The organism is Sinorhizobium chiapasense (assembly GCF_036488675.1).
Taxonomy (GTDB): Bacteria; Pseudomonadota; Alphaproteobacteria; order Rhizobiales; family Rhizobiaceae; genus Sinorhizobium; species Sinorhizobium chiapasense.
The window spans coordinates 2,775,877-2,889,993 of record NZ_CP133148.1; the positions used below are offsets into that span (position 1 = coordinate 2,775,877).

The 114,117-nt window shown below is 62.0% G+C and carries 104 protein-coding genes and 1 pseudogene (2 of these 105 cut by a window edge); 51 read left to right on the plus strand and 54 right to left on the minus strand.

Features of this window, described 5'->3' with window-relative positions; genetic code table 11:
* On the plus strand, positions 1-553 hold the 3' portion of the coding sequence (gene pth / locus RB548_RS13430) for an aminoacyl-tRNA hydrolase (RefSeq protein WP_331371790.1). Its footprint begins 167 nt before the window's first position; the window shows 553 of its 720 coding nt (coding positions 168-720); the start codon falls outside the window, past its left edge; it ends in the stop codon at positions 551-553.
* A 21-nt stretch (positions 554-574) separates the two neighbouring features.
* Here pth and clpS read toward each other — a convergent pair whose 3' ends face one another.
* Positions 575-886 (minus strand): ATP-dependent Clp protease adapter ClpS, encoded by a 312-nt coding sequence (gene clpS / locus RB548_RS13435; RefSeq protein WP_331371791.1) that lies wholly within the window; start codon positions 884-886, stop codon positions 575-577.
* Positions 887-1,169: 283 nt separating this feature from the next.
* Here clpS and ychF point away from each other — a divergent pair, with 283 nt between their 5' ends.
* The 3 genes from ychF to RB548_RS13450 all read left to right on the plus strand — a co-directional run bounded on the left by ychF (position 1,170) and on the right by RB548_RS13450 (position 3,301).
* Entirely contained in the window at positions 1,170-2,273 is a 1,104-nt protein-coding gene (ychF, locus tag RB548_RS13440) for a redox-regulated ATPase YchF (protein ID WP_331371792.1), read from the plus strand.
* Between the two features lie 105 nt (positions 2,274-2,378).
* Positions 2,379-2,834: a MaoC family dehydratase gene (locus RB548_RS13445; RefSeq protein WP_331371793.1), complete on the plus strand. Its 456-nt coding sequence runs from the start codon at positions 2,379-2,381 to the stop codon at positions 2,832-2,834.
* On the plus strand, positions 2,831-3,301 hold the full coding sequence (locus tag RB548_RS13450) for a MaoC family dehydratase (protein ID WP_136506428.1): 471 nt from the start codon (positions 2,831-2,833) through the stop codon (positions 3,299-3,301). Before RB548_RS13445 ends, RB548_RS13450 begins: the two co-directional genes overlap by 4 nt.
* Positions 3,302-3,338: 37 nt before the next feature.
* Here RB548_RS13450 and RB548_RS13455 read toward each other — a convergent pair whose 3' ends face one another.
* On the minus strand, positions 3,339-3,884 hold the full coding sequence (locus RB548_RS13455; protein ID WP_331371794.1) for an adenine phosphoribosyltransferase: 546 nt from the start codon (positions 3,882-3,884) through the stop codon (positions 3,339-3,341).
* Here RB548_RS13455 and RB548_RS13460 point away from each other — a divergent pair.
* Both RB548_RS13460 and RB548_RS13465 read left to right on the plus strand, forming a co-directional pair.
* Entirely contained in the window at positions 3,883-4,170 is a 288-nt protein-coding gene (locus tag RB548_RS13460; RefSeq protein ID WP_331371795.1) for a hypothetical protein, read from the plus strand. The two genes, RB548_RS13455 and RB548_RS13460, sit on opposite strands and share 2 nt — an antisense overlap.
* A gap of 58 nt (positions 4,171-4,228) precedes the next feature.
* Positions 4,229-4,414, plus strand: coding sequence for a DUF1059 domain-containing protein (locus tag RB548_RS13465; RefSeq protein ID WP_173509582.1), 186 nt, complete (start codon positions 4,229-4,231; stop codon positions 4,412-4,414).
* A 68-nt stretch (positions 4,415-4,482) separates the two neighbouring features.
* Here the strand turns inward: RB548_RS13465 and RB548_RS13470 are convergent, their stop codons facing one another.
* Genes RB548_RS13470 through RB548_RS13480 form a run of 3 tightly spaced genes read right to left on the minus strand, consistent with a single transcriptional unit; the run spans position 4,483 to position 6,994 of the window.
* Positions 4,483-5,745, minus strand: a complete 1,263-nt coding sequence (locus tag RB548_RS13470; RefSeq protein ID WP_331371796.1) for a CCA tRNA nucleotidyltransferase — start codon at positions 5,743-5,745, stop codon at positions 4,483-4,485.
* Positions 5,742-6,374 carry a CoA pyrophosphatase gene (locus RB548_RS13475; protein WP_331371797.1) on the minus strand — a complete coding sequence of 211 codons (633 nt, stop codon included), beginning with the start codon at positions 6,372-6,374 and terminating at the stop codon, positions 5,742-5,744. The genes RB548_RS13470 and RB548_RS13475 overlap by 4 nt, the downstream gene beginning before the upstream one ends.
* A complete protein-coding gene (locus RB548_RS13480; RefSeq protein ID WP_331371798.1) occupies positions 6,371-6,994 on the minus strand; it encodes a DUF1285 domain-containing protein in 624 nt (207 codons plus the stop codon). The genes RB548_RS13475 and RB548_RS13480 overlap by 4 nt, the downstream gene beginning before the upstream one ends.
* 264 nt (positions 6,995-7,258) lie before the next feature.
* Between RB548_RS13480 and RB548_RS13485 the strand changes: the two genes are divergently transcribed.
* Genes RB548_RS13485 through RB548_RS13505 form a run of 5 tightly spaced genes read left to right on the plus strand, consistent with a single transcriptional unit; the run spans position 7,259 to position 14,553 of the window.
* The gene (locus RB548_RS13485; protein WP_331371799.1) at positions 7,259-8,272 is read left to right on the plus strand and encodes an AAA family ATPase; all 1,014 of its coding nucleotides are present in this window, start codon (positions 7,259-7,261) and stop codon (positions 8,270-8,272) included.
* A gap of 3 nt (positions 8,273-8,275) precedes the next feature.
* The gene (locus tag RB548_RS13490; RefSeq protein ID WP_331371800.1) at positions 8,276-9,196 is read left to right on the plus strand and encodes a DUF58 domain-containing protein; all 921 of its coding nucleotides are present in this window, start codon (positions 8,276-8,278) and stop codon (positions 9,194-9,196) included.
* Positions 9,193-12,003 (plus strand): DUF4159 domain-containing protein, encoded by a 2,811-nt coding sequence (locus RB548_RS13495; protein WP_331371801.1) that lies wholly within the window; start codon positions 9,193-9,195, stop codon positions 12,001-12,003. The genes RB548_RS13490 and RB548_RS13495 overlap by 4 nt, the downstream gene beginning before the upstream one ends.
* A 10-nt stretch (positions 12,004-12,013) precedes the next feature.
* On the plus strand, positions 12,014-14,083 hold the full coding sequence (locus RB548_RS13500) for a hypothetical protein (RefSeq protein ID WP_331371802.1): 2,070 nt from the start codon (positions 12,014-12,016) through the stop codon (positions 14,081-14,083).
* The gene (locus RB548_RS13505; RefSeq protein ID WP_331371803.1) at positions 14,080-14,553 is read left to right on the plus strand and encodes a GNAT family N-acetyltransferase; all 474 of its coding nucleotides are present in this window, start codon (positions 14,080-14,082) and stop codon (positions 14,551-14,553) included. The genes RB548_RS13500 and RB548_RS13505 overlap by 4 nt, the downstream gene beginning before the upstream one ends.
* Before the next feature lie 25 nt (positions 14,554-14,578).
* On the opposite strand, the gene RB548_RS13510 is transcribed toward RB548_RS13505, so the two are convergent.
* On the minus strand, positions 14,579-15,139 hold the full coding sequence (locus RB548_RS13510) for a GNAT family N-acetyltransferase (protein WP_331371804.1): 561 nt from the start codon (positions 15,137-15,139) through the stop codon (positions 14,579-14,581).
* 260 nt (positions 15,140-15,399) lie between these two features.
* Between RB548_RS13510 and RB548_RS13515 the strand changes: the two genes are divergently transcribed.
* Positions 15,400-16,431, plus strand: a complete 1,032-nt coding sequence (locus RB548_RS13515) for a glutathione S-transferase family protein (RefSeq protein ID WP_331371805.1) — start codon at positions 15,400-15,402, stop codon at positions 16,429-16,431.
* Positions 16,432-16,433: 2 nt separating this feature from the next.
* Here RB548_RS13515 and RB548_RS13520 read toward each other — a convergent pair whose 3' ends face one another.
* Positions 16,434-16,901, minus strand: coding sequence for an NUDIX domain-containing protein (locus RB548_RS13520; protein WP_331374966.1), 468 nt, complete (start codon positions 16,899-16,901; stop codon positions 16,434-16,436).
* A gap of 111 nt (positions 16,902-17,012) precedes the next feature.
* Here RB548_RS13520 and RB548_RS13525 point away from each other — a divergent pair, with 111 nt between their 5' ends.
* The 4 genes from RB548_RS13525 (at position 17,013) to RB548_RS13540 (ending at position 20,386) form a co-directional block, all read left to right on the plus strand.
* The gene (locus tag RB548_RS13525) at positions 17,013-17,915 is read left to right on the plus strand and encodes a metallophosphoesterase family protein (protein WP_331371806.1); all 903 of its coding nucleotides are present in this window, start codon (positions 17,013-17,015) and stop codon (positions 17,913-17,915) included.
* A 283-nt stretch (positions 17,916-18,198) separates the two neighbouring features.
* A complete protein-coding gene (locus RB548_RS13530) occupies positions 18,199-18,744 on the plus strand; it encodes a tetratricopeptide repeat protein (protein WP_331371807.1) in 546 nt (181 codons plus the stop codon).
* A 293-nt stretch (positions 18,745-19,037) separates the two neighbouring features.
* Entirely contained in the window at positions 19,038-19,556 is a 519-nt protein-coding gene (locus tag RB548_RS13535) for an RNA polymerase sigma factor (RefSeq protein WP_331371808.1), read from the plus strand.
* Between the two features lie 2 nt (positions 19,557-19,558).
* A complete protein-coding gene (locus tag RB548_RS13540; protein WP_331371809.1) occupies positions 19,559-20,386 on the plus strand; it encodes an anti-sigma factor family protein in 828 nt (275 codons plus the stop codon).
* A gap of 125 nt (positions 20,387-20,511) precedes the next feature.
* Here RB548_RS13540 and leuA read toward each other — a convergent pair whose 3' ends face one another.
* Positions 20,512-22,221, minus strand: a complete 1,710-nt coding sequence (leuA, locus tag RB548_RS13545) for a 2-isopropylmalate synthase (protein WP_331371810.1) — start codon at positions 22,219-22,221, stop codon at positions 20,512-20,514.
* 436 nt (positions 22,222-22,657) lie between these two features.
* Positions 22,658-23,245, minus strand: coding sequence for an ATP-dependent Clp protease proteolytic subunit (locus RB548_RS13550; protein ID WP_331371811.1), 588 nt, complete (start codon positions 23,243-23,245; stop codon positions 22,658-22,660).
* Between the two features lie 247 nt (positions 23,246-23,492).
* Between RB548_RS13550 and RB548_RS13555 the strand changes: the two are divergent.
* A pseudogene (locus RB548_RS13555) lies at positions 23,493-23,980 on the plus strand (GNAT family N-acetyltransferase).
* An 88-nt stretch (positions 23,981-24,068) separates the two neighbouring features.
* Here the strand turns inward: RB548_RS13555 and queF are convergent.
* The 5 genes from queF to RB548_RS13580 form a co-directional block, all read right to left on the minus strand.
* On the minus strand, positions 24,069-24,533 hold the full coding sequence (gene queF, locus RB548_RS13560) for a preQ(1) synthase (RefSeq protein ID WP_331371812.1): 465 nt from the start codon (positions 24,531-24,533) through the stop codon (positions 24,069-24,071).
* A gap of 116 nt (positions 24,534-24,649) precedes the next feature.
* Positions 24,650-25,561 (minus strand): cation diffusion facilitator family transporter, encoded by a 912-nt coding sequence (locus RB548_RS13565; protein WP_331371813.1) that lies wholly within the window; start codon positions 25,559-25,561, stop codon positions 24,650-24,652.
* A 172-nt stretch (positions 25,562-25,733) separates the two neighbouring features.
* Positions 25,734-27,923 carry an anthranilate synthase gene (locus RB548_RS13570; protein ID WP_331371814.1) on the minus strand — a complete coding sequence of 730 codons (2,190 nt, stop codon included), beginning with the start codon at positions 27,921-27,923 and terminating at the stop codon, positions 25,734-25,736.
* A 114-nt stretch (positions 27,924-28,037) separates the two neighbouring features.
* Positions 28,038-28,082: a trpE operon leader peptide TrpLE gene (trpLE, locus tag RB548_RS13575; protein WP_180941519.1), complete on the minus strand. Its 45-nt coding sequence runs from the start codon at positions 28,080-28,082 to the stop codon at positions 28,038-28,040.
* Between the two features lie 120 nt (positions 28,083-28,202).
* A complete protein-coding gene (locus RB548_RS13580; RefSeq protein ID WP_331371815.1) occupies positions 28,203-30,407 on the minus strand; it encodes a TonB-dependent hemoglobin/transferrin/lactoferrin family receptor in 2,205 nt (734 codons plus the stop codon).
* Positions 30,408-30,681: 274 nt separating this feature from the next.
* Between RB548_RS13580 and RB548_RS13585 the strand changes: the two genes are divergently transcribed.
* Entirely contained in the window at positions 30,682-31,509 is an 828-nt protein-coding gene (locus RB548_RS13585) for an extensin-like domain-containing protein (protein ID WP_331371816.1), read from the plus strand.
* Positions 31,510-31,833: 324 nt separating this feature from the next.
* Entirely contained in the window at positions 31,834-32,343 is a 510-nt protein-coding gene (locus RB548_RS13590; RefSeq protein ID WP_331371817.1) for a DUF1993 domain-containing protein, read from the plus strand.
* 48 nt (positions 32,344-32,391) lie between these two features.
* On the opposite strand, the gene RB548_RS13595 is transcribed toward RB548_RS13590, so the two are convergent.
* From RB548_RS13595 to RB548_RS13630, 8 genes are all read right to left on the minus strand, one after another.
* A complete protein-coding gene (locus RB548_RS13595; RefSeq protein WP_331371818.1) occupies positions 32,392-34,071 on the minus strand; it encodes a formate--tetrahydrofolate ligase in 1,680 nt (559 codons plus the stop codon).
* Positions 34,072-34,163: 92 nt separating this feature from the next.
* Positions 34,164-35,390 (minus strand): DUF2333 family protein, encoded by a 1,227-nt coding sequence (locus RB548_RS13600; protein WP_331371819.1) that lies wholly within the window; start codon positions 35,388-35,390, stop codon positions 34,164-34,166.
* 3 nt (positions 35,391-35,393) lie between these two features.
* Positions 35,394-36,683: a DUF6638 family protein gene (locus tag RB548_RS13605; RefSeq protein ID WP_331371820.1), complete on the minus strand. Its 1,290-nt coding sequence runs from the start codon at positions 36,681-36,683 to the stop codon at positions 35,394-35,396.
* A 210-nt stretch (positions 36,684-36,893) separates the two neighbouring features.
* A complete protein-coding gene (locus RB548_RS13610; protein ID WP_331371821.1) occupies positions 36,894-37,301 on the minus strand; it encodes an endonuclease domain-containing protein in 408 nt (135 codons plus the stop codon).
* Between the two features lie 217 nt (positions 37,302-37,518).
* Positions 37,519-39,435, minus strand: a complete 1,917-nt coding sequence (locus tag RB548_RS13615; RefSeq protein WP_331371822.1) for an AAA family ATPase — start codon at positions 39,433-39,435, stop codon at positions 37,519-37,521.
* Between the two features lie 2 nt (positions 39,436-39,437).
* The gene (locus RB548_RS13620; protein ID WP_331371823.1) at positions 39,438-40,586 is read right to left on the minus strand and encodes a hypothetical protein; all 1,149 of its coding nucleotides are present in this window, start codon (positions 40,584-40,586) and stop codon (positions 39,438-39,440) included.
* 61 nt (positions 40,587-40,647) lie between these two features.
* Positions 40,648-41,736, minus strand: a complete 1,089-nt coding sequence (locus RB548_RS13625; protein ID WP_331371824.1) for a hypothetical protein — start codon at positions 41,734-41,736, stop codon at positions 40,648-40,650.
* A 358-nt stretch (positions 41,737-42,094) separates the two neighbouring features.
* Positions 42,095-42,682: a thymidine kinase gene (locus RB548_RS13630; RefSeq protein ID WP_331371825.1), complete on the minus strand. Its 588-nt coding sequence runs from the start codon at positions 42,680-42,682 to the stop codon at positions 42,095-42,097.
* 360 nt (positions 42,683-43,042) lie between these two features.
* Here RB548_RS13630 and RB548_RS13635 point away from each other — a divergent pair, with 360 nt between their 5' ends.
* The 8 genes from RB548_RS13635 to RB548_RS13670 all read left to right on the plus strand — a co-directional run bounded on the left by RB548_RS13635 (position 43,043) and on the right by RB548_RS13670 (position 51,810).
* A complete protein-coding gene (locus tag RB548_RS13635) occupies positions 43,043-43,999 on the plus strand; it encodes a choline ABC transporter substrate-binding protein (protein ID WP_331371826.1) in 957 nt (318 codons plus the stop codon).
* Positions 44,000-44,180: 181 nt separating this feature from the next.
* The gene (gene choW / locus RB548_RS13640; protein ID WP_331371827.1) at positions 44,181-45,026 is read left to right on the plus strand and encodes a choline ABC transporter permease subunit; all 846 of its coding nucleotides are present in this window, start codon (positions 44,181-44,183) and stop codon (positions 45,024-45,026) included.
* Complete coding sequence (gene choV / locus RB548_RS13645) at positions 45,023-46,072, plus strand: choline ABC transporter ATP-binding protein (protein WP_331371828.1); 1,050 nt, start codon at positions 45,023-45,025, stop codon at positions 46,070-46,072. Before choW ends, choV begins: the two co-directional genes overlap by 4 nt.
* A gap of 91 nt (positions 46,073-46,163) precedes the next feature.
* Positions 46,164-46,907 carry a HugZ family pyridoxamine 5'-phosphate oxidase gene (locus RB548_RS13650; protein ID WP_331371829.1) on the plus strand — a complete coding sequence of 248 codons (744 nt, stop codon included), beginning with the start codon at positions 46,164-46,166 and terminating at the stop codon, positions 46,905-46,907.
* Positions 46,908-47,026: 119 nt separating this feature from the next.
* The gene (locus RB548_RS13655; RefSeq protein WP_331371830.1) at positions 47,027-47,368 is read left to right on the plus strand and encodes an ArsR/SmtB family transcription factor; all 342 of its coding nucleotides are present in this window, start codon (positions 47,027-47,029) and stop codon (positions 47,366-47,368) included.
* Between the two features lie 347 nt (positions 47,369-47,715).
* Complete coding sequence (locus RB548_RS13660) at positions 47,716-49,044, plus strand: aspartate aminotransferase family protein (RefSeq protein WP_331371831.1); 1,329 nt, start codon at positions 47,716-47,718, stop codon at positions 49,042-49,044.
* A gap of 89 nt (positions 49,045-49,133) precedes the next feature.
* A complete protein-coding gene (ade, locus tag RB548_RS13665) occupies positions 49,134-50,831 on the plus strand; it encodes an adenine deaminase (protein WP_331371832.1) in 1,698 nt (565 codons plus the stop codon).
* A gap of 193 nt (positions 50,832-51,024) precedes the next feature.
* On the plus strand, positions 51,025-51,810 hold the full coding sequence (locus RB548_RS13670) for a hypothetical protein (RefSeq protein WP_331371833.1): 786 nt from the start codon (positions 51,025-51,027) through the stop codon (positions 51,808-51,810).
* A 5-nt stretch (positions 51,811-51,815) separates the two neighbouring features.
* Here RB548_RS13670 and bglA read toward each other — a convergent pair whose 3' ends face one another.
* Positions 51,816-53,477: a beta-galactosidase BglA gene (gene bglA / locus RB548_RS13675; RefSeq protein WP_331371834.1), complete on the minus strand. Its 1,662-nt coding sequence runs from the start codon at positions 53,475-53,477 to the stop codon at positions 51,816-51,818.
* Between the two features lie 130 nt (positions 53,478-53,607).
* Between bglA and RB548_RS13680 the strand changes: the two genes are divergently transcribed.
* The gene (locus tag RB548_RS13680; protein ID WP_331371835.1) at positions 53,608-54,537 is read left to right on the plus strand and encodes a sugar kinase; all 930 of its coding nucleotides are present in this window, start codon (positions 53,608-53,610) and stop codon (positions 54,535-54,537) included.
* A gap of 96 nt (positions 54,538-54,633) precedes the next feature.
* On the opposite strand, the gene der is transcribed toward RB548_RS13680, so the two are convergent.
* The 4 genes from der to RB548_RS13700 all read right to left on the minus strand — a co-directional run bounded on the left by der (position 54,634) and on the right by RB548_RS13700 (position 57,856).
* Entirely contained in the window at positions 54,634-56,067 is a 1,434-nt protein-coding gene (der, locus tag RB548_RS13685) for a ribosome biogenesis GTPase Der (RefSeq protein WP_331371836.1), read from the minus strand.
* A 117-nt stretch (positions 56,068-56,184) separates the two neighbouring features.
* Positions 56,185-56,853 carry a tetratricopeptide repeat protein gene (locus tag RB548_RS13690; protein WP_331371837.1) on the minus strand — a complete coding sequence of 223 codons (669 nt, stop codon included), beginning with the start codon at positions 56,851-56,853 and terminating at the stop codon, positions 56,185-56,187.
* A gap of 89 nt (positions 56,854-56,942) precedes the next feature.
* Complete coding sequence (locus tag RB548_RS13695; RefSeq protein WP_331371838.1) at positions 56,943-57,530, minus strand: NnrU family protein; 588 nt, start codon at positions 57,528-57,530, stop codon at positions 56,943-56,945.
* Positions 57,531-57,550: 20 nt separating this feature from the next.
* The gene (locus RB548_RS13700) at positions 57,551-57,856 is read right to left on the minus strand and encodes a hypothetical protein (protein ID WP_331371839.1); all 306 of its coding nucleotides are present in this window, start codon (positions 57,854-57,856) and stop codon (positions 57,551-57,553) included.
* Here RB548_RS13700 and RB548_RS13705 point away from each other — a divergent pair.
* Positions 57,833-58,681 (plus strand): polysaccharide deacetylase family protein, encoded by an 849-nt coding sequence (locus RB548_RS13705; RefSeq protein ID WP_331371840.1) that lies wholly within the window; start codon positions 57,833-57,835, stop codon positions 58,679-58,681. The genes RB548_RS13700 and RB548_RS13705 overlap by 24 nt on opposite strands.
* Before the next feature lie 10 nt (positions 58,682-58,691).
* Here the strand turns inward: RB548_RS13705 and sbmA are convergent, their stop codons facing one another.
* The 8 genes from sbmA to glpK all read right to left on the minus strand — a co-directional run bounded on the left by sbmA (position 58,692) and on the right by glpK (position 66,434).
* Positions 58,692-59,954 (minus strand): peptide antibiotic transporter SbmA, encoded by a 1,263-nt coding sequence (gene sbmA / locus RB548_RS13710; RefSeq protein WP_331371841.1) that lies wholly within the window; start codon positions 59,952-59,954, stop codon positions 58,692-58,694.
* 166 nt (positions 59,955-60,120) lie between these two features.
* Positions 60,121-61,416: an MFS transporter gene (locus RB548_RS13715; protein ID WP_408642373.1), complete on the minus strand. Its 1,296-nt coding sequence runs from the start codon at positions 61,414-61,416 to the stop codon at positions 60,121-60,123.
* A gap of 121 nt (positions 61,417-61,537) precedes the next feature.
* Positions 61,538-62,287, minus strand: coding sequence for a type I methionyl aminopeptidase (gene map / locus RB548_RS13720; protein ID WP_331371842.1), 750 nt, complete (start codon positions 62,285-62,287; stop codon positions 61,538-61,540).
* Between the two features lie 68 nt (positions 62,288-62,355).
* Complete coding sequence (locus RB548_RS13725) at positions 62,356-63,414, minus strand: LLM class flavin-dependent oxidoreductase (protein WP_331371843.1); 1,059 nt, start codon at positions 63,412-63,414, stop codon at positions 62,356-62,358.
* A gap of 140 nt (positions 63,415-63,554) precedes the next feature.
* Complete coding sequence (locus RB548_RS13730; protein WP_331371844.1) at positions 63,555-63,776, minus strand: hypothetical protein; 222 nt, start codon at positions 63,774-63,776, stop codon at positions 63,555-63,557.
* Positions 63,777-63,843: 67 nt separating this feature from the next.
* Positions 63,844-64,275: an SRPBCC family protein gene (locus tag RB548_RS13735; protein WP_331371845.1), complete on the minus strand. Its 432-nt coding sequence runs from the start codon at positions 64,273-64,275 to the stop codon at positions 63,844-63,846.
* Complete coding sequence (locus RB548_RS13740) at positions 64,272-64,595, minus strand: ArsR/SmtB family transcription factor (RefSeq protein ID WP_331371846.1); 324 nt, start codon at positions 64,593-64,595, stop codon at positions 64,272-64,274. Before RB548_RS13740 ends, RB548_RS13735 begins: the two co-directional genes overlap by 4 nt.
* Before the next feature lie 345 nt (positions 64,596-64,940).
* A complete protein-coding gene (gene glpK, locus RB548_RS13745; RefSeq protein WP_331371847.1) occupies positions 64,941-66,434 on the minus strand; it encodes a glycerol kinase GlpK in 1,494 nt (497 codons plus the stop codon).
* A 304-nt stretch (positions 66,435-66,738) separates the two neighbouring features.
* Between glpK and RB548_RS13750 the strand changes: the two genes are divergently transcribed.
* The 7 genes from RB548_RS13750 to RB548_RS13780 all read left to right on the plus strand — a co-directional run bounded on the left by RB548_RS13750 (position 66,739) and on the right by RB548_RS13780 (position 76,856).
* Complete coding sequence (locus tag RB548_RS13750; protein WP_331371848.1) at positions 66,739-67,515, plus strand: 3-hydroxybutyrate dehydrogenase; 777 nt, start codon at positions 66,739-66,741, stop codon at positions 67,513-67,515.
* Between the two features lie 171 nt (positions 67,516-67,686).
* Positions 67,687-69,165: a xanthine dehydrogenase small subunit gene (gene xdhA, locus RB548_RS13755; protein ID WP_331371849.1), complete on the plus strand. Its 1,479-nt coding sequence runs from the start codon at positions 67,687-67,689 to the stop codon at positions 69,163-69,165.
* Positions 69,166-69,333: 168 nt separating this feature from the next.
* Positions 69,334-71,676 carry a xanthine dehydrogenase molybdopterin binding subunit gene (gene xdhB / locus RB548_RS13760; protein WP_331371850.1) on the plus strand — a complete coding sequence of 781 codons (2,343 nt, stop codon included), beginning with the start codon at positions 69,334-69,336 and terminating at the stop codon, positions 71,674-71,676.
* Positions 71,677-71,994: 318 nt separating this feature from the next.
* Positions 71,995-72,891, plus strand: a complete 897-nt coding sequence (locus RB548_RS13765) for a LysR substrate-binding domain-containing protein (protein WP_331371851.1) — start codon at positions 71,995-71,997, stop codon at positions 72,889-72,891.
* A 179-nt stretch (positions 72,892-73,070) separates the two neighbouring features.
* A complete protein-coding gene (locus RB548_RS13770) occupies positions 73,071-74,303 on the plus strand; it encodes a urate hydroxylase PuuD (protein ID WP_331371852.1) in 1,233 nt (410 codons plus the stop codon).
* A complete protein-coding gene (gene guaD / locus RB548_RS13775) occupies positions 74,300-75,616 on the plus strand; it encodes a guanine deaminase (RefSeq protein WP_331371853.1) in 1,317 nt (438 codons plus the stop codon). The genes RB548_RS13770 and guaD overlap by 4 nt, the downstream gene beginning before the upstream one ends.
* Positions 75,617-75,719: 103 nt before the next feature.
* On the plus strand, positions 75,720-76,856 hold the full coding sequence (locus tag RB548_RS13780) for an alpha-hydroxy acid oxidase (RefSeq protein ID WP_331371854.1): 1,137 nt from the start codon (positions 75,720-75,722) through the stop codon (positions 76,854-76,856).
* 64 nt (positions 76,857-76,920) lie between these two features.
* Here the strand turns inward: RB548_RS13780 and uraH are convergent, their stop codons facing one another.
* The 5 genes from uraH to RB548_RS13805 all read right to left on the minus strand — a co-directional run bounded on the left by uraH (position 76,921) and on the right by RB548_RS13805 (position 80,178).
* Positions 76,921-77,283, minus strand: coding sequence for a hydroxyisourate hydrolase (gene uraH, locus RB548_RS13785; RefSeq protein WP_331371855.1), 363 nt, complete (start codon positions 77,281-77,283; stop codon positions 76,921-76,923).
* Between the two features lie 13 nt (positions 77,284-77,296).
* A complete protein-coding gene (locus RB548_RS13790) occupies positions 77,297-77,794 on the minus strand; it encodes an ureidoglycolate lyase (RefSeq protein ID WP_331371856.1) in 498 nt (165 codons plus the stop codon).
* 69 nt (positions 77,795-77,863) lie between these two features.
* On the minus strand, positions 77,864-78,367 hold the full coding sequence (uraD, locus tag RB548_RS13795; protein ID WP_331371857.1) for a 2-oxo-4-hydroxy-4-carboxy-5-ureidoimidazoline decarboxylase: 504 nt from the start codon (positions 78,365-78,367) through the stop codon (positions 77,864-77,866).
* Positions 78,367-79,296, minus strand: a complete 930-nt coding sequence (gene puuE, locus RB548_RS13800; protein WP_331371858.1) for an allantoinase PuuE — start codon at positions 79,294-79,296, stop codon at positions 78,367-78,369. The genes uraD and puuE overlap by 1 nt, the downstream gene beginning before the upstream one ends.
* An 81-nt stretch (positions 79,297-79,377) precedes the next feature.
* Positions 79,378-80,178 (minus strand): DUF1045 domain-containing protein, encoded by an 801-nt coding sequence (locus RB548_RS13805; RefSeq protein WP_331371859.1) that lies wholly within the window; start codon positions 80,176-80,178, stop codon positions 79,378-79,380.
* Positions 80,179-80,605: 427 nt separating this feature from the next.
* On the opposite strand from RB548_RS13805, the gene RB548_RS13810 reads away from it, so the two are divergent.
* The gene (locus RB548_RS13810) at positions 80,606-81,706 is read left to right on the plus strand and encodes a glycosyltransferase family 2 protein (protein ID WP_331374968.1); all 1,101 of its coding nucleotides are present in this window, start codon (positions 80,606-80,608) and stop codon (positions 81,704-81,706) included.
* A gap of 41 nt (positions 81,707-81,747) precedes the next feature.
* Here RB548_RS13810 and RB548_RS13815 read toward each other — a convergent pair whose 3' ends face one another.
* The gene (locus RB548_RS13815) at positions 81,748-82,881 is read right to left on the minus strand and encodes an NAD(P)/FAD-dependent oxidoreductase (RefSeq protein WP_331371860.1); all 1,134 of its coding nucleotides are present in this window, start codon (positions 82,879-82,881) and stop codon (positions 81,748-81,750) included.
* A 121-nt stretch (positions 82,882-83,002) separates the two neighbouring features.
* On the opposite strand from RB548_RS13815, the gene mnmD reads away from it, so the two are divergent.
* Positions 83,003-83,722: a tRNA (5-methylaminomethyl-2-thiouridine)(34)-methyltransferase MnmD gene (gene mnmD / locus RB548_RS13820; RefSeq protein WP_331371861.1), complete on the plus strand. Its 720-nt coding sequence runs from the start codon at positions 83,003-83,005 to the stop codon at positions 83,720-83,722.
* Between the two features lie 183 nt (positions 83,723-83,905).
* Positions 83,906-85,486 (plus strand): trimethylamine methyltransferase family protein, encoded by a 1,581-nt coding sequence (locus tag RB548_RS13825; protein ID WP_331371862.1) that lies wholly within the window; start codon positions 83,906-83,908, stop codon positions 85,484-85,486.
* 140 nt (positions 85,487-85,626) lie between these two features.
* Here RB548_RS13825 and RB548_RS13830 read toward each other — a convergent pair whose 3' ends face one another.
* Positions 85,627-86,076, minus strand: a complete 450-nt coding sequence (locus tag RB548_RS13830) for a host attachment protein (RefSeq protein ID WP_331371863.1) — start codon at positions 86,074-86,076, stop codon at positions 85,627-85,629.
* A 110-nt stretch (positions 86,077-86,186) separates the two neighbouring features.
* Positions 86,187-86,876, minus strand: a complete 690-nt coding sequence (locus RB548_RS13835; RefSeq protein WP_331371864.1) for a helix-turn-helix transcriptional regulator — start codon at positions 86,874-86,876, stop codon at positions 86,187-86,189.
* An 84-nt stretch (positions 86,877-86,960) separates the two neighbouring features.
* Between RB548_RS13835 and RB548_RS13840 the strand changes: the two genes are divergently transcribed.
* The 3 genes from RB548_RS13840 (at position 86,961) to RB548_RS13850 (ending at position 90,186) form a co-directional block, all read left to right on the plus strand.
* On the plus strand, positions 86,961-87,260 hold the full coding sequence (locus RB548_RS13840) for a hypothetical protein (RefSeq protein WP_331371865.1): 300 nt from the start codon (positions 86,961-86,963) through the stop codon (positions 87,258-87,260).
* Positions 87,261-87,269: 9 nt separating this feature from the next.
* A complete protein-coding gene (locus RB548_RS13845) occupies positions 87,270-88,370 on the plus strand; it encodes a DNA alkylation repair protein (protein ID WP_331371866.1) in 1,101 nt (366 codons plus the stop codon).
* 298 nt (positions 88,371-88,668) lie between these two features.
* The gene (locus tag RB548_RS13850; protein WP_331371867.1) at positions 88,669-90,186 is read left to right on the plus strand and encodes a DEAD/DEAH box helicase; all 1,518 of its coding nucleotides are present in this window, start codon (positions 88,669-88,671) and stop codon (positions 90,184-90,186) included.
* 164 nt (positions 90,187-90,350) lie between these two features.
* Here RB548_RS13850 and RB548_RS13855 read toward each other — a convergent pair whose 3' ends face one another.
* Both RB548_RS13855 and RB548_RS13860 read right to left on the minus strand, forming a co-directional pair.
* Positions 90,351-91,274: a DMT family transporter gene (locus RB548_RS13855; RefSeq protein ID WP_331371868.1), complete on the minus strand. Its 924-nt coding sequence runs from the start codon at positions 91,272-91,274 to the stop codon at positions 90,351-90,353.
* Positions 91,275-91,403: 129 nt separating this feature from the next.
* Positions 91,404-91,865 carry a GyrI-like domain-containing protein gene (locus tag RB548_RS13860; protein ID WP_331371869.1) on the minus strand — a complete coding sequence of 154 codons (462 nt, stop codon included), beginning with the start codon at positions 91,863-91,865 and terminating at the stop codon, positions 91,404-91,406.
* A gap of 265 nt (positions 91,866-92,130) precedes the next feature.
* Between RB548_RS13860 and RB548_RS13865 the strand changes: the two genes are divergently transcribed.
* The 3 genes from RB548_RS13865 to RB548_RS13875 are packed head-to-tail and all read left to right on the plus strand — an operon-like array spanning position 92,131 to position 95,336.
* On the plus strand, positions 92,131-93,525 hold the full coding sequence (locus RB548_RS13865; RefSeq protein ID WP_331374969.1) for a circularly permuted type 2 ATP-grasp protein: 1,395 nt from the start codon (positions 92,131-92,133) through the stop codon (positions 93,523-93,525).
* 4 nt (positions 93,526-93,529) lie between these two features.
* Complete coding sequence (locus RB548_RS13870) at positions 93,530-94,471, plus strand: alpha-E domain-containing protein (protein WP_331371870.1); 942 nt, start codon at positions 93,530-93,532, stop codon at positions 94,469-94,471.
* A gap of 16 nt (positions 94,472-94,487) precedes the next feature.
* Complete coding sequence (locus RB548_RS13875) at positions 94,488-95,336, plus strand: transglutaminase family protein (RefSeq protein WP_331371871.1); 849 nt, start codon at positions 94,488-94,490, stop codon at positions 95,334-95,336.
* Positions 95,337-95,504: 168 nt separating this feature from the next.
* Here the strand turns inward: RB548_RS13875 and araD are convergent, their stop codons facing one another.
* The 6 genes from araD to chvE form a co-directional block, all read right to left on the minus strand.
* Positions 95,505-97,250: an L-arabinonate dehydratase gene (araD, locus tag RB548_RS13880; protein WP_331371872.1), complete on the minus strand. Its 1,746-nt coding sequence runs from the start codon at positions 97,248-97,250 to the stop codon at positions 95,505-95,507.
* A gap of 103 nt (positions 97,251-97,353) precedes the next feature.
* Entirely contained in the window at positions 97,354-98,787 is a 1,434-nt protein-coding gene (locus RB548_RS13885) for an aldehyde dehydrogenase family protein (protein WP_331371873.1), read from the minus strand.
* Positions 98,788-98,863: 76 nt separating this feature from the next.
* Positions 98,864-99,859, minus strand: coding sequence for an AraD1 family protein (gene araD1 / locus RB548_RS13890; RefSeq protein WP_331371874.1), 996 nt, complete (start codon positions 99,857-99,859; stop codon positions 98,864-98,866).
* A 154-nt stretch (positions 99,860-100,013) separates the two neighbouring features.
* Positions 100,014-101,228 (minus strand): multiple monosaccharide ABC transporter permease, encoded by a 1,215-nt coding sequence (gene mmsB / locus RB548_RS13895; protein ID WP_331371875.1) that lies wholly within the window; start codon positions 101,226-101,228, stop codon positions 100,014-100,016.
* The gene (gene mmsA / locus RB548_RS13900) at positions 101,228-102,763 is read right to left on the minus strand and encodes a multiple monosaccharide ABC transporter ATP-binding protein (RefSeq protein WP_331371876.1); all 1,536 of its coding nucleotides are present in this window, start codon (positions 102,761-102,763) and stop codon (positions 101,228-101,230) included. The genes mmsB and mmsA overlap by 1 nt, the downstream gene beginning before the upstream one ends.
* A 97-nt stretch (positions 102,764-102,860) precedes the next feature.
* Positions 102,861-103,928 carry a multiple monosaccharide ABC transporter substrate-binding protein gene (chvE, locus tag RB548_RS13905; RefSeq protein ID WP_331371877.1) on the minus strand — a complete coding sequence of 356 codons (1,068 nt, stop codon included), beginning with the start codon at positions 103,926-103,928 and terminating at the stop codon, positions 102,861-102,863.
* A gap of 268 nt (positions 103,929-104,196) precedes the next feature.
* Between chvE and RB548_RS13910 the strand changes: the two genes are divergently transcribed.
* A complete protein-coding gene (locus RB548_RS13910; RefSeq protein ID WP_408642374.1) occupies positions 104,197-105,180 on the plus strand; it encodes a LysR family transcriptional regulator in 984 nt (327 codons plus the stop codon).
* 107 nt (positions 105,181-105,287) lie between these two features.
* The gene (locus RB548_RS13915) at positions 105,288-105,743 is read left to right on the plus strand and encodes a hypothetical protein (RefSeq protein WP_331371878.1); all 456 of its coding nucleotides are present in this window, start codon (positions 105,288-105,290) and stop codon (positions 105,741-105,743) included.
* A gap of 3 nt (positions 105,744-105,746) precedes the next feature.
* Here the strand turns inward: RB548_RS13915 and RB548_RS13920 are convergent, their stop codons facing one another.
* The gene (locus tag RB548_RS13920) at positions 105,747-105,977 is read right to left on the minus strand and encodes a hypothetical protein (RefSeq protein ID WP_331371879.1); all 231 of its coding nucleotides are present in this window, start codon (positions 105,975-105,977) and stop codon (positions 105,747-105,749) included.
* Between the two features lie 349 nt (positions 105,978-106,326).
* Between RB548_RS13920 and iolG the strand changes: the two genes are divergently transcribed.
* Entirely contained in the window at positions 106,327-107,319 is a 993-nt protein-coding gene (gene iolG, locus RB548_RS13925; protein WP_331371880.1) for an inositol 2-dehydrogenase, read from the plus strand.
* A 64-nt stretch (positions 107,320-107,383) separates the two neighbouring features.
* Here iolG and RB548_RS13930 read toward each other — a convergent pair whose 3' ends face one another.
* Complete coding sequence (locus RB548_RS13930) at positions 107,384-109,723, minus strand: bifunctional diguanylate cyclase/phosphodiesterase (RefSeq protein ID WP_331371881.1); 2,340 nt, start codon at positions 109,721-109,723, stop codon at positions 107,384-107,386.
* Between the two features lie 175 nt (positions 109,724-109,898).
* Positions 109,899-111,107, minus strand: coding sequence for an ROK family transcriptional regulator (locus RB548_RS13935; protein ID WP_331371882.1), 1,209 nt, complete (start codon positions 111,105-111,107; stop codon positions 109,899-109,901).
* A 344-nt stretch (positions 111,108-111,451) separates the two neighbouring features.
* Between RB548_RS13935 and xylF the strand changes: the two genes are divergently transcribed.
* The 3 genes from xylF to RB548_RS13950 all read left to right on the plus strand — a co-directional run.
* Positions 111,452-112,492: a D-xylose ABC transporter substrate-binding protein gene (xylF, locus tag RB548_RS13940; protein WP_331371883.1), complete on the plus strand. Its 1,041-nt coding sequence runs from the start codon at positions 111,452-111,454 to the stop codon at positions 112,490-112,492.
* A 156-nt stretch (positions 112,493-112,648) separates the two neighbouring features.
* Positions 112,649-113,962 carry a sugar ABC transporter permease gene (locus tag RB548_RS13945; protein WP_331374971.1) on the plus strand — a complete coding sequence of 438 codons (1,314 nt, stop codon included), beginning with the start codon at positions 112,649-112,651 and terminating at the stop codon, positions 113,960-113,962.
* A 14-nt stretch (positions 113,963-113,976) separates the two neighbouring features.
* Positions 113,977-114,117: the start of an ATP-binding cassette domain-containing protein gene (locus tag RB548_RS13950; RefSeq protein ID WP_153439080.1), read on the plus strand. It continues 645 nt past the right edge of the window; 141 of the gene's 786 nt are visible here — the first part of the coding sequence; the start codon lies at positions 113,977-113,979; its stop codon lies beyond the right edge, outside the window.

A 114,117-nucleotide genomic window follows, 5' to 3' on the forward strand; every position in this document is an offset into this window, starting at 1 on the left:
GCTCCTGATGAAGCCGCAGACCTTCATGAACCTGTCGGGAGAGGCCGTGGGCGAAGCCATGCGCTTCTACAAGCTCGCGCCGAAAGATATCGTCGTGATCTACGATGAGCTCGATCTTCCTGCCGCCAAGGCACGGATCAAGACCGGCGGGGGCCACGGCGGCCACAACGGCATCAAGTCGATCGACGCCCACTGCGGCAAAGAATACCGTCGACTGCGCCTCGGCATCGGCCACCCGGGTGTGAAGGACCTGGTGCACGCCCATGTGCTCGGCGATTTCGCCAAGGCGGATCAGGCCTGGCTATCGCCGCTTCTGGACGCCATCGCCGACAACGCGGACATGCTGGTTAGGGGCGAGGATTCGCAGCTTATGAACAAGATCGCGCTGGCGACCGGCAGCACGCCGACTGACGAAAAGCCGCAGGCGGCGAAGAAGCAGCCGGCGCAATCCCACATTCACCAGGCTCGCAACGCTGCGCAACCGAAAAAACTTCCCACGACTGGTCCGATGGCCGAGATGCTGAAGAAGATGTTCGGCTCGAAGGGGGATTGAGAACGACGAACCCGGTCGACCCTACTCCTCTGGCTCGGTCGTGAACAACAGCGGATAGCCCCCTTCCTTGCCGAGATCGGTCGCCTCCTTCGCCTTGGTCTCGGCGATATCCCTGGCGCAGACGACGACGACCGAGGTGCCGAGCTTGTGTGCCGTCATCATCACCCGATAGCCGGCTTCCTCGCTCATGCGGAACACGGCCTTGAGCACCATGACCACGAATTCACGTGGGGTGTAGTCGTCGTTGACCAGAATGACCTTGTAGAGCTTCGGCCGCTGCAGCTTAGGCTTCGATCTGGTCTTCGGTTTTGCGGCAACATCATTGTCACTCATCGGAAATCCACCCGTTGATGACATGAGGAGGCGATCACCATCGCGCAGCACAATATTGCGCGTCGGGCATCGGCATTCAAGGGAAAGCCGGGTGATACGGCCCGATGCATGTTTCCTTTAACCATTCCGACTTGAGGAAACATGCGGCAGTTCAAGGCGTTACAGCGCCCTTTGCGCGTCTGATAAGGCGCGCGGCGCTTGAGAAGCGCGTGAAGAGCTTGACCGCTCCTCTCCTTTACCCCATAGCCACCGCCAAGCAATCCGAGAAAGACAGGTTTTAGCCATGGGCTTCAAATGCGGTATCGTCGGGCTGCCGAATGTCGGCAAGTCCACACTCTTCAATGCGCTCACCAAGACCGCGGCAGCGCAAGCGGCAAACTATCCCTTCTGCACGATCGAGCCGAACACTGGTGAAGTCGCGGTTCCGGATCCGCGCATGCGCAAGCTCGCCGATGTCGCGAAGTCCAAGGAAATTATCCCGACGCGCATCTCCTTCGTCGACATCGCCGGCCTCGTGCGCGGCGCGTCCAAAGGCGAAGGGCTCGGCAACCAGTTCCTCGCCAATATTCGCGAAGTCGACGCCGTGGTCCATGTTCTGCGCTGCTTCGAGGACGACGACATCACCCACGTGGAAGGCCGCATCCACCCGGTAGCCGACGCCGAGACGATCGAAACCGAGCTGATGCTCGCCGATCTCGAGAGCCTGGAGCGGCGCACGGAGCAGACGCGCAAGCGCGCCGTTGGCAAGGACAAGGAGTCGATGGCGCAGCTTCCCGTGATGGAAGCCTCACTGAAGCTCTTGCAGGAAGGCAAGCCGGTGCGGACCCTGCTTTCGAAGCTCGATGCGGACGAACTGCGCATCCTCCAGGGCCTCAATCTCCTCACTTCCCATCCTGTGCTCTACGTTTGCAACGTCGCCGAAAGCGACGCCGCCACCGGCAATGAGCACACGCGGGCGGTCGCTGAAATGGCAAAAGCCCAGGGTGCGGAAACCGTTGTCATCTCGGCCGCGATCGAATCGGAGGTCGCACAGCTGCCCGAGGACGAAGCCAAGGAATTCCTTGCTGCGCTCGGCCTCGAGGAGGCCGGTCTCGACCGGCTGATCCGCGCCGGATACAAGCTGCTCGACCTCATCACTTATTTCACGGTCGGCCCGAAGGAAACGCGCGCCTGGACGATCCCGCGCGGCACCAGGGCGCCGCAGGCCGCCGGTGTCATCCATACAGATTTCGAGCGCGGCTTTATTCGCGCGAACACGATCGCCTATGATGACTATATTTCGCTCGGCGGCGAAACCGGCGCGAAGGAAGCCGGCAAGGCGCGCGACGAAGGCAAGGAATATGTCGTCCAGGACGGCGATGTCATCCATTTCCGCTTCAACACCTGACGCAGTGGCTATGCGGCACAGAGCCGTCCTTAAATTGTCTTCGATTTAAGGAAACATGGAGCAGAGCCGCATAGCAACACATCTCCGGCAGCGAGGGAGGCCGGCATGCTCTATTTCGAGGACTTCACGCCAGGTCGGCGCTTCGACTATCATCCGGTCGCCGTTGAGGCGCCCGACATCATCGCTTTTGCCAGCGAATTCGACCCGCAACCGATGCATCTGGATGTAGACGCCGGCAAGCGCAGTATTCTGGGCGGCCTTTCCGCCTCCGGCTGGCACACGAGCGCGATCGGTATGCGTATGATGATCGACGCCTTTCTCGGCAATTCCTCCTCTCAAGGCTCACCGGGCATCGACTTCATGGATTGGAAGAAGCCGGTGCTCGCTGGCGATGTGCTGGCCGGCTTCAGCCTGGTGCTCGGAGCCCGGCAGTCGAAGTCGAAACCTGACGTCGGCATCGTCAAGTTCCGCAACGAGATCAACAATCAGACCGGGGAAGCAATCGCGGTTTCGGAATGTTCCGTCCTTTTCCGCCGCCGGGACCGGGAGCAGCGGCAATGATGACGTTGGCGGAAATCTACGCAGCCGGCCGAAAAACCGTGATCGGCAGTCTGACATTCACGGCAGAGGACATCGTCCGCTTCGCGCGCAACTTCGACCCGCAGTCATTCCATCTCGACGCGGAAGAGGCCAAGCACTCGCTTTTCGGTGGGCTATGCGCGTCCGGTTGGCACACGAGCGCCGGCTGGATGCAATGTTTCGTGCGGTTCTGGAAGGATGAGATCCGGCGCCTGGCGGCCGAGGGGCTGCATGCGCCGAAACTAGGCCCCTCACCAGGCTTTCGCGAACTCAAGTGGCTGAAGCCGGTCTATGCCGGCGACACGGTGACCTACGCCGTCACTTTTCTCGAGGCGCGAACCGTCGCGTCGAGACCCGGATGGCGCATCAACACCATTCTCTGCGAAGGCGAGAACCAGCACGGCGAAACCGTCATCCAGTTCGAAAGCAAGGTGATCGAATTCACCTGAAGTTGAGGCGTTGCGCGCGTATCCGCTAGCTACCGCTTCAATGCCCTGCGAATTCGATCAGCGTGCGGACGTTGACGCCGAGGGCTTCGAGTTTCTTGCGCCCGCCGAGCTCTGGCAGATCGATGATGAAGCAGGCAGCCACGATATCCGCTCCCATCTGCTTCAGAAGCTTGACGGCGCCCTCGGCCGTCCCGCCGGTGGCGATGAGGTCATCGACCAGGATCACCCTCTCGCCCGGTTGGATCGCATCCCTGTGCATTTCCATCTCGTCCACGCCGTATTCGAGGCTGTAGGCGATACGGACGGTATCGTGCGGCAGCTTGCCCTTCTTTCGGATCGGCACGAATCCGGCCGAAAGCTGGTGGGCGATCGCGCCGCCCAAAATGAACCCGCGCGCCTCGATGCCCGCGATCTTCTCGATTTTGGTTCCGGCATAGGGGTGGACGAGCTCGTCGATCGCCCGGCGGAAAGCCTTCGGATTGCCGAGCAATGTCGTGATGTCGCGAAACATGACGCCTGGCTTCGGGTAATCCGGAATGCTCCGGATGGCGGAAATCAGTTCCGATTGAACGGTCGCGGTCATGACGGAAAAACAGCCTCTGCGAGTCTCAGGGAAAGGCAAAGCCATAACATCAACGACGCGCATTTCTATAGAAATTTCTTCGCACTGCAGCCAGAAAGCTGAGCTTCCCGCAGCCATCCCGGCAGCCGGTGAAATCTCCCGCAGCAAGGCGGGAACAATTTGGCCCCGTCGGGTGTTGATGTTACGTTTATTTTTTGCGGAGCGCGCCGTTACCGGCGTGACCGCCGTCTTATCAGATGCGCAAAGGGCGCTGAGCACTTTGAATTGCCGCATGTTTTATCCTTAAGTCGGCTGCGATCTAAGGAAACATGCAGGAGAGCCAGCAGCAGAGGAAGGAGCAGTCCATGCGGTTGTTTGAATGCGGTTCGCTCGTCCCGGGTTGTGAATGGCACACCCGCGCCGACAATGATGCGGAAATCGTCCGTCGTGTTGTGGAACACATGCGCGTGACCCACGGCGAAACGACGATACGCGAGAACATGATCGACAACATCAAGGTTCGGATCGTCGACGAAAGCAAGGCGGCTTGACCGGAGTGGAGCAAGGCCGTCTTTGCCGCATTCGGTTCGAGCGCGCGGAGCGGCGTCCGTCCACGATGTCACTTGGTGTCTGATACCATCGATTCGAGCCGGGCTGCGAGCGCTGCCCGGGCGGGAGTGAAATTGCGCTCGATCCAGAAATTTTCGAGCTTGGACAGCACCTCGCCGACCTTGGGACCGGCCGGAACGCCCGCCCTCAGGACATCGGCTCCGGTTAGGGGAAAGACCGGACGCTGCCACTTCTCCGCACGCAACAGAAGCCGCTGAAACACGGCGGTTTCGCCAAGAAGCGACGGATCGTTTTCGGACCGGCGGCGCGAGGATGCCAGGGCAAGCCGCAGGCTCGTCGCGATCCCCTCGGCGCCGTGGCGGTAAAGCTGGCGATCGAGAGCTGCATCCGCGAGCGTCGCGGGTATCGTCGGAGCACTCGCAAACCGCGCGAAATAGACGGCCTCCGCCTTCGATAGACGCAGTCGTGCTGCCATGCCCTCAAGCCGTTCCGCATCCGGAGGCACGATCGCCGCCAACCTGAGCAGCGGATCCGGCTTCCAGGTAAAGGCCCTCTCGGCGGCAATCAGGCCTGGAACTGCATCGATGCCCCATTTTTCCGTCTCCGGCAGGACCTCGGTAAGCACGCCGGCCTGGCGCATCCACAGCAGTGCGCGGCCGGGATCATCGGCGGCGAGCAGTTTCTTCGTTTCGGACCAGACCCGTTCCGCCGAAAGCGTCGAGAGCTTTGCGCGCGCCTGCGCGCAGGCTCTCAGCCCGTCCGCATCAGGCCGGCCGGCGCCGTAATAGGCGAAGAAACGGAAGAAGCGCAGGATGCGCAGATAGTCCTCCCGGACGCGCTCGGCCGCATTGCCGATAAAACGCAGCGTCCGGCTCTCAATGTCGGAAAGACCGCCGACATGGTCGATTACCTGGCCTTTGCTGTCCGCATAGAGGGCGTTGATGGTGAAGTCGCGGCGCTCGGCATCCGCTCGCCAGTCGGTCCCGAAGGCCACTTCGGCGCGGCGCCCGTCGGTCGCCACGTCGCGGCGCAGCGTCGTCACTTCATAGGGCGTTCCGTCGAGGACGAGGGTGACCGTGCCATGGTCGACGCCGGTTGGCACGACCTTGATACCCGCTGCCCTCGCCCGCTCAGCAACGTCCTCCGGCCTCCAAGTGGTCGCCATGTCGACATCGCCGGCAGGCAGGCCCATGAGGCTGTTGCGGATCGCGCCGCCGACAACGCGCACCTCACCGCCATCGGCGTTCAAAAGATCGAAAATGCGCCGGAGCGAGGGAGCCTGAAACCACGCCTCGGCGGCAACGGAAGTCATGCATAGAGCCTTTCATAGAGCATGCGGACGATCCCCGCCGTAATTCCCCAGATATTCCGTTCGCCATAGGGCATGCGATAGAATTGCCGTTCAGCACCCTGCCAATGGCTGCGTCCGCGCCCATGGTTGACAGGGTTCATCAGGAAAGAAAGCGGCACTTCGAACACGCTTTCCACCTCTTCCGGATTGGGCGCGAGTTCGAAGCCTGGCTGCACGACCGCGAGCACCGGCGTGATGCGGAAGCCCGACATGGCCATATAGTGCGGCAGACGGCCGATCGTCTCGACGAAACGGGGGTCGAGACCGATCTCCTCCTGCGCCTCGCGGAGCGCCGCAACTTCGATGGACTTGTCCTCGGGATCGACTACCCCGCCGGGAAAGGCGACCTGACCGGAGTGTTTGCGTAACGTCGAAGTCCGCTGGGTAAAGATCACGCTCGCGTCTTCGCCATCGTCGACGACCGGCACGAGCACGGCCGCGTCCTTCAAATGCAGGGCTTCGAGGTAGGGCACGATGCCAGGATTGAGCAGGAAATCGCCGTGATCGCGCCACGCCGTCTCAATCGGTCCGCCTGTCTGGGCGAGTGCCCTGCGGCGAAACTCGTCGGCGGAAAAGGGATGATTTGTCATTGCGACAGAGCTTCCAGCTCGGCCGCCGGCATGATCGGAAAGATCGCGCCGGACGATTTGACGCAGAACATGTCGACGCCTTCGATCTCGACGGTTTCGCCCAGTTCGACGATGTCATACATGACGGGCCTCGATACGAGCGCCTCAAGCCGCCCGCGGACATGAAGGTAGGGTTTCAGTTCGCGATTTTCGCCATGGATGACGAAGCGGAGGGGATGCTCCGGCCCGGCCTCCACCACATCGCCGACATTGGTGCGAAATGTCAGGACATTTCCGCCATCCCTGACAGTAACGCGCATTTCCACAGCGATAAACGGGGCATCGGCGATGCGGATGCCGACTTTCTCCACTGGCGTGACAAGGTAGGTCTTGCCGTCCTCGTCCTTGCGCAGGACGGTGGAAAACAGCCGGACGAGCGGCTGGCGACCGATCGGCGTTCCCATGTAGAACCACGTTCCATCGCCACGGATTTCCATGTCGATATCGCCGCAAAACGGCGGGTTCCAACGGTCGACCGGCGGTAATCCCCGCGCTTCGCCGCCCCTTTCGCCGGCGGCGCGGGCAATCAGCGCGGCAAGGCCGGCCGCGTCGCCCGTTTGCTGAATCTTGGCTTCTGCCATCGTTCCGTCCCGTTTGGTCCCGATCTTGCATCTGAAGCATAACGCGTTCAGACGAACGTGCGAGGGATGCTCCGGCCCTCCGGTTTTGGGCATTCCGTCCGAATCGACGAGCATGCGGGATGCACGGCGAGCGTCCTGCAAGCTCACGACATAGTGCGTTGGCGGCGGCTTGTCAGCCGTCCGCCAGGGTCTAAATTGAAAAATAAGGACTGAATATTAGGCAATGGCGATTCGGTTCAGCAGCGACGATCTGGGAGAATTGCGATGAGTGTTATGAAAAGCGCGACCGATGCGGCCGACGAGAAGGCAATCGTCGCGGCCGCGGAAGCCGCACTGGGTGAGATCGCGCTCATACGCGCCGAGGTCGGCAAGGTGATCTTCGGCCAGGAGAACGTGGTCGAGCAGACGCTGCTCGCCGTGCTGTCCGGCGGTCACGCGCTGCTCGTCGGCGTACCGGGTCTTGCCAAGACCAAGCTCGTCGCCACGCTCGGTACCGTTCTCGGGCTCGACAACAGCCGTATCCAGTTCACGCCCGACCTGATGCCTTCCGACATTCTGGGCTCAGAAGTGATGGACCAGGATGCCGCGGGCTATCGGTCGTTTCGTTTCGTCCCCGGCCCAATCTTTACGCAGCTGCTGATGGCGGACGAGATCAACCGCGCCTCGCCGCGAACCCAGTCGGCGCTGCTGCAGGCCATGCAGGAATATCACATCACGGTCGCCGGCGCCCGCAAGGACCTGCCGCAGCCGTTTCATGTGCTCGCGACCCAGAACCCACTCGAGCAGGAGGGAACCTACCCCCTGCCAGAGGCACAGCTCGACCGATTCCTGATGCAGGTCGATGTCGGCTACCCCGAGCTTGCCGCCGAACGGCAAATCCTGCTGGAGACGACCGGCGTCATTGAAGCCGAAGCGCGGCCGGTGATCGACGCCCAGCGCCTCCTGCAGATCCAGAGTCTGATCCGGCAGATGCCGGTCGGCGAGAAGGTGGTCGATGCCATCCTGTCGCTCGTCCGCTCCGCCCGCCCCGGCAACGGCAACTCCACGACCGACAAGAATGTCGCCTGGGGGCCGGGTCCGCGAGCGGGCCAGGCTCTGATGCTGTGCGCCCGGGCGCGCGCCCTCTATGACGGCCGGCTGGCGCCCTCCGCCGACGATATCCTTGCCCTTGCCGAACCGGTGCTGCAGCACCGTATGGCGCTCACCTTCGCCGCCCGTGCGGAAGGCATGACCGTCCGCGACGTTATCGCCGGCCTGGTGAAACGAGCCAAGGGTTAATATATGGCCTCCATCGGGCACATAGTCGCGCGTACCCCTTCCGGCGAAGTCCTGTCGCGCGCCCAACAGCGCGCAATGCTCGTTCCGGACTGCCTTGTCGAAGCGCGCAGGATCGCCAACACGGTGATCTCCGGCTGGCATGGCCGGCGCAAGCGCGGTATCGGCGAAAATTTCTGGCAGTTCCGCCCCTATAGCGAAGGCGAAAGCCTGTCTCGGATCGACTGGCGCCGGTCCGCCCGCGACGATCATACCTATGTCCGAGACCGCGAATGGGAGGCAGCCCATACGATCTGGCTTTGGGCCGACCTTTCGCCCTCGATGATGTACAAGTCGACGCTCGGTGCGGTCTCCAAGGAAAGCCGTGCACTCGTGCTGATGCTGGCGCTTGCCGAAATTCTCGCCCGCTCCGGCGAACGGATCGGTTGCCCCGGCGTCATGGAACCGGTCTCGGCGCGCAACGCCGCCGAACGATTGGCAACTGCGATCATGCTGAGCTCGCTCGCGGAGGGCCTGCCCGAGACCGGCATGATCCGCAACGCCAGCGATCTGGTGCTGATCGGCGATTTCCTCGATCCCGCCGACAAGGTAATGGAGCGTCTTGCACCGCTCGCACGCCGCGGTTTCCGTGGACATATGGTCGAGATCGCCGATCCTGCGGAGGAGGTCTTCCCCTATGCCGGGCGAACCGAATTCACCGACCCGGAAACCGGCGAAAAGCTGACCGCCGGACGCGCCGAGATTCTGCAGGAGGATTATCAGCGCGCCTATCTTGCCCGCCGCGACAGCCTGGGCTCGAGCCTCAGACATCTCGGCTGGACCTTCATCCCGCATAGGACCGACCGCCCCGCGTCCGAGGCGCTGGTTGCCGTGCATATGTATCTATCCGGAATGCCTGGGCGGGCAACGCACGGAGGTTTGCTATGATCGGCGGCCTTTCCTTCGTCTTCGCCAATCCTGCCATGCTGGCCGCGCTTGTCGCGCTGCCGGTGATCTGGTGGCTTTTGCGGATGACGCCGCCGCGACCGGCGGCCGAGGTCTTTCCGCCGCTGCGCATCCTCGCCTCGGTTCTGAAGCGCGAGGAGACCCCGTCGAAGAGCCCCTGGTGGCTGACGCTTCTCAGGATGCTGATGGCGGCCGCCGTCATTTTCGCGATCGCCGATCCGGTCTTCAATCCGCGCAGCAACACGCTCGCGTCCTCCGGCCCGCTCGCGCTTCTGATCGACAACAGCTGGGCGACCGCACCCGATTGGGAGAGGCGGGTCGAGGCTGCCTCGGCCCTGATCGACGACGCGGAGACGAGAGACCTTGCCGTCTCAATCGTCTTCACTGGCGACCGACAGCACAATGCAACGCCGGGATCGGCGGCATCGGCGCGCAACCGTCTGGCTGCCGCATCGCCCGAACCGCTTCCGGCCGATCGCCGCTCCGCGATCGCTGCCATGCGGACGGCTTTCAAAGACGCTGCACCCGGCACGCTCGCCTTCGTCACGGACGGCATCGAAGCAGCGGACGGCAAGACGATGGAGGCGCTCGCAGGAATGGGCGCCGCGAACCTCCGGGTGATCGAGGCCGATGGCAGTCAAGCGATAGCGCTCACCAACAGCAGCAACGAAAACGCGGGCATGTCGGTGACGGCGAGCCGATTGAAAACCGATGATCGCCGTTCCGTGTCGATCGTCGCTTACGACACGCGTGGTCGCGCCATCGCCGACGGCGCGATCGACTTCGCGCCCGGTGAAGCGGTTGCGAAGGGAACGATCGCCGCGCCTTTTGAACTGCGCAACGATTTCGCCCGCATCGGCATCGAAGGCGCCGCGACCGCCGGCGCTGTCCATCTGCTCGACGATGGGTTCCGCCGCCGTCGAGTCGCTCTCTTGAGCGGCGAGGCTCGCGATCTTTCCCAGCCGCTGCTGTCGCCGCTCTACTACATCAACCGGGCGCTGGCCCCCTATGCCGATCTCGTCGAACCGCGCGAGACCGATCTTGCCGTTGCCATTCCAGAACTTCTCGAACAACGGCCTTCGGTCCTGATCATGGCCGATATCGGCCGTCTGCCGGAAGAGATGTATCCGCTCATGAAGAAGTGGATCGACAATGGCGGTACGCTGATCCGCTTTGCCGGGCCGCGGCTTGCGGCGGCACCGGCCGACGATCCGCTCGTGCCCGTGACGCTGCGGCAGGGCGAGCGGGCGCTTGGCGGCGCACTTACCTGGTCGGAGCCGCAGCCCCTCGCCGACTATCCCGCCAACGGCCCCTTTGCCGGAATGCCACGTCCTACCGACATTCTCGTCAAGCGGCAGGTCCTGGCCGAACCCACGGCTGACCTGGCCGAGCGGACCTGGGCGAACCTCGCCGATGGTACGCCGCTGGTGACGACGGCTGCTCAGGGGTCGGGACGCATCATCCTCTTCCATGTCAGCGCCGAGGCGACCTGGTCGAATCTGCCGATTTCGGGTCATTTCGTCGAAATGCTCCGCCGTAGCGTGCAGCTCGCGCGGAGCGGCGGCGTCGCGAGCGAAGGCAAGGCGCAGGCACAGACGCTGGCGCCCTACCGGCTGCTGAACGCCGACGGCGTCCTTGTTGCCGAAACCGGCAATGCGCGGCCACTCAACGTCGCTCCTGGCAAGGCGCCGCTTGCAACTCCGGAAAACCCGCCGGGGCTCTATGGATCCGAAGACGGTTTCACGGCGTTGAACCTGCTCCCGCGCGACGCGGAACTCAAGCGGATCGACATGGTGGCAGCAGGCCCGCACACCTCAGAACGGCTGACCGGCGAGGAAAGCTGGTCGCTGAAGCCTGCGCTCTTGACGCTGGCGCTGCTCCTGCTCCTTGCCGATGCCGTAATCGTTCTCTTCATGGGCGGAGCCTTTTCGCGGATTCGCATGGCGAGGACCGCGGCCACAATGCTTTTCATGCTGTGCGGCACCCTTGCCCTCCTGCCGCCGCCGGCACTTGCGGAAGATGCGCGTCCGGATGACCAACGTATCCTCGAACGCCTCGATACGACCCATCTTGCCTATGTCGTCACCGGAGAAGACGACGTCGATCGTCTCTCCGAACGCGGTCTCACCGGTCTCACCGATTTCCTGACCTATCGCACGACGCTCGAGCCGGGCGCGCCCGTCGGGCTGGACATTTCCAAGGACGAACTCAGCCTCTATCCGATCATCTATTGGCCGGTCTCCGCCAATGCGCCAATGCCGAGCCCGCAGGCGGTAAGTCGCATCGACGCCTATATGCGTGCAGGCGGCACGGTGCTCTTCGACACCCGCGACCAGTTCTCCTCATTAGGCGCCTCGTCGAACGGGACGAGCCCGAACACCGAACGGCTGCAGGCGATTCTGGCCAATCTCGACATTCCGCCGCTGGAGCCCGTTCCGGCCGACCATGTGCTGACCAAGGCCTTCTATCTGCTGACGAATTTTCCGGGGCGCTACACCGGCAGTCCTCTCTGGATCGAGGCGCAACTCGACAACCGCGAAGAGCCTAGCGACCGCCCGGCCCGGTCCGGGGACGGCGTCACGCCGATCATGATCACCGGCAACGACTTTGCCGGTGCCTGGGCCGTGGATACGAATGGCGTTGCGCTCTTGCCGACGGTTCCGCCAGACGAGATGCAGCGCGAATACGCCTTCCGCTCCGGCGTCAACATCATGATGTATATGCTGACTGGCAACTACAAGGCCGACCAGGTGCACGTGCCCGCCCTGCTCGAGCGGCTCGGTCAGTGAGGACCGTTCGATGACCGTCGACTTTGCACCATTTCTTCCCTGGCCCTATCTCGCGGCGCTGATCCTTGCGGCGGTCGCGCTCGCCGCGCTCGGCCTGTGGCGTGGCGTTCGCGGTGCCTGGCTGAGAACGGCAGCGCTGGCGGCGTTCTGCCTGGCGATCAGCAACCCATCGGTTTTCCAGGAGGAGCGCGAGCCGCTTTCGACCATCGTTGCCGTCGTCGTCGACCGCAGCCAGAGTCAGAACAATGGCAACCGCCGCGAACAGACGGACCATGCGCTTGCCGGCCTCAAGGATCGCCTCTCCCGCTTTCCACAGATCGAGACCCGCATCGTCGAGGCTGCGGATAGCGCCGAAACCGAGGCGCCTTCGACGAAGCTCTTCGGCGCATTGTCGACAGCGCTCGCCGACGTACCACCGGCGCGGGTCGGCGGCGCCGTCTTCATCACCGATGGACAAATTCACGACGTTCCCGACGTCAATCAGAAGCTCGGCTTCGATGCGCCGATCCATGGCCTGATCACCGGCAAACCGAGCGAATTCGATCGGCGTATCGAAATCGTCAGCGCACCACGCTTCGGCATCGTTGGCGAACAGCAGAAGATGACCTTCCGCGTCGTCGATGACGGCGCAGCCCCCGGCGGTGGTGCCGAAGTGACGATCCGCCTCAACGGCAACGAGATCGCGACCGAGCGTGCCGAGCCGGGCACCGACGTGCCCTTCAGTTTCACCGTGCCGCGCGGCGGCAACAACATCCTCGAATTCGCTGTGAACCCGCTCGCCGGCGAAGTGACGGAGGTCAACAACCGCGCCGTCCACGTGCTCGACGGCATCCGCGAGAACCTGCGCGTGCTTCTCGTTTCCGGCGAGCCGCATGCGGGCGAGCGCGCCTGGCGCAATCTTCTGAAGTCCGACGCGGCGGTCGATCTCGTCCATTTCACCATTCTGCGTCCTCCGGAAAAGCAGGATGGCACCCCGATCAACGAACTTTCGCTGATCGCCTTTCCGACGCGCGAGCTCTTCGTCGACAAGATCAGCGAGTTCGATCTGATCATCTTCGACCGCTACCAGCATCGCGGCGTGCTGCCGATCCTCTACTACGACAACATTGCGCAATATGTGCAGAACGGCGGCGCCTTGTTGATCGCCGCAGGCCCGGAACACGCCGGCGATGACTCGATTGCCGCCACGCCTCTTTCAGCGGTTCTGCCCGCGACCCCCACCGGCGTCATGAATGAAAAGGCGTTCTTCCCCCGCCTCTCGGAGGAGGGAAAGAAGCATCCTGTCACGCGCGGTCTCGAAGGCGCGTCGAGCGAGCCGCCGGGCTGGGGCCGTTGGTTCCGCACCGTCGACGTGGACCGCCCGCTCGGGCAGACGGTGATGGAAGCGGCCGACGGAAAGCCGTTGCTCGTGCTCAACCGCGTCGGCAAGGGGCGTGTCGCGATGCTTTTGTCCGACCAGGGCTGGCTGTGGGCACGCGGCATTGAAGGCGGCGGACCTCATGTTTCGCTTTATCGGCGCACGGCCCACTGGCTAATGCAGGAACCGGCGCTTGAGGAAGAGGCACTGACGGCACGCGCCTCCGGCCGTACGCTGGAAATTACCAGGCAGACGATCGAAGGCGATCCCGGGCAGGCGACGCTCACCTATCCATCGGGCAAGACCGACGAGATCACTCTGACCGAGCGCGAACCGGGCCTCTACAAGGCCGAAGTCAAAACGACGGAAACCGGCCTCTTCGAGGTGGCCAACGACGAGCTCACGACCCTCGTCCATGTCGGCAATGTCGATGCACCGGAATTCAAGGCGGCAATCTCCACGGAGGAAAAGCTCCGTCCTTGGGCGGAAAAAACCAAGGGGCTCGTGCGGCGGCTGGCGGATGCTGACGGCCCGGTCGATCTTCCCTCGATCCTGCCGGTGCGTGGCGCGGTCCGGGTGGCCGACGGCGAGCGCCTTTCGCTGCGCATGACGGACGAGACGGTGCTGAAGGGCATCAACTCTCTGTCCCTGTTCGGCGGTCTCTTCGGGCTCGCCGCCCTGCTCTTCCTGATCTCGTCCATGTGGTATCGCGAGGGCCGGTGACCCGCGACGAGATCACCATTGCGGATCTCCGTACCGTGCCGCACTTTGCGGCGGACGTCGTCGATCGCGTCTGGCGGGCCTGGTGGAAGCCGAGAGGATTCCCGCTGAAGCATATTGCCAACTTGGTCAGAGACAATCTCGGAGCGGGGCCTCTGCCCTCCGCCATCGTTGCTCACCGCGGTCCGACCTTCATGGGCACGGCCTCAGTCATCGCTTCCGACATGGAGGAGCGGCCCCACCTCACGCCCTGGGTCGCAGCCGTTTGGGTGGACCAAGCGTTCCGGCGGCAGGGCATCGGCGGCACCATCGTCGGCCATGCCGCGCGCGCCGCCTTCGCAGCGGGAGCCGACACCGTGTACCTTTGTGCAGTACCAACGAAAAGGCCTTTCTACCAAAGGCTTGGCTGGTCGCTGCATGAGCAGGATGCGGGAGACCACGGGCTCGACGTTTTCACACTCAAAGCGACCTGACTGCGCACCATTGAAGTGCTTCACATCAGGCGGCTGCACCCTCGGCCCGGGCTTCTACGGCCTGTCCGGGCACGGGCGCAACGCTGTCGTCCCGCCAGCAGATCACGCCGCTGAGCCGCGCGTGGACATCCGCAGCCATCGGCACCACCAGGACCCTGGCCGGATCGACAGGCCCCGGAAATTCGAGTGCTCCATAATGCACCTTCTCGAAACCGAGCGGCTGGTAATAGGACGGATCGCCGACGAGGATCACCGCCTCGGAGCCTTTCCGTCGCGCAGCCTCGACGGCAATCCGCACGAGCTCGCGACCAATGCCCCGGTTCTTGTGCGAGGGCCGCACGGCGAGCGGGCCGAGCAGGTGTCCCCTCACCGGCCCGGCCATGACCGGTGTCATCCGCACGGAGGCGATCGCCTCGCCGTCGTCGGTGCAAATGAAGGACAGCGAACGGTCATGGGGACCCTGCTCGCGAATGCGCGCGGCCGCGCGCACGAACCGGCCAGGACCAAATGCTTCTTCGTTGATAATTTCGATTGCTGCGTCGTGTGACGCGTCTTCAGTCAGATAGACGATGTCGTGCTTTTTCATGGATGTCGGGAACCAAGCGTGCGAACGGACAATAGGGGATGGCGCGCCCCGAAAGGGCGTTGGCAGCATCAGCGTCGTCGCAGGCTTCCCGACTGGATCATCGTTACGATCGTTCCGAACACGAAAAAATGCCTGATCGCGATAGCAGAAAATTGCCGCCTGTCAAAGCCCAAAACGCAGTGTTCAGAATTTGACACCTATCACCGCCCCGTTGCTGCGTTATCTATTGAGGGCAAGAGAAAACATGAAGGAGCTAGTGCATGGGCAGGCTGGTCAACGGAGTCTGGCAGGACGTCTGGTACGACACCAAGACGACGAAGGGCCATTTCAAGCGCAGCGAGTCGCAGTTTCGCAACTGGATCACTGCTGACGGATCGCCGGGGCCCTCCGGCGAAGGCGGCTTCGCGGCCGAGCAGGACCGCTACCATCTCTATGTCTCGCTCGCCTGCCCCTGGGCGCATCGGACGCTGACCTTCCGCAAGCTCAAGAAGCTTGAGGACATCATTTCGGTCTCGATCGTCGATCCCCTGATGCTGTCCAACGGTTGGGAGTTCAAGGGCGTAAACGGCGGCACCGTGGACCATCTCTTCGGTTTCGAGGCGCTTTGGCAGATTTATGTGCGCGCCGACCCCGGCTATTCCGGCCGCGTGACGGTGCCCGTGCTTTGGGACAAGAAGAAGAACACCATCGTCTCGAACGAATCGGCCGAAATCATCCGCATGTTCAACTCGGCCTTCGATCATCTTACCGGCTCGACCGAGGATTTCTGCCCCGCGGACCTGCGCGGCGAAATCGACGCCCTTAACGCCCGCGTTTATGACGCTGTGAACAACGGCGTCTACAAAGCCGGGTTCGCCACCGGCCAGCAGGCCTATGACGAGAGCGTCAAGGCCCTGTTCGCCATGTTGGACGAGCTGGAAGGCCGTCTCGCATCGCAGCGTTATCTTATGGGAGATCGGATCACCGAGGCCGACTGGCGCCTGTTCACGACGCTGGTGCGGTTCGACCCTGTGTATGTCGGCCACTTCAAATGCAACATCCGGCGCATTGCCGACTACCCGAACCTTTATGGATACCTGCGCGACCTCTACCAGGTCCCGGGCGTCGCCGAGACCGTGAACATGCGCCATATCAAGGAGCACTATTATCGCAGCCACACGATGATCAATCCGACGGGTGTCGTGCCGGCAGGCCCGGCGGTCGACCTTGCGACGCCGCACGGTCGCGACCGCCTCGATCACGCGGCACATTCAAACGAAGGCGTGAGGCGCGTTGCTGCCGGCACCCGATGACGCTACCAAAACGTGTCCGGCGCCTCCCTTCCAGCAACCTCGGCAATCCGCCGGTGCGTCGCGGCGGTCGTGTCCTCGGGCAGTTCGTCGAGCGCAAAGAAGCCGGCGGCGGCTATCTCCAGGTCGGGAACCTTCGGCTGTTGCTGGCGGACATTGTCGCAACGAAAGAAGATGACGTGATCGCGCTTGCTGGTGCCCCGGTTATAATAGACCTGCACCAGCAGCGGCGGTGACGTCAGTTCCAGATTGCCTTCTTCCCTGAGTTCGCGGGCGAGCCCCTCCACCGCCGTCTCATGGCGATCAAGGCCGCCGCCCGGCAGGTGCCAGCCGGGAAGATAGGAATGCCTGACGAGGAAGATCCGCCCTTCGCCGTCAAAGCAGGCGGCGCGCACCCCAAGCGTCATCCCGCGCGAGAGCGCAAAATAGGCATGCGCGAACCGCGTCAGCAGCCGCATTCTCCAGTTAGGCATTTCCGCCGGTCGCTGCTGCTTCAAACACGTCTCCTCGTGGCGGCGGCTTTCACCCGAAATCGTTACAATCTGGTGATTCCACTCCGATGGAATATGCGCTAGACGGTGGCGATGTTCAAACTCGCGCATATTTCGGACGTTCATCTCGGACCCCTGCCGGATCTGTCCCTGAGGGAACTTGCCTCCAAGCGGATCACCGGTTTCGTCAACTGGCACAGGAACCGAGCCCGCCATCTCTTTCCCGGCACATTGGACTGCCTGATGGCCGATATCCAGAGACGCAATCCGAACCATCTGGCGATCACCGGCGACCTCGTGAATCTCGCCTCGTCGCTGGAGATCGAGGCAGTGACGGCATGGCTTTCCGTGGCGGGCGACGCCAAGGACATCTCCGTCGTACCGGGCAACCACGACGCCTATGTTCCGGGTGCTTACGAGAAGACGACACGCGCCTGGTATCCCTACATGCGCAGCGATGAAGGTCCGCTCGGCTGGATCCGAGACCATCATTGCTTTCCCTATGTGCGTGTGCGCGGCCCCGTGGCAATCATCGGCTGCTCGACCGCCGTGGCCACGCCGCCATTTGCCGCCAGCGGCTACTTCGGTCAGCGACAGGCGCGCGCGACCGTCGACCTGCTGCAGGCAGCGGGCGAGGCTGGCCTCTTCCGAGTCGTGCTGATCCATCATCCGCCGATCCGTGGCGCGACCTCGATGCACAAACGCATGATCGGCATTCGCCGTTTTGCAGCGACCATCTCGTCCGGGGGCGCCGAACTGGTGCTGCATGGCCACACCCATCTCAACACGGTTTATTACCTCAAGGGACAGACCGCGCCGGTCCCGGTCGTCGGCATTGCCTCGGCATCGCAAGGGCCCGGGGGGAGCAAGCCGGCGGCCGCCTACAATCTCTTCTCGATAGCGGGCGAGCCGGGCAATTGGCAACTCAGCCGCGAGCGCTATACGCTCAATGCCGACGCTACCGGCGTCGAACTCGCCGAAACCACCCGTTTCTAGAGCGGGATGAGGAAAAGTGTGTGCGGTTTTCCTGCCGCATCCCGCGTCTCAACTTATTAGAATCGATCACGTTCATGATTTTAGGTCGATCCGACCTAAGATCATTGTGATCTAGGCTGGCCCGCCCATAACGTCGACGGCCTTCCAAGAAAATTCCGCTGGCGACGAATAAATTGCCATACCCATGCGTCATATTGCGGTTCGGGTTGGGCAGCCGGCGCGACGCGCGTGTGTCGGTCAAGTTGCCGGCCGAGCTGCGTGACGTTCCAGGGAGACAGGCACGATGTTCCGGAAGACGACTTTCTTTGTCCTCACTGCATTCATGGCTTCGGTCGCGGGCCAGTCGGCCATGGCCGTCGGCGACACCAGCGAACCGCCGCGTAAGACCAAGACGAGCACCCAATGCAAGAACGGCAAGATCTGGGATACGCGCAAGGGCCAGTGCGTCAACGCGAAGAAAAGCGGCCTCAGCGACGACGTCCTGTTCGAAGCCGCGCGCGAACTTGCCTATGCCGGCCAGTACGACAATGCAATCAAGGTGCTCGAAGCCGTAAGCGATCAACGCAGCGCCCGCGTGCTCAACTATCTCGGTTACGCCAATCGCAAGGCCGGGCGCATGGAACTCGGCATGCAATACTACAAACGCGCGCTTCAGGCCGACGAGAACTACATTCTCGCCCGGTCCTATCTCGGCCAGGCACTGGTCGAGCAAGGCCGCATCGAGGAGGCCAAGGTGCAGCTCGTCGAAATTCGTGATCGTGGCGGCGAAAACACTTGGGCCTACAGGGCCCTGCTACAGTCGCTCGGCGGCATCCGTCACCATTACTGACACGGCGGTCGAAGACGGCCAGCTCTACTGCATGTTTCCTTAAATCGTACTCGATTTAAGGATGAAAACATGCAGCAAGTCAAAGTGCCACAGCGCTGTAGTCGAGCAGCACAACCTTCTCCGCCGCGGCCGGCCGTGGGCGCGAGCAATGGGAAACTCACGCCGGAACGCAAAAACCTGTTTCCGTTCCGGCTCTTCCCTTGCAGACTTCGGATCAAATGTTTCATATCATTGGGTAGTGCTTTTCGCACCGCGAATAGATGCCCGATCCGGTACGTCTCATTGGAAGAGCAATGCGCCCAGCGGCAGAGACGAAAGACTTCAGACGGGATTTGGTCAGCCTGCTGCCCAAATTGCGCCGCTTTGCGCTGACGCTGACACGCAGCGCCAATGATGCCGATGACCTCGTTCAGGAGGCTTGCGAGCGGGCCATCGCGCGCAGCCACCTGTGGAACGGGGAAGGCCAGCTGGAGAGCTGGGTCTACGCCATGACACGCAATCTCTGGGTCGATGAAGTCCGCAAGCGCAAGGTCCGCGCCGGCGGCGGAGCGGTCGACATTTTCGACCAGAGCGAGCTGCGTGTGGAAGCCGTTGCCGAAAAGGCGGTCTATGCCAACCAACTGCAGAAGATGATCCTGTCCATGCCGGAAGGTCTCGCCAGCGTCTTCCTGCTCATCAATGTCGAAGGGCACAGCTACCGCGAGACCGCAGACATCCTCGGCGTTCCGATCGGTACCGTGATGAGCAGGTTGTCCACCGCCCGCCTGCGGCTTGCCGCCATGCTGACCGAGAATACCGAAAGGAGGGCGTGACCTTGCAGCAGACAACAGGTCAAGCGCTTGAAGTTCGGCTGTCCGCCTATATCGACGGCGAGCTCGGCGACGCCGAGAGAGCCGAACTCGATGCTTTGCTGGCCCGTGACGAGGACGCCAAGATCATGCTCGAGAAGCTGAAGGCCGGCAGCGCGTTTGGCAACAAGGCCTTCGAGGACTTTCTCCATGACCCGGTGCCGCTGGCGCTGGTGCGCCAGATCAAGCAGGGACCCGGCATCAGTCCGCGATCCGAGCGCGTCGCGACGGCGAACCTGCCGGCGCGGACGGTCCGCGTCTGGCCGCGGGCCCTCGCCGCTGCCATGGCGTTATTGCTCCTCGGCGGTGCTGCGGGTTTCCTCGCCGGCAGCGCGCACTACGTCGCCGAGCCCGAAAGCGCCGCCTCCGCGCGCCCCTGGATCGATGAGATCGTGGACTATCACCGCATCTATTCCCGGCAGAAGGAACACCTCGTCGAGGCACCGGCGTCGGACGGTCCGAAGATCGAGACCTGGCTCGCCTCCAGTGTCGGCGTCGGTTTCAAGACCCCGGATCTCGCAAGCAGGGGGCTCACCTTCGAGGGTGCAAGACTGTTGGTGGTTGAAGGCAAGCCCGTCGGCCAGCTCGTCTATCGCGATCGCGAGGGCGACATCTACGCGATCTGCTTCCTCAAGGTTGGCGACAAGTCGCAAGCCGATCACTTCCGCGAGGATATCCGCGACAATCTCGGGCTGGTCTCCTGGCAGAAAGGCGACGCATCCCTGGTGCTCATCGGCCCGTCCGCCGACGCCGGGCTCCGCGAGCTCGCAGAAACCGTAGCGGCGAGCATCTGATCGAACCGGAACTGCGCGTCAGGCGCATCGCCGTGTCACGGGACACCCCTGCCCTATAAGGAAAAGCCGCGCGGTCCACAGCACCGGCGCGGCTTTTCTCTACAATGGGCCGATGTCGGCGTTCCTTACACCGCCTTCATCTCCAGCACGCGATTGGCAGCCGAGACAATCGCCTCCAGCGAGGCTGCGACGATATTGGTGTTGATGCCAACGCCGAACAGCGTGCCGCCAGGATACTCGACCTCGACATAGGCAATGGCCGCGGCATTCGAGCCATGCTGCAGCGAATGCTCCGAATAGTCGGCCACCGAAAGCTCGATGCCGAGGTAGATCGACAGCGCATTGATGAAGCCGTCGATCGGGCCGGTGCCCTTGCCCTCGATCCGCTTGGCCTCGCCCTTGTCGGTGATATCCGCGGCAACGACACGCAGGCCCTTGTGCTCGCCGACCGGATAGGTGTGGTGGTCGACGAATTTCAGCCGCGCGTCGGGTTGTTCCACGTAACGCTCAAGGAAACGGGCATGAATGCGCTTCGACGGCAGTTCCTTGCCCTCTACGTCGGTGATGCGCTGGATGTCCTCGCGGAACTCGACCTGCAGGTTGCGCGGCAGGTTGATGCCGTAGTCTTCCTGAAGGATATAGGCGATGCCGCCCTTGCCGGACTGGGAATTGATCCGGATGATCGCCTCGTAGCTGCGGCCGACGTCGCGTGGGTCGATCGGCAAGTAAGGCACCTCCCAGAGCGGCTTGTTGGCCTGCTTGATCGCCTTCATGCCCTTGTTGATCGCGTCCTGGTGCGATCCGGAGAAAGCCGTATAGACGAGTTCGCCGACGTAAGGGTGGCGCTCGGGAATGACCATCTGGTTCGAATATTCGTAGACTTCCTTGATCCGCTCGATATCCGAGCAGTCGAGCGTGGGGTCCACCCCTTGTGTGAACATGTTCAACGCCAGCGTCACCACATCGACGTTGCCAGTGCGCTCGCCATTGCCGAAGAGCGTTCCCTCGACGCGGTCGGCGCCGGCCATGAGGCCCAGCTCGGTTGCGGCGATGCCGGTGCCGCGGTCGTTGTGCGGGTGCAGCGAGATGATCAGGTTCTCGCGGTTGTCGAGATTGCGGCACATCCACTCGATCTGGTCGGCATAGATGTTCGGGGTCGCCATCTCGACGGTCGAGGGCAGATTGATGATCAGCTTGTTGTCCGGCGTCGGCCTGACGATTTCGGTGACGGCGTTGCAGATCTCCAGCGCCACTTCGAGCTCGGTGCCCGTAAAGCTTTCCGGCGAATATTCGAAGCGATAGCCGCCGCCGGCCTTCGCCGCCATGTCGGTGATCATCTTGGCAGCATCGGTCGCGATCTGCTTGATGCCGGCGACGTCCTTGCCGAACACCACGCGACGCTGCAACTCGCTGGTCGAGTTGTAGAAATGAACGATCGGCCGATGCGCGCCGCGGAGTGCCTCGAACGTGCGGGTGATCAGTTCCGGCCGGCATTGCACCAGCACCTGCAAGGACACGTCGGTGGGGACACTGCCCTCCTCCACGCACCAGCGTGCGAAGTCGAAATCGGTCTGCGAGGCAGACGGGAAGCCTATCTCGATTTCCTTGAAGCCCATGTCGACCAGCAGATGGAACATGCGCGCCTTGCGGTCGTGCCCCATCGGATCGACCAGCGCCTGGTTTCCGTCGCGCAGGTCCACCGAGCACCAGATCGGCGCTTGCGTGATGGTCTTAGACGGCCACGTCCGGTCCGTCAGCGCGATCTGCGGGTAAGGCTGATATTTCGCCGCCGCCTCGGGCATGCCGGACTTGATGGAATGCGATTTCAGAATCATTGCAGCTTCTCTTCGTCACTGGAGCGTGGCTTGCCACATGCAATAGCCGATCGTCGAAAACATTGCGATGGCTACGCCGTGCGGGCCGCGCCTTTTGTTTCAGCTCTCTTGGGATTCGAGGAGCATCTGCCGGCTAGGCTTTTCGGCCGCCGGGCGCTCCTCAGCGAACCCGGCAACCGCGAATAAGGCCGAGAAGAAGAAGCGATGCGAAGGCGCGAGACGGCGCACGATTGTCATCGTGTCCGGGGAAGATCGTTGCGATCTTATGTGCGCTCGCGCTGGTCATGCGAAAGCCTATACACGGCCTGCCGAAACAGGGCAAGTGCGATGGCGCCAATATCGCGCCGAAGCGGTTGCACCCGCGGAAGCGAGAGCGATGCAAAGAAAAGGCACCGGCGCGCGGCCGGTGCCTTTCAATGTGATTTGCTGCCGACCGTCAGACGTCGGCGATCGACGTGATGATGCGCGAAACGAGGCCGTAGGACTTCGCCTCCTCGGCAGAAAGCCAGTAGTCGCGGTCGGTATCCTTGGCGATCTTCTCGACCGGCTGGCCGGTTGCTTCGGAGTAGATCTTGTTCAGGCGCTCGTTCATCTTGAGGATTTCACGTGCCTGGATCTCGATATCGGAGGCCATGCCGCGTGTGCCGCCGGACGGTTGGTGCAGCAGGAAGCGCGTGTTCGGCAGGCAAAGGCGCCGTTCCTTCGGCGGACCGACATAGATCAGGGCGCCGGCGGAGGCGACCCAGCCGGTACCGATCGTCCAGACCTTCGGCTTCACGAACTTGATCATGTCGTGAATGCTGTCGCCGGACTCGACGTGGCCACCGGGAGAATTGACGAAAATGCGGATATCGTCGTCGCTGGCGGAAGCGAGCGCCACCAGTTGCGAGCAAACCTTCTGCGCCAATTCCTGCGTGATCGTCCCGTAGATGAAAATCGAACGCGACTTGAAAAGGTTCGCCTCCGTTTCCTTGCCGAGCGGCAATTCGGTCTTCTTTTCTTCCTGTTCGTCGTCGTTCCGCATTCTTCGGACTCCTCATGAAATGTCTACAAAGTGAGATAATGCGACTCGACAGCGAAGACAATGCAAAGAGGCGATCGAAGGCGGTATCGAATTGTAGGCGCTGCCGCCATGGTAAATGTTGGAGCCGGAAACGCGGTTTGGATGGCGCGCGAAAGGCCAATAATATCAGTGCGTCATGAAAGCAGCGCAGGGCACCGGCTCGCCTTCCAGCCAGACCGACCCCGACCATTTTTTGAGGAAATCCGAAATGCCGGTAATCCGCTCCGCTGTGCCGCACGAGCTGGAAGCTCTTGCTCAGATTGGTCTATCCGCGTGGTGCAGGGGAATAAAGCCGCTTGTTCCGGCGCGCGTTGCGGCAAAGATCGAGCGCCGCAACCCGTTCCTTCCGTTCCTCAGGGAGTTGGGGTCGCGTGTGTTGATCGCCGAAATCGGTGGGGAACCGGCCGGTCTCGGCGCTTGCGCGAAGACGATACAATCAGCGATATTTGGGTAGCCCCCGCCTTTGAAGGACGGGGCGCCGGAACGGCCCTCATAACGGCGCTTGAAGCGCAAATCGCTGAGCGGGGACGCACCCAGGCGCAGATCCAGGTGGCTGCAGCAAACGACCGAGCCCTCCGACTCTATCACAACCTTGGATATCGACAGCTTTGGCGGAAGGTTGCTTTCGATCCCGTGCTGGAGACCGATCTGGAGAAGATCGGCCTGTCGAAGCCCCTCTACTGCATGTCTCCTTAAATCGACGTCGATTTAAGGAGACATGCAGAAATTCAAAGTGCTACAGCGACCTTTGCGCGTCTGATAAGACGCGCGGCGCTGTAGTGAATCAACCCCGCCCGCGATAGGTCGGCACACCCTGATCCGGCAGCCAGGTGCCCTCCGGCGGCTTGCCCGTCTGCCAGAAGACATCGATCGGAATGCCGCCGCGCGGATACCAATAGGCGCCGATCCTCAGCCACTTCGGCGAAAGCAGCGACACCAGCCTCTTGGCGATGTCGATGGTGCAATCCTCGTGGAAAGCGCCATGGTTGCGGAAGGAGTGCAGAAAGAGCTTGAGCGACTTCGACTCCACGAGCCAGCCATCCGGCACATAGTCGATGACGATATGGGCGAAATCCGGCTGTCCCGTCATCGGACAAAGCGAAGTAAACTCCGGTGCCGTGAAGCGGACGACGAAATCCGTGCCGGCATAGCTGCTCGGCACCCTTTCCAGCACCGCCTCATCCGGGCTCTGCGGCAGGTCAACCTTGGTGCCTAGTTGTGAAAGTCCCGATACGTCCGTTTTTGTCATTTCCTTACTGCTCCACTAGATCACGACCATTTGGGTCGGTACGACCCAAATCCTGGCCGTGATCGATTCTAAATAGTAACAGCGGGATGCGGGCGGAAAACCGCATACGCTTTTCCTCATCCCGATCTGGTCTTCACGCGCACACCGTGCGCCTTCTCGCCTTCCGGCTCGACATGAATGGCTATTCTCGCGCCCGGATGAACGACGCGGATTGCGTCCTCGATCCGGTCGCAAATGTCATGGGCGTCGCCGACGGGCATCGCTTCGGGCACGACCATGTGGAAATCCACGAAAATCGCCGGACCAGCCTGCCGTGTCTTCAGATCGTGAACGCCGAGAGAGCCGCCGGCATTTGCCGCGATCGCCTGCTTGATCGCCTCCTCCTCCTCCGCCGGCACGGCCCTGTCCATCAGTCCGTCGACCGAACGCGAGATGACCTTCCAGCCCTGGAACAGGATGTTGCCGGCGACGATCACCGCCAGCAACGGATCGAGGATGGCGTATCCGGTGGCAATGGCAAGAAGAAGGCCGACGAGCACGCCGGCCGACGTTACGACGTCGGAGAGAATGTGGTGTCCGTCGGCGCTCAGCGCCGGCGAGCGATAACGGGCACCGGCGCGGATCAGCACATAAGCCCAGATCGCGTTGATGACACTGGCGGCAAAATTGATCGCAAGACCGAGCGCCGGTGCGCTCAGCAACTCTGGCGCCATCATCTCCGGCACCGCCTCCCACATGATGAGAAGAGCCGCCACGACGATCAATACGCCTTCGATGACGGCGGAAAAATACTCCGCCTTGTGGTGCCCGAACGGGTGGGTCGCATCCGCCGGCTTTGCGGCATAGCCAATCATCGCGTAGGCGATCACTGCGGCAATCACGTTCACGATGGATTCCAGCCCGTCGGAAAGCAGCGCAACCGAACCGGTCACCCACCAGGCGAGCATCTTCAGCCCCATGACACCGATGGAAAGCGGCATGCCCCAAAAGGCCAGCCTCAGGATTGTTCTGCTATCGGACGCGGTCATCTTCATTCCTCGTGCAGATGCAAACGAGTTGCAAATGCAAGCCCATTCAAACGCAAAACCGCCCGCGCGAATTTTCGCGCAGGCGGGCTCCAAACACCATATGGGTGATAATGCACGGCTTGTCAAAGGGCCGTGAGGTGCAGACTTGCGCCGGCGCTAAATTCAAGCGTCGTCAGGCGGCCTTGGTTTTCGCCCGCTTGGCGAGATGCGCGACCACGTTCTCGATCATCCTCATGCCGGCGTCGCCGCCGAGCGTCATGATCGATTCCGGATGGAACTGCACCGCCGCCACAGGCTCTTTCATGTGCTCGATGCCCATGATCGTGCCGTCCTCGCTCTCTGCCGTGATCATGAATTCACGCGGCAGGCTGGAAGGATCGGCAAAGATCGAATGATAGCGTCCGACGGTTACCTCCTTGCCGAGGCCGGAGAAAACGATGCCAGGTTCCAGCACGCGGATGCGCGACGGCTTGCCGTGCATGGGGATCGCCAGTTGCCTGAGGTCGCCGCCATAGGCTTCGGCGAGCGCCTGAAGGCCGAGGCAGACGCCGAAGATCGGCAGGTCGCGCGCCCTTGCCTTCTTGATCGTCGCCTTGCAGTCGAAATCCTTCGGGGTGCCCGGTCCAGGCGAGAGCACGACGAGGTCCGGCTTGACGCGGTCGAAAATTTCCTCCGCGACCGGCGTGCGCACCGTGGTGACAGCCGCCCCCGTCTGCCGGAAATAATTCGCCAGCGTGTGGACGAAGCTGTCTTCGTGGTCGACGAGCAGGATGCTGACGCCTGCGCCGACCGGCGCAACGTCGCGCCCGGCCTTGGCGCTGTTGGCGGACTTGGCGTCGCGGATGGCTGCAATCATGGCGGATGCCTTCAATTCGGTTTCGGCCTCTTCTTCTTCCGGATTGGAATCATAGAGCAGCGTCGCGCCCGCCCTCACCTCGGCGATCCCGTCCTTGATGCGGATGGTGCGCAAGGTCAGGCCGGTGTTCATGTCGCCATTGAAGCCGACCATGCCGATTGCGCCACCGTACCACGCGCGCGGGCTCTTCTCATGGCCCTCGATGAAGCGCATGGCCCAGAGCTTCGGCGCGCCGGTGACGGTCACCGCCCACGCGTGGCTGAGGAAGCCATCGAAGGCGTCCATGTCATCGCGCAACCGTCCCTCGATGTGGTCGACCGTGTGGATCAGCCGCGAATACATCTCGATCTGGCGACGGCCGATGACCTTCACCGAGCCGGGAACGCAGACGCGGCTCTTGTCGTTGCGGTCGACGTCCGAGCACATGGTAAGCTCGGATTCGTCCTTCTTCGAATTCAACAGCTTCAGGATCTGCTCGCTGTCGGCGATCGGGTCGTCGCCCCGCTTGATCGTGCCGGAAATCGGGCAGGTCTCGATGCGGCGGCCCGAGACCCGGACGAACATCTCCGGCGAGGCGCCGACGAGATACTCCTGGTTTCCGAGATTGATGAAGAAGGAATAGGGCGAAGGGTTGATCGCTTTCAGCCGGTTGGAAATTTCCGACGGCCGGCTTTCGCAACGCTCGTAGAACTTCTGTCCCGGTACGACCTCGAAGAGATCGCCGCGACGGAAGCTTTCCTTGGCCTTGACCACGAGTTCGGCATATTCGCCAGGGCGGTGATCGCCGTGCGGCGGAATGCTATTGACGGTGCGGAACGGCTCCGGCGCGATTTCCGCCGCCTTGCCCTCGGTCGAAAGGCCGCCCTTGGCAAAGTCATAGCAGTCGACCCAGGCCTTCGCCGCATAGTGGTCGACGACGAGGATCTCGTCCGGCAGGAAAAGGACCATGTCGCGCTGGTCGTCGGGCCGCTGCAATTTGAGGTCGATCGCGTCGAACTGGAAGGCAAGGTCGTAGCCGAAGGCGCCATAGAAGCCGAGATTGGAATCCTCGGCCGAATGGAAAAGGTTCGTCACGGCGCGCAGGACCGTGAAGACCGTTGGCATCTTCGAGCGCTCTTCCTCGGTAAACACCCGGTCCGGCTGGTTGATGGTGAGATCGAGCCGACGCGCCGTCGACGCACCAATGGTGATGTCTGCAACGGATTTCAGATGTTCGCCGATAAGCGCCAGCAACACTTCGCCGCGCCCATTATAGGCTTCGATCCAGAGCGAGCGACCGAAGGAAGAGATGGCGAGCGGCGGGTCGACGACGGCGGTGTCCCAGCGTGTGTAACGGCCGGGATATTCGTAGTTCGAGGAGAAGACCGCGCCGCGCCGCTCGTCGAGCTTGTCGACACAGGACGAGATCGCATCCGTGTAGGACGCATCGCGCCGCCTGCGCGTGACGACGATGCCGCCTTCGGTGGTGTAGCTCTCCGCGCCGTCTTCCAGAATTACCGTTGCCATTCGCCTCGCTCCGTAAAAGCCCGGTCTTTCCACACGGCTTTGAATACGAAAAAGCCGCCTCGAAATCTCCGGGCGGCTTCATGTCTCAATCACGCATGACTGGTCAAGGCCGCCTCAGCGAGCCCACCACCAGATCGAAATGTTGCGTGCGTCTATCATGGGCGAAGTGTTAGCGCGGCTTGCGAATGCACGCAAGCGGGAAAACGGCGATTGACAGCAGAGTTGGAGCGGGCGGCCGCCGCGAGCCGCCCATTCGATCGATCGGGTGCGTTGGGCTGCTCAGAAGCGTTGCGTCAGCGAGATCTTGAAGGTCCGGCCCGGCTCCGAATAGAAGTCTGCCGGCTGCGTGAACGTGTTCTGGGTGTTGATGGCATCCCAATACGTCTTGTCGAAGACGTTGTAGACGCCGGCATTCACTCTCAAACCCGGCAGCTGCTCCGGTTCCCACCAACCGGTGACATCTACGATGCCGTAGCCCGGCGCCTTGAAGCTGTTGGTCGACTTGTCCGAAACGGCCATCGCAGCCGTCAGGATGACGTCGGTTCCCCAGGTTTCGGTGGCATAACCCCAACCGAGGACTCCCTTCAGCGGAGCCACGGAACCGAGTACCTCGTCCGTATCGAGATCCCGGCCATAGGCATAGGCGAGCGCGGTTCGGACGTGAAAGCCGTTGCTGAATACCTTGTGGCCTGACACCTCGATCCCGTGAATGGAGACGTTGGCGCGGTTTATCGCCTCGGTAATGCCGAGCGGATAGGTTCCGGTCGGGTCGAAGCTCCAGCGCTCGTCGATGAAGTTCCGGTACCTGTTGTAGAACGCGCTTACGCGGCCGCCGAAATCCTCGTCGCCGAGATTGGCCCCGACCTCAAAGCCGTGGCTCGTTTCCGGCTTCAGGTCGGGATTGCCGATCTGAAGATAGCTGCCCGGCGCACCATAGTTCAGATAGAGTTCCTCGGCTGTCGGCGGCCGGAATGCCATCGCCCACTGTGCAAAAAGCTCAACCTGTTCGGCGGCCTGATAGGTCGCAAGCAGCTTCGGCGACAGCGCATGGTCGCTCTGGCCGGGCGGCAACCCGTCATAGTTGGGATTGCGCATATAGGCGGCCGTATTCTGAGGCGAATAATCGTACCAATCGAAGCGGAGACCTGGCGTCAGCGCAAAGGGACCATCACCGATCGAGATGCGATCCTGCAAATAGATGCCGAGCTTCTTGCTGTCGACGTCGGGGCTGTCCGACTGATTGGTATGCAGGAAGTTGCAGGAAGGGCTCGGCGTCGTGTCGCAGCTGTCCTCGCCTGAGGAATACTGGTGGAGCTTGCCGACGGCGAAATCGCCGCCGAGCGTGACCCGATGCTGCAGGGGACCGGTGTCGAAGAACTTGTCGACGTAACCGCTGGCGCCGAAGCTCTCGTCCTCCGCTTCGTTGAGCCGCGAATACTCGCCGATCACCGAGGTGCTGCGGAAGGCGTCAACACCGTTTTCGCGGAGCAGGCGCTGCCAGTAAATTGTGGCCGAAGCGCTGTCGAACCAGGCGCTGTCATCGGTGGCCTCGAATTCGTAGTCGAGCGACAGGCGCTCGCGCCGGGTATTGTCGAGCTTGTCGTAGTTGCCCGGCCGATAATTGCCGAGGAGGCTCTGGCCGGACATGAAATCGATGTCCTTGTCGCGGTCGAAGCGTTCCGCCGTCAGCCCGAAAGTGTGGCCGCTGTCGGTATATTGCCGCACCTTGAACAAGAGGTTGTTCTGGTCGTAGTCAGCGGGATCCGCCTCGGTGCGCGTCGTCGAATAGCCGCCGACGTCGCCGTTGCTCTGCCGTTCGTGCCCCCTCTTGTAGCCGCCCTGGAACAGGACGGCCGTATTGTCGTAACGCGCGGCAACGGCGGCCGATCCGCCAAGGCTTTCGTCGTCACCGTCGTAGGCGAACTTGAAGATTCCGCCCCAGGTCCTGCCTTCGCCGATCAGGTCTTCCGGCTCCAGCGTGCGCAGCACGACGGCGCCGCCGAGCGCACCGCCGCCGGCGCGGCTCGAATCGGCGCCGCGCACGATATCGATCGTCGAGAGCGAGGCAAAATCGAAGCTGTCGATACCGCCATCTGCGTCGCGCGCACCGTCGTCAAGGAAGGGGATCGGGATTCCGTCGATCGTCGTCAGCACCCGTGGCCCCTCGAGACCGCGAATATTGACGCTGCCGTTCGTGCGGTTGAAATTCACGCCGGGCTCAAGGCTTCTGCCCAGATCTTCGAAACTCGATATCTGGTTGTTGTCGAGTTCCTCTTCGGTGACCCGCTCGGCAAGCGGTGTGTCGGCCACACCCTCCTTCTCGCCGTTCGTGACGACCAGCTTCTTCAGTGCCGTTACGCGCCCCTGCTTTTCGGCGGCAGTCGCCGCCCCTTCGGTCGATTGCGCGTGGGAAAACGTTGTTCCGGCCAGGGTGACGAATGCCGTGCATGCGAGAAGAGCCAGGCGATGATGCCGGTTGAGCATGGACCAGTCCTTTGAGATGTTGGCCGGGCTTGCTGTTGAGCGGCAAACTCAAGGGGCTGGCTGGGCGAGGGTTTGGATGCGTGCGACGTGTCAGTGCGCCGCCTCATTTACGCCACATAAAAAACATGAGTGAAATTGTCAATATAAATTTAGGGGTGCCGGCGGGTCCCGATTCCAGATCGCAGCCGGCCTCGTCCTCAGTTTCAGCACATTTTGAAACAGGATCTGCTCTCATGCGTTTTGGCTTTTGCCGCAACGGATGGGAAGGACCTGCATGCGCCACTCCGCCGGAATGATCCTGTTGTCCGTCTTGATTCTTTCGGGCGCAAGCCTTCCCAGGAAGGGTCCGGTGCCGGTCCCGAAACCTGCAGTCCCCGGCGAGCAAGCGACGCCAACCCCGGAGCCGAAGCCCGGCGTGCCGCCCAAGGGCGCAAAGATCAATGGCAAGACAGGTGCTCAGCCGGGCACAGAAGAGGGAGCCCCCGGGGACGTGACCAAGGACGACAGCGTTGAGGAAATATTCCCGCCGGTGAAAGAGGAGTCTGCCGAAGAGCACGCAACCTGCGTCGCCGACCTCAAGGCGCTCGGTGGAACATTCACTGACAGCAAGCGCATCGACGACGGCAAAGGCTGCGGTATCGACAAACCGATTCGCGTAACTGCGATCTTGCCGGGCGTCGCCTTGAAGCCGGAGGGGACGATGCGCTGCGCGACGGCACTGGCGCTTGCCCGCTGGACCAAGGAATCGGCGATCCCCGCGGCCGCCACGGCCTTCGGACCGGATACCCGGATCACGGCGCTGAACCAGGCCTCGACCTATGTCTGCCGCCTGCGCAACAACGCAACGACCGGGAAGATATCGGAGCATGCCCACGGCAACGCGGTGGACATCGCCTCGTTCACGCTCGGCGACGGCAGGACAATTGCCATTCAGCCGCGCGACGAGGATGGCACGCTGACCGGAGCGTTTCAGCGCGCCGTTACGGCCTCGGGCTGCCTTTATTTCACAACTGTCCTCGATCCGGGCAGCGACGCCGCCCATGAGACGCACCTGCATTTCGACGTCATCGAACGCAAGAACGGCTATCGCTACTGTCGATAGCTTGTGTTTACGCGCCGCTTTCCCCCTCATCCCGCTGCCGCGACCTTCTCCCCGTTCTGACGGGCGAAAAGGGGCTTGCCGCGCCCTCTCGGTCCCCTCTCCCCGCAAGCGGGGAGAGGGCTAGGGTGAGGGGCAGGGCGAAGTCGCGCAGCGAATCAGGCTGTTACGGCGATACCTGCCGCCCAGGAATGCACGCGGCGCGGTCACGCGACTCCCACCTCATAGCGTGCAAGATAGCGGCGACGTGATTGAAATCGCCGCGGGCGAGCACGATCTATTGCGCATCATTTTTCGCCCGCCACCGACCTGACCGAGGAACAATTCATGCCGCTAACCATGTACAAGCTTTCCGTGCCCGCCTTCACCCGCGGTTTTTCCGCCCTCGGTGGCCTGCTCGACAAGGCCGAGGCCTTCGCCTCGGAGAAGGGCATGCCGCTCGCTGAACTCTTCGAGGCACGGCTGGCGCCGGACATGCTGCCGCTCGCCGGACAGGTGCAGCGGGCGAGCGACACCAGCAAGAACGCCATCGGGCGGCTGACGAAGATCGAGACGCCGCGCTTCCCGGACGACGAACAAAGCTTCGCCGAACTGCGCGAACGGATCGCCAAGACGGTCGCATTTCTGGAAACGGTCCGGCCCACCGACCTCGAAGGCAGCGAAAACCGCGAAGTGACGCTCAACTTCCCCAACCTCAAGGTGACCTTCAGCGGCGAGGACTACCTCTTGAGGTTCGTGTTGCCGAACTTCTACTTCCACGTCACCACCGCCTACGACATCCTTCGCCACAAGGGCGTTCCGATCGGCAAGGCCGACTATATCGGCGGTCTTGGCTGAGATGTTTGGGTATGCGGCGGGCGAAACGTCACGCCCGCTGCGCCACCTTCAGAACAGCCCCTCGATCAGCCCTTCCTCATTGAGCCGTATTCTTTCCGAGGACGGCGCTTTCGGCAGGCCCGGCATCGTCATGATCTCGCCGGTGATGACGACGATGAAGCCGGCGCCGGCCGCAAGCCGCACCTCGCGGATCGGCACGGTGTGGCCAATCGGCGCACCGCGCAGGTTCGGGTCCGTCGAGAAGGAATATTGGGTCTTCGCCATGCAGATCGGCAGGTGACCGTAACCCTGGTCCTCCCAGGTCCGAAGCTGTTCGCGCACCAGCTTGTCGGCAATGACCTCGCTCGCGTGATAGATGTCCTTGGCGATCGTCTCGATCTTCTGGAAGAGCGGCATGTCGTCCGGGTAGAGTGGCGAGAACTGCGAGTGGCCCGCATTGGCGAGGTCCACGACCTTGCGCGCGAGTTCCTCGATCCCTGCCGAACCCTCGGCCCAGTGCTTGCAGAGAACGGCTTCGGAGCCAAGCGTCCTCACATAGTCCTTGATCGCCTGGATCTCGGCCTCGGTATCGGAGGTGAAGTGGTTGATCGCAACGAGCACGGGAACGCCAAATTTCTTGACGTTCTGCACGTGCCGCCCGAGGTTGGCGCAACCTTTCTTGAGCGCCTCGATGTTCTCCCGGCCCAGATCCTCCTTCTTCACGCCGCCATTCATCTTGACCGCCCGCACAGTCGCCACGACGACCGCGGCGTCCGGCTTCAGGCCGGCCTTGCGGCATTTGATGTCGAAGAATTTTTCGGCGCCAAGATCGGCACCGAACCCGGCCTCGGTAACGACATAGTCGGCGAGCTTCAGGGCAGTTGCCGTGGCGACCACCGAATTGCAGCCATGGGCGATATTGGCAAAGGGGCCACCATGGACGAAGGCCGGGTTGTTCTCGAGCGTCTGCACCAGGTTCGGCTGCATCGCGTCCTTGAGCAGAACCGCCATCGCCCCGTCGGCCTTGATGTCGCGGGCGTAGACCGGGCTCTTGTCGCGCCGGTAGCCGATGATGATGTTGCCGAGCCGCTTCTCGAGATCCTTGATGTCCATCGCAAGGCAGAGGATCGCCATGACTTCCGAGGCGACCGTGATGTCGAAGCCGGTCTCGCGCGGGTAGCCGTTGGCGACGCCGCCGAGCGAACCGACGATCTGGCGAAGCGCCCGGTCGTTCATGTCCATCACCCGGCGCCAGGCGATGCGGCGAATGTCGATCGCCTGCTCGTTGCCCCAATAGATATGATTGTCGATCAGCGCCGCGAGCAGGTTGTGCGCCGCCGTGATGGCATGGAAGTCGCCGGTGAAGTGAAGATTGATGTCCTCCATCGGCACGACCTGGGCGTAACCACCGCCGGCCGCACCGCCCTTGCTGCCGAAGCAGGGGCCGAGCGATGCTTCCCGGATACAGACGATCGTCTTCTTGCCGATGCGGTTGAGGCCGTCGCCGAGCCCAACGGTGGTTGTCGTCTTGCCTTCGCCGGCGGGCGTGGGATTGATTGCCGTCACCAGGACAAGCCGGCCGTTTCCGTTTTCCCGCTGCGCGGCGATGAATTCAGCGCTGACCTTGGCCTTGTCGTGGCCGTAAGGCAGCAGATGCTCCGGCGGAATGCCGAGCTTTTCGCCGATCTCCTGGATCGGCTTCTTCTTCGCGGCGCGCGCGATCTCGATATCGGATTTGACCTCCGGCATGGCTGCTCCCCCTTTTGTGGCGCGCCCAATCCGCCTCCTCCGCGAAAATGGGCACGCTTTGTTTCTTTGTGCTTACGCTTGCACGCCGTGCATCATCGGGCAAGGATATCGCGCATTTCCACGAGATTCGACCGCACGCGAAGGATGTAGAAACCCATCGTCGCCAGATGCGTCGGCATGATCCAGCCATCCTCGCGGCCGTTCGAGATGATGAGCGGCTGGATGTTCAAGGCGGCGCGCAGCTGCCGCATCGTCTCCGTCCAGATCGGCGTCAGACCGCGCTGCGCCACCACATTCTCGAAGTCGGCACCGGCCGCCGAAAGAATGCCGTAGTAACCGTAGAGCTGGCCGAAGGCGAACCAGAAGCGGTCGTCGGCGCGCGTATCGAACCAGCCGCCGTTGTGGAATTCGGAGCGCTCGCGGATGATCGCCGAGGTGTTGCCGAGGTCGTTGGCGACGCGGTCGAGGAACTCTACCATATTGTCGGACCGTCCGTCGAAGATCGCCTCGCATTTGCCGAGCGAAACGTTGAATTTCCTGAGATCGCGCATGGCCGCACGATAGAAACTCGGTGTCGGCGTCTTGGGTCCGAACGGATTGACGCCGAAATACCAGGTCTCTTCATCGAACTGGATGTTGCCGCGTGCGCTCTGCAGGTCATTGTTGACGCCTGAGGTGCCCCGGACGCGGCCGAGTGAATCGACGAGTTCGACCGCGGTACGGCGAACCGCCTGGTTTATCCCGCGCTGGAACGACGCCTTGTTGTCGAGCCAGGGCGTATCGTCCCAATCGAGCCCGAAAAAGCCGAGCTTGTAGAGCAGCATCGACGAAATCCAGGCATTCTGGTTGACGTTGAAATCGATGAGATCGGCCGCGACATCGACGATCGCCGAAGTCTGGCAAACCGTCCCCGCCGGCAGTTGGGCCACGGCGAGCGCCTCGGTTGTGTTGGCCTCGCCCGATGGATCGACGGCGGCAGCCTGGTTTGCCGCGGCCCCTGCACTTGACTGCCCAGTCGTCGTCGCCCCCGGGCCGCTCGTCGGCGACCCTGCCGGCACCTTGCGCTCGGCGAGCTTGTACCGGTCGACATAGTCCGGATCGAAATTGGTCCAGGCCTGCGTCTGCCAGACGAAATAGCCGTAGAATACGATCAGCCCGAGCAGGACGACACCGATCGGACCCTTGATGATCCAACTTCTTGCCCGGTACCAGTTACCAAGTGCGACGAAGGGCCAGAGAAGCCAGGCCACCGCCAGCCCGATGCCACGGCCGATCGCCGTGAAAATACGCTGAAAAAACGCAACAATCGGATCGAACATGTCCTATTCCTCTTTGAGACCGTAGAGCTTGTGGCGGAAAGCGGCCTTGTCCTTGAGATACGTACTGGTCAATGTCGCGACAACGTATTCCCGGAACTTTTCGCTGAAGTGCTCGTAAGCGCGATAGAATCCCTGCTTGTCGAACACGAAGCGGGAGACGAAATCGCGGGGGACGAGCTCAGAGATCAGGCGGTTCACCAGCCATTGATCGGGATGCATCGGTGCGGCGCGCACGAGCAGGAAGCGATAGTCCGGCGGGACCTCTGCCATGGTGATCGTACCCGTTGCCGCTATCGTCCGGGCCATTTCCTGAAGGAAGGGGTAGGTTCCGTCGCGCGACACAAGCGCCGCGTTGCGGTGGATCCAGGTCTGGAGCCAGATCCGGTCGGCATTCATGAGATCGGCTATTGGATCGGCATCGTTGATCAGCCCGCGAATGATCATGTCCGCCCGGTGCTGGAACAGCCCGGATTCCTGCACCCAGGAGGCCTGCGGCAGTTGCAGCCGGTTGGTCCGGGTGAGAAACTCGTAGATGCGGGCGTGATCGTTGATGGCGATGTAGCTCACCTGCCATGGCCGCGATCGCCTGAAACCGGGCACAGAGGGATCGCAGATAACCGTCGTCGTCTTCTGGTCGAGGAAAACATAGACGCCGCCGAAGTGATTGGCCCAGAAGGCCTCGTGGCGGAAAACGAGTTCGTTTGGCACCAGCGCGTTCTGCCGGATGTCGCCGGTTACTTTTGCCAGCTCCACCATGCGGCTCAGCATGGCGTCGTCGGCCCAGGCGGTCGGTACCTTTTTCAACCGGTCCACCAGTTCCCTGAGCTCGGTTGCCTTGCCGAGCATGTCTTCCGCCGAAAGCACCCGGAAACGGACCTCGTTGATCGACAGAAGGTCGTCGATGTCCTCGACCACCGAAACCGAGTCCTCGATCTCGCCGTAGAGTGCGTCCTTGATCGTCACCGCGTTGATCGCGCGGCTGTTGGCGTTGAAGAATTCATGCATCAGCGCCGCAGTGTTCGAGAAACTCGTGTGGACGACAGGGAGGTCCGCCTGAGCCGGCGTCAGGATGATGAACCGCCGATTGACGCGGTTCGGGTCGAGATAATCCTGATCCCCAAGCTCGTCCGCGACCTCCGGCGAGAAGCCGGTCATGTCGATGCTGAAGCGATCGAGCGCCGTCGGTTTCAGACCGAATCCCCCCAGCGCCTTGTTGTAGCGCGCGACGAGGTGCGGTTCGGATATGTCGAGCAGCCGACCATAGATCAGTTCGGCTTCGAGGAGGCGTTTCATGCGGCGACGCTCCGCAACTCGGCATTGAAGCACGGCCCTCTTTGGCCCTCACCGATTCTCCGTCTCTGCCCCTGGCCCTCTCTCCGCGCGCGCGGAGAGAGGATTGCGTTGAGTTCGATCGCGCCCGTCGACGCGCTAATGGGACCGCGTCCCCTCTCCCCGCGTGCGGGGAGAGGGTTAGGGTGAGGGGCAAATCGCAGGGCAAATGCTTCAACCATGTCTTCCACCCGCCGCAATGAACGTCAAATCCGCTGTCCTCACCTCAGCCGCCAAGCGCTTCTCCAGAATGGCGATGATCGTCTCCAAAACGGAAGCGCGATTACAGAATACGTGCGTATTCCAAAAGCGGACCACATTCCAACCGTTCGTAACCATGTATTTGTCGCGCAAAGAATCGCGACCGCTGATCGCATGCTGGCTGCCGTGCACTTCAACGATCAGCCGCTCATCGCCGCACGCGAAATCCGCGAAATAGCGGCCAACCGGAAACTGGCGAACGAACTTGAAGCCGTTGAGCCGCCGGTCCCTCAACTCCGACCACAGGATCGCCTCGGCATCGTTGTCCGACTGCCGAAGACGCCTGGCGCGCTCTGTTTGACGTTCGTTCGCTCCTCTCATTCGTGCCTAATTGCCCCTCACCCTAGCCCTCTCCCCGCTCGCGGGGAGAGGGGACGCCGCTCCGTCCGACAATATCTGCTCGGTTACCCATCTTTCGTTGATCGACCTCAAGAGCACAGTTGGTCGCCCAACATGGCGCGCCGCAGCGCCAACGCGTCCCCTCGCCCCACCTGTGGGGAGAGGGCTAGGGTGAGGGGCATATCTCGAAGCATCACCGTCAACTCTGCCACCGGCCCTCGCGTTTCATCGTCTCGATTTCGCGGACCGCCTTTTCACGCTGGCGTTCGCGGCGAATGATGTCGCCAACGGCAGCGTCGTCCGACTTGTCGGTGTAGCGGAACTCGCTGTCGGCGTAGCGGTTGATTTCCTGCAGCACCATCTCGATCGTGATCGGCCCGCGCAAATCCTCGATCATCGCCTTCTTCTCGTCGTAAGACCTGTGCATGAATGCGCCGGCATCCTTGAACCAGTCGTCGGGCAGCTCGACGTCCATCGCCCGCATCTTGATCGCGTCCGTGATGTTCCTGATCGCCCGGCCGGTGAAGCGTGGCTCGGCTTCCTTGATCATGTGCAGATAAGCGCCGACATCGGCGAGCGTGGCGATCTTGCCCTTCTCCTTCTCGTAGCGCTCCCAAACGGCGGAAAGCCCCTCCTCCTGCGGCCGTGAATGGGCCGCATAGGACTGCGAGACCGCGCGCTTGATCTCCTGGCCGGCATAGAGATCGTGCTGACCAAGCGGGATCTTGTGGTTGTTGCCGACGAGCAGCGCGAAGATGTCGATATAGTCGCCTTCCGTCTGCGGCCCGTCGACGAGCCAGCGCGCGCCCGCCCGCTGGCGCAACGCTTCATCGACGTTCTCCGGATAATTCGAGAACATTCCGAAGGTGCAATTGCCGCGCACCACCGTGGACGCGCCGGCGAGACTTTCCATCAGCACCGCTGTCACCTCATGCTGGCCGGCCGAGGCGCGGTCATCGGAGCGCTTGGCCGCCACCTGATCGACATCGTCGATCGTGCCGAAGCCGATCACCCGAGGATTGATGACGTTGTTGACGAACTCCTTGCAGTTCTGACCGGATTTTCCCTGGTAGGGGGAAATCTGGTCGACGCCGAAATTCTCGTAATGGAAAGCGTAGCCGGCGACGCCGCAGTAATCGTGGAGCATCCCGGCCAGCATCTGGATGAGAATGGTCTTGCCGGTGCCCGGCATGCCGTCGCCGATGAAGGTGAAGAGGAAACCGCCGAGTTCCACGAACGGATTCATCTGTCGGTCGAAGTCATAGGCCATCAGCATCTTGGCGAGCTTCAGCGCCTGGTGCTTCGCAATGTGGTTGCCGATGATTTCCTCCGGCTTCTTGAAGGTCATCACCAGCGGCTTGCGCTTCTGTCCCGGCGCAATGTCGAAACCATTCAGAGTGAAGTCGTCCTGGTCGAGCCGGATATGGACGTTTTCGAAGCTCTGAAGGCCGGTGAACCGCGTCTTGCGGGCGATCAGTCCTTCGATCGCGACCCGTGAAAAGGCGCGCGTGCGGGCCGTCAGGGCAAGATCGTCGGGCGCACCGGCAATGCCGCGATCGAGCGCCGCAATCATGCTCTTCAGCGCATCCTGGGGAGTATCGAAGAGAAAGTCGGGCTCTGCCGCATCATCGACCGGCTCCCCTTCGCCCTGCAAGGTCGCGCCCAGATAGGTCGCGAGCGTAAAGGCCGCAACATAGGCGGCTGCCGAAAGCAGTGCCTTGAATTGGCCCGCCTCCTCGCCGCCGAGCGGGGACGTGGCATTGCGCGCCTGCAACTGCTCGAGATTCGTCTGCCGCGCAAAGACATCGGCGACGGCAAGCGCCACCTGAATGCCGCGGCGCGTCCGGTAAAGGACGGCATGCTGGGCCGGCGACAAGAGCGGATCGGCGCCACGCACCGACTGGATCGTGCGCTGAAGCTCGACCTCGCGGGTGCGGCGCTGGCCGCCGGTCGAAACGGTCGAGACAAAACGACGGCCCGTGCCGGCAAGCGGCGTCCCCCCGGATGTATCATCCCGTTCAAGGATGATCAGCTTGGTAACAAGGCTCTGGGCTGTCGCCTGATGCTTGGCGATGTCGTCCTCGTGCAGCGTCGTCAGGCCGGTATTCAGCGTCATCGTCAAACCTCGCTCACCACCTCGTTGCCGGAAATCACGTGCACCTTGTAGTCTCCGAAGACCGCCCCCGCCTCGCCCTCGGCGTAAAGCGCCTGATAGGCGTCGTGCGGCACGAGCGCATGCTTCTCGTAAGAGCTGACGCCCATCCGGGCAGCCTCGAGGTTGTCTGTGTCTATGTGGAATTCTTCCTGCGCCGGCGTCGAGGACCAGAAGCCGCGCTCCGCAGGACGTTCGGCCTTGGAGAAGACTTCCTGCACCGTCCAGGTCAAAAGCCAGGCATTTTCCGTCTTGCGTACCTTCGACAGGATATCGTTGATCCTGGCGTTGTTCTCCGTGATCCCGGCCGAATAGAACGGGCCGAGCACGATGCGCCGAAGCTGTTTCGGGTGGAGTTCCGGGAAATCCTTGTCGAGATTCGTGGCGATCGTGACCGGCGTCAGCGAATAGGCGCTGTTCCTCGAGGCGAAGTCATCGAAGCGGCTCGCAAGTTCAGGATTGAGCAGACCGCCGATCGGCAGCGGAACCTCGATGTCGGGATTGAGCTTGCCGTCACGGGTGACCAGCATCTCGACTATGTTTTCCGATGAATCCTCGATCGTCGCCATGTAGACCATGGGGAGCGTCTGGGTGCCATCGAAAGCGCCCCAGGAGACGACGTAATAGGGCCTCATGGTCTTCGGGTTGACAGCGACCCGGATCGTCTCCGGCAGAATGAAGGGCGAGAAAATGTCGCCCTTGCCGATCTGCTCGAGATAGAGCCTTTCCGCCATGCGCGCCTGCAATGCCTCGGGAAAGGCCTTCTGCCTGAGAATGAAATCGGCCATCTCTTCGCGGAGCGCATCGGCGGGCGGGATGCTCGCCAGCCGCTTTTCTGCACCCTGCCGGTCGTTTTCCAGCTCGAGCACGTTCTGGAACACCGGGAAGCCGCTTTCGGCGCGTGAAATCCGGAAACGCTCGACGAAACCGATACGGTTCTCCCAACAGGCGATCGATGCTTTGAGCCGCGCGAGATAAGGAACGATGACCTCCCCGACGACCGTGTTTTGGTAAAGCGGTGAGTTGCGGTCGCCGAGAAACAGCTCGAGCCCCGCCAGCGCGGAGCGGATGGAACTGAAATATTGCCGTACGGCTGCGGATGCGGCGCGGTTCATGCCTATTCCCTCGGCAGGCGCCGAAAGGCGGTCGGAAATCTCGTCATTGCCGCCTTGCCGATCACTGCTTCACGTAGTTTGCCGCATTGTGCTTGTCCATCACCGTTTGGAAGCGACGGGCGAAGGCGTCGTCGGCCAGTTTCTTGCGCCGCTGGATATCCTGCGTCGCGAGCATGTTCTTTTCATGCATTTCGAGCAGGTCGCCGATGTGACGCTGTGCCGCGGCGCCGATCCCGGCCATGGTCTCCTCGGCCGCGGTATCGACCTGGCTTCCAAGCGTGTTGATCTTGTGGGCGACATCCTGCTGCGCCGCCGTCTTCAACGAGTCTTCCAGCGACTTGTAGAGAACGATGCGCTGTTCGGTATCGATCGTCAGCTTGTTGATCAGCGTGTTCTGGGCCGCGATCTGATTATTGAGGGAATCGACGAAGGTCTGGAACATCGACGTGTAGCGCTCGAGCGTCTGGCTCTCTGCGAGGAGTTCCTGCTCCTTGGCCTGCTTCTCGTTATACTCGGTCGCGAGCGTCGAGCGTTCGCCTTCCAGTTCCGTTCTCGTCTTCTGGTCGGTCGACGCGGCGATCCTGTTCTCAATGTCAAGCAACAGGGGATTTAGCTCCTCGATGCGCTTCTGCGTCTCCTCGAGCGCCGCCATCGTGCCCTTGCGGCGATCGATGACCTTGATAAGGCTCTGCTCGGAGGTCTTGTAGCGCTGGTCGAGGATCGCCCTCTGGTCCTTGAGGATGCCGACGATCGTGTCGGACTTGACGAGAAGCTCCTGCAGGTTGCCGGCAAGCGACATGTTGCGCACGCGATCGGTCCGCAGGCGCTGCATCTTCTGCTTGGAGAACATGCCGATGAATTTCTCGTAGCCGGTATAGCTCTTCATGCTTTCGAATTCGGAGCCGAAGACGTTGGTCGCATCCTCCAGCCCGATGATCAGATCGGCGATGTTGGCTTCCATCACCTTCTGCTGATTGATCACGTCCTGGATGCGGGCGTTTTCGATGTCGAAATTGACGTCGCCGAGTTTGGTGTCGGCCTTGGAGAACTGGTCGAGAACAACGCCAGATTGCTCAAGCTTGCCGCGCATCTCCTGGACGACATTCTTCGTCTTCTCGATTTCCGCATCAAAATTCTGAAGAGTCGCCATTTCCTTCCCCCTTTGATCCGGCCCCCTTGATCGGGACAGTGCCCCGCATCGGCATGCCGAATTATTCAGCCTTCGATTGCAGTTATATAAAGGATGTTTGGCCGGTGAGAACAAGTGTCGCAGGCAGGCTTTTTCGCACGGTTGGTGGAACAGAAGGCGAGCAATGGCGGCGGCCGTCTACCGTCCGGCTGAAGGGTTCTTGAGATAGGCGATCACGTCGGCGACTTCGGCGGGCTTCTTCGGCCCGGGAAGTTCCTCTTCGTGTTGCTGACCACCGCCTCGAGGCTATTGCGGCGGCGTTGCCTCGACAGACCCGGCGCCACCATGGCACTTCGACGCGCAGGACAACTGGGGCGCGTCAACCGTCGCGCATTCGGTCTTCCCAGTGACGGCGGCAATAGGAAACGTATTTTTCGTTGCCACCAACGTCCACCTGCGCGCCCTCGCGCACAAGGTTACCGGCGCCGTCGAGCCGCACGACCATCGTCGCCTTGCGCCCGCAATGGCAGATCGTCCTGACTTCGCGCAACTCGTCCGCGATCGCCAGCAGCGCCATGGAACCGGGAAAAAGCTTGCCCTGGAAGTCGGTCCTGAGGCCATAGGCCATCACCGGAATGCCGAGGCGGTCGGCGACGCGCGCAAGCTGCCAGACCTGGTTTTCGCCGAGGAATTGCGCCTCGTCCACGAAGACACAGGCGATCTCGCCCGACCCGTCGGCATTCAGGCGTTCGACAAGGGCGTAGAGATCGTCACCGCCGCTGAACGGGATCGCGTCCGAAGCCAGCCCGATGCGCGACGAGATGCGGCCGGCTCCGGCGCGGTCATCGAAGGCGGCGATCAGCATGGCGACGCGCATGCCCCGCTCCTGGTAGTTATAGGAGGCCTGCAGCAACAGCGTGCTCTTGCCGGCATTCATCGTCGCATAACTGAAATAGAGTTTGGCCATATTCCCCGCCTCCGGACTTCCTGCAGCGCCGTGCGTCTTTTCGGACACGTGCAGTAGTCCGCTTCATGACGGGGCTTGCGGCCAATGGCCAGAGCGGCTCAGCATGACCCACAGATTTTCGCCTTCACGAGGTTCCTTAAAACCGCGTGGCTGGTCAAAGCGCGACGACAACCCTTGCGCGTCGGCTCGGGCGCAACGCCAAACGGCCGCCATTTTCGTGGACATTGCGACATCCGGCGTCGCATTGTGTATCCCCTCAATGTATTGACGCAATACACTTCCTTCGACATCAAGACGCTTGAATTCACGCTCCATTGGTGTTTGGCTAAAACAATAAATAGAGGCAGGGGAACGACAACGATGATAAGGATACGCTCTCTCAAACTCATGCTGGCTGGTGCCGTTTGCATGGCAGCCCTGACCGCCGGAACTGCCGTCGCGGCCGAGCCCGAAAGCTGTGGCACCGTCCGTTTCTCTGATGTCGGCTGGACGGACATTACGGCAACGACGGCGACGGCAACGACGATTCTCAAGGGCCTCGGCTACCAGACGGACGTAAAGGTCCTGTCGGTCCCCGTCACCTATACCTCGCTGAAGAACAATGACATCGACGTCTTCCTCGGCAACTGGATGCCGACGATGGAAGCCGACATCGCGCCCTATCGCGAGGACAAGTCCGTCGAAACCGTGCGCGAGAACCTCGAAGGCGCCAAGTACACGCTCGCGACCAACGCCAAGGGCGCGGAACTCGGCATCAAGGATTTCAAGGATATCGCTGCGCACAAGGACGCGCTCGACGGCAAGATCTACGGCATCGAACCAGGCAATGACGGCAACCGTCTGATCATCGACATGGTCGACAAGGGGACCTTCGATCTCAAGGGTTTTGAAGTCGTTGAATCCTCCGAGCAAGGCATGCTGGCGCAGGTCGCCCGCGCCGAGAAGGACGGCGAACCGATCGTCTTCCTCGGGTGGGAGCCGCATCCGATGAACGCCAATTTCAAGCTCACCTATCTGTCGGGCGGCGATGACGTCTTCGGTCCGAATTTCGGCGGCGCGACGGTGCTGACAAATGTGCGTGCCGGCTACACGACCGAATGCCCGAACGTCGGTGCCCTGCTGAAAAATCTGAAGTTCTCGCTCCAGATGGAGAACGAGATCATGGGCAAGATCCTGAACGACGGCGAAGAACCGGAGGCAGCTGCGGCGGCATGGCTCAAAGCCAATCCGACGGCAATCGACCCCTGGCTCGCCGGTGTGACCACCAAGGATGGCGGCGACGGACTGGCTGCGGTCAAGACCGCCCTCGGTCTCTGATCGACTACAGGGCTCGTGTCCTGCAGCACGCATAGCGGTCGCTGTAGCACCTTGAAGTGTTGCACGTTTTATTCTTGAACCGGTTCGGCTTAAGGAAACATGCAGCGGGCGGGGACTTCCCCGCCTTTTTCACCGCCTCATGCGATCCAGTGTTTGACCCTGACAAGAGGGATCCAATCTCGTGGAATTTCTGACTGAATACCGCATCCCTATCGGGGGCTGGGCCAAAGCGTTCGTCGACTGGCTGACAACCAATTTCGAACTGTTCTTCGATCAGCTCGCAAATTTCCTGTCGGCGGTCGTGGCCGTCCTTCTCTACATCCTCCAGACACCGCACCCGCTCATTGTTGTTGTCATCGTCACCGCGCTTGCCTGGTGGCTGCGACGCTCGATCGGGATTGCGCTCTTCACCTGTCTCGGGCTGCTGCTGATCATCAATCAGGGCTATTGGCAGGAGACGACCGAAACGCTGGCCCTGGTGCTCGCGGCGAGCTTCGTCAGCATGGCTGTCGGGGTTCCGCTGGGCATTGCCGCAGCCCGCCGCGCATGGGTCTATTCCGTCATGCGCCCCATTCTCGACCTGATGCAGACGATCCCGACCTTCGTCTATCTTATCCCGGCGCTGATCCTCTTCGGCCTCGGCATGGTGCCGGGGCTGATCGCCACGGTCATCTTCGCGATCCCCGCGCCGATCCGATTGACTCGACTCGGCATCATCTCCACCCCGCCGTCACTGGTCGAGGCAGCCGAGTCCTTCGGCGCAACGCCATGGCAGGTGCTGCGCAAGGTGGAGCTGCCTTTCGCAATGCCGCAGATCATGGCCGGACTTACCCAGACGATCATGCTGTCACTCTCCATGGTCGTCATCGCCGCCCTGGTGGGCGCCGACGGTCTCGGCGTGCCGGTTCTCAGAGCGCTGAACACGGTGAATATCGCCAGAGGTTTCGAATCCGGCCTCTGCATCGTCATTCTCGCCATCGTTCTCGACCGTCTGTTCCGCTCGTCGGATGAAGGAGAAGGCGCATGACGGACGCCGTCGTTTTCAAGAATGTCGACATCATCTTCGGCAAGAGCCCGCAGGCCGCCCTGCAAATGGTCGACCAGGGAAAAAGCCGCGACGAGATCGGTGCCGCCACGGGTCTCGTGCTGGGCGTCGCCGGCGCTTCGCTGACGATCAACGAGGGCGAAATCCTGGTCCTGATGGGCCTCTCCGGTTCCGGTAAGTCGACGCTGCTCAGAGCCGTCAACGGCCTTGCACCCGTGGTACGCGGCAACGTCGAGATCAAGACGGCAAACGGTTCGCTGAACCCCTATCGATGCACCGCGAAGTCGCTGCGCGACTTCCGCATGCACACCGTTTCCATGGTGTTCCAGCAGTTCGCGCTTCTTCCCTGGCGCACCGTCGCCGACAATGTCGGCTTTGGTCTCGAGCTCGCAGGCATGCCTGAGGCAGAACGCAAGAAACGCGTCGGCGAGCAGCTCGATCTGGTCAATCTGACGAAGTGGGCGGACAGGAAAGTCAACGAGCTTTCGGGCGGCATGCAGCAGCGCGTCGGCCTTGCCCGCGCCTTTGCGACGGGCGCGCCCATCCTCCTGATGGACGAACCGTTCTCGGCGCTCGATCCGTTGATCCGCACCCGCTTGCAGGATGAATTGCTCGAATTCCAGCGGCGGCTGAAGAAGACGATCATCTTCGTGAGCCACGATCTCGACGAAGCCTTCCGCATCGGCAATCGCATCGCCATCATGGAGGGCGGACGCATCATCCAGTGCGGCACACCGCAGGAGATCGTGAAAAGCCCGGCAAACCAGTACGTCGCCGACTTCGTCCAGCACATGAACCCGATCACCATGCTGATGGCCAAGGACGTCATGCGGACCGGCGTCGAACGAGGCGCGACAATTGCCGGCGTGACGGCGACGGCGAAGCCGACGACTCCCCTCGTCGATATCCTGGACGCAATGTCCCGCCAGCCGGGCAGCATCGGCGTCGTCGACAACGGCTCGGTCGTCGGCACGATCGACGCGCAAAACATTGTCGAAGGCCTGACGCGTCATCGCAACAAAAGTTGACGCAACACGCCGAACGGCCAATAAAGCCCGGAGCAACCGCTTCGGGCTTTTTTTGTGTTCGGGGTGACGAGCGGCGAAAGGAAGACCAGCCATGAGCGAAAAACCCAACGTTCTGCGCGAAACCGACGATGAGGCCCGCAAGCTCGCCCGGATATTGCTTCGTTCGGCGAAAAGCGGCTCGCTCGCTGCGATCGAGCCGGAAAGCGGCGGCTTTCCCTTCGTCAGCCGTGTGCTGATCGGTATCGACATCGATGGCGCGCCGGTCGTTCTCGTCTCGCGCTTGGCAACCCATACACAGGCGCTGCTTACCGACCGGCGGGCGTCGCTCCTGACCGGCGAATCCGGCAAGGGCGATCCCCTCGCCCACCCGCGCCTGACCGTTCAATGCGATGCTGAAGAGGTTCCGCGTGCTTCCGAGGCCCACGGCCGCATTCGCGCGCGGTTCGTCCGCCGCCATCCCAAGGCCAAGCTCTATGTCGACTTTCCCGATTTCGGTTTCTTCCGCCTGAACCCATTAAGGGCAAGCCTCAACGGGGGCTTTGGGCGCGCCTACGCACTGACGGCCGAAGATCTCGCGATCGCCTCACCGGCGGCCGCCGAACTCGCCGAAATGGAGGACGGCGCGATCGAACATATGAATGCCGACCATGGCGACGCCGTGAATCACTACGCGACCGTCCATTGCCGCGCGCCGGAAGGGGACTGGAAGATCGTCGGCATCGACGCGGCCGGCCTTGATCTCTTCGATGGCGAGCGGTTGAAACGCCTCGAATTCGAGGCGCCGCTCCGCGGGACGGCGGAATTGCGGCCGCTTCTGAAAAAACTTTACGGTTAATCGGTGCTTAGCTACCCCCATTTTTCGCAGTGGGTGGTTGCCCTTTTATGCATCACGTCTAATTATCGTGCTTCACCAATCATAACTACGTGTGATGTAATTTTCGCATGGAGCACGCAATGCAGCCCCTTCCGCCTGAAAAACACGAGGAAGCCGAAATAGCAGCCGGTTTCCTTTCGGCCATGGCAAATCCTAAGCGCCTTCTCATCCTTGACTCTCTCATCAAGGAAGAGTTGGCGGTCGGCGCATTGGCCAACAAGGTCGGGCTGAGCCAGTCGGCTCTTTCCCAGCACCTTTCGAAATTGCGCGCCCAGAATCTGGTAAGCACCCGTCGTGACGCCCAGACGATTTATTATTCGAGTTCCTCTGACGCGGTCATGAAGATCTTGGGCGCCCTCACGGAAATCTACGGCGAAGACAATGCCGTGGCAGAAAAAGTCCTCGTCCGCAAATCGGCGTAATCTCCCAATACGTCCATCATGCCGGACGCCTTACGAAGCCCCCCACGAGCAATCGCGCGGGGCTTTTGTTTTTTGGCGAGCCAAGAAGTTGACGGCGTCGTGCTCTCGAAAAACTTGCTGCAGGGACGCAAGCGCCAAAGGCTTGACGCTATCCCGCGCGCTGATAGTTTGACCAAAGGGTAAAAGAATCCGACCTACAGCGCCGCGTCCTAGCAGCCGCGCAAGGACGCTGTAGCACTTTGAATTGCTGCATGTTTTGGTACTTAAATCGGCTACGATTTAAGGAAACATGCAGCAACCAGCCACTCGCACCGCCAGCAGTCAGAATTCGCCGAGGAGAACAGGACATGTCGAACCGATTGAATACAACGCCGATCGATTTGCGCGCCTTCTGGATGCCGTTCACCGCCAACCGGCAATTCAAGAAGGAGCCGCGGCTCTTCGTCGGCGCCAAGGACATGTACTACACGACCCACGACGGCCGCACCGTGCTTGACGGCACGGCTGGCCTCTGGTGCGTCAATGCGGGTCATTGCCGGCCGAAAATCACCGAAGCGATCCGCGAACAGGCGGGCGAACTCGACTATGCGCCGGCTTTCCAGCTCGGCCATCCGAAAGCCTTCGAGCTGGCAAACCGGCTGGTGGACATCGCGCCTGAAGGGATGAATCATGTCCTCTACACGAACTCGGGCTCGGAATCGGTCGACACCGCGCTGAAGGTCGCGCTTGCCTATCATCGCGCCAAGGGAAATGGCTCCCGCTTCCGGCTGATCGGCCGCGAGCGCGGCTATCACGGCGTCAACTTCGGCGGCATCTCGGTCGGCGGCATCGTCGCCAACCGCAAGATGTTCGGCACGCTTTTGACCGGCGTCGATCACCTGCCGCACACCCATCTTCCGGCAAAGAATGCTTTCACTCGCGGAGAACCGGAGCATGGCGCCGATCTGGCGACCGAACTGGAGCGGATCGTCACGCTGCATGACGCCTCCACCATCGCCGCCGTCATCGTCGAGCCCGTTGCCGGCTCCACCGGCGTGCTCATCCCGCCGAAGGGCTATCTCCAGAAACTGCGCGAGATCTGTACCAAGCACGGCATCCTCCTGATCTTCGACGAGGTCATCACCGGGTTCGGCCGCCTCGGCACGCCCTTTGCCGCGCAGTATTTCGACGTGAAGCCTGACATCATCACGACCGCGAAAGGCATCACCAACGGCGTGATCCCGATGGGCGCCGTCTTCGTGACGTCGGAGATCCACGACGCCTTCATGACCGGTCCGGAACATCTGATCGAGTTCTTCCACGGCTACACCTATTCCGGCAACCCGATCGCATCTGCCGCCGCGCTTGGCACGCTCGATACCTACAAGGAGGAAGGCCTGCTCACCCGCGCCGCCGAACTCGCGTCCTATTGGGAAGAGGCTCTGCATTCGCTCAAGGACTGCCCGCATGTCATCGACATCCGCAACATCGGACTGATCGGCGCGATCGAACTGGAACCGATCGCCGGAGAGCCGACGAAGCGGGCATTCTCCGCCTTCCTGAAGGCCTATGAGAAGGGCCTGCTTATCCGCACGACCGGCGACATCATCGCGTTGTCGCCGCCGCTGATCATCCAGAAACAGCAGATCGACGAATTGTTCGACAAGCTGCGGGACGTCCTGAAGAACAACATCTGAGCTTTCGATATCACGCTTTCTCAGGCCCTTTCCCCGCACGCGGGGAGAGGGTTATTGTTATGGATCAGCACAGAACGCGGAGCGCGCGCATGTCCGAGATGTTGGAACGTATCATCGATCAGGGCGTGGGCCGCGTCCCGGCCGACATCGTGCTCAAGGGCGGACGTTTCTTCGATCTCGTCACCGGTGAACTCGTTGCTTCCGACATCGCCATTTGCGCCGATCGCATCGTTGGCACCTACGGCGATTATCACGGACACGAGGAAATCGACATCACCGGCCGCGTTGTCGTTCCGGGTTTCATCGATACGCATCTGCATATTGAATCCTCGCTCGTCACCCCGCATGAATTCGACCGCTGCGTCCTCCCCCTTGGCATCACGACGGTGATCTGCGATCCGCACGAGATCGCCAACGTCCTTGGCACCGAGGGCATCCAGTTCTTCCTCGATTCGGCAACGGAAACGATCATGGACATCCGCGTCCAACTTTCGTCCTGCGTGCCGGCAACCCATCTCGAGACGGCCGGCGCCGACCTGCCGATCGAACGCCTCGTGCCCTTCCGCCACCACCCGAAGGTGATCGGGCTCGCCGAGTTCATGAATTTCCCCGGCGTCGTTCACAAGGACCCTGTTTGCCTGGCCAAGCTGGACGCGTTCCAGGGCGGTCACATCGACGGCCATGCACCGCTTCTCTCCGGCAAGGAGCTGAACGGCTATCTTGCCACCGGCATCCGCACCGATCACGAATGCACGACCGCGGACGAGGCGCTCGAAAAGATCCGCAAGGGCATGCACATCCTCGTGCGCGAGGGTTCCGTCTCGAAGGACTTGCATGCCCTGATGCCGATCATCACCGAGCGGCTGTCGCCCTACCTTGCGCTCTGCACCGACGACCGCAATCCGCTCGATATCGCCGAACAGGGGCACCTTGATCACATGATCCGCACCGCGATCGCGGCTGGCGTCGAGCCTCTGGCGATCTATCGCGCTGCCTCGATTTCCGCCGCCCGCGCTTTCGGCCTCAGGGACCGCGGCCTTGTCGCGCCCGGCTGGCGCGCCGACCTCGTCGTGATCGACAGCCTGGAGAACTGCAAGGCCGATCTCGTGTTTTCCGCCGGGAGACGGGTAACGGATGCGCTGTTCGCGACGCGCAAGCCGGTCGAGCCGGTCGGGCTCGACAGCGTCAAGGCTGGCCAGGTTAAAGCCGCCGATTTTGCGGTTCCCTATGCGGAAAGCCAGACTTCGGTGATCGGCGTTGTGCCCGGCAAGATCATCACCGAACACCGGCGCTTCCACCTGCCCGCCGAAGGAAACCAGACTGGCATCGACCTCGGGCGGGACATCATCAAAGTGGCCGTCATCGAACGCCATGGCGTCAATGGCAATCACGCCAACGGCTTCGTCCAGGGCTTCGGCCTGAAGAAAGGCGCGATCGCCTCGACCGTCGGCCACGACAGCCACAATATCTGCGTCGTCGGCGTCAACGAGGAGGACATGGCGCTCGCCGCAAACCGGCTCGGCGAGATCAAGGGTGGTTTCGTCGTCGTCGACGACGGCAAGGTCACAGGTGAAATTGCGCTGCCGGTCGCCGGCCTGATGAGCGTCGAACCCCATGAGCGGGTCCGCGACATCCTGCATCACCTGCGCCACGCCGCCTTTGCACTCGGCGCAACGCTCGAGGAGCCCTTCCTGCAGCTTGCTTTCCTGCCGCTTCCGGTAATACCGCATTTGAAAATTTCGGATCGCGGGTTGGTCGACGTGGATCAGTTCGCGCTGATCGGGTGAGCCTACTGCATGTTTCCTTAAATCGTACCCGATTTAAGGAAACATGCAGTAACTCAAAGCGCTACAGCGTCCTTTGCGCGTCTGAAAGACGCGCGGCGCTGTAAGGTCTATTGCGACTTGAAGGCCGAACGATCGTCCGGATTTTAACGAACGCGCTAAACGACACTTTATGTCTTTCCGGCATAACGCTGTCATGGAAAACGTCGAAACTACGCTCACGTCTAGTCAGCCAAGCCGCGCATACCGCGCTTTTCCAACCTTTGGGCCATATTTGCTTCTGCACATTGTGCCTTGGCTGCTACTGGCGACGGTACTTCGGACCTGTGCAAAGGCGATGCCCGACGGGCTCATCCTCTTGGGGATGATATTGGTCCAGTTTGCGGTCTTCATCGCCTTCCTTCTCGCCAGCCAGAAGATGATCGAACTGGCAAATGGCTGGACGTCGCTTTCACAACTTACGTTCAGGGAACAGGTGATTTTCGGCTGGCGCGTGATCTGGCGGCTCTTGTTGCTTTTCTTGCTTGCCGTTTGCACTGCCAACTTTACCGGCGTCGACAGATTCGCCGCAGCTCAGCTCTGGCTTGGTTTTGACGGCATCGTATTCCCCTGGCGACAGGGCCTGCTGCAGCTGTGGATCGCGATCGTTTCGATGATCACGTTCATGCTTGTGGTCGAAAGGGGGTTGGATCGCCCACCCAGGTTCGTCGGTATTCTGCGTGAAATCAGACATCACGGTCGCCATCTTTCGCGGGCGGTCGTCCATATCTGCGCATTTTTGGTGATTACGACCTTTTTGCAGGCACAGATCGCAATATTTCTGTCGCCGCTATTTGACAGTGCCGCATACAGCCGTGTGCAGTTTCTCTTGTATACCGGATTTATACTCCTGTTCTCTTACATTCGACTTTGGGGAATTATCGCGATCCTGACCTATTCTCTGCGTGCATCGTATCGACTGAGGACAGCGCCGATTCCATGACGCTCCTACACCAGCTTGGAAGACCGCGATGCCAACCGACCGCAGAACGCATCCAGTGCGTCCAACTGGATTTCACCGTTGTCGAACGTCGCCGCGAACCCCGGCATCGGTAACACCTCGCTGACCTCCTCTGGCGGATAAAGACTTTGTCGCTCCCGCGTGAGATTGAAAGCGAACAGCAGTCGTTCCCCATCCTTCTCCCTCGTGAAGGTCAGGATGTCCTGGTTGAAGGTGAGAAACGCCATGTCGCCGTCGAGAAGCGGCGCCTGTGTCCGGCGAAAATCGAGGGTCCGGCGATAATGCTCCAGCACCGATCCCGGAACGCCCTCCTGCGCGTCAACCGCAAGCAACCGCTGTTCGTCACGGACCGGCAGCCAGGGCGTCCCGAGGGAGAAGCCCGCATTGGGCAATTCCTGTTCCCATACCATCGGCGTGCGGCATCCGTCGCGGCCCTTGAAGGCCGGCCAGAAGCGGATGCCGTAGGGGTCGCGCAGCTCCTCGAAGGCAAGTTCCGCCTCCGGCAATCCCAGTTCCTCGCCCTGGTAAAGGCAGATCGACCCGCGCAACGCGGCAAGCAGGGAAATCGCGAGCTTCGCCACCTGCTCCCGCTCGGCCTCATTGCGTGCGAACCGGCTGACATGGCGGATCACATCGTGGTTCGAAAAGGCCCAGCAAACCCAGCCGTCGGCGACCACCGCCCGAAACTTTTCCACGCAGCGGCGGATATGCCCTGCCGTGAATTCCGGCCCGAGAAAATCGAAGGTGTAGCACATGTGCAGCTTGTCGCGGCCGCCTGTATAGGCGGCGACGGTGCTCAGTGAACGGGCGCCGTCGCCCACTTCGCCGACGGTTGCACGACTGCTGTATCCATCGAGCATCGCCCGCAATCTGCGAAGGAAGCCGACGTTCTCCGGCTGTGTCTTGTCGTAGAGGTGATCCTGCATGCCATAAGGGTTGACATCCGGCGCATCGTGGCTCGTTGCGTCCGGATCTGGAACGAGCGGCGGATTGTCCCTGAGGTGCCGGTCGTGGAAGTAGTAGTTGGCGGTATCGAGCCGGAAGCCGTCGACGCCGCGATCGAGCCAGAAGCGGACGGTCGAGAGCACGGCCTCCTGGACCTCCGGATTGTGGAAGTTGAGGTCCGGCTGCGACGACAGGAAATTGTGCATGTAGTACTGCTTGCGCACGCCGTCCCATTCCCAGGCCGGGCCGCCGAAGATCGAAAGCCAGTTGTTCGGCGCCGTGCCATCGGGCTTCGGATCCGCCCAGACATACCAGTCGGCCTTGGAATTGGTCCTGCTCGACCGGCTCTCGATGAACCACGGATGGCGATCCGAGCTGTGCGAAATCACCTGATCGATGATCACCTTCAGGCCGAGGCGATGCGCCTCTGCGAGCATGGCGTCGAAATCGGCAAGGGTGCCGAACATCGGGTCGACGTCGCAATAGTCGGAGACATCATAGCCCATGTCGGCCTGCGGTGACCTGAAGAAGGGCGACAGCCAGATCGCATCGACACCGAGCGAGGCGATATGGGGAAGCCGCCCGGTGACGCCACGAAGGTCGCCGATGCCGTCGCCGTCGGTATCCTGAAAGGAGCGCGGGTAGACCTGATAGATCACCGCGCCGCGCCACCAGTTGTCCGCTGATCTCGATGCTATCGCCATCGGCAAATCTCCTCGTTTCGGCCGTCTCCAAGCAGATGTATCTTTGGGAGTTCTTCGAGTAAACGATGATGGTGATATTCGCTCGCAGCGCAATCGTCTTGCGGGCGGAGTCCTGAAAATGGAGGAGCATATGGCCGGCACACTGCTTTCGATCGGCGAGTGCATGGTCGAACTGATGCAGGCGGAAGGTGGGATGCTTCGCAAGGGCTATGCCGGCGACACGTTCAACACCGCCTACTATGCCCGCCTGTTCCTGCCGTCGGACTGGAGCGTCGACTATCTCACCGCCGTCGGCACCGATGTCGTCTCGGCCGAAATGCTGGCCTTCATCGAAAGCAACGGCATAGGCACCGCCCATATCTGCAGGAACGAGGACCGCATCCCTGGCCTCTACATGATCCACCTGAAGGACGGCGAGCGCAGTTTCTCCTATTGGCGCTCCGCCTCGGCCGCCAAATTGCTTGCCGACGATCCGGATCGGCTACGGGCGGCGATCGAGATGGCGGATGTCCTCTTCTTCTCCGGGATCACGCTTGCAATCCTGTCGTCGCACGCTGTCGAGACTTTGCTGTCGGAGTTGCGCCGCGCGCGAGCAAGCGGGAAACGAGTCGTCTTCGATCCGAATATCCGTCCGCGCCTCTGGGAGCACATGGCGCGGATGCGCGCGGTGCTGGAAGCCGGCGCGCGGGCGGCCAACATGGTTCTGCCAAGCTTTGACGACGAGGCGACCCATTTCGGCGACAATACAGTTTCGGCGACTATCGATCGCTATCGGGCACTCGGTGTCGAAGATATCGCAGTCAAGGACGGCGCAAACGGCGTAACCGTGGACCTCGTCGGCAAGGAGCGCATTCATGTTCCCGCCGCGCCGGTGCCGGTCGTGGTCGATACAACCAGCGCTGGCGACAGCTTCAACGGTGCGTTCCTCGGCCGCCTTGCGGCGGGCGACAGCCACGCCGACGCGGCGGCATTCGCCGTTCGCATCGCGGCTGCCGTGATCAGTCATCACGGAGCATTGATCGCGCGGGACAAGTTGCCGGCAACAACCGCCGGCCCCTGATGCATGTTTCCTTAAATCGTCGCCGACCTAAGGATCAAAACATGCAGCAGTGCTACAGCATCCTTTGCGCGCCTGATACGGCGCGCGGCGCTGTAATCAGCGCTTCTTGCGTGCCTTCGATTCGTAAGGATTATCCGAAGCGCGGAAATGCACGCGGATCGGCACGCCCGGCAGGTCGAAGTCGTTGCGAAGCCCGTTGATCAGATAGCGGGTATAGGATTCCGGCAGGGCCTCGGGACGCGTGCACGAGATCATGAAGCCCGGCGGACGGGCCTTTACCTGAGTCATGTATTTGAGCTTGAGGCGGCGCCCGGAAACGGCCGGCGGCGGATGTTGCACCTGCTGCGATTCGAGCCAGCGATTAAGCCGCGCCGTCGAGATGCGCCGGTTCCAGACCTTGTCGGTGTCGATGATCGCCTGCATCAGTCGGTCGAGGCCATAGCCCGTATGGCCGGAAATCGGCACCGCGCGGATGCCGCGCGCCTGCGGCAAGAGACGCTCGGTCTTTTCACGAAGGTCGGCCAGCACTGCCTGCCAATCCTCGACAAGATCCCATTTGTTGAAAGCGAGCACGGCCGCGCGTCCCTCGCGCAGGACCAGATCGACGATCTGCAGATCCTGCTTCTCGAAGGGGATGGTGGCGTCGAAGACGACAACGACGGTCTCGGCAAAGCGGATCGCCCTCAGCGCATCGGCGACCGAGAGCTTCTCGAGCTTTTCCTGGACCTTGGCCTTGCGACGCATGCCGGCGGTGTCGAACATCTTGATCGTGCGGCCGCGCCAATGCCACTCGACCGAGATCGAATCGCGGGTGATGCCGGCCTCGGGTCCGGTCAGCAACCGGTCTTCGCCGAGGAAACGGTTGATCAGCGTCGACTTGCCGGCATTCGGCCGGCCGACGATCGCCACGCGCAGCGGCTTCGTCTCGTCATAGGCGGGCTCGGCATCCTCATCCTCAGCCCCCTCGCCCGAAGCGCTCGGGCGGATGTCGACATCGGTCACCGCCACGTCTTCCTTCGGCGGAAAGGCCCTCGCCTCGCCGAGCGCGGCGACAATGGCGTCGCGCAGGTCGAGCATGCCCTCGCCGTGTTCGGCCGAAATCGGGCAAGGATCGCCGAGGCCGAGCGTGAAGGCGTCGTAAAAGCCGCCGTCGGAACCGCGCGCCTCCGCCTTGTTGGCGACGACGATGACGGGCTTGCCGCGACGGCGCAGCATGTCCGCGAGCGTTTCGTCCGCCGGGGTCAATCCCGCCTTGGCATCGATCACGAACAGCGAAAGATCGGCCTCGTCGATCGCCGCCTCGGTCTGCGCCCACATCCGCCCTTGCAGGCTATCTGGCGCCGATTGCTCGAGCCCCGCGGTATCGATGATGCGAAACTTGAGGTCGACGAGCTTCGCGTCGCCCGGGCGCCGGTCGCGGGTCACGCCCGGCGTATCGTCGACAAGCGCCAGCTTCTTGCCAACCAGGCGGTTGAACAAGGTGGACTTGCCGACATTGGGGCGCCCGACGATGGCGACGGTAAAGCTCATCTCAAAAATCCGTTTCCGCTCTTAATGCATGTCGCCCAAAAGTGTGCAGCGGTTTTGGGGCAACGACATGCACAAAAACAAAGACCTAAAGGGCGTCGCATATATATGCGACGCGCTTCAGGCTTTTCCGCTCGCAGCGATCACGTCAAGCATCATCTGCGCACGGCCCATGACCCCGCGCGGGCTCTCGGTGTCGTCGGTGATCTGCTGGAACCAGCTTTTCGCCTTGGCGAAGTCGCCCGCCTTGTAGGCCGAAAGCCCAAGCGCTTCCCGGGCGGAATGGCGCATCGTGTTTTGGGGAACGGCCAGTTGTTCGACCTCCGACGACACCTGCTCATAGGTTCCGTGGTCGACGAGCAGATAGGCGGCGCGCAGGCGTGCCGCGTCGCGCAGCGCCGGCGGAATGCGCGTATCGTTGCCGATTTCGGAGAAGGCAGTGATCGCCGCGTCAGTCTCGCCCTTCTGCGCCTCAAGGGTCGCAGACCGCAGCCGGGCCAGCACCGGATAGGAGCCGTAGCCGTCCTTTTCCAAAGCCGTCAGCGCCGCAAGAGCCTCGTCCGACTTGTTTTCCCGCGCGAGATTGAGCGCCGCGAGGAAGGCGTCGCCCGATTGCGAGGAGGATGTTTCCTGCCAATAGTCGTAACCGACCTTGCCGACGGTGCCGAGAACGATCAAGGCGGCGAGTGCGACAATCAGCCCGCCGAAGCGCGTCCAGATGGCTTTCATCTGGTCCGAACGGAGTTCTTCATTGACCTCGCGGATAAAGCTGTCGTCTTGGTTCGCCATGTCCCTGTGTTCCGGCTGCCCGGCCTTCATGCTGAGTATTTTGCGCCTTCTACCCGATTTTGCGCCGCTTGTAAGGGGGAGAAGATCATTTAGCCGATGGCGATGGGTGCTACGCCGATCACCAGTTCGTGCAGTTTCCAGACAATCGCGGCAAAGAGCGCGGCGCCGATGACGATCGCCGCGACATCGTAGCTATAGGAACCAACGGTGGGATAGCTGATCTCGCCGGCGCGCCAGCGCTTCTTCATGGAAATGCGGAGAACGACACCCCACGCGAGGAATGCGCCGAAGAGCAGGACCGACGAGGTCTCGCCATTGGCGAGCAAATGGGCAAGCGCCCAGATCTTGATGGCGAGAATGGCCGGATGCTTCGTCGCGACGCGGATCTTGCCAGCCGGCAGGAAGGCGGCGACGAGACAGATGCAAGCGATCAGCATCAGCGTGAGGGCGATATGGGTGAGAAAGACCGGCGGCGTATAGAGGATGCCGGTGGTCGCGCGCGCCTGGTCGAAACCGAAGGCGATGAGTCCGAGGCCAACGACCGCCGAAATGCCGTGGATCGCATGCCAGGCTCCGACGCCGTTCCGCTCGATCACCGCCTTGCGCACGCCCGGTGCGAAGCTTCGAACGAGATGGATGCCGAAGAAGATTACAATGCCCAGAATGAGAAGCGCCATGTTTCACCCGCCGCAATTATTCATTTGTTTACCAACGCATAGCGATATCGATCGCGAATTTCCAGATGGATCAAAGGATTGCCGCATTCCTGCAGAAGGGACGGCACGAACAATTCCTTTACTGATTCTCCCGAGATGCCTCCGGAATGACGCGCCAGATCCTTGCTCTCTCCCTTTGCCTTTTTCCCGCCCTCGCCATTGCCGAGCCGCTGCCGGCGCCAGAGGCCAAAGCGAACAAACAGCTCGTCATCGTCTCCTTCGACGGCGCCCATGACAACGCGCTGTGGGAGAAAAGCCTCGCCATGGCAAAGCGCAGCGGCGCCCACTTCACCTATTTCCTCTCCTGCACCTTCCTGATGACCAAGGCGGACGGCAAGCAGATCTACAAGGCACCGGGCCAAAAGGCGGGACGCTCCAACGTCGGCTTCGCGCAAAGCCGCGAGGAGATCGCGACGCGGGCGGGCCATGTCTGGCAGGCCCATATCGATGGACACGATATCGGCAGCCATGCCTGCGGCCATTTCGACGGCAAGGGTTGGAGCGAAGCCGATTGGCAGCGGGAATTCATGGCCTTCCGCGAGGCATTGATCAACGCCTGGAAGAAGGCCGACAAGGCGGGGGCCGAACCGCAAGGCTGGGCGGAGTTTGCGAGAAACGATGTCAGGGGCTTCCGCGCGCCCTACCTCTCGTTGAGCGACGGCCTGCTGCCCGCGTTGAAGACATTCGGCTTCACCTATGACGCAAGCCTCGTGACCAAGGGACCCGGCTGGCCGTCGGCTGAGGACGGGTTGCCGCGTTTCGGCTTGCCCCTCATTCCCGAAGGCCCGTCGCATCGGCCGGTAATCGGCATGGACTACAATCTCTTCATCCGCCATTCGATGGGCGTAGAGAACAAGAAGAACAGCGCGGCCTTCGAAGAACGCACAATTGCGGCCTATCGCGAGGCGTTCCGCAAGGAATACGACGGCGGCCGTGTTCCGCTTCAGCTCGGCTTCCATTTCGTCGAGATGAATGGCGGCGCCTATTGGCGCGCGCTTGACCGCTTCCTGACAGAGACCTGCGGCAAGCCGGATGTCGCCTGCGTCAGCTATGCCGAGGCGCTTCCCCTCATCGAGCGCGCAAGAAAGAAGGCGGATCGCTCCGCCTTCTGATTGCCACCTCTCACAGGGCCAGCTCTTCCTTGCCGCCAGCCTCGATGAACTGCTGGTCGATCTCTGGCAGCGGCGCTTCATCGAGGATCGACTCGAAGGCGCGCAGGCGCTTGTAGATCGAGAGCAACTCGACGATCGTCGGCCAGGAGTTGACGAGATACTGGAACGAAGACGTCACCTGGCCGAACGCACCGGAAATCTGATTCAGCGCGCCGAGCGAAATTCGGCCAGCGATGATCGACGGCGCCAGGATCAGCAGCGAGAAGATGTTGTTGATCTGCAGATAGAAGATGCGGGCGATATTGAAATAGAGATAGTGGAAGTAAAGCCGGAAATAGTTCCGGCGGACATTGTCGAACAGATCGGCGACCGTCGGCGGCTGGGCGCGATCGGCGTGATCCTCGCCGTAGACGAGTTCCTTGCGGTAGGCGGCTTCCACCCGCTGATTGCGGAATTCCAGCCCCGGCAGTTTGATGCCGACGAGCGCCAGGAACACGGTGCCGAACAGCGACCAGAGCACTGCGGCCGTTACCAGCGGATAGGGAATGATGCCGACAATCGGCAGCTCGGTGACGTTGGCGGACAGCCGGATCAGCACCGGCGTGAACGCGATCAGCGTCATGACGCTGTCGATCAGGCTGACGCCAAGCCCCTCGACAGTGGTCGAGAAACGCATTGTATCTTCCTGAACGCGCTGCGAAGCACCTTCGATGTGGCGAAGCTTGCCCCAGTTTGCCATGTAGTATTCGTTCATGGCCGTGCGCCAGCGGAAGATGTAGTGGCTGACGAAGAAGCGCGTCATGACCGCGACGGCTACGGCGACCATCGCAATCGCGAGGAATGTGCCGATCTCCCCGTAGAACTGCTCGGCCGTCACCACGGCCGACTTGGAAACCGCTGCCTGCACCAGATCCCAGAACGGGCCGTACCAGTTATTGATCGCGACACTGACCTGGACCTGAAAATAGGTAACGAAAAGGATCAGAGCCGAGCCCAGGATAGACCAGGTCTGCCAGCGATGCGGCGAATAGACATACCAGAATGCCGTGAAAAGCCCGACGACGATGCCGAAGTAGATATAAAACCACAGGAAAGCCGGCGACCAAAACGCGGAAATGCCGACGATCGGCGGCGCGTCAACCGCCAACGGAGGAAGGCCGAACGCGGCGCCCAGGCTTTCGCCCCAGCCGTACCAGAAGGCAATGGCTAACAGCGACCAGGCGATGACGGAAATGAAGAACTGCTTCGGCGTGGGGAAAAAGGATTGGAACAAGGCGTGGCACTCTCGGTTCTGGGGAAGGACAATGACTTGCCCCCTGATGTGCCGAAACTAGGGCAATTCGCCCTAGGCAACAATTAGGTAATGTGAATGTTACTGTTATTTCATCAAGCTGCGCTTGTTCACAATTTCTGTAATTCAACCGAATAGCCGCGAAATATCAGTGCGACAGGGCGGGGCTGATCTTGCGGAGTTCAAATACGACCACGATCCCGCAGCAAAACAGAACGACGGCGGCGACGAGTGTCGGCAAGGTAAAATCGCCGGTCCGTTCGGCAAGCCACCCCGCAACCAGCGGCCCGATGACCTGGCCGATGCCGAAGGCTGCCGTCATGAAGGCAAGCGCCCGGCGCGGACTTTCCGGCGCAAGCCGCCGGCCGATCTGCAGACCATAGGCCGTGATCATCATGAAGGTGGCGCCGAGCATCAAGCCGCCCACGATCGGCGCAAAGGGCAAGGGCAACGAGACGGTCAGCACGAGCCCCGCAGCCTCGACCAGCAGACCGATGGCGTAGACGCCCGAAAGCCCGAAACGCGGGACGGCGAAGCGCCAGAGATACACCGAGACCGCAGCGCTTGCACCCGTCAGTAACCAGGCAAGAAATTCAACGCTGTGGCCGCCGCTCGCATCGCGGGCCATGGCGACCAGAAAGGTGGCGGTGATCACATAGCCGAAGCCGAAGAAGCCGTAGGTAAGGGTCATGACCGTGAGCGGCCGCGTCCAGGCCAAAGGCCTTTCGGGCGCACCGCCACTTGCGGCGAGGTGTCCGCGCGGCAGCAGTGCGGCCACGACAACGGTGCCCACAAGCGCGACGAGCGCACCGGTGAACCAGTCCGCTTGCGACGTGGAGAAGCCGGCAGCTGCAAGCGGCGCAGCCCATACACAAATCGAGGAAAGGGCGATACCAAACCCGACGCCGCCGAAATGCACCGACGGTACGTGCTCCGATCTGGCGCGCAGCCCCTCTCCGAGCACGATCCCCGAGACGAAGATCATCGCGAACGCGCTGGCAAGGCCGGCGAGGAAACGAATGACGGAGTAAGCGAGCACAGAGGACGTCAGTCCCATGGCGGCGAGCAACAGCGTAGTCGCCACGAGCGCGACAAGGCCGATCCACCGCTCGCGGCCATGCGCCCAGCCATAGGCGGCGAGCACGGCGCCGGCGAGATAGCCAACAAAGTTCGCCGAGGCGATCAGCCCGGCGTCTCGCGGCGAGAGTCCCGCATCCGCCATCATCGCCGGCAGGATCGGCGTGTAGGAAAAACGGCCGAAGCCCATGGCGACCGCCATGGCGATGGCACCGGCGATGGCCGTTGCCGCTAGATTGCCTCTTGGGGCGGGATGCGCAAAGGACGCCGGCTCGTTGTCGCCGCGGTGCTTTACCTCATGAAGGCCGGCACCGGCTTGCTTGGAAGGGGCGCGATCGCGGTCCTCGAGTTTGTGGAGCGTGCTCATGGTCTTCTTATTGCACCGCAGCAAGAAGACGACAAATGACAATAATTGAACGTCCCGTTGACGGAATCGAACGATCCCTACTGCATTTGTCCCTAAATCGGAGACGATTTAAGGGGGCGCGTCACCCTGGCAAGGTCACGACCAACGGTCCGCCGCGCGTGACGACGATGGTATGTTCATACTGCACCGTCGGGGCGCGCGGCTCGCTGTAGAGCGTCCAGTCGTCGTCCCCGCCTTCCGCCCAGTGGGCGCCCATCGACAGGAACGGCTCGACGGTGAAAACCATGCCGTCGGTCATTTGCCGCCGCTCGGACCGGTCAGGCCAGGTGGCGATCTCGCCCGGCTCCTCGTGCAGCGAGCGGCCGATGCCGTGGCTCGCGAGGTTGGTGACGAGCGAATAGCGGTTCTTGCGGGCGAAGTCGCCGATGGCATTGCCGATCGCCGCCAGGGATTGACCCGGGCGGACCTGCTTCAGCCCGACCCACATGGCGCGCTTGCCGTCGCGGCAAAGCCTGTCGATTGCTGCGGTCACCGGCGGCACCGGAAACGAAGCCCCAGTGTCGGCAAAGATACCGTCCTTCTCCGCCGAAACGTCGATATTGACGAGATCGCCGGCGCGGATCACGCGGGCGCCGGGGATGCCGTGGGCGATTTCCTCGTTGACGCTGATGCAGGTCGCGCCGGGGAACTGATAGCAAAGCTCCGGCGCCGAGCGTGCGCCCGCATCCTCCAGCACCTTGCGGCCGATCGCGTCGAGTTCGGCCGTGGTGATGCCGGGTTCGAGGGCCTCGGCCATGGCCTGCAATGCATTGGCGCAGACGCGGCCGATTTCCTTCAGCCGCTCAAGATCTTCGTCGTTGTTGAGGGTCATGGTGTCTCGCTTTCCGCGGCCACATGTAGCGCGCCGGCGCGGCATATGCCAGTGCCGACAGTGAACGGTCAGGCGCCGGCAGGATGCGATCCGCGTTCCTCCGCCAGCATCTCCCGGACCAGCGGCGCGACCTTGGTGCCGTAAAGCTCGATGCCGCGCATGATCTGGTCGTGCGGCATCAGGCCGATCGCCATCTGCAGGAGGAAGCGATCATTGCGGAAGAGTTTTTGATGCGCGACGATCTTTTGCGCCACGGTCTCGGGAGCGCCGAGGAAAAGATTGCCGGTCGGGCTGCGCGCCTGGTCGAAGTGGGCGCGGTTCGTCGCTCCCCAGCCGCGTTCACGGCCGATCCGGTTCATCACCTCCGCCTGCGGTCCGTAGAACTGGTCAGCCGCCTTCTCCGTCGTGTCGGCGATGAAACCGTGAACGTTGATGCTCATCTTCAGCTTTGCCGGGTCCTGGCCCGCGCGGCGCGCCGCTTCGCGATAAAGCTCGAAGAGCGGTGCAAAGCGGCGAGGCTCGCCGCCGATGATCGCAAGCGCCATCGGCAAGCCGAGTGCGCCGGCGCGCGCCACTGACTGCGGTGTGCCGCCGACGGCAATCCAGAGCGGCAGCGAATCCTGCAGCGGACGCGGATAGACACCACGGTCGTCGATCGACGGACGCATGTCTCCCGACCAGGTGACCTTTTCGCTCTCCCGGATCGCGAGCAGCAGGTCCAGCTTTTCGGAGAAAAGCTGGTCGTAGTCGTCGAGCGACTGGCCGAAGAGCGGGAAGGACTCGATGAAGGAGCCGCGGCCCGCCATGATCTCGGCGCGGCCGTTGGAGAGAAGGTCGAGCGTCGAAAACTGCTGGAAGACCCGCACCGGATCGTCCGAGCTCAGCACCGTCACGGCGCTGCTCAAGCGGATCCTGCTGGTGCGTGAGGCCGCAGCCGCCAGGATCACGGCTGGCGCAGAAGCCGCATAATCCGGCCGGTGATGCTCGCCGAGGCCAAAAACATCGAGCCCGACCTGGTCGGCAAGCTCTATTTCCTCTAGGAGGTTAGCGAGACGTCGCCGTCCTTCGGCACCCTTGTCGATCGCATTGGGATCCACGTCCGCGAATGTGTAAAGCCCGAGTTCCATGATGCCTTCCTGTTTCTGTTCGCACAGAAATAGTTGGCATCCCTCCAAGCCGCAAATGGCCGTTCGGGAAACGCATCGTTTCTAATTGCCGCCGCTGTGGAGCCGGGGGACGGCCGGGCCAGGAGGCCGGCGCGTCGTGCTCACTTCATTGCGTCAGCGGCTCGACCACCACCCCGCTTCGCAACATACGGCAGCGTGAACATGTAGAGGCCGGTGAACAGCAGCAAGAAGAGCGGGAGCAGTGGGGAATAAACCACCCAGGCAGGAGGCTCCCCCAGTGCCATGGCGACGAAGTTAGCGATCACAGTCGCCGTGAAGGCGATTGACAACCAGCGGTGGATTTGCCGAATCCACGTGTTCATTGAATCCTCCCATTAAGGCAGTGAATCGGGGACGTGATTGGCCCATTTTTGGACGGTGCCGGCGGATTCAATCCATCTGCGCCAAGACGCGCTCCAGATTGGCAAAGAACTGCTCCCATCCCGCTTTGGCGCCCCCGTAGGCCTGCCGCTGTTGCGGCCGGAAACCCGATTGCTCCATGCGCAGCTGGGTCCCTGTGCTCGTCGGCGTGAGCGTGAAAGTCACCACACTCTTCAAATCGAAGGCCGCATCGTCATGGGCGAAATTCCAAGTGTAGGTCAGCTTTTTGTTCGGCTCGACGGCTAGGACCTCGCAATCCAATACGCCGCCCCAGTCTCCGCGAAGATTGAAACGGTGACCCACAACAGGTTTGAAATCGTTCTTCGTCAGCCACTCCTCGACCAGGTGTGGCTGGGTGAGCGCACGCCAGATCTTTTCCGGCGGATGAGGGATCTCGCGTTCGACCACGACGGAGCGCGTTTCGGGCGACGTTTCGTTCATTGATCCATCCTTTTCAGTAAGTCTTCTAGGTCGTCGAAGCGGCTTTGCCAGAACCCGGCCATCTGACTTGTCCAATCGACCAGCGGGGCAAGCGCGCCGAGCTGGGCGCTGTAGTACGTGTGGCGACCTTCGTGGCGGTCGCGCACCAAGCCCGCCTGCTTCAGGACGACGAGATGCTTTGAGACGACCGGTTGCGAAACCCCGGCCCGCGCCGTCAGTGCTCCGACTGTCCTTTCCCCCTCGCGGCACAATCGCTCAAAGAGCGCTCGCCGAGTCGGATCGGCAAGCGTTTTGAAGAGCACGTCGTGAGCGTTCGACATTTGGATCGATACCCTGTTGGCTATTGATATACATATAGCCATCGAGCTATGCGTGAGTCAAGTCGCACGGGCGGACGTGACGATCCTCGATAGAGCGGCTCGCCGCCTACAGACTGGCGATACCGAGGCTTGGCACGAGGCATCCGTCCCGCGCAGCGCCCCCCGCGAGTTCGGATTGCGCAGGCAGACCATGGGCATTATTCCCATACCATTGGCGATGCATCGCACATTGACGTTATCAAGGCAGTGGATGTTCGCAGCAGCGCTTGATTGCTGCGACCCGCAGTGACTGCGTTATGCGTTTTGTAAGCAGGCCTGGCAAAACCGCAGGCGGAACGCTGCCACTTAAGCCGCGATCAATGTCCTCTTGACCGCGCTGCGCCAGCCCTTGAGCTTCCCCTTGCGTGTGGCCTCGTCCATTTTCGGTTCGAAGCGCCGGTCACGCGCCCAGGATCTCGCGAACTCCTCCTGGCTTGGCCAGATGCCGGCTCGGCTTCCGGCAAGCCAGGCGACACCGAGCGCCGTCGTCTCGAGAATGACGGGACGATCAACCGGCGCGTCGAGCAGATCGGAGAGGCGCTGCATCGTCCAGTCGGAGGCGACCATGCCGCCGTCGACGCGCAGCACCGTATCCTTGCCGCCGTTGCGCCAGTCCTTGTGCATGGCCTCGAGCAGATCGCGGGTCTGGTAGCAGACAGCTTCAAGCGCCGCCCGGGCAAACTCCGCCGGTCCCGTGTTGCGGGTCATGCCGAAAATCGCGCCGCGCGCATCTGGATCCCAATGCGGCGCGCCGAGGCCGGTAAAGGCCGGAACGAGATAGACCTCCTGCGAGGGATCGGCGCTCTCGGCAAGCGTGCCGGTGTCCGGGGCCGCCTTGATCACCTTGAGGCCATCGCGCAGCCATTGTACGGCTGCTCCGGCAACGAAGATCGAACCCTCTAGTGCGTAGGTGGTTTCACCATTGAGGCGATAGGCGATGGTGGTGAGCAGGCGGTTTTTCGAATGGACGATGTCCTTGCCGGTGTTGAGCAGTGCGAAGCAGCCGGTGCCGTAGGTTGACTTCAGCATGCCGGGCTTGAAGCAGGCCTGGCCGATCGTTGCCGCTTGCTGGTCACCTGCAACGCCGAGGATCGGGATCGCCGCTCCGAAGAGCGCCGCATCGGCCACGCCGAAGTCGGCGGCGCAATCCTTGACCTCCGGCAGCATCGCCCGCGGAACGCGCAGAATATCGAGCAGTTCGTTGTCCCAGACATTGTCGGCGATGTTGTAGAGGAGCGTGCGCGATGCGTTGGTCGCATCCGTCGCGAAAGACTTGCCGCCGGTAAGCCGCCAGATGAGGAAGGTGTCGATTGTGCCGAAGCAAAGCTCGCCCTTTGCTGCGCGCGCATGCGCCCCTTTCACGTTCGAAAGCAGCCAGTTGAGCTTCGTGCCGGAGAAATAGGGGTCGAGCAACAGGCCGGTCTTTTTCGCAAAGGTCTTTTCCAGTCCCTTCTTCTTCAGCTTTTCACAGAAGGGCGCCGTGCGGCGATCCTGCCAGACGATCGCGTTGTGGATCGGCTTGCCGGTCTCGCGCTCCCATACCACCACCGTCTCGCGCTGGTTCGTGATGCCGATTGCGGCGATCTCACTGGCGGAGATACCGGCCTTCTCGATCGCTTCCTTGACGGTGAAGAGGACCGTTTGCCAGATTTCCTCCGGGTCGTGCTCGACCCAGCCCGACTTCGGGAAATGTTGTTTGAACTCCTTCTGGCCGACGCCGGCGATCTTCTGCTTGCGGTCGAAAACGATCGCCCGGCTCGATGTCGTGCCCTGATCGATCGCGAGAATATATTCGCCCATGCGCCCCTCCCCGGCCTTACTTTGACGTCGCGCTTTCCTCAACGACGACATTCGAAAACTTCAATATGATGGAAAAACGAATGTCAAACGAAAATGAACCGCAATACCGTCGCTCCTCCAAACGGCGCCAAATCTGCGTCGGCAATCCAAAAAACACAATTGTCACTCATGTATTTTTCCGCGTAGGTTGACACTGTTGCATTGCAAAACCGAACCGAGGGCGGAACGGAGAAAAGCACGGCGATTTTCGCCCGCGGCCCACCCGAACCGGTAATAAAGAGCGGCAGCGCGAGGGAGAGAACGAATGACGAAAACTGCGGTCATAACGGGTTCGACGAGCGGCATCGGCCTGGCGATTGCCAAGGCTTTCGCGAAGACAGGTGCCAATATCGTGCTGAATGGCTTCGGTGCGCCCGACGAGATCAGGGCGGTGACGGACGAGGTCGCCGGCCTCGGTAGCGGCACGGTCATCTATCATCCTGCCGACATGACGAAGCCCGAGGAGATCGCCGACCTGATGGCGACCGCTGCGGCGCGCTTCGGCGGCGTCGATATCCTCGTCAACAATGCCGGCGTACAATATGTCGAGAAGGTCGAGGACTTTCCGGTCGAACAATGGGACCGGATCATCGCCATCAATCTCTCCTCCTCCTTCCACACGATCCGCGCCGCTCTCCCCGGCATGAAGACGAAAGGCTGGGGGCGTATCGTCAATATCGCCTCAGCGCATGGGCTTGTCGCCTCGCCCTTCAAGTCCGCCTATGTCGCGGCCAAGCATGGTATCATGGGTCTCACGAAGACGGTCGCGCTGGAGGTCGCGGAAAACGGCATTACTGCGAACTCGATCTGCCCCGGCTACGTGCTGACGCCGCTTGTCGAGAAGCAGATCCCGGACCAGGCAAGGACGCGCGGCATCACGGAGGCGCAGGTGGTGAACGACGTGATGCTCAAGGGCCAGCCGACCAAGAAATTCATAACTGTTGAGCAGGTGGCATCGCTGGCGCTCTATCTTGCGAGCGATGACGCGGCGCAGATCACGGGCACGCATGTCTCGATGGATGGCGGCTGGACCGCGCAATAGAGCGCGCCGAGGCAAAGCGTGAGCGGTTTCCGCCCGTATTGCGCTCCAATCTACAGCGCCGCGCTTCTTGTCAGATGCGCAGAGGACGCTGTAGCACTTTGAATTGCTGCATGTTTTATCGTTAAATCGGCTACGACTTAAGGAACATGCAGCAGCCACGGAAATGATGGCATGGCACAGGCATCCGACAGCATCCGCTTCATCCTGAACGAAACCGAGATTGCCCTTTCGGACGTCGCGCCGACCGCAACCTTGCTCGACTATCTGAGGCTGGAACACCGGCTGACCGGTACCAAGGAGGGCTGCGCCGAAGGCGATTGCGGCGCCTGCACGGTGCTGGTCGGCCGCCTTTCGAACGACGAAGGGCTCGTCTATGAAAGCGTCAACGCCTGCATCCGCTTTGTCGGCTCGCTGAACGCGACGCATGTTGTGACGGTCGAGCATCTCGCGGCCAAGGACGGCACGCTCCATCCGGTGCAGCAGGCCATGGTCGATTTCCACGCTTCGCAATGCGGCTTCTGCACGCCGGGCTTCGTCATGTCGCTCTATGGCCTGTGGCTGACGAATGACAATCCGAGCCGGGCCGCAATCGAGAAAACACTGCAAGGCAATCTCTGTCGCTGTACCGGCTATGAGCCGATCGTACGGGCGGCAGAGGCCGCAACGCAGGAACGCCCCTCGGCAATCTTCGATCCGATCACCCGCACGCGGGATGCGGTCACTGCAAAGCTGAAGGCGCTCCGTTCCACGGAAACGATCGTGATCCGCAACGGTGAGGACTGTCTGATTGTGCCGGCGGACGCGATGGGGCTCGCAGCGGTGCTCGACGAACATCCGGCCGCAACGATCGTCGCTGGCGCGACCGATGTCGGTCTCTGGGTGACGAAGCAGATGCGATCGCTCAATCCGGCGGTTTTCATCAATGGCATCGCCGAACTGCAGCGGATCGAATGCACGGAAGCTGGTCTGACGATCGGCGCCGGCGTCAGCTACACGGCGGCGTTTGATGCCCTCGCCAGCGCCTACCCGGCCTTCGGCCGGCTCATCGACCGCATCGGCGGCGAACAGGTCCGCAATATGGGCACGATCGGCGGCAACATCGCCAACGGGTCGCCGATCGGCGACAGCCCGCCACCGCTGATCGTTCTCGGCGCATCCGTCACCTTGCGATCGACGAACGGTACGCGCACGCTGCCGCTCGAAGATTTCTTCGTCTCCTACGGCAAGCAGGACCGAAAGCCAGGCGAATTCGTCGAAAGCATCTTCGTTCCCGCCCTGCCCGAAGGCGATCGTTTCGCCGCCTACAAGGTTTCCAAGCGTCGCGACGAGGATATCTCCGCCCTACTCGGCGCTTTCCGGATTGCGCTTGACGAGGACAATCACGTCCGCACTGCGCTCGTGGCCTTCGGCGGCATGGCCGCAACACCAAAAAGGGCGAAGGCCGTGGAGGCCGCTTTGATCGGTCAGCCCTGGAGCGAGGAGACCATTCGTGCGGCGCAGGCTGCTCTCGAGACGGACTACCAACCGATCACCGACTGGCGCGCCACGAGCGCTTATCGCATGCTGGCTGCAAAGAACCTGCTGATGCGCTTTTTCCTGGAGGGTACCGGCGAGACGGTTCAACTCCAGCGTTTCGAGGGTGTGGCATGAGCGTCGCCATGGACGGTTGCAGCTTGAGACTGCCCCTCACCCCGGCCCTCTCCCCGCAGGCGGGAAGAGGGGACGAGGACGGCGGCCGCAACGTCCCTTCTCCCCGCAAGCGGGGAGAAGGTGCCGGCAGGCGGATGAGGGGCGCTTTCTTCGAAAGGAATCGACAAGATGGATAAGTCCACCTTCGAAGAGCAGACCACCATTGCTGGCCCCATGCACACACGGCTGCGCCACGACAGTGCCCACAAGCACGTGGCGGGAACGGCCGACTATATCGACGACATGCCGGAGCCCGCCGGTACGCTGCATGGCGCGCTGGGCCTCACCGATCGGGCGCACGCTGAAATCCTTGAGATGGACCTCTCCGCCGTCGCCGCGTTGCCCGGTGTCGTCTGCGTGCTCACCGCAAGCGACATGCCGCATTCGAACGACATCAGTCCCAGCCACCTGCATGACGAGCCGGTGTTGGCCGACGGCCGTGTGCAGTTCCATGGCCAGCCTGCCTTCGCCGTGATCGCTGAAACGCGCGACATCGCGCGCCGCGCCGCGCGGCTCGCCAAGATCACCTATGGCGACCTGCCGCATCTCATTGATGTGGCCGACGCCATGGCCCAGGGCGGCGAGCTCGTGACGCAGCCGCTAACGCTCCAGCGCGGTGACGCGGAAGGTGAACTGGAACGAGCGCCGCGCCGGCTGCAGGGAAGGATGCGCATCGGCGGGCAGGAGCATTTCTATCTGGAAGGTCACATCGCGCTGGCCATTCCCGGCGAGGACGACGAGATGACCGTCTGGTCCTCGACGCAGCATCCCAGCGAAATCCAGCACATGGTCGCGCACGTGCTGGGCGTGCCGTCCAACGCTGTCACGGTGAATGTCCGCCGCATGGGCGGCGGTTTTGGCGGCAAGGAGACGCAGGGCAATCAGTTCGCCGCACTCGCCGCCGTCGCTGCGCGAAGGCTTCGCCGCGCCGTGAAATTCCGTCCGGACCGCGACGACGACATGATGGCGACCGGCAAACGCCACGACTTCCTCGTCGATTACGATGTCGGCTTTGACGAAGAAGGGCACATCCACGCCGTCCATGCAAACTACGCCGCCCGCTGCGGCTACTCTTCCGATCTTTCAGGCCCCGTGACCGACCGGGCGCTCTTCCACGCGGACAGCTCCTATTTCTACCCGCATGTGAAGCTGACCTCGCAGCCGCTGAGAACCAATACGGTTTCCAATACCGCCTATCGCGGCTTCGGGGGACCGCAGGGCATGGTCGGCGCCGAGCGCATCATCGAAGAGATCGCCTACGCGCTTGGCAAGGATCCGCTCGAGATCCGCAAGCTGAACTTCTACGGCGAGAAGGGTTCGGGCCGCGATATCACGCCCTACCACCAGAGGATCGAGGACAACATCATCCATCGGATCGTCGGCGAATTGGAGGTGAGCGCCGACTACCAGGCGCGCCGCGCGGCGATTATCGACTTCAACAAGTCGAGCCGCGTGATCCGAAAAGGCATTGCCTTGACACCGGTGAAATTCGGCATCTCCTTCACCATGACCGCCTTCAACCAGGCGGGCGCGCTGGTACATATCTACCGGGATGGCTCCGTCCATCTCAATCACGGCGGCACCGAGATGGGACAGGGCCTTTACACCAAGGTGGCCCAGGTTCTCGCCGACAGTTTCCAGATCGATATCGACCGGGTGAAGATCACCGCGACGACGACCGGCAAGGTGCCGAACACGTCGGCGACGGCGGCCTCGTCGGGCTCGGACCTCAACGGCATGGCCGCCTTCGATGCGGCGCGCCAGATCAAGGATCGTCTCGTCGCCTTCGCCGCCGAGCGCTGGCAGACCACCGCCGAACATGTCGCCTTCGTGGCGAACCATGTGAAGATCGGCGAAGAGCTCGTGCCGTTCGCGGATTTCATCCGGCAGGCTTACACGGCCCGCGTCCAGCTCTCCGCCGCCGGCTTCTACAAGACGCCCAAGATTCACTGGGATCGCGCCACCGGGCGTGGGACGCCCTTCTACTATTTCGCCTATGGCTCCGCCGTTTCCGAGGTCTCGGTCGATACGCTCACCGGCGAATACCTTGTCGACCGCGTCGACGTCTTGCACGATGTCGGCCGCTCGCTCAATCCGGCCATCGATCTCGGCCAGATCGAGGGCGGCTTTGTCCAGGGCATGGGCTGGTTGACGACGGAGGAGTTGTGGTGGGACGAAAAGGGACGCTTGCGGACGCATGCACCCTCGACCTACAAGATTCCGCTCGCCTCGGACCGGCCGAAGATCTTCAACGTGCGCCTCGCCGAATGGTCGGAAAATGCGGAGAAAACCATTGGGCAATCGAAGGCCGTGGGCGAGCCGCCCTTCATGCTGCCGATCTCTGTGCTGGAAGCCCTGTCAATGGCTGCCGCGAGCGTTGTGGATTATAGCGCCTGCCCTCGCCTCGATGCCCCGGCAACGCCGGAACGTATCCTGATGGCGATCGAACGCTTGAGACAGCGCGGCGGTTGATTGGCTAAGGCCTATTGGAACATATCGTCGTCCCGCAGCGGCGAACGTCCATCCATGAAACCCATGTCTCTTTTCATGTAATCGGACAACGCCTCGACATCCAGTCTCCGGTGGCGGGAACGGCCCGAGACAAACACGCCGGACGCAAATCGCAAAATCAGATCGAAGGAAAGAAACGGTTTTCTTTCAGTGCTTTCCAGTGCATCACAAGTCATTCTTGGCACCCATTGCAATTGCTGAACTTAGCTTGCAGGATGCCGCGAAAGATGCTCGAATTCCAATCGAACATCCGTCTGCATGCATCAAGAGAACTTATCCATGAAGATGTCGAAGCAGTTCCCGCTCAACGCGCTGAGGGTCTTCGAGGCCGCGGCGCGGCTCGGAAGCTTCACCAAGGCCGGCGAAGAACTGGGCATGACCCAGACGGCCGTCAGCTATCAGATCAAACTGATCGAGGAAAATGTCGGTGAGCCGCTGTTCCTGAGACGTACGCGGCATATCGCGCTGACGGACGTTGGCCAGCGGCTGGCCCCGAAGGTGACGGAAGCGTTCGAAATGCTGCACGATGCCGTTTCGTCAGCGCGCGGCGATATCGATGCCGCCCTGCTCATCCACTCGACCCCGACTTTCGCCTCGCAATGGCTCGCGCGCAATATCGGCAGCTTCCAGCTCGCCCATCCGAACATCGCGGTGCGGCTGACGGCCACCGACAAGGTCATCGATTTCGCCAAGGAGCCTGCTGACGTCGCCATTCGGTCCGGCACCGGCACCTGGCCCGGCCTTGACAGCCATCCGTTGATGCGGGTGGAGTTCACGCCGATGCTGAGCCCGGCGCTTGCCGAGAGCATCGGCGGAGTACATGAGCCGCGCGATCTCCTGAAGCTGAGGATCATCGATCCCGGCGATCCTTGGTGGACGTTGTGGTTTGCAGCTGCCGGCGTTCCCGACCCCGATCTCGCAGGCCGCCCGGCCACCCGCCTTGGTGCCCAGTCTTTCGAGGCGCGCGTCGCTGAGGCGGGTCAAGGGGTGGCGATACTAACGCCGGAATTCTATCCGGACGACATCGCGCTCGGCCGCCTTTACCAGCCCTTCGATCTGCGCTGCAGCGATGGGCGCGACTATTGGCTCGCCTATCCACATGCCCGGCGCAACGCGCCGAAGATCCGCGCCTTTCGCGACTGGATTCTTTCTGAACTCAATCCCGACGACGATTGAGGTGCGACACGGAAGCGGCGCATGAGCCGATTTGTGGCCAGCCTGCCTAACATACTGGATTCCATCAGCTTCGAGGCGGGTGATACCGTCGCGAAATGCGGGCGAGCGGTTAAATCAGCCCTTCCCCGTTTCGGTTTTTTCTCGCAAGCTGCGTCGACGGAGAGAAAGAGGGGACCTGAATGTACGAATTCGCCATTGCCTGGGAATGGCTGGCCTTCGCCGCCCGCTGGCTGCATGTGGTGACGGCGATCGCCTGGATCGGCTCATCCTTCTATTTCATCGCGCTCGACCTCGGCCTGGTGAAGCGCGACCACCTTCCTCCCGGCGCCTATGGCGAGGAATGGCAGGTGCACGGCGGCGGCTTCTACCACATCCAGAAATACCTGGTCGCACCGGCAGCGATGCCGGAGCATCTCACCTGGTTCAAATGGGAATCCTACATGACGTGGCTCTCCGGCTTCGCCATGCTCTGCATCGTCTACTATGGCGGCGCCGATCTTTTCCTGATCGACCCCCATGTGCTGGACATCTCGGCGACGACGGCGATCCTGATCTCGCTCGCCTCGCTCGGGCTCGGCTGGGTTCTTTACGATCTTCTCTGCAAATCGCCAATCGGCAAGAACACCTGGGGGCTGATGGCCCTGCTTTATGTGGTGCTCGTCGCCATGGCCTGGGGCTACACGCAGGTTTTCACCGGTCGCGCCGCGTTTCTGCATCTTGGCGCCTTCACCGCGACCATCATGTCCGCCAACGTGTTCTCAATCATCATTCCCAATCAGAAGATCGTCGTCGCCGACCTGATCGCCGGCCGCACGCCGGATCCAAAGCTCGGCGCCCAGGCCAAGCAGCGCTCTCTCCACAACAACTATCTGACGCTGCCGGTCATCTTCTTCATGCTGTCGAACCACTATCCGCTCGCCTTCGCGACGGCTTTCAACTGGATCATCGCAGCGCTCGTCTTCCTGATGGGGGTGACTATCCGCCACTGGTTCAACACCACCCATGCGCGCAGGGGCGAGCCCACCTGGACCTGGATCGTCACGGTGATCCTCTTCATCCTGATCATGTGGCTCTCGACAGTGCCGAAGATATTGACGGGCGAGGAACAGGCTGGAGTTGCGCCAGTCTTCAGGCGCTTTGCCGAGAACGTCCATTTCCCTGCTGTCAAGGATGCGATTTCGACTCGCTGCAGCATGTGCCATGCAGCCGAACCCGTCTACGAGGGCATTGCCCGCGCGCCGAACGGCGTCATACTCGAAAGCGACGCGCAGATTGCCGCCCGGGCGCGCGAAATCTATATCCAGGCCGGGCGCAGCCATGCCATGCCGCCCGGCAACATAACCGACATGACGGCGGATGAACGCGGGCTGCTGATCGCCTGGTACGAAAGCGCCGTCGGAGAGACACGATGACAACCACCCTCATTCGCGGCCGCCTGTTGAGCTTCAACCGCGCCCCGCAAGCCATCGACGACAGCGCGGCCTATTCCTATGAAAGTGACGGCGCGCTTCTCATCGGGGACGGCGTGATCAAGGCGTGCGGCCCGTATGGGCTGGTGAAGGCCGAAGCGCCTGAGGGTGTCACAGAGATCGATCATCGCCCGCATCTGATCATGCCCGGCTTCATCGACACGCATCTTCATTTTCCGCAGATGCAGGTGATGGCCTCCTATGCCGCCAACCTGCTCGAATGGCTGAACACCTACACGTTCCCTGAGGAATGCCGGTTCGTCGAAACGGCGCATGCCGAACGCGTTGCCGTCCACTTCTTCGACGAGATGATCCGTCACGGGACGACGACGGCGGCCGCCTATTGCTCGGTCCACAAGGCCTCCGCCGATGCCTTCTTCGCCGAGAGCCTGAAGCGCGACATGCGGATGGTCGCCGGCAAGGTGATGATGGACCGCAACGCACCGCAAGGCCTGCTCGACACCCCTCAGATGAGTTATGACGAGACGCGGGCGGTCATCGCGGAGTGGCACGGCAAGGGCCGCAACCACGTCGCCATCACGCCGCGTTTCGCCATCACCTCGACGCCGGAGCAGATGGAGGTCGCAAAATTGCTCGCCGGCGAATTTCCCGACCTCCATATCCAGACGCATCTTTCCGAGAACCGCGACGAAATCACTTACACCTGCGAACTCTATCCGGAAGCGAAGGACTACACCGACGTCTATGCCCGCTACGGGCTGCTTGGGCGCAAGAGCCTCTTCGGCCATTGCATCCATCTTTCGGACCGGGAGGCGGATGCCATGAGCGAGACCGGCTCGGTCGCGGTCTTCTGCCCGACCTCGAACCTCTTCCTGGGCTCCGGTCTTTTCCCGCTGCGCGCCCTGACGCGCCGGCAGAAACCGGTGCGCGTCTCCGTCGCCTCCGACATCGGCGGCGGCACCAGCTATTCCATGCTGAAGACGCTCGATGAGGCCTACAAGATCCTGCAACTGCAGGGTGAGCGGCTGAACCCTTTCGACAGCTTTTATCTGATGACGCGCGGCAATGCCGAGGCGCTATCGCTCGTCGATCGCATCGGCACGCTGGAGCCAGGCACGGACGCGGACCTTACAGTCCTGAACATGGCGGCGACGCCGGCCATGGCGCTGCGTGCCGAACTGGTCAATTCGCTGGCCGATGAGCTCTTCCTGCTGCAGACAATGGGGGACGATCGGGCGATCGTGGAGACCTATGTGGCCGGCCGCCCGTCCAAATCTTCGCTCGGCGCAGACTGAATCGCAGAGAGGTCAATTTTTTTTACCTCTTTGTCGGTAGAGCTATTACGCGCCTCCTGAAATCGTGATAATGGCTCGTCATCCATCGATGAAGGCCGTTTCCATGACGCAAATCCTCGAAATCCGCGACCTCAAGGCGCTTGCCAAGCGGCGTGTTCCAAAACTCTTCTTCGACTATGCCGACAGTGGCGCCTGGACGGAGGGAACCTATCGCGCCAACGAGGAGGATTTTTCGAAGATCAAGCTGCGTCAGCGGGTTCTGGTCGACATGAGCAACCGCTCGCTGGAAACGACGATGATCGGCCAGAAGGTGTCGATGCCGGTCGCCCTTGCGCCGACGGGTCTCACCGGCATGCAGCATGCCGACGGCGAAATGCTGGCGGCGCAGGCCGCAGAGGCTTTCGGGGTTCCCTTCACGCTTTCGACCATGAGCATCTGCTCGATCGAGGATGTCGCCTCGGTCACCACCAAGCCCTTCTGGTTCCAGCTCTATGTGATGCGCGAGCGCGAATTCGTGCTCAACCTCATCGACCGGGCGAAGGCGGCGAAATGCTCGGCGCTGGTGCTGACACTTGACCTGCAGATTCTCGGCCAGCGCCACAAGGACCTGCGCAACGGCCTTTCCGCGCCGCCGCGCATGACGCCGAAGCATCTCTGGCAGATGGCGACCCGGCCCGGCTGGTGCATGAAGATGCTCGGCACCAACCGGCGCACCTTCCGCAACATAGTCGGCCACGCCAAAAGCGTCACCGATCTTTCCTCGCTGGGCGCCTGGACCAGCGAGCAGTTCGATCCGCAGCTTTCCTGGAATGACGTCGAATGGATCAAGGAGCGCTGGGGCGGCCCGCTGATCCTCAAGGGGATCCTTGATCCCGAGGATGCGAAGATGGCGGCCAAGACCGGTGCCGACGCGATTGTCGTTTCGAACCACGGCGGCCGCCAGCTCGACGGCGCACCGTCGTCGATCAGCATGCTGCCGCGCATCGTCGATGCGGTCGGACACCAGATCGAGGTCCATATCGATGGCGGCATCCGCTCGGGCCAGGATGTGCTGAAGGCCATCGCCCTCGGTGCGCAAGGGACGTTTATCGGCCGCCCCTTCCTCTACGGTCTCGGCGCCATGGGCAAGGAGGGCGTGACGCTCGCGCTCGACATCATCCGCAAGGAGATGGACATCACCATGGCACTCTGCGGCAAGCGCAACATCACCGACGTGAGCCGCGATATTCTCGCGGAATAGAGCGGGATGAGGAAAAGTGCGCGCGGTTTTCCGCCCGCATCCCGCTCCAATTCAAGGTTCTGCGTCAGCTTCCGCGATAGGTCGAGTAGCCGTAGGGCGAGAGCAGCAGCGGCACGTGATAGTGGCTTCCGGGATCGGCGATCCCGAAGCGCAACGGGATGAGGTCGAGGAAGGCCGGCTTCGGAAGGACGACGCCTGTTGCCCGGAGATAGTCGCCGGCGTGGAAGACCAGTTCGTAATTGCCGGCCATGAAGGCCACGCCTTCGACCATCGGCCCGTCGACGCGCCCGTCGCTGTTCGTGTGGACCGTGCGGATCAATTGCCGCTCCTCGCCTTCCAGCCAATAAAGATCGATCCTCAGGCCCTCCGCCGGTCTGCCGAGCGCGGTGTCGAGCACATGGGTCGTCAAGCGGCCAGTCTTGCTCATCGCTTCATTTCCTTCAGAAGGGAACAGGGATGACGAAGGGTTCGTCGTAGAAGAATTCTTCCAGATTGTTGCCGGGACCTTCGCGGTCGACGACGATGAAATCGCTCACCGCTTCGACCGACATCAGCGGATGATGCCAGACGTTGCGGCCATAATTGACCCCCTGCCGTCCGCTCGCCAGGAACACCCGGGGTCTGCCCGGGCGCCCGCCGTCATCCTCGGCCACCACCGCGAGCCATGGACGGTCGTCGAGCGGCGAAAAGCTCTGGCTTCCGAGCGGATGGCGCTCCATCATCGTGACGGCATAGGGAAAGGCGCGCGGCTGACCGCGAAAGATGTTGATGATGACGCCGGCGCCCTCGCCCGTAACGTCGGCCCGCGCAACGGCGTGAAAGCGTTCGGTGTTGCCGCCATTGATGAAGCGCATCGAGGCCGGGTCCGCTTCGATGACGCTGCCGAACGGTGCGAAAGCTTCCTTCGTCAGGGGTTCGATCGGAAGCAGGCGCGGCATCAGGCTTCGGCTCCGCGGCACACGGGTGCCTGGTACGACGCCGAGGCGGACAAGTCACGAACGGCACTCTCAGACATCTTCATCTCCGGGCAGCATGGATCTGAGCCGCAGCCGGGCGATCTGCTCCACCTGCGCGCAGGCGGTTTCAAATTCTTCTTCCGCCGAATTGTCAATCCGCCTTTCGAAAGCGGCAAGAATGTCGTCCTTCGTCAGCCCCTTGACCGCAATGATGAAGGGAAACCCGAACTTCTTCGTGTAGGCGGCGTTGAGCGCGGTGAATCGCTGATGCTCTTCGGGTGAAAGGCGGTCCAGTCCGGCGGACGCCTGCTCGGCCCGGGAGTCGGCGGTCAGCTTGCCGGCAATCGCAAGCTTGCCGGCAAGATCCGGATGGGCCTTGAGGACGGCGCGGCGTTCGGCGGGCGACGCCGCGCGGAAGGCGCAGCAAAGCGCCGAATGGATGTTGCCCGCCGTCAGCCCGGCGGAAGCGGCGCGGTCGTAGGCGCGCTCCGCCACCCATGGCGAATGCTCGAAAACACCGCCGAAGCGGCTGACGAAGGCCTCCCTTTCGGACATCAGCGCACACCTTCCGGCTTGTGATGATCGTACCAATGGCGCGCAATGTCGATGCGGCGCGGTATCCAGACCTTGTCGTGGGACATGACGTAGTCGATGAAGCGGGCGAGTGCGGCAGCGCGGCCGGGCCGACCGACGAGGCGGCAATGCAGGCCGATGTTCATCATCTTCGGGCTGCCTTCCTCGCCCTCCGTATAGAGCACGTCGAACGTGTCTTTGAGATAGGTAAAGAACTGGTCGCCGGAATTGAATCCCTGATTGGTGGCAAAGCGCATGTCGTTGGCGTCGAGCGTATAGGGAATGATGAGATGCGGCTTGTCGGCGGCCAATCCAGGAACCCAGTAGGGAAGCTCGTCCGCATAGGAATCGCAGGAATAGAGAAAACCGCCCTCCTCCAGCACGAGCTTCAACGTGTTGACCGAGGGCTTGCCCTGATAGATGCCGAGCGGCCGCTCACCCGTCAGTTCCGTATGCAGGCGGACGACCTCGCGGATGTGCTCACGCTCGACCTCCTCCGGGAAATCCTTGTATTCGAGCCAGCGCAGCCCGTGACTGGCGATCTCCCAGCCCGCCTCCTTCATCGCCGCGACTGCCTCCGGGTTGCGCGCCATCGCAAGCGTCACGCCGTAGACCGTGAGCGTGACACCGCGGCTCGTGAACAGGCGCCACAGGCGCCAGAAGCCGGCACGAGCGCCATACTCATAGATCGATTCCATGTTGAGATTGCGCTGGCCCGGCCAGGGCTGCGCGCCGACAATCTCCGACAGCAGGCATTCCGACGCCGGATCGCCATCGAGAATGCAGCTTTCGCCCCCCTCCTCGTAGTTCAGGACGAACTGCACCGCGATGTGCGCATCGCCCGGCCAACGCACCTGCGGCGGCGTCCGCCCATAGCCCATGAGATCGCGCGGATAGGAAGTCGCTGCCATCAAATCACCCCTCGACTTTTTCCGGAACGGTAGCACCGCGAACCGGATTGTCGAGATGAAATTGACGGTTTGCGAGGGCCTCTAGCAGCCCGCAAGCAAGGAGGCCATGATCAAGGGGATGGGTCTGGCGACGCGACCTTCAGTCAGGTTTTCGGTGGACGGCCGTTTCGCCGTGCCGTCGCGCAGACGGGCGAAAATCTTGCCAAGCGGATGCTGAGAATGAACCCGCATCGGAGAGCCCGGATCCTGCTCGATGAACAGCGCAAGGCTGCCGACAGCCAACGGCTTTTCCAGATGCGGCTCGAAAAGCTCACGCAGGGGCGCCTCCATGCGCCGGGCGGTTTCCGGATTCAAGGCACCCGTCAGCTTCATGTGAAAACGATACTCGTCCATCACATAGGGATCGCCCCAGCGATGAAGGTTGCTGAATTGCGGCGCAGTCAGCCGGTCCGGATCGCACCGTTCGATCTCGTCCTCGCTTATCGGCGCGCGAAACCTGTCGAATGTCTGCACGACACGAGCGGCGAGCAGATGCATTTCGTGGCTCGGCACCTGCGGCACCAACCCCCAGCACTGGCTGAACCGGGCAACCTCAATTCGCGCGATTTCGAAAGGCGTTTCGGCGCTGGCGAAATGCATCAGCGCCTTCAGCAGATCGGCTTCGTCCGTCGCCGGGTTGAGGCAGAACGGCGCCATGATCATGGCATGAAAGCCGAAGCGGCGGGGTGCTGCCGTATGGAAGGCGATCTCCGAAACGCTCAATCCGGCAACAGAAGGCAGTTCCGTCGGCTCATCCGAATAGACATTCCGCCCAAGCCAGCTGGCGGCCACTGCCGACAGCGGGTCCCCCATAGGCGGGGTGAAACAAATGGCGTAACGCATGGCGCATGCTCCGGAAGTCCGTGGATGGCCGCCTATTAGGTGATTTGCGTGACAGATTAACGAAGTTGGCGGCTCAGAACCGGCCTGAACCGATCGTCCCGAAGCGACGGAAGCGCATCATGCAAAGAAAGATGGACCACGGAAGCGCGCAACGTCGAAACGCTGCCGAGCCCATCGGCATCCCGCGCCGATCCGGCAAGGCCCTATTGTCAACACAATAGGTGCAGTTACTACGCCGCGGCGCTTCCCTTGAAGCGTGGAAAATCGCGCAATGGTGCAAGGCAGCAACCTGCCGTTTCGAGCACCGCTGCGCCGGAGGAAATCTACCCGCGGTTTCCTTTAGAGGTTGGTACCGGCCGCCTGGTTGGCGGACGAATGCCTTATCGTCTCCAGGCGAGATGCCGGCGACCGGCCGCTTACACTCAGCATGAGTAATCGAAGCGAAAAGCGGGGATCAGAGCGAGGGCAGGCATTGCTGAACCAAACTTCTGTATCCATCATCATCACCAACTATAACTACGCGCGCTTTCTCAGGCGCTGTGTCGACAGCGCCTTGGCCCAAGATTACCCGCGCACCGAAGTTATCGTCGTCGACGATGCCTCGTCCGATGAGTCGCCAGAGATCATTCGATCGTACGGTGACAGGATCCGCGCCTGTTTGCGTCCGGCAAACGGCGGACACGCGGCGGCCTTCAACACCGGTTTTGCCGCGAGCTCCGGCGACATCGTGTTCTTTCTGGACGCCGACGACTATCTCTATCCGACTGCGGTATCCGAGGTCGTTAGTGCATGGGACGCCTCGACCGTACAATTTCAGTTCAGGCTCCATCTCGTCGATCAACGAGAAAAGGTAATGGATGTCTTCCCGCCGCCGGAGCAGCCCTTCGATACGGGCGACGTGACGCCAAAACTGTTTCATCGCGGTCGTTATCAGACGACGGTCACCAGCGGCCTCGCCTTCGCCCGTTCGGCCCTGGAAGCAGTGATGCCGATGCCGGAGGGAAAATTCAGGCAAGGCGCCGATGGCTATCTAGCAACTGTGGCGCCGCTGCATGGACGGGTCCAGGCCACCGACGATTGCCTCGGGGCATACCGCATGCATGGTTCCAATCATTCGCTGTTTGCCGAAAAACTGGCCGAACGGGCCCGCTGGCGCATGCAACATGATTTTCGCCGCCTCGAAGCCCTCTCCGCTGAGGCGGCCGCCGCCGGGGCGCCGCTGCAGCCCGGGATCGCCCTGCGTGATCCGACCCACCTCGAAGAACGACTGGCGTCCTTGTGCATCGAGAAGGCTCGCCACCCGGTCAGAGATGACTCGCGGCTGCGCCTGGCGGCAGCCGGCGCGACCGCCACTCTTGCCATGAATTACTCTATCCGAAGGCGTGCCGTCGAGGCCGCCTGGTTCCTTGCAGTCGGGGTGCTTCCGCGGCAGCTGGCGACGTCGGTGCTCTCCTGGAAGCTCGTGGCATCGTCCCGCCCGGCCTTCCTGTCTCTGCTGTCAAAAACCATACGGCGGGCAATGGGCTAAACGCTCTATCATATGGGGGGCGCCGCTGGCCGGCTGCGGCCTTACCGCAGCGCCGCGATGTGGTGCGCGCACGCAAATGATTCGGGAAGATCGATGGTCGGCCGCCCGACGATGTCGTCCATCACGACGCGCGCCAGGGCATGTGCCATACCGAAACTGACTTTGAAGCCGCCGGTCAGCACGGACAGATTGTCGTAATCGGGATGGCGTCCGACGATGGGCTCTCGCCCGGTCGCCTTCGGCCGCAGCCCGGCCCAACGCTCGATCACCTCTGCGCCGTGCAACGCGGGCGCTACGGCTTCCGCCCGCCGGATCAGCGCGTCCAGTTGATCGTCTGTCGAATACGGCTCGTCGAAGCGATTTTCGCTGGTGCTGCCGATCGCCACATGACCGTCTTCGTGTGCAACGATGTAGAGCCCATCGGTGAAGATGATTGGCGAGGCCGGATCGATGTCGGCGCGAAGCAGCGCCGCCTGCCCTTTGACGGCACTGCCACTCGTCGCCTGCGCCGAATGCGCCAGGCGGTCGATCAGGCCGAAACTTTCGACCCCGGCAGAGAGAATGCAATGTGCGAAGGGCATCACCCTCCCGTCCGGGAGCGAGAGCCGTCCGCGTTGAGGATCGAGCGACGCAACCTCGGCACCCTCTTCAACCTGGACATGGGGGAATTGCGCAAGTGCAGTTTTCAGCACGTGCACCAGGCGCCGCGGCGCCACTCTTGCGGCGAGCGTGTCGTGGACAATGCCGAAGGGCGCCGCCTCCGCCGCCGGCCACTCGCAGCCGGTGCCCACATCCCGGACATGCCAATGGAACCGACGCTCGCCGGAGATCCAATGCCGCGCCGCATCCTGCTCGTGGCCGAGGGCGATCTCTCTCAGATGCGGTTTGCCGAGCGGCATGACCCGGCCGCAGCGGCGATAATCCGCCGACAGTCCGGTCGCTTGCTGCAGTTCCGCGATCTCGTCTTCAAGCGCGACCAACGCATCGAACTGGAATTGCTTCTTGGCGTTCCATCGGTCCGGCATGTGCGGCATCAGCGCGCCGAGCAGGCCTCCGCTCGCGCCCGCGCCTGTGTGGCTGCGCTCGACAAGGCACGTCGCGATGCCGGCCCGGCCAGCCATCACCGCGGCCCACAGGCCCATGATGCCGCCGCCCACGATCAAAAGTTCACTCATCGATTGACCTTCTGCGGCATAATTCCTTAGATCGAATTCGATCGAAGGAAAATTATGCAGCGTTTCAAAGTGCTACAGCGACCCTTGCGCGTTTTCTCGGGGTCGGAAGACGACCATCGCCATGACAGGGACTGATCTCCGCCAGAGCCATCCGCCATCGCGGCAAAGCCTTGAATGGCACGAGGGCGATATGCCCTACTCGATGGAATTTGGCGATCACTTTTATTGCCGCACCGACGGTCGGCTGGAATGCGGCCATGTCTTCCTCTCCGGCAACGGGCTGCCGCAACGCTGGCAGGGGGCCGAGCGGTTCGTCATAGGCGAGCTCGGCTTCGGCACGGGCCTCAATTTCTGCGAAACCTGGCGGCAATGGAAAAAGACGCGGACGGTGACGGGCCAGTTGCACTTCATCTCCTTCGAGCGTTTCCCGATGCCGGCGGCCGATATCGACCGGGCGCTCTCGCACTGGCCGGAAATCTCCGAGGAAAGACAAGCGGTTGTCGCGAGCTGGCCGGAAACACCAGAAGGCCACGTCGATCTCAACCTCATGGACGGGGTCCGGTTGACGGTGGTATGCGGGCCTGCACTCGAGTGCCTCGGCGCGTCGGAGCACACATTCGACGCTTGGTATCTTGACGGTTTTGCTCCATCGCGCAATCCGGACATGTGGTCACGGGAGCTGATGCAGCTGGTGTTCGACAAGGCCGCGTCCGGCGGCACCTTCGCGACCTATGCCGCGGCCGGCTTCGTCCGACGGAATCTCCAGGCGGCCGGCTTCATCGTCGAGCGGCATCCAGGTTTCGCCGGCAAGCGCGAGATGCTGCGCGGCGACAAGCCCTGATGACTGCATACAGCGTCCTTGGCGTGTCTGATAAGACGTGCGGCGCTGTGGGCCTGCGCTGGTAATTCTAACGGCGCCTTCAACCTCTGCTACGCTGCACGAAGTGAACTGTCGCAAATGGCGGGGCATGAAGCGTCAAAATCTGCGACAGAGATCCAACGGAGACGCGGGGGTGGATCTTTCATGACCGACAATCAATTCCGGGACGCTGCGGCAGGCGAAACTTCACCGCTGGAGCGACGCCGCCGACCCGGCGGCCGAGGTGCGGAACGGCAACGACGGCCGGCGGCAACGAAATACCTCAACCTTGTCAACACGCTGGCCAAGTCGGCGGTCCTCTCGGAAGACACACTCGAAGCCGTACATGATGCTTCCCTGACAATCCTCGAAGAAATCGGGATGGACATCATCCTGCCCGAGGCGCGCGATCGGATGAAGGCCGCCGGCGCAGACGTGACGCCGGGCACCGATCGCGTCCGCTTCGACCGCGGTCTGATCATGGAGTTGATCGCCTCGGCTCCCCCCGCTTTCACCATGCACGCGCGCAATCCGGCGCGAAACGTCGAGATCGGCGGCAACAACCTCGTCTTTGCGCAGATCGCCAGTGCGCCTTTCGTTGCCGATCGCGAGGGCGGCCGGCGCACCGGCAACCAGGAGGATTTCCGCAAACTTGTGAAGCTGGCGCAGTCTTACGACGTCGTCCACACCACGGGCGGCTACCCGGTCGAACCGGTCGACCTCCATGCCTCGACCCGTCATCTGGACTGCCTCTCGGACATGGTAAAGCTGACCGACAAGGTGTTTCATGTCTATTCGCTCGGTCGCCAGCGCAACACCGACGGCATCGAAATCGCCCGCATCGGCCGCGGCATCCCGATGGAGCAGATGGAGCGGGAGCCGTCACTTTTCACGATCATCAATACGTCTTCGCCGCTGCGCCTCGACGGGCCGATGCTTCAGGGCATCATCGAAATGTCGTCCCGCAACCAGGTCGTCGTCGTCACCCCCTTCACGCTTGCCGGCGCCATGGCGCCCGTCACCATCGCCGGCGCGCTGGTGCAGCAGAACGCCGAGGCGCTTTGCGGCATTGCCTTTACCCAGATGGTGCGCAAGGGCGCGCCGGTGATGTATGGCGGCTTCACCTCGAATGTCGACATGAAGACCGGCGCACCGGCCTTCGGGACGCCGGAATACATGAAGGCCGTCATCGCCGGCGGCCAGCTCGCGCGTAGGTACAACATTCCCTACCGCACATCCAACACCAACGCCGCAAACACGCTCGACGCGCAGGCTGCCTATGAGTCGGCGCTTTCGCTGTGGGCGCTGACCCAGGGCGGCGGCAATTTCATCATGCACGCGGCCGGCTGGACCGAGGGCGGCCTGACGGCCTCGTTCGAAAAATTCATCCTTGATGTCGACATGCTGCAGATGGTGGCTGAATTTCTCCAGCCGCTCGATGTCAGCGAGGATGCGCTCGGTCTCGATGCCGTGCGCGACGTCGGTCCCGGCGGACACTATTTCGGGACGCTGCACACGCTTCAGCGCTACGAAACGGCCTTCTACTCGCCAATCCTTTCCGACTGGCGGAATTTTGAGACCTGGACCGAGGCGGGTCGGCCGACCACATACGATCATGCCAACCGCGTCTTCAAGCAGAAGCTCAACGAATATGAGCGCCCGCCGCTCGATCCGGCGATAGAAGAAGAACTCGACGCTTTCGTCGCCAGGCGCAAAGCGGAAGGTGGCGTGCCGACGGATTTCTGACGGAACGCCGGGTCGAGAATGGTGTGCAGCGCCCACAGCGCCGCACGTCTCAACAGCCGCGCAAAGGACGCTGTGGGACTTTGAATTGCTGCATGGTTTTTCCTTAGATCGGCTACGATTTTAGGAACATGCGGTAGGCGCTACGGAAACACCACGGACCGGACAGTCGCGATCAACTGGTCCGTGGACACGGCGACGCAATTGCGATCGATTTCGGCGACGGTCTTTTCCTTGACCTGGTGCGAAAGCAGCTTCCGGAGGTCGCCCAGCGTCTTGGGTGCGGCGCAGATCACAAGGTTCTCGAAGGCGTGCTCAAGCGCATAGTGGTCGAGTTTCCCGGCAATCTCTATGGCGAAGCGGTGCTGCTCCTCGCGAACCGGATCGCTGCTGTATTCCATCGCCGAACGGCCATAGCCGACCGACGTATGGCTGCGGCCGGGTTTGTCGGCCATGATATCCTGAGCACGCTTGACTTCGATCTGATACGTCTCAACTTCCGGTTGCTGATGCCCATCCTTGAGCAAGTTGACGTCCTTGACAATGCGCGCCGTGTTTCCGTCGGCCGCCAGTATCCAAATCCGGTTCCGCACTATTTTCTCCCTCGTGTCGTCGATGGCAGATAGGTCGGCGAAGACTTCAAGGACACAACGACTGAAGTCGCGTCAGGTTCCTTACCGCCGAAGGTCTGTTACGTCCGATTTCACGCGCGCCCTAGCTCCATTCGGGCAAGATAGGCGTCGAAACTGCGCTCCGGCGCCGGCTCGTACCGCTCCCGCTCGGCCTTGAGGGAAACGATTCTGTCGACGCGGAAGTCACGAAAATCCTGTCGCAACTCGCACCAGGCCGTCAGCAGCCAATAGTGCCCGAAAACGCTAAGACCGAGTGGGCAGATTGTACGCCCGGACGTTTCTTCTGCAAGGCTTTCGTACGTGATGCGCAGCTTGCGTCGCCCGGCAATCGCTTCGCGGATCTCGCCAAGCAGCGCCGGTGGGTCGGGCTGGAGAGCAGATCGAAAGGCGCGAAGCGGCGTGCTTCTCAACTTTTTCGCATGCTCGGCCGGCAAGCTATGACCGATTTTCTCCATGGCCTCGCGGGCCGCTTGAGCGAGACGTCGGTCGCCGAGCATCTGCACGGCACGGACGCCGAAGGCGAGCGCCTCCAATTGCTCGAAGGTGAAGGCGAGCGGCGGTGCGTCGAAAGCCTCACGCATAAGGTAGCCGACACCGCGTTCGCCATCGATCGGCGCACCAGATGCGATCAGATGTTGCATGTCGCGGTAGATCGTTCGCGGCGCGACTTCCATCCTCTCGGCGATCTCGCTCGCCGTCATTGCGCGACCTGTGGCGCGCATCAACTGTATGATTCGAAACAATCGATCGGCAGGCCGCACGGTTCTCCTCCTGGAAACTTTATGGCCATAAGGCTGGCAGTTGGGGTGTGATTAAGTCAAGCGGTATTCAACAAGGAGACAAGCATGACACCCCCGAACATTCTCGAACTCGCCGTTTGTGCCGTCACGGACAAAGACGCAGCACTTGTGGCCCGCAAGCGCGCCATGAAAGCCGTCTCCGGTTATCCAGGCTTCGTCTCCTGGCGTGCCCTCACGGCATGTGAAACTGCCGATATGATCGCCGATCTCGTTGAATGGGAAACGCTTGAAGCGGCGCAGGCAGCCGGCAAACGCGTTCTCACCGATCCGGAATTCGCCCCTTACATGGCAACGATCGGCTCGGTAAAGCTGATGCAGCACTTCGTCACCGAGCAGCAGGTATAGATCAGACCTATGGCAGAACCGCTCAAGAACTTGTTGGATGCAGGCATCGTGCTTGAAATCGCCACGTATCTGGGCCGGAATGCTACCGCATTCGACCGCGAGCGCTTCATTGCGCTCGCAACCCTCGACCTGGACTCGCTCGAACTCATGCAGCGATCGCTGCGGATCCGCGACGCGCTCCTTCAAACCCTGCCGGAAGATTTCCCTGCCGCCGCCGAGATACTGCGGCGCGCGCTGCCGGGAGACGACGCGCCGGGGCTGAACGGCTGGGCACTTCTTCCGGTAAACCAGTTCATCGCTGCCCGCGGCCTTGACGATTTCGAACTCTCGCTCTCGCTTCTGCGCCGCCTGACACCGTATTTCACGGCGGAATTCGGTATCCGCGCGTTCATCCGTCAGGACCAGCAACGAGCTCTGGTGATAATCTCCAGTTGGACGAGCGACAACAATCATCACGTCCGGCGGCTGGCGAGCGAAGGTACGCGCCCGCGCCTGCCTTGGGCCATGCGGCTGCCGGAGCTTATCCGCGACCCGCGCCCGATCCTTCCGATCCTTGCCGCGCTCATCGACGACCCGGAAGATTACGTGCGCCGCTCCGTCGCCAACAGCCTCAACGACATCGCCAAGGACCATCCGGACCTCGTCACGCGGTTCGTGGCCGCGCATGTCGACGGCGCATCGCCGGAACGTCTGAGGTTGCTCCGCCACGCCTGCCGTACGCTCCTGAAGCAGGGGCATGCGGAGGCGCTGGCCAACTTCGGTTTCGGTGCATTGTCAGACATCGATGCCAGCCTGACGCTGGGCACCCCGCTTGTCCGCCTCGGCGAGCACCTTCGCTTCGGTCTCGAAATACGGAATTCCGGCGCGGCCGCGCAAAAAGTCATGATCGACTACGCCGTGCATCACCAGAAGGCGAACGGCACGACGTCGCCGAAGGTGTTCAAGTGGACGACAGTGACGCTGGAACCAGGTGCGGCCTTCGAAATCGAGAAACGCCACTCGATCCGCCCGATCACGACGCGGCGCTACTATGCCGGCGCGCACAGGGTCGTCGTTCTCATCAACGGTCAGCCGGTCGCTGGTGCCGATTTCGAGCTCGCGATCGACTGAATCGGAGCTGCCTTCGCACTTGCAAAAAGATAGACCTTGACTTTTCCGGTCAAAACAACGACATGGGCGCAGCGTCACCTTCCGGCCGCCGCGTGAGCGCGCCCTCGGCAACTACTCCCAAGCCGTGAAGAAGGTAAAGCGCAGACATTCGCCGCCATATGCGGCAGCACAGGCGCATGACGATTTTTCTTTAACCCACAAGTTCCCAATTCACGCAGGGTTCTTGATGCCAGACTAACCGGAATTGCAAAACCGCGATTCCGGCGAATGTGTTTGGCGTCCCCGAAAGGTATATCCATTGTCCACATTCAAAGAGCTTGGCCTCTCCCAGCAGATTTTGGCGACGCTTTCCGCCAATGGCTTTGAGAAGCCGACGCCCATTCAGACGCAGGCCATTCCCGTCGTCCTCAAGGGTCACGACCTCATCGGTCTCGCCCAGACCGGGACCGGCAAGACGGCCGCCTTCGGCCTGCCCATGATCGAGAGGCTGGTTGCCGATGGCAAGCGCGCCGACCCGCGCAATATCCGCGCGCTCGTTCTTGCTCCGACCCGCGAACTCGTCAATCAGATCGCCACCAACCTCAAGGTCTTCGTCAGGAAGACACCGCTCAAGATCGGCGTCGTCGTCGGTGGCGTCTCGATCAACAAGCAGACCGAACAGCTCGCCCGTGGCGTCGACATCCTCGTCGCGACTCCAGGTCGCCTGCTGGATCTCGTCAACCGCAAGGCGGTGACGCTCACTCAGGGTCGCTATCTCGTGCTCGACGAGGCCGACCAGATGCTCGATCTCGGCTTCATCCACGACCTGCGCAAAATCGCGAAGCTCGTGCCCAAGAATCGCCAGACGCTGCTTTTCTCGGCGACCATGCCGAAGCAGATCGCCGAACTCGCCGGCGAATACCTGACCGATCCGGTCAAGGTCGAAGTCACCCCTCCGGGCAAGGCCGCCGACAAGATCGAGCAGTACGTCCACTTCGTGCCCGGCAAGGACCTGAAGACCTCGATCCTCAAGCAATCGCTTTCCGACAATCCCGATGGCCTTTCGCTCATCTTCAGCCGGACCAAGCACGGCGCCGAGAAGCTGATGAAGCATCTGGACCACGTCGGGTTCAAGGCCGCGTCGATCCATGGCAACAAGAGCCAGGGCCAGCGCGAGCGTGCGCTGAAGGCCTTCCGCGACGGTGAAATCCGCGTGCTCGTTGCGACCGATGTCGCCGCCCGCGGCATCGACATTCCGGGCGTCACCCATGTCTACAACTACGACCTGCCGGAAGTCCCGGACGCCTACGTCCACCGCATCGGCCGCACGGCCCGCAACGGCCGCGACGGTATCGCGATCGCCTTCTGCACCCCGGACGAAATCCGCCTGCTCCGAGACATCGAGAAGCTGATGGGCATCCAGATCGCCATCGCCAGCGGCGAGGCACCGGCCGACCAGGCGCGTCCGTCCAAGGGACGCGGCGGTCGCGGCAACGGCCAGCGTCACGGCAACGGTGGCGGCCACCGACAGGAAGGGCGTCCGCAGCGCGAACGTCCGGCGCGCGAGCCGGCGTCAGCCCCGTCGAGCTTTGCCGGCGACGATCTGCTGCGCGAGGAACGGCGTCCGCAAAAGCACGACCGCCGCGATCAGCGCCAGCCGGGCCACGGCCATCATGACGGCCGGTCGGAAGGCAATCGCAACCACGAAGGCCGCAAGCACCACGGCCGTCCGGGATCGAAGCACGAGGGCCGGCACCACCGCGACGGGCAGCCCGGCAAGCGCCATGAAGGCGGCCGCGGAAACCGTCGCACCGACAACGGTGTTCGCCAGGGCTGACGCCTGCGCGGCGTAGCTCAAAAATGCCAAGTGCGATCGCGGAACTTCTGCGGTCGCGCGCTATAATACGGCCTCGCTCCGAAGGCTATCTCGACAGCGGGACAAAGCTTCAAGAATGCCCCGCAGTTTCACTACTTTGACGGCAAAACTTCTGGACCGGCGACCTAACCGGCGGCGGCACTGCCGGCCCGATCGCCGGACGGCGCCGGGCGAGCGGTCTTCCGGTTGGTAAGATAGACCCCGGCCACGGCGATGATCGTGCCGACGATCATCGGCAGGGTCAGGGCCTCGCCGAAGAAGAGCGCCGCCTGGACGGCCGCAAGCGGCGGCACCAGATAGATCAGCGACGCGGCCCGCGAGACCTGGCCACGACGGATGAGATAGAGCAGGAGCGCGATCGCGCCCATTGAAAGGCCAAGCACCGACCAGGCCAGCGCGCCGACAAGCTGCAGGTTCCAGGTGACGTGCAGGTCCTCAAGCGCGAGCGCGAGGGGAACGGTGACGATCAGGGCGCCGGCATATTGCAGCGTCGCGATGGCACGGATGTCTCCATTCTGAAGATGCCGTTTCTGGTAGAGCGTGCCGTAAGTGACGGCCGCCATGCCAAGGACGTTGACGACGACGGGCAGGATCTCGATCGGCGTCGCGGCGGTATCGATCGCCACCATTTTCGGCAGCACCGCGAGCGCAATGCCGAAAAAGCCGAGCACCAACCCGACCTGCTGCTGCCGGGTCAGGTTTTCGTTGATCAAGAGCGGCGCAACGGCCGCGGTCATCAATGGCTGCAGCCCGGCGATAATGCCGGAAATCGCTGCCGGAACGCCCTGCCCGATCGCCCACCACACGGCGCCCAAATAGAGCCCGTGGAGAAACATCCCCGACACAATGGCATGACCGATCGTCGCCCAGGAGCGCGGCCAGCGAGCGCCCGTTACCACGCAGAAGCCGATGAAGAGCAGGATCGCGAAGGTGTAACGCAGCACGAGAAAAGTCAGCGGATCGGCGAAAAAGGCCGCATATTTGGCGACGACCCAGCCGGTGGACCAGAGCAGGACGAAGATGGCCGGGGCCAAACGGGCAAGCGTCATCGGTTTTTCCATGGCTGGGCACGACTGCGGCGGATTAGTCGCGTGCCGGAGGTCGCGGGCTGATACGAGCACGCACGCCGATAAAGCGCATGCGGCAATCGGTCAAAGCAATTTTTCTGATGCTCACCATCAGCGAATCGGAACCATCAGCCTGAGCGACGAGGTCGCGGGCGAAACGAACCCGGCCTCGTATTCCTCACGATAGTGGAAATGGGTCGTATCGATGGCGTGCCCCTCGGCGGCGATCCAGTCGAACATCTTGCGGTAATCCACGAAGACATCCGAGCTCTCGGGACGATGGATCATCGTTACCAGACGCATGGCCGGCAGTTCCACATGCTGCGGCTGGGTGAAGGTCTTGTCGTCTTCGCCCACGTAGCCGACGAGATAACGAAAGCCGTCCGACCGATCATTCCAGGAGAGACCGATGAGCGCCGAATGATCTTCGGGATAAGCGCGCCGGCGATGCTCCTGCGTCTCGGCGATCAGGCGGCGAACCGCACCGTCTGCCGCCTCGACAAAGGTGCCCTCCCAGAGGTGACCCGTGATCCTTTGCGCCGGGCGCTCCACGATTTCGAACGCTATCACCATCTCGCTTCCTCCCATCGCCTCGCGCCGAATGCTCAAATTTCAAGCACCTGCCGATTTCCTAGTGCACATGGAGAAGTCGCGCGGGAACCGGCAGCCCGCTGCGGCGGATTTCGGCCGCTCGCGACCGCGTGAGCCACGCGCCGAAGGACATCGAAGGCCGTTCCAAGAATTCTTGATCCGCGAATGTGCACGCTTCTTGCATTGCATCAACCATTGTACTCAAATGGTCAAAAATAAGGGGACCACGCCTTTGGCATTTGACGAAATGATGAATGCGGATAGCAGTCCGCGCCAGCCATATTCGACCTACAATGAATGGTATGCCAGCCAGGACAGAAATCGCCTCATAGCGAAATCAAAGGAAGCTGAGAACATCTTCCGCAAAACAGGCATCACCTTCGCGGTCTACGGACACGCAGACTCCTCCGAAAAGCTCATCCCCTTCGACCTCATACCCCGCATCATTTCCGGCCGAGAATGGCGCAAGCTGGCGCAAGGCATCGAACAGCGGGTGATCGCGCTTAACGCCTTCCTCGACGACATCTACCATAAGCAGGAGATCGTCCGCGCCGGCCGCATCCCGCGCGAGCTGATCGAGAAAAACGATGCCTTCCTGCCGCAGATGATCGGCTTCAGGCCACCGGGCGGCGTCTACACCCATATCGTCGGCACCGACATCGTGCGCACCGGCGAAGACCAGTTCTACGTGCTCGAGGACAACGCCCGCACGCCGTCCGGTGTCAGCTACATGCTGGAAAACCGGGAAACCATGATGCAGATGTTCCCGGAACTCTTTCACCAGAACCGCGTGCGGCCGGTCGAGAACTATCCCTACCTGCTTCGCCAGAGCCTCGCCTCGCTGGCGCCGCCCGGCTGCAGGGGCAGGCCGCGTGTGGCTGTGCTCACTCCCGGCATCTACAACTCCGCCTTCTACGAGCACGCCTTCCTTGCGGACATGATGGGCGTCGAACTGGTGGAGGGCTCGGACCTGCGCGTCATCGACGGCAAGGTGAAGATGCGCACGACGCGCGGTTACGAGGCGATCGACGTGCTCTACCGCCGCGTCGACGACGACTTCCTCGATCCCCTCACTTTCCGCGCCGATTCCGCCCTCGGCATTCCCGGCATCATGGATGTTTACCGGTCCGGCAACATCACCATCGCCAACGCGCCCGGTACCGGCATTTCCGACGACAAGGCGATCTATTCCTATATGCCGGAGATCGTCGAGTTTTATACCGGCCGCAAACCCTTGCTCGAGAACGTGCCGACCTGGCGCTGCTCGGAGCCGCAGAGCCTCAAATACGTGCTCGAACACATCGAGGAACTGGTGATCAAGGAAGTCCACGGTTCCGGCGGCTACGGCATGCTCGTCGGCCCGACGGCAACCAGGAAGGAGCGGTCCGCCTTCGCCGAGAAGCTGAAGGCGCGCCCCGGCAACTACATCGCCCAGCCGACGTTGTCGCTCTCCACCGTTCCGATCCTCGTCAACAAGGGCATCGCTCCTCGCCATGTCGACCTGCGTCCCTACGTCCTCGTCTCCGACAAGGTGCAGATCATTCCCGGTGGCTTGACGCGCGTCGCGCTGAAGGCCGGCTCCCTGGTGGTCAATTCCAGCCAGGGCGGCGGCACCAAGGACACCTGGGTACTGGAGGACTGACGCGATGCTGGGAAGAACTGCGAACGGCCTCTACTGGATGTTCCGCTATATCGAGCGCGCGGAAAACAGCGCCCGCCTGATCGATGCGGGCCTGCGCATGTCGCTGACCCGCAGCGAAGCGACCGAGGACGACTGGGACGGTGTGCTGCAGAGCGCCGGTGTGCGCGAGCTCTATGACGAGGTGCACGAGACGCTGACGAGCAGCGATGCCATCGACTTCCTGCTTCGCGATCGCGCCAATCCGTCGAGCGTCATGTCCTGCATCGAGGCGGGCCGCCACAATGCCCGCATGGTTCGCACGGCCCTCACGCGCGAGACCTGGGAAGCGATCAACGAATGCTGGATCGAGATGAAGGCGATGCTGGCGAAGAAGGCGCGGCCCGCCGATCTGCCCGAGATCATCGATACGATCAAGCGCCGCGCCGGTCTCATCCGCGGCGCCTTCCACGGCACGATGCTGAGGAACGAGATCTTCAACTTCTCGCGGATTGGAACCTTTATCGAGCGGGCGGACAATACGGCGCGTATTCTCGACGTGAAATATTACGTTCTGTTGCCGGCCGTCGCCGCCGTTGGGTCGTCGATGGACAACGTACAGTGGGAATCGATCCTGCGCTCCGTCTCAGCCCATCGCGCCTATGGCTGGGTCTACGACGCCGAACTCAGGCCGGCGAACATCGCCGACTTCCTGATCTCCAACGGACGCATGCCACGGTCGCTCGCCTATTGCTACGAAAAGATCGTCAGCAATCTCGGCTACCTCGCGCGTGAATACGGCGAGACACATGCGGCACATCAGACTGCCGAGCAGACACTTACGGCGCTCCGCAGCCGATCGATGAACGACATCATGGATCAGGGGCTGCACGAATATCTCGAGGAGTTCATCAGCGACAACAACCGTCTGGGCCAGGAAATCTCCGACGGCTATCGGTTCTATCACTGAGCTTCAGGAGAAGAACATGCACCTGAAAATCAGCCACACGACCGAATATCATTACGATGAACCAGTACCGTATGCCCTGCAGCGGTTGCGGCTGACGCCGACGACACAGGTGGGCCAAACCGTCCTGAACTGGGAGACCCGCGTCGAGGGAGCGGCCGTCGAAGTGTCCTACGACGACCACTTCGGCAATCGCACACACCTCGTCAGTGTCGAGGGAGACCGCAAGGCCATTCGGATCGTCGCGAGCGGTGAAGTGGAGACGGACGATCGCGCCGGCGTTTTCGGCCCGCATCACTCCTTCGTGCCGCTATGGCTCTATGCGCGCGAAACTCCGCTCAGCAAGCCGGGCAAGCTGATCCGCGATCTCGCGAAATCTGCCGAAGGCGATACCGACCTCGAGCGGGTGCATTCGCTGATGACGCTGATCCACGAAACGGTCGAATACAGGCCCGGCGACACGCAGACCGGGACGACCGCCGAAGAAGCGTTGGAGCGCGGCAAGGGCGTCTGCCAGGATCACGCTCATATCCTGATTTCCGCCGCCCGCACGCTCGGCCTTCCCGCCCGCTATCTTTCCGGCTACCTGATGATGGAAGGCCATCCGGAACAGACGGCGAGCCACGCCTGGGCGGAGGTCCATCTCGCTGGCCTCGGCTGGGTCGGCTTCGACGCCGCCAACAAGATCTGCCCGAACGACCGTTATGTGCGCGTCGCTTCGGGCCTTTGCTACCGCGATGCCGCGCCGATTTCCGGGCTGGTGCATGGCGCCGCCAGCGAGACGCTTAAAGTGGCCGTGACGGTAGAACGGCAAGGGCAGACGCAAAGCCAGAGTCAGGGGGAGCAGAGCCAGACGCAGAGTCAGTAGACGTTTTTCGCCGTCGGGGGCTGCCCCTCATTCGGCCTGCCGGCCACCTTCTCCCCGCAAGCGGGGCGAAGGAGACTCCTGGCGCCGCCTCAGTCCCCTCTCCCCGCCCGCGGGGAGAGGGTTAGGGTGAGGGGTAAATGCGGGGCAACCGCCCTCCGCCAACCCCAATCAATGGCTGTCGCGGTCCATCGGGATGCGGTCGCCGCGTGCCCCTACGAGGAAGTCGAGGTCGGCGCCGGTGTCGGCCTGCATCACCGTCTTGATGTAAAGCCCGCCATATCCGCCCGTAAGCGGCTTGACCGGCGACACCCAAGCCATTCTGCGGCGGGCAAGCTCCTCATCCGACACGTCGAGGTGCAGTGTGCGGTTCGGGATATCGACTTCGATCAGGTCGCCGTTTTGGACCAGCGCCAAAGGTCCTCCTTCGGCCGCCTCCGGAGCGGTATGGAGAATGACGGTGCCGTAAGCCGTGCCCGACATGCGCGCATCGGAAATGCGGATCATGTCGGTGATGCCCTTCTTCAGAACTTTGGGCGGTAGGCCCATATTACCGACCTCGGCCATGCCCGGATAACCCTTGGGGCCGCAATATTTCAGCACCATGATGCAGTTCTCGTCGATGTCGAGATCTTCGCGGTTGATACGCGCGTGATAGTCCTCGATGCTTTCGAAGACGACGGCGCGGCCCTTGTGCTGCATCAGGTGTGGCGATGCGGCCGAAGGCTTCAGCACGGCGCCTCTTGGGGCGAGATTGCCGCGCAACACGGCGATGCCGCCCGACTTCGTCAGCGCCTGTTCGCGCGGCAGGATCACGTCCTCGTTGTAGTTCACGACGCCCTTCACGTCGTTCCAGATCGTGTCGCCGCTCACCGTAATGGCGTCGTTGTGCAGAAGCCCCATCTCGGCCACGGCCTTGATCACGACCGGCAGGCCGCCGGCGTAGTAGAACTCTTCCATCAGGTACTTGCCCGACGGCTGCAGGTTGACGATCGTCGGCACGTCGCGACCGAGCCGATCCCAGTCGTCGAGCGAAAGGTCGACGCCGATGCGGCCGGCAAGCGCGAGCAGATGCAGGACCGCGTTGGTAGAGCCACCGACCGCGCCGTTGACGCGGATGGCGTTTTCGAAGGCCTGCTTGGTGAGGATATCGGAAGGCTTCAAATCCTCCTTGACCATCTCGACGATGCGGCGACCGGTGAGCTGAGAAATTACCCGGCGGCGCGCATCGACGGCGGGGATGGCGGCGTTGCCGGAGAGCGTCATGCCGAGCGCCTCGGCCATCGACGCCATGGTCGAGGCCGTGCCCATGGTCATACAGCTTCCGGCCGAACGGGCCATGCCCTGCTCGGCGTCCATGAACTCTTCCAGCGTCATCTCGCCGGACTTGACCATCTCGGAGAACTGCCAGACGGCGGTACCGGAACCGACGTCCTTGCCGCGCCATTTGCCGTTGAGCATCGGTCCGCCGGAGACGACGATCGCCGGAATATCGACGCTCGCCGCCCCCATCAGAAGACTGGGCGTGGTCTTGTCACAGCCGCCGAGCAGCACGACGCCATCGACCGGATTGCCCCGGATCGATTCCTCGACGTCCATGGCCGCGAGGTTGCGGAACATCATGGCCGTCGGCCTGAGCGTGCTTTCGCCCGTCGAGAAGACCGGGAATTCCACTGGGAAGCCGCCCGCCTCGTACACGCCGCGCTTTACGCGCTCCGCAAGGTCACGCAGATGCGCATTGCAGGGAGTGAGCTCGGACCAGGTGTTGCAGATGCCGATGATCGGCCGACCGTCGAAGGTATCGGCGGGTAGCCCCTGGTTCTTCATCCAGGAGCGATGCATGATGGCATTCTTGCCCGTACCGCCGAACCATTCCTGTGAACGGAGTTTGCGCGGCCACTCAGCTTTCTTCTTCATCGTTTCCTCTTTAACCCCGCATGTCAGCGGGCGAAATCACGTGGGCTTGAGAGCGGGATGAGGAAAGTGTGCGCGGTTTGCGCCCGCATCCCGCTCTAACTCTTCAAGCCAGCGTGTAGGCTGTCTTGACGGTTGTGTAGAATTCGGCGGCGTATTTGCCCTGTTCGCGCGAACCGTAGGACGAGCCCTTGCGGCCGCCGAACGGCACGTGGAAATCGACGCCGGCGGTCGGCAGGTTGACCATCACCATGCCGGCCTCGGCATTGCGCTTGAAATGCGTCGCGTGCTTGAGGCTGGTGGTGGCGATGCCGGAGGAAAGCCCGAACGGGGTGTCGTTGGCAACGGCCAGCGCCTCGTCGTAATCCTTCACCCGGATCACCGCCGCGACCGGACCGAAGATCTCCTCGCGGGAAATCCGCATCTGATTGGTCGCCTCGGTGAACAGCGCCGGCTCAAGGTAGAAGCCGGGCGTGTCGCGCGAGATCAGCGCGCCGCCGAAGGCGAGCCTGGCGCCCTCGTTTTTGCCGATGGCGATATAGTCGGTGTCCTGGTTCAACTGACCCTGATCGACGACCGGGCCGATATGGGTGCCGGCCTTCAAGGCGTCGTCGATGACAAGGCCTTTCATCCGCTCGCCCATCGCCGCGACGAACTTGTCGTGGATGCCTTCGGTGACGATCAGGCGCGACGAGGCGGTGCAGCGCTGGCCGGTCGAGAAGAAGGCGGAATTGACCGCCGCCTCGACGGCAACCGAAAGATCGGCATCGTCAAGCACGACGAACGGGTTCTTGCCGCCCATTTCCAGCTGGAATTTGCGATTGTGCTCGACGGAGGCGGCGGCCACGCGCTTGCCGGTGCCGACGGAACCGGTAAAGGTGATCGCCTGAATATCGGGGCTGTCGAGCATCGCCTGACCGACGACCGAGCCCTTGCCCATGACGAGGTTCAACACACCCTTCGGCAGGCCGGCACGGTGAAGAATGTCGACGATCGCCCAGGAGCAACCCGGCACCAGTTCGGCCGGCTTGAAGACGACGGTGTTGCCATAACAAAGCGCCGGCGCGATCTTCCAGGCGGGAATGGCGATCGGGAAATTCCACGGCGTGATGATGCCGACGACGCCGACCGGCTCGCGGGTGATCTCGACGCCGATATTCGGCCGGACCGACGGGATGACCTCGCCCGCCAGCCGCAAGGCTTCGCCGGCGAAGAACTCGAAGATCTGGCCGGCCCGCACGGTCTCGCCGATGCCTTCGGCGAGCGTCTTGCCCTCCTCGCGCGACAGGAGCCGCCCGAGTTCGTCCTTGCGCGCGATAATCTCGTCGGCGGTCTTCTTCAGGATCGCGTGGCGCTCGAGGATGCCGGAGCGCGACCAGGCCGGAAAGGCCGCCTTTGCAGCCGCGATCGCCGCCTTCGCATCATCGGCGCTGGCGCGGGCATAGTCGCCGATGACATCGTTGGTGTTCGACGGATTGATGTTGGCAACACCGTCGGTACCGACCCATTCGCCGGCAATCAGGTTCTGGTGAAGTGTCATGGGCCTTTAAGCCTCCTTGTCTTCTTGACGCAACAACCGGCCGCCCGTCGCGGCCTCCGGCTGCCGTAGAGATATATCAGAGTTGGCGTATGACGATCTCTTCCTCTGCGGCAATCGTCAGCGGATTGCGCAGCGGCAGGCCGAATTCCCCGGCCTCGATCTCGAATACGTCGCCCTCCTCCGTGCGGATGCCGTCACCGAAGGAAAGCGTCGCCGTGCCGAACATGTGCACATGCACGTCACCCGGCACACGGAAAAGACCATACTTGAAATGGTGATATTCGAGGTTGGCGAAGCTGTGGGACATGTTGGCCTCGCCGGAGAGAAACGGCTTTTCCCACAGCACTTCGCCACTCCGCAGGATGCGCGACGTCCCACGGATATCTTCCGGCGCCGCGCCGATGCGAATTTCCGGCCCGAAGCTCGCCTGGCGCAGCTTCGAATGGGCGAGCCAGAGATAGTTGACCCGCTCGGTCTTGTGATCGGAAAACTCGTTGGCGACGGCAAAGCCGAGGCGATAGGGCACACCCCTGTCGGAGATGACATAGATGCCGGCCATTTCCGGCTCCTCGCCGCCATCTTCGGCAAAGGCGGGCGACGTCAGCGGCTGACCCGGGGCGACCGCAGCGACACCGTTGCCCTTGTAGAACCATTCCGGCTGAACACCCTTTTCACCCGGCTTCGGCTTGCCGCCCTCAAGTCCCATGCGGAACATCTTCATCGAATCGGTCAGCGTCTCTTCTGCTGCCTCGGTGGTCTTTTTGTGCATGGCGTCGCGGGTCGCTGCCGATCCGAGATGGGTCAAGCCGGTGCCGGTCAGATGAAGGTGCGCCGGATCCGGATGAGTGATCGGCGCCAGCATCCGCCCTTCGGCATAGGCCTCTTCGAGATCAATCGTTTCGCCGAGACCCTTGGCGTCGATCACCGCCTTGAGGCTCTTGCCGTCGTTGGCCGCTTCCATCGCCAGCGCGTAGACGCTTTCCGCTCCCTTGACGACGCGCGCCACTTCGCCCGGCGCCCGTACCGCGACTGCAACCGATCCGTCTTGCTTCCTGACCTGAGAAATCAGCACGTTCCTGTCCTTCCTAGTCGAGTTGGCTTTAGCGAGCCCCTCCTCGAGGAAAGGCAATGCGTCGCCCTGAGGGTGGCTCGCACCACCCACCTACGGCAGCCCAGAAGGGCCGCCCGTTCATAGTGTTGACCTTGGGAGCAGACCGGAAAACCGATCAGCCCTTGCCCTTGTTCTTGTTGTAGACGTCGAAGAACACGGCTGCGAGCAGCACGAGGCCCTTGATAAGCTGCTGGTAGTCGATGCCGATGCCCATGATCGACATGCCGTTGTTCATCACGCCCATGATGAAGGCGCCGATCACTGCGCCGGTGATTTTGCCGACGCCGCCCGATGCCGAGGCTCCGCCGATGAAGCACGCCGCGATCACGTCGAGCTCGAAACCGACGCCTGCCTTCGGGGTGGCCGAGTTCAGACGCGCCGTGATGATCATGCCGGCGAGTGCGGCGAGCACGCCCATGTTCACGAAAGCGTAGAACGTCAACCGCTCGGTGTTGATGCCGGAGAGCTTGGCAGCCTTTTCGTTGCCGCCCATCGCATAGATCCGCCGGCCGATCGTCGACCGCGCCGTGATGAACGTATAGGCGGCGATCAACACACCCATGATGATGAGCACGTTCGGCAGGCCGCGATAGGTCGAAAGCTGGAAGCCGATGAACAGGGCGACAACGCCGATAACCGCCATCTGCACCGCAAAGAAGACGAAAGGCTCGTTCTCCGTGCCATGCTGCTCGTTGATGCGGCGATTGCGCAGGCCGGCAAAGATCGCGTAGCCGACAAGCGCCAGCACCGCCACCAGCGCCACCATGTTCTTGATGATCTCGGGGCTCGGGTTGATGAAGTAAAGAAAATCAGGAACGAAGCCAGTCGAAAGAATCTGGAAATCCTTTGGGAACGGCCCGATCGGGCGTCCACCGAGGACCACGTAGGTCATCCCGCGGAACACCAGCATGCCGGCAAGCGTGACGATGAAGGACGGGATTTTCTGGTAGGCCACCCAATAGCCCTGCGCCGCCCCCATGATGCCACCGACGACAAGACAGGCGGGAACAACGACAAAGGCCGGCAGACCCCATTTGACCAGCATGATCGCCGAGATCGCGCCGATGAAGGCGACGATCGAGCCGACGGAAAGGTCGATGTGCCCGGCGACGATAATCAACAACATGCCCAGCGCCATGATGACGATGAACGAGTTCTGCAGCACCAGATTCGTGATGTTGACGGGCCTGAAGAGAACGCCGTCGGTCACGAACTGGAAGAACAGCATGATGATCACGAGCGCGACCAGGAGGCCGTATTCGCGGATGTTATTCCTGAGATAGTCACCGATCGACGGTTTGGTGGTGTGGGTGCTCGTATCGGCGACCATTAGTGTTTCTCCCCTGAACGCATGATGGCGCGCATGATGGATTCCTGGCTCGCTTCCTCCTTGGAAAGCTCTGCCACAATGCGCCCTTCGTTCATGACATAGATGCGATCGCAGGTTCCGAGCAGTTCCGGCATCTCCGACGAGATCATCAGGATGCCTTTGCCCTCGGCCGCGAGTTGGTTGATGATGGTGTAGATCTCATACTTCGCGCCGATGTCGATGCCGCGCGTCGGCTCGTCGAGTATGAGAACCTCGGGGTTGGTGAACAGCCACTTGGACAGCACGACCTTCTGCTGGTTGCCACCCGAGAGGTTCACCGTCTCCTGGTAGATCGAATGCGAGCGGATACGGAGCTTCGCGCGATAGTCCGCAGCGACCTTTCTCTCCTTGCGCTCATCGATGACGCCGTTCGCCGCGACCGCGCTCAGGTTGGCAAGCGTCGTGTTGTCCTTGATGTTGTTGATCAGCACGAGACCGAGCTGCTTGCGATCCTCCGTCACATAGGCAAGGCCCGCCTTGATCGCGCGGGGGATCGTGCTCACGTCCACCGGGGTACCGCGCATGGTCACTTCACCGGTGATCTTGTGTCCCCATGACTTGCCGAAGATGCTCATCACTGTTTCGGTGCGGCCAGCACCCATCAGCCCCGCGATGCCGACGACCTCGCCGGCGCGAACGTTGAAACTGACATCGTGCAGGAACTGGCGGTCGCGGTGATGCTGATGGAAGACGTTCCAGTTCTTCACTTCGAGCAGCGTCTCGCCGATATTCGGTTCGCGCGGCGGGTAGCGATCTTCCATCGCGCGCCCGACCATGCCCTTGATGATCCGGTCCTCGCTGATGTCTTCCTTCTGACAGTCGAGTGTTTCAACCGTGCCACCGTCGCGCAGGATGGTGATTTGGTCGGCGACCTTCTTAATCTCGTTCAGCTTGTGCGAGATGATGATCGAGGTCATGCCCTGCTTGCGAAACTCCATGAGCAGCTTCAGAAGCGCGTCGGAATCGGTCTCGTTGAGCGAGGCGGTCGGTTCGTCGAGGATCAACAGCCGAACCTTCTTGGAAAGCGCCTTGGCGATTTCCACCAGTTGCTGCTTGCCGACACCGATATCGGTGATGAGCGTCGCAGGCGGCTCCTTCAAGCCCACCTTCTTCAAGAGTTCTTGCGTGCGGGCAAAGGTCTGCGGCCAGTGGATCACGCCTTTGCTGGCGATCTCGTTGCCGAGAAAGATGTTTTCGGCGATCGACAGCAGTGGAACAAGCGCCAGTTCCTGGTGAATGATGATGATGCCGAGATGCTCGCTGTCCGAGATCGTGCTGAAGCGGCGCACCTCGCCGTCATAATGGATCTCACCCTCGTAGGTTCCGGCCGGATAGACGCCGCTCAGCACCTTCATCAAGGTCGACTTGCCGGCACCATTTTCACCGACGAGAGCGTGAATTTCACCTTCGCGGACCTTGAAGCTGACATTGTCCAGCGCCTTGACGCCCGGAAACGTCTTGGTGATGCCCCGCATTTCCAGAATGATATTGTCCATGTTCAGCATTCCAGCGGCAGTCTGTGAGAGACTACAGACTCCCTTACCCAGAGAAAAGGGTCCGCAACGGATCGCGGACCCTCGATGTTTGACGCAATCAGTTGTTGATCTGGTCTTCCGTGTAGTAGCCCGAGCCGACAAGGATTTCCTTGGCATTGGACTTGTCCACCGCAACCGGCTTCAAGAGATAGGACGGAACGACCTTGACACCGTTTTCGTAGGTCTTGGTGTCGTTCACTTCCGGCTCCTTGCCGTCCATGATCGCGTTGACCATGCCGACGGTGACCTTGGCGAGTTCGCGGGTGTCCTTGAAGACAGTCGAATTCTGTTCGTCGGCGAGGATCGACTTGACCGACGGCAGTTCGGCGTCCTGACCGGTGACTACCGGCATCGGCATGTCGCCGGAGCCATAGCCGACGCCCTTCAGAGCGGAGATGATGCCGATCGAGAGACCGTCATAGGGCGAGAGCACGCCGTCGACCTTGGCATCGGTGTAGGTCGACGAAAGCAGGTTTTCCATGCGGGCCTGGGCGACAGCGCCATCCCAACGCAGGGTGCCGACCTGATCCATGCCCGTCTGGCCGGACTTAACGACGATCTTGCCGCTGTCGATCAAGGGCTGCAGGACCGACATGGCGCCGTCGTAGAAGAAGAAGGCGTTGTTGTCATCCGGCGAACCACCGAAAAGTTCGATGTTCTTCGGCTCGGTCGCGCCGTCGAGCTTCAGGCCGTTGACGAGCGACGTCGCCTGCAGGACGCCGACCTGGAAGTTGTCGAAGGTCGCATAGTAATCGACGTTGCCGGAGTCGCGGATAAGCCGGTCATAGGCGATGACCTTGACGCCAGCGTCATGTGCTTTCTGCAAGATGTCGGACAGCGTGGTGCCGTCGATGGCGCCGATCACGAGGACCTTCGCGCCCTTGGTCACCATGTTCTCGATCTGCGCGAGCTGGTTCGGAATGTCGTCGTCAGCGAACTGCAGGTCCGGCGTGTAGCCGGCTTCCTTGAAAAGCTTCTCCATCGTCTCGCCGTCGGAAATCCAGCGGGTCGACGTCTTCGTCGGCATGGAGATGCCGACCGTGCCCTTGTCCTGTGCGAAGACCGGTGCAGCAAACGACGCGACGGAAATCGCCGCGGCTGCGAGAAGCGAAGTAATCAATTTCATCAGATCTCTCCCTGAGTGTTGAAGCCGGCAGGCCCCGTCATATGCGCAGCGATCCACCGGCGCGGAGAGCTGGTCTCCGGCGGTGGTTCAAGGTGAAGGAAAGCCCTCCCGGCCCCACATACTCCCGCATGCACTGGCGCATCGGAAGGGAAACTGGAATCAAACGACATAACTGTCAAATACAATATCGCTTTGCATGCATATCAAAACTGATATACCACTGCAAAAGAGTGTGATTATTGAAACTTTTCGGAATGGGACCGATGCCGTGACAGTGGACAGCAGGGCGAATGCGACAGGGACGGCGGACGAACTGCTCGATACCGGCCTCCTTCGGTCGGGGCTGAAGATCAATCACCTGAGGCTCATCCTGGCGATCGAGGATCATCGCCGCATCAGCACCGCCGCCGATTCGCTCGGCATCTCGCAGCCAGCAGCGTCGCGCATGCTCGCCGAGATCGAAGCGATCATGAAGGCGCCGATCTGCGAACGCGTGGCGCGCGGCGTCGAACTGACACGTTATGGCGAGGCGCTTGCGCGACGCGCGCGCACGATCTTTCTCGAACTGCGCGAGGCCGCGCGCGAGATCAATGAATTGAAAACCGGCAGCGGCGGCTCGGTATCGTTGGGCTCCGTCACCGGCCCCGCCCTTAACCTCGCCGTGCCCGCCATCCGCCAGGTTTCGACCGCCTATCCGGGCATCGAGATCAATGTGCAGATCGACAACAGCAATGTGCTGACCCGCGAGCTTTTGGCGGCACGCCACGACTTCGTCGTCGGCCGCATCCCGGACGACCTCAATCCGCGTCTCTTCAACATGGTGGAGATCGGTTTCGAGGAAGTCTGCCTGATCGTCCGCGAAGGCCATCCCCTCCTCGACAAGCCACTGGCCAGCGCCGGCGACCTGCCGGGCTACGACTGGGTGTTCCAGCCGCCGGGCACGCTGTTGCGCCGCGCGGTCGAAGACAGCTTCGTCTCCGCCGGCGTCCGGCTGCCGGCAACTGTCATCAACACGTCCTCGATCATCCTGACGCTGTCGATCGTTCGAAACACAAACGCGATTGCGCCGGTCGCCCTCGACGTCGCAAACCTTGTCGCCGGTAACGGGACGCCCGCCGGCGATATTCGCGTGCTGCCGACCCAATTCCCGATACGCATCAAGCCCTACGGTCTCATCACCGCCGAAGGCCGTGCCCTGCCGCCAAGCGCCAAGCTCCTCTACGACCTGATCCTGAAGCAAAGCCGCGCGTGATCAGGCCCGCATAATCCTCACAGGGCAGGATCGCGCAAGATCAGTGCTTCGTTCAATTGGGCGCAAATTGCATCGCCTTGATGAATGCTTTTGGGAGAGGCAACGTCATGTTCGGCATGTCGGTGTTTCAGTCGGTGCTCGAGCGATTGAAGGCGGAGCAGCAGACCGAGGCGTCCAACGAGGACGTCGGGCAGGTATTCCGGCACGGGACGGCACGCCTTTCGCAAGGCTTCATCGTCGACACGTCTTCGGCGGCCGCGGCCGCATTCGATTCGGTGGAGCGTGCTTATCGGGAGCTCACGCCGCCCGAGAGGGCGCACCCACTGGTGATGCCCGATCATCTAAGACGCACCAGTCTTGCCGAGGTCGCGGCCGACCTCGCGCTGCAGGAGCAGGAAACCGTCGCGACGCTCGCTGCCAAACGACGGCGGTTCGCCGCCGCTAACCATCCGGACACGTTAGCGGTCGAATTCAGGGCTAACGCCACCATCCGGATGAAGCTCGCCAACATGCTTATCGACGAAGCGTCGCGAAGGCTGCCGCGCGACAACAGGCCGACATGACCTTCACTTCGAGGCGTCGCCCGCGTCGGTCTTGTCATCGGCCGATGGCTTCGGCTTGAAGAAGATCAGCAGGGCACAGCCTGCATAGGCGGTCACGGCCAGGAAGATCATGCCCCACGTCACCTGGCCATTGCTGAACTCGACCGCCGTCCATGCGGCGCAGGCGGCGACGATCAACAGGCGGATCCACAGGGGCCTGTAAAAAGGGTGATCCGGATCGATGAATTTGAGCATCCTGTCTCTCGGGCCAGCGTGCAAACTGGCTTCCTTGTAGAGGCAAATTGGCCGCTGCTGCAAGTGCGCCGCCACAATCCCGGCCTTGACGACGTGGGCATAAACGGAATAAAAATTCCGAAATTGAGAAATTTGGCCTTTTCATTCCGGCACTCGAAATTGTCGCAAACGAGAGACAGGATCGGAGTGGAGACGAGGGAGAGAGGACACCTCGCCGCGGCGCGCGGGATATCAACCGTCGTTACATGCCTTATGAATGCGCGGGCAATGCCGCCCGCGACGCCTTTGCGCGATGAGCGTCATCATCGCGTTCCCTTCCGGTTGCGACCGGATTTCGAGAGAGACGAACATGACAGTGAGATTTGGTCTTCTGGGCGCCGGGCGCATCGGCAAGGTTCACGCGAAAGCCGTCAGCGGCAATCCTGACGCCGTCCTGGTCGCGGTTGCCGACGCCTTCCCGGCGGCGGCGGACGCCATTGCCAAGGCCTATGGCTGCGACGTGCGCACGATCGAGGCAATCGAAAGCGCGGCCGATATCGATGCCGTCGTCATCTGCACGCCGACCGATACGCACGCCGACCTGATCGAGCGATTTGCCCGCGCCGGCAAGGCGATCTTCTGCGAAAAGCCGATCGATCTCGATGTCGAGCGCGTGAAGGCCTGCCTCAAGGTCGTGTCGGACACCAAGGCCAAGCTGATGGTCGGTTTCAACCGCCGCTTCGACCCGCATTTCATGGCCGTGCGCAAGGCGATCGCCGACGGCCGCATTGGCGATGTCGAGATGGTGACGATCACCTCGCGCGATCCCGGTGCGCCGCCGGTCGACTATATCAAGCGCTCGGGCGGAATCTTCCGCGACATGACGATCCACGATTTCGACATGGCGCGCTTCCTGCTCGGGGAAGAACCGGTTACCGTGACCGCCACCGCGGCGGTGCTGGTGGACAAGGCGATCGGCGAGGCCGGCGACTATGACAGCGTTTCGGTCATCCTGCAGACGGCCTCCGGCAGGCAGGCGATCATCTCGAATTCTCGCCGTGCCACCTATGGCTACGATCAGCGCATCGAGGTTCACGGATCGAAGGGAGTCGTCTCGGCGGAAAACCAGCGCCCCGTATCGATCGAAATCGCGACCGGCGAAGGCTACACGCGTCCGCCGCTGCACGACTTCTTCATGACGCGCTACACCGAGGCCTATGCAAACGAGATCGAGAGCTTCATCGCCGCGATCGAAAAAGGTGCGGAAATCACGCCCTCCGGCAAGGACGGCCTCGCAGCGCTGGCACTGGCCGACGCGGCCGTGAAGTCGGTTGCCGAGAAGCGCCAGGTCAACATCGCCTGACGCCGGCATTTTCGACGAAACATCAAGGCCGGGCTTTGAACCCGGCCTGTTTCATTGGTGAAAATCACGCCTCAAGCCTTTCCAGCGCCGGCTGGGCGGAGCTCGGCGCGCGCCCCGGGCGCCCGGAGAGGAAGCCCTGGATTTGCCGGCATCCCTCTTCGACGATGATCTGCTTCTGCCGCTCTGTTTCGACACCTTCGGTCACCACCGGCAGGTTGAGGCTTTGGCCCAGGGCGATGATCGCGCGGATGATGGCGTGCGCAGCAGGGTCCTTGTCGAGAGCCGCCGTGAAGCTGCAATCGATCTTCAGCTTGTCAAACGGGAAGGTCTGGAGATTGCTGAGCGAGGAATGCCCCGTCCCGAAATCGTCCATGACGATCCGTACGCCAAGGAACCGCAGCCGGACGAGCGTCGCCAACACGTCATTCCTATTGTGCATCAGGGCTGCTTCGGTGATCTCCAGTTCCAGCCGGCGCGGCTCGAGACCGGTGCGCCCCAGGATCCCCTCGATCTGTTCAAGGAGATTGGGAAGCAGAAACTGCACCGGTGATATATTGACTGAAATCGCCAGCGGCTCGTTCCACCGGACCGCCTCAAGGCAAGCTTGCTCGAGTACCCACTCACCGATCTGGATGATCGAGCCGCTTTCCTCGGCAATCGGAATGAAAACACTGGGACTAATAAGACCGCGATCGGGATGCCGCCAGCGCAACAGCGCCTCGTAGCCGACGACCCGATCGTCACGAACGTCGACGAGCGGCTGGTATTCGAGGAAAAGCTGGCGTCTGGCGACCGCGTGCCGAAGGTCATTTTCCATCTGCCGGCGCGTGCGCACCGCTGCATCCATCTCGGCGTCGAAGAAGCAGGCAATGCCCTTGCCGGTCTGCTTCGCCCGGTAAAGCGCCGTATCGGCGTTGTTGCAAAGCCGGTCTGCCGTTATCCCGTCGGCCGGATAGATCGCCACGCCGATGCTGACGCCGACGGCCATCGGGTCGCGGCTGGTGTCCATTTCCTCACCAAAAGATCTGAGAATGCGCTCCGACAATTGCCGCGCTGCTTCCGGTCCGGCGGACGGCTGGATGATCGCGAATTCGTCGCCGCCGAGCCGTGCGATCGTATCGTCTTCCGCGCATGCTGTCCGCAGGATGTCGGCCACCTTGCACAGGATGCGATCGCCTTCTCCGTGACCGAAGATATCGTTGACGGCCTTGAAGCGGTCGAGGTCGAGACAGAGGACGGCCAACGGTTCGTTCCTCGCGCTCGCCACGGCGATCGCCTGCGCCATGCGGCGGTCGAACGAACTGCGGTTCGAAAGGTCGGTCAGCGCATCATGATGCGCAAGGCGCTCGATCGTGCGTTCCGCCTCCTTGCGCTGACTGAGATCGCGCACGAAAATCACGTCGCACTCCCGCCCGCGGTATTCGATCGTGCGGCACATGTATTCGACGGGAATTCGGCTCCCGTCCGCGTGAAGCAATTCGATTTCGCATGATCCGCCGAACGCCCGACGATCCCCCGGCCGCTCCCGATCCTGCGCGAACAGCTCCGCGAGGTTTCTCTTTGCCAGGTCGTTTGCGGTCCGGCCACAAAGGCCGACGAGCCGCTCGTTCACATCGACGATTTCATCGCCGCGGACGATCATCATGCCTTCGAGCGACGCGTTGACGAGGCCGCGAAGATCGGTGAGATGCCGGTCGAGAAAGAGCGCGCCGAAAGCCATCAGGATGAGCGTCGTCGATGCGGCGATCACGCCGCCCGCAAGCCAAGCGGGAGCGAATACGGAGGTGGCGGCAACGCTCGGGTCCGGTACAAGGCCGACACCGCTCATCGACTTGAAGTGCATCGAGCAAATCGCGAAGACGAGCAGGACCGTGCACACGACCAGCCTGCGAACGCCCCGCAGCGTCTGAAACGCATGAAGCGCAACGCCCGCAATCAGCGTGCCCAAGATGACGGCGGTCACAGTCGCTCCAAAATCGAAAACGACCTGCCCTTGCGTTTCGACCGCGCGCATGCCGGTGAAATGCATCGCCGCGATGCCGAGGCCGAGCAGGATGCCGCCGACGGCGAAGGCGCAACGGAAGGTCCCGGCCAAAGCCACGGCGAATGCAATCCAGGACGCAGCGATCGCCACCAGCACCGAGAGCGTCGTGCCTCGGATCTCATAGGCGATCGGCATGCCGCCGTCGTAGGCGAGCATCGCGATGAAGTGTGTTGACCAGATACCGACGCCGGACGCAAAGGCGCAAGCAGCGGCCCAAAGGCGTCGCTGAGCGCCGTCGCTGCGCTGCGCGCGCAGCAGGAGCAGCATCGTGGCGATGCTGCCGGCAAGACAAACGACCGCAGCGACCGCGATCAGTCGCCAGTCATGATCATTGCGTATGCATGCAATCACTGAAAACATGGATGCCCCCTGCCTCAGAGACAGCTTTGCAAGGAGTCTCTAAATAACTGTAAATTGCAAAGGCACCAGAATTCGCCTGCAAGATTTCGCCGGCTATTCAAAGTGCTGCAGCGTCCTTTGCGCGTCTGACAAGACGCGTGGCGCCGTAGCGACGCGGAGGAGACAATGTCCGAACTCAACCATGCCCGGCAGCAATGTCGGCGTCGATCGCGCTCAGTGCGCGATTGAGATGACCGTCGAAAACGAGCCGCTGCTCGTCGGCCGCCACCGCGATTTCCGGCAGTCCTTGCAGGCGGACCTGCAGGGACTGGGCAAGCCCCTCTTCCACGCCCTTATGAAGGAGGTCGAAGTAACGTGTCCCCGGTCCGGTGACGAAGATCGGCATCGGCTCGTAGAGGCTGAGCATGCGGGAAATGCCATTACCGAGAGCGATGCCCGCCTGGCGAAACGCATAGCCGGCCATGCGGTGTCCCTGGCGCGCGCTCGCCGCGATCTTGTCCATCTCCGGCAGCGGCACGAATTTCGCCGGGATCGTGTCGGAAGGCACCTCGAACGCCGTGCGCAGGATTCCGTAGAAACCGGCCGCCGCCTCGATGCAGCCATGGCCGCCGCACCGGCAAAGCCCGGCGGAACTCGTGTGCAGCATGTGCCCGAAATTCGGCGCCGAAACATCGAGGTCGCCGAGGCGCCCTCTCCGCGCAAGGCCGAGACCAATGCTGTGTCCGAGGGATATGGCCGCAAGCGCCCTGAAGTCTTCTCTCCCCTCCTCGGCCCGGACGGCAAGCGCCTGGGCAACCAGCAGCGTCTCGTTGCTGAGCATGATTTTGGCGCGCCAATCCGGGCGCAGCAGCTCTTCGAAATCGAGTTCTTCACGGCCGAAAACCGGCGACCAGATCAGTCGCGCTCCATCGGCGGCAACAAGGCCCTTGCTGCTGATCGAAATGGCAAGCACGTCTTCCTTGGTGATGCGGGAGCGCTGGAGCAACCGTTCAAGCGCGGCGGCAAATATCTGCCCGAAAGCGGCCGCGCCCCTAAGATCGTGATTTCTCGCCTCCTCGAACCGATCGAGCAGAGTGCCGCCATAGTCGGCAAGCGAATACTGGACGATATCGGACGAAATGCGCACGACGATCACGTGGCCGCAGTCGCGCCTCGGCGTGAAAAGCACGCGCGGCCGGCCACGGCCGCCCTGAACGTGCTGCTCGCTCCTGCCAATGATTCCGGCGCGCTCCAGTTCCGCGGTGATGGCCGAGACGGTGGCCGAGGCGAGAGCGGTTTCCGACGCGATTTCGGTGTGGGACAAGGAACCCTTCCGGCGGAGCGCCGCAAGGACAAGCGTGCTGTTTTGCTGACGTACAAGTTCAGTGCTGGACTTCGTCAGCATTACACGTCCCTGTCGATGGCGGGTCCTTCAGCCCCATGCTTCCTCCAAAGCATCTGTTGAGCGGCAAGACAAGACGCCCTGCATGTTTCCTTGGATCGAAGCCGGCTTATGGATGAAACATACAGCATTTCAATGTGCTACAGCGATTTTTACGCTTCTCGGAAAAGACGCATGGCGCTGCACGGGGCCTTGTTGACAGCCTGCTAAAACTCTGACATTTATTTTCTCGACTGTCGAGAAAAAAGTCCGCACTGGTTGCGGCGGGTCTGCGACAGCACTTCACGGTTGGCCGAGGAGGCGTGCGGGAGGTTCGCGCGCACGGCGCAACCACTTGGGAGGATGAAATGAAATCCGTTTTGAAGTTGATGGCGGGGGCTGCCATCATCGCGTCCATGCATTCGGCGGCGATCGCCAAGGATCTTGTCGTCGGCGTTTCCTGGTCGAACTTCCAGGAAGAGCGTTGGAAAACCGACGAGGCCGCCATCAAGGCCGCGCTTGAAGCTTCCGGCGACAAGTATATCTCCGCCGATGCCCAGTCTTCTGCCGCCAAGCAGCTGACCGACATCGAATCGCTGATCGCGCAGGGCGCAAACGCCTTGATCGTGCTCGCCCAGGATTCCGACGCAATCGCCCCGGCGATCGAAAAGGCCACCGCAGAGGGCATCCCGGTCGTCGGCTACGACCGCCTGATCGAGAATCCGGCCGCCTTCTACATTACCTTCGACAACAAGGAAGTGGGCCGCATGCAGGCCCGCGAAGTCTTCAAGGTGAAGCCGGAAGGCAACTTCGTCTTCATCAAGGGCTCCTCGTCCGACCCGAATGCCGACTTCCTCTTTGCCGGCCAGATGGAAGTGCTGAAGGAAGCGGTTGACGGCGGCAAGGTCAAGAATGTCGGCGAGGCTTACACTGATGGCTGGAAGCCGGAAAATGCCCAGAAGAACATGGAGCAGTTCCTGACCGCCAATGACAATAAGGTCGACGCGGTCGTCGCATCGAACGACGGCACGGCCGGCGGCGCGATTGCCGCACTTTCGGCACAGGGTCTTGCGGGCTCCGTGCCGGTATCCGGACAGGACGGTGACTTTGCGGCGCTCAACCGCGTCGCGCTCGGCTCCCAGACGGTTTCCGTCTGGAAGGACGCGCGCGAGCTCGGCAAGAAGGCCGCCGAAATCGCTTCGGCGCTCGCCGCCGGCAAGACGATGGACGAGATCGAGGGCGTTCAAACCTTCAACGGCGGACCGAAGGGCGTTGCCATGAAGTCGGTCTTCCTGGCACCGCTCGCTATCACCAAGGACAATCTGAACGTCGTCATCGACGCCGGCTGGATTTCCAAGGACGCGGCCTGCCAGGGCGTTGCTGCCGGCGCCATCGCCGCGTGCAACTGACGGCTCGGCATTTGAATTGACCTCAAGACGCCGCAACGTGACCCGTTGCGGCGTTTGCTTGAGGTCGGGACGGTCTTGCATGCGGGTGTTAAGATCGCGGCAACGCGAGGCGAAAACAACCGCATGAGCAAATGGAAACAGTGGGGGACGGCGGCCATGGCCGACACGACAAATACCGCACATTTTAATCGCGCCCGCAGCGCGGCTGAAAATCCGGTGAAGCGCTTCTTCCGCGCCACCGAAATCGACACCCGCCTCCTGGGCATGGTCGGCGCGATGCTGATCATCTGGATCGGCTTCGACTTCTTGTCCAACGGCCTGTTCCTCACGCCGCGAAACCTCTGGAACCTTTCGGTGCAGACCGCCTCGGTCGCCGTCATGGCGACCGGCATGGTTCTCGTCATCGTCACGCGCAATATCGATCTGTCGGTCGGCTCCATCCTCGGTTTCGTCGGCATGATCATGGGCGTGCTGCAGGCCGAACTGCTGCCGCAGGTCCTCGGCTTCAACCATCCCGCCACCTGGATCATCACGTTGCTTGCCGGCCTTTTCCTCGGAGCGGCGATCGGCGCGCTGCATGGCGTGATCATTGCTTTCCTCAACGTGCCGTCCTTCATCGTCACGCTCGGCGGGTTGCTCGTCTGGCGCGGCGCCACCTGGTTCGTCACCAGCGGCCGCACGGTCGCACCAATGGACGCCACCTTCCGGCTGATGGGCGGCGGCACCGAAGGCTCGATCGGCTCGACGGCAAGCTGGATCGTCGGCTTCCTTGCCTGTCTCGCGATCGTCGCCAGCATCATCAACGCCCGCAAGCAGCGTAAGCGCTTCGGCTTTCCTCGCCGCCCGGTCTGGGCCGAGTACTTCCTGTCGGGAATTGGCTGCGCCCTTGTTCTCGGCGCAGTGACGGTCGCCAACAGCTATCCCTGGCCGGCCAACATCGCCCGCAAATACGCCGAAGCCAACGGCATCGCCTGGCCCGAAGGCGGCCTCTTCATCGCGCACGGCATCGCTATTCCGGTGCTGATCGCCATCGTCATCGGCATCGTCATGACCTTCATCGCCACGCGCCTGCGCTTCGGCCGCTACGTCTTCGCGATCGGCGGCAATCCGGAAGCGGCTGAACTCGCCGGCATCAAGACGCGCTGGGTGACGGTCAGGATCTTCGCGCTGATGGGCATGCTCTGTGCCGTCGCAGCCGCGATCTCGACGGCGCGCCTCAACGCCGCCACCAATGCCCAGGGTGAGCTCGACGAACTCTACACGATCGCCGCGGCCGTCATCGGCGGCACCTCGCTTGCCGGCGGCATGGGCACGATCGCCGGCGCCATGCTCGGCGCCCTTGTCATGCAGTCGCTGCAATCCGGCATGGTGCTGCTCGGCATCGACAGCCCGCTGCAGCGGATCGTCGTCGGTGTCGTGCTGGTCACCGCCGTCTGGCTCGACACCGTCTATCGCGCCCGCGCAAAATAATCAGGAGTACGAACATGACAGATCAACGCACTCCGCTTGTGGAAATGAAGAACATTTCCATCTCCTTCGGCGGTATCCACGCGGTGGACAACGCTTCGGTCGATCTCTATCCGGGTGAGGTCGTGGCGCTCCTCGGCCACAACGGCGCCGGCAAG

Bases quoted from the DNA above. Each gene is read 5' to 3' on its own strand.
- clpS (WP_331371791.1), bottom strand. From the start codon at position 886: ATGAGTGACAATGATGTTGCCGCAAAACCGAAGACCAGATCGAAGCCT.
- ychF (WP_331371792.1), top strand. From the start codon at position 1,170: ATGGGCTTCAAATGCGGTATCGTCGGGCTGCCGAATGTCGGCAAGTCC.
- RB548_RS13445 (WP_331371793.1), top strand. From the start codon at position 2,379: ATGCTCTATTTCGAGGACTTCACGCCAGGTCGGCGCTTCGACTATCAT.
- RB548_RS13450 (WP_136506428.1), top strand. From the start codon at position 2,831: ATGATGACGTTGGCGGAAATCTACGCAGCCGGCCGAAAAACCGTGATC.
- RB548_RS13460 (WP_331371795.1), top strand. From the start codon at position 3,883: ATGACGGAAAAACAGCCTCTGCGAGTCTCAGGGAAAGGCAAAGCCATA.
- RB548_RS13455 (WP_331371794.1), bottom strand. From the start codon at position 3,884: ATGACCGCGACCGTTCAATCGGAACTGATTTCCGCCATCCGGAGCATT.
- RB548_RS13465 (WP_173509582.1), top strand. From the start codon at position 4,229: ATGCGGTTGTTTGAATGCGGTTCGCTCGTCCCGGGTTGTGAATGGCAC.
- RB548_RS13470 (WP_331371796.1), bottom strand. From the start codon at position 5,745: ATGACTTCCGTTGCCGCCGAGGCGTGGTTTCAGGCTCCCTCGCTCCGG.
- RB548_RS13475 (WP_331371797.1), bottom strand. From the start codon at position 6,374: ATGACAAATCATCCCTTTTCCGCCGACGAGTTTCGCCGCAGGGCACTC.
- RB548_RS13480 (WP_331371798.1), bottom strand. From the start codon at position 6,994: ATGGCAGAAGCCAAGATTCAGCAAACGGGCGACGCGGCCGGCCTTGCC.
- RB548_RS13485 (WP_331371799.1), top strand. From the start codon at position 7,259: ATGAGTGTTATGAAAAGCGCGACCGATGCGGCCGACGAGAAGGCAATC.
- RB548_RS13490 (WP_331371800.1), top strand. From the start codon at position 8,276: ATGGCCTCCATCGGGCACATAGTCGCGCGTACCCCTTCCGGCGAAGTC.
- RB548_RS13495 (WP_331371801.1), top strand. From the start codon at position 9,193: ATGATCGGCGGCCTTTCCTTCGTCTTCGCCAATCCTGCCATGCTGGCC.
- RB548_RS13500 (WP_331371802.1), top strand. From the start codon at position 12,014: ATGACCGTCGACTTTGCACCATTTCTTCCCTGGCCCTATCTCGCGGCG.
- RB548_RS13510 (WP_331371804.1), bottom strand. From the start codon at position 15,139: ATGAAAAAGCACGACATCGTCTATCTGACTGAAGACGCGTCACACGAC.
- RB548_RS13515 (WP_331371805.1), top strand. From the start codon at position 15,400: ATGGGCAGGCTGGTCAACGGAGTCTGGCAGGACGTCTGGTACGACACC.
- RB548_RS13520 (WP_331374966.1), bottom strand. From the start codon at position 16,901: ATGCCTAACTGGAGAATGCGGCTGCTGACGCGGTTCGCGCATGCCTAT.
- RB548_RS13525 (WP_331371806.1), top strand. From the start codon at position 17,013: ATGTTCAAACTCGCGCATATTTCGGACGTTCATCTCGGACCCCTGCCG.
- RB548_RS13530 (WP_331371807.1), top strand. From the start codon at position 18,199: ATGTTCCGGAAGACGACTTTCTTTGTCCTCACTGCATTCATGGCTTCG.
- RB548_RS13535 (WP_331371808.1), top strand. From the start codon at position 19,038: ATGCGCCCAGCGGCAGAGACGAAAGACTTCAGACGGGATTTGGTCAGC.
- leuA (WP_331371810.1), bottom strand. From the start codon at position 22,221: ATGATTCTGAAATCGCATTCCATCAAGTCCGGCATGCCCGAGGCGGCG.
- RB548_RS13550 (WP_331371811.1), bottom strand. From the start codon at position 23,245: ATGCGGAACGACGACGAACAGGAAGAAAAGAAGACCGAATTGCCGCTC.
- queF (WP_331371812.1), bottom strand. From the start codon at position 24,533: ATGACAAAAACGGACGTATCGGGACTTTCACAACTAGGCACCAAGGTT.
- RB548_RS13565 (WP_331371813.1), bottom strand. From the start codon at position 25,561: ATGACCGCGTCCGATAGCAGAACAATCCTGAGGCTGGCCTTTTGGGGC.
- RB548_RS13570 (WP_331371814.1), bottom strand. From the start codon at position 27,923: ATGGCAACGGTAATTCTGGAAGACGGCGCGGAGAGCTACACCACCGAA.
- RB548_RS13580 (WP_331371815.1), bottom strand. From the start codon at position 30,407: ATGCTCAACCGGCATCATCGCCTGGCTCTTCTCGCATGCACGGCATTC.
- RB548_RS13585 (WP_331371816.1), top strand. From the start codon at position 30,682: ATGCGCCACTCCGCCGGAATGATCCTGTTGTCCGTCTTGATTCTTTCG.
- RB548_RS13590 (WP_331371817.1), top strand. From the start codon at position 31,834: ATGCCGCTAACCATGTACAAGCTTTCCGTGCCCGCCTTCACCCGCGGT.
- RB548_RS13595 (WP_331371818.1), bottom strand. From the start codon at position 34,071: ATGCCGGAGGTCAAATCCGATATCGAGATCGCGCGCGCCGCGAAGAAG.
- RB548_RS13600 (WP_331371819.1), bottom strand. From the start codon at position 35,390: ATGTTCGATCCGATTGTTGCGTTTTTTCAGCGTATTTTCACGGCGATC.
- RB548_RS13605 (WP_331371820.1), bottom strand. From the start codon at position 36,683: ATGAAACGCCTCCTCGAAGCCGAACTGATCTATGGTCGGCTGCTCGAC.
- RB548_RS13610 (WP_331371821.1), bottom strand. From the start codon at position 37,301: ATGAGAGGAGCGAACGAACGTCAAACAGAGCGCGCCAGGCGTCTTCGG.
- RB548_RS13615 (WP_331371822.1), bottom strand. From the start codon at position 39,435: ATGACGCTGAATACCGGCCTGACGACGCTGCACGAGGACGACATCGCC.
- RB548_RS13620 (WP_331371823.1), bottom strand. From the start codon at position 40,586: ATGAACCGCGCCGCATCCGCAGCCGTACGGCAATATTTCAGTTCCATC.
- RB548_RS13625 (WP_331371824.1), bottom strand. From the start codon at position 41,736: ATGGCGACTCTTCAGAATTTTGATGCGGAAATCGAGAAGACGAAGAAT.
- RB548_RS13630 (WP_331371825.1), bottom strand. From the start codon at position 42,682: ATGGCCAAACTCTATTTCAGTTATGCGACGATGAATGCCGGCAAGAGC.
- RB548_RS13635 (WP_331371826.1), top strand. From the start codon at position 43,043: ATGATAAGGATACGCTCTCTCAAACTCATGCTGGCTGGTGCCGTTTGC.
- choV (WP_331371828.1), top strand. From the start codon at position 45,023: ATGACGGACGCCGTCGTTTTCAAGAATGTCGACATCATCTTCGGCAAG.
- RB548_RS13650 (WP_331371829.1), top strand. From the start codon at position 46,164: ATGAGCGAAAAACCCAACGTTCTGCGCGAAACCGACGATGAGGCCCGC.
- RB548_RS13655 (WP_331371830.1), top strand. From the start codon at position 47,027: ATGCAGCCCCTTCCGCCTGAAAAACACGAGGAAGCCGAAATAGCAGCC.
- RB548_RS13660 (WP_331371831.1), top strand. From the start codon at position 47,716: ATGTCGAACCGATTGAATACAACGCCGATCGATTTGCGCGCCTTCTGG.
- ade (WP_331371832.1), top strand. From the start codon at position 49,134: ATGTCCGAGATGTTGGAACGTATCATCGATCAGGGCGTGGGCCGCGTC.
- RB548_RS13670 (WP_331371833.1), top strand. From the start codon at position 51,025: ATGGAAAACGTCGAAACTACGCTCACGTCTAGTCAGCCAAGCCGCGCA.
- bglA (WP_331371834.1), bottom strand. From the start codon at position 53,477: ATGGCGATAGCATCGAGATCAGCGGACAACTGGTGGCGCGGCGCGGTG.
- RB548_RS13680 (WP_331371835.1), top strand. From the start codon at position 53,608: ATGGCCGGCACACTGCTTTCGATCGGCGAGTGCATGGTCGAACTGATG.
- der (WP_331371836.1), bottom strand. From the start codon at position 56,067: ATGAGCTTTACCGTCGCCATCGTCGGGCGCCCCAATGTCGGCAAGTCC.
- RB548_RS13690 (WP_331371837.1), bottom strand. From the start codon at position 56,853: ATGGCGAACCAAGACGACAGCTTTATCCGCGAGGTCAATGAAGAACTC.
- RB548_RS13695 (WP_331371838.1), bottom strand. From the start codon at position 57,530: ATGGCGCTTCTCATTCTGGGCATTGTAATCTTCTTCGGCATCCATCTC.
- RB548_RS13705 (WP_331371840.1), top strand. From the start codon at position 57,833: ATGGCAAAGCGCAGCGGCGCCCACTTCACCTATTTCCTCTCCTGCACC.
- RB548_RS13715 (WP_408642373.1), bottom strand. From the start codon at position 61,416: ATGAGCACGCTCCACAAACTCGAGGACCGCGATCGCGCCCCTTCCAAG.
- map (WP_331371842.1), bottom strand. From the start codon at position 62,287: ATGACCCTCAACAACGACGAAGATCTTGAGCGGCTGAAGGAAATCGGC.
- RB548_RS13725 (WP_331371843.1), bottom strand. From the start codon at position 63,414: ATGGAACTCGGGCTTTACACATTCGCGGACGTGGATCCCAATGCGATC.
- RB548_RS13730 (WP_331371844.1), bottom strand. From the start codon at position 63,776: ATGAACACGTGGATTCGGCAAATCCACCGCTGGTTGTCAATCGCCTTC.
- RB548_RS13735 (WP_331371845.1), bottom strand. From the start codon at position 64,275: ATGAACGAAACGTCGCCCGAAACGCGCTCCGTCGTGGTCGAACGCGAG.
- RB548_RS13740 (WP_331371846.1), bottom strand. From the start codon at position 64,595: ATGTCGAACGCTCACGACGTGCTCTTCAAAACGCTTGCCGATCCGACT.
- glpK (WP_331371847.1), bottom strand. From the start codon at position 66,434: ATGGGCGAATATATTCTCGCGATCGATCAGGGCACGACATCGAGCCGG.
- RB548_RS13750 (WP_331371848.1), top strand. From the start codon at position 66,739: ATGACGAAAACTGCGGTCATAACGGGTTCGACGAGCGGCATCGGCCTG.
- xdhA (WP_331371849.1), top strand. From the start codon at position 67,687: ATGGCACAGGCATCCGACAGCATCCGCTTCATCCTGAACGAAACCGAG.
- xdhB (WP_331371850.1), top strand. From the start codon at position 69,334: ATGGATAAGTCCACCTTCGAAGAGCAGACCACCATTGCTGGCCCCATG.
- RB548_RS13765 (WP_331371851.1), top strand. From the start codon at position 71,995: ATGAAGATGTCGAAGCAGTTCCCGCTCAACGCGCTGAGGGTCTTCGAG.
- RB548_RS13770 (WP_331371852.1), top strand. From the start codon at position 73,071: ATGTACGAATTCGCCATTGCCTGGGAATGGCTGGCCTTCGCCGCCCGC.
- guaD (WP_331371853.1), top strand. From the start codon at position 74,300: ATGACAACCACCCTCATTCGCGGCCGCCTGTTGAGCTTCAACCGCGCC.
- RB548_RS13780 (WP_331371854.1), top strand. From the start codon at position 75,720: ATGACGCAAATCCTCGAAATCCGCGACCTCAAGGCGCTTGCCAAGCGG.
- uraH (WP_331371855.1), bottom strand. From the start codon at position 77,283: ATGAGCAAGACTGGCCGCTTGACGACCCATGTGCTCGACACCGCGCTC.
- RB548_RS13790 (WP_331371856.1), bottom strand. From the start codon at position 77,794: ATGCCGCGCCTGCTTCCGATCGAACCCCTGACGAAGGAAGCTTTCGCA.
- uraD (WP_331371857.1), bottom strand. From the start codon at position 78,367: ATGTCCGAAAGGGAGGCCTTCGTCAGCCGCTTCGGCGGTGTTTTCGAG.
- puuE (WP_331371858.1), bottom strand. From the start codon at position 79,296: ATGGCAGCGACTTCCTATCCGCGCGATCTCATGGGCTATGGGCGGACG.
- RB548_RS13805 (WP_331371859.1), bottom strand. From the start codon at position 80,178: ATGCGTTACGCCATTTGTTTCACCCCGCCTATGGGGGACCCGCTGTCG.
- RB548_RS13810 (WP_331374968.1), top strand. From the start codon at position 80,606: ATGAGTAATCGAAGCGAAAAGCGGGGATCAGAGCGAGGGCAGGCATTG.
- RB548_RS13815 (WP_331371860.1), bottom strand. From the start codon at position 82,881: ATGAGTGAACTTTTGATCGTGGGCGGCGGCATCATGGGCCTGTGGGCC.
- mnmD (WP_331371861.1), top strand. From the start codon at position 83,003: ATGACAGGGACTGATCTCCGCCAGAGCCATCCGCCATCGCGGCAAAGC.
- RB548_RS13825 (WP_331371862.1), top strand. From the start codon at position 83,906: ATGACCGACAATCAATTCCGGGACGCTGCGGCAGGCGAAACTTCACCG.
- RB548_RS13840 (WP_331371865.1), top strand. From the start codon at position 86,961: ATGACACCCCCGAACATTCTCGAACTCGCCGTTTGTGCCGTCACGGAC.
- RB548_RS13845 (WP_331371866.1), top strand. From the start codon at position 87,270: ATGGCAGAACCGCTCAAGAACTTGTTGGATGCAGGCATCGTGCTTGAA.
- RB548_RS13855 (WP_331371868.1), bottom strand. From the start codon at position 91,274: ATGACGCTTGCCCGTTTGGCCCCGGCCATCTTCGTCCTGCTCTGGTCC.
- RB548_RS13860 (WP_331371869.1), bottom strand. From the start codon at position 91,865: ATGGTGATAGCGTTCGAAATCGTGGAGCGCCCGGCGCAAAGGATCACG.
- RB548_RS13865 (WP_331374969.1), top strand. From the start codon at position 92,131: ATGATGAATGCGGATAGCAGTCCGCGCCAGCCATATTCGACCTACAAT.
- RB548_RS13870 (WP_331371870.1), top strand. From the start codon at position 93,530: ATGCTGGGAAGAACTGCGAACGGCCTCTACTGGATGTTCCGCTATATC.
- RB548_RS13875 (WP_331371871.1), top strand. From the start codon at position 94,488: ATGCACCTGAAAATCAGCCACACGACCGAATATCATTACGATGAACCA.
- araD (WP_331371872.1), bottom strand. From the start codon at position 97,250: ATGAAGAAGAAAGCTGAGTGGCCGCGCAAACTCCGTTCACAGGAATGG.
- RB548_RS13885 (WP_331371873.1), bottom strand. From the start codon at position 98,787: ATGACACTTCACCAGAACCTGATTGCCGGCGAATGGGTCGGTACCGAC.
- mmsB (WP_331371875.1), bottom strand. From the start codon at position 101,228: ATGGTCGCCGATACGAGCACCCACACCACCAAACCGTCGATCGGTGAC.
- mmsA (WP_331371876.1), bottom strand. From the start codon at position 102,763: ATGGACAATATCATTCTGGAAATGCGGGGCATCACCAAGACGTTTCCG.
- chvE (WP_331371877.1), bottom strand. From the start codon at position 103,928: ATGAAATTGATTACTTCGCTTCTCGCAGCCGCGGCGATTTCCGTCGCG.
- RB548_RS13915 (WP_331371878.1), top strand. From the start codon at position 105,288: ATGTTCGGCATGTCGGTGTTTCAGTCGGTGCTCGAGCGATTGAAGGCG.
- RB548_RS13920 (WP_331371879.1), bottom strand. From the start codon at position 105,977: ATGCTCAAATTCATCGATCCGGATCACCCTTTTTACAGGCCCCTGTGG.
- iolG (WP_331371880.1), top strand. From the start codon at position 106,327: ATGACAGTGAGATTTGGTCTTCTGGGCGCCGGGCGCATCGGCAAGGTT.
- RB548_RS13930 (WP_331371881.1), bottom strand. From the start codon at position 109,723: ATGTTTTCAGTGATTGCATGCATACGCAATGATCATGACTGGCGACTG.
- RB548_RS13935 (WP_331371882.1), bottom strand. From the start codon at position 111,107: ATGCTGACGAAGTCCAGCACTGAACTTGTACGTCAGCAAAACAGCACG.
- xylF (WP_331371883.1), top strand. From the start codon at position 111,452: ATGAAATCCGTTTTGAAGTTGATGGCGGGGGCTGCCATCATCGCGTCC.
- RB548_RS13945 (WP_331374971.1), top strand. From the start codon at position 112,649: ATGGCCGACACGACAAATACCGCACATTTTAATCGCGCCCGCAGCGCG.